Annotated in this window: 102 protein-coding genes, 3 tRNA genes, 3 rRNA genes, 1 other RNA gene and 2 pseudogenes (2 of these 111 running past the window's edge); 48 read left to right on the top strand and 63 right to left on the bottom strand. The window is 71.5% G+C overall.

Annotated features, from left to right (window positions below; translation table 11 throughout):
• The 6 genes from OG505_RS28615 to OG505_RS28590 all read right to left on the bottom strand — a co-directional run.
• On the bottom strand, positions 1-1,061 hold the 5' portion of the coding sequence (locus OG505_RS28615; RefSeq protein ID WP_405429142.1) for a MarP family serine protease. 118 nt of this gene lie to the left of the window's left edge; only the first 1,061 of its 1,179 coding nucleotides appear in the window; the start codon lies at positions 1,059-1,061; its stop codon lies beyond the left edge, outside the window.
• Positions 1,062-1,124: 63 nt separating this feature from the next.
• Positions 1,125-1,817, bottom strand: a complete 693-nt coding sequence (locus OG505_RS28610; protein ID WP_405429141.1) for an NUDIX hydrolase — start codon at positions 1,815-1,817, stop codon at positions 1,125-1,127.
• On the bottom strand, positions 1,814-2,497 hold the full coding sequence (locus OG505_RS28605) for a TlpA family protein disulfide reductase (protein WP_405429140.1): 684 nt from the start codon (positions 2,495-2,497) through the stop codon (positions 1,814-1,816). Before OG505_RS28605 ends, OG505_RS28610 begins: the two co-directional genes overlap by 4 nt.
• Positions 2,494-3,282, bottom strand: a complete 789-nt coding sequence (gene nth, locus OG505_RS28600; protein WP_405429139.1) for an endonuclease III — start codon at positions 3,280-3,282, stop codon at positions 2,494-2,496. The genes OG505_RS28605 and nth overlap by 4 nt, the downstream gene beginning before the upstream one ends.
• 41 nt (positions 3,283-3,323) lie before the next feature.
• Entirely contained in the window at positions 3,324-4,502 is a 1,179-nt protein-coding gene (locus OG505_RS28595; protein ID WP_405429138.1) for a CapA family protein, read from the bottom strand.
• A gap of 56 nt (positions 4,503-4,558) precedes the next feature.
• A complete protein-coding gene (locus OG505_RS28590) occupies positions 4,559-5,221 on the bottom strand; it encodes an adenosylcobinamide amidohydrolase (protein ID WP_405429137.1) in 663 nt (220 codons plus the stop codon).
• A 143-nt stretch (positions 5,222-5,364) separates the two neighbouring features.
• Between OG505_RS28590 and OG505_RS28585 the strand changes: the two genes are divergently transcribed.
• From OG505_RS28585 to OG505_RS28545, 9 genes are all read left to right on the top strand, one after another.
• Complete coding sequence (locus OG505_RS28585) at positions 5,365-6,042, top strand: Crp/Fnr family transcriptional regulator (protein WP_007466162.1); 678 nt, start codon at positions 5,365-5,367, stop codon at positions 6,040-6,042.
• 109 nt (positions 6,043-6,151) lie between these two features.
• Positions 6,152-6,895: a metallophosphoesterase family protein gene (locus OG505_RS28580; RefSeq protein WP_405429136.1), complete on the top strand. Its 744-nt coding sequence runs from the start codon at positions 6,152-6,154 to the stop codon at positions 6,893-6,895.
• Positions 6,896-7,250: 355 nt separating this feature from the next.
• On the top strand, positions 7,251-7,886 hold the full coding sequence (locus tag OG505_RS28575) for a TetR/AcrR family transcriptional regulator (RefSeq protein WP_405429135.1): 636 nt from the start codon (positions 7,251-7,253) through the stop codon (positions 7,884-7,886).
• A 37-nt stretch (positions 7,887-7,923) separates the two neighbouring features.
• Positions 7,924-8,721 carry a TIGR03084 family metal-binding protein gene (locus tag OG505_RS28570; RefSeq protein WP_405429134.1) on the top strand — a complete coding sequence of 266 codons (798 nt, stop codon included), beginning with the start codon at positions 7,924-7,926 and terminating at the stop codon, positions 8,719-8,721.
• Between the two features lie 56 nt (positions 8,722-8,777).
• Entirely contained in the window at positions 8,778-10,394 is a 1,617-nt protein-coding gene (locus tag OG505_RS28565; protein ID WP_405434773.1) for an acyclic terpene utilization AtuA family protein, read from the top strand.
• Positions 10,391-11,587 (top strand): acyl-CoA dehydrogenase family protein, encoded by a 1,197-nt coding sequence (locus OG505_RS28560; protein WP_405429133.1) that lies wholly within the window; start codon positions 10,391-10,393, stop codon positions 11,585-11,587. The genes OG505_RS28565 and OG505_RS28560 overlap by 4 nt, the downstream gene beginning before the upstream one ends.
• Positions 11,584-13,185 (top strand): acyl-CoA carboxylase subunit beta, encoded by a 1,602-nt coding sequence (locus OG505_RS28555; RefSeq protein WP_405429132.1) that lies wholly within the window; start codon positions 11,584-11,586, stop codon positions 13,183-13,185. The genes OG505_RS28560 and OG505_RS28555 overlap by 4 nt, the downstream gene beginning before the upstream one ends.
• Positions 13,186-13,253: 68 nt before the next feature.
• Complete coding sequence (locus tag OG505_RS28550) at positions 13,254-15,299, top strand: biotin carboxylase N-terminal domain-containing protein (protein WP_405429131.1); 2,046 nt, start codon at positions 13,254-13,256, stop codon at positions 15,297-15,299.
• Positions 15,296-16,459 carry an acyl-CoA dehydrogenase family protein gene (locus OG505_RS28545; RefSeq protein ID WP_405429130.1) on the top strand — a complete coding sequence of 388 codons (1,164 nt, stop codon included), beginning with the start codon at positions 15,296-15,298 and terminating at the stop codon, positions 16,457-16,459. Before OG505_RS28550 ends, OG505_RS28545 begins: the two co-directional genes overlap by 4 nt.
• Before the next feature lie 2 nt (positions 16,460-16,461).
• On the opposite strand, the gene OG505_RS28540 is transcribed toward OG505_RS28545, so the two are convergent.
• Positions 16,462-17,616 (bottom strand): hypothetical protein, encoded by a 1,155-nt coding sequence (locus tag OG505_RS28540; RefSeq protein ID WP_405429129.1) that lies wholly within the window; start codon positions 17,614-17,616, stop codon positions 16,462-16,464.
• On the bottom strand, positions 17,613-18,554 hold the full coding sequence (locus OG505_RS28535; RefSeq protein WP_405429128.1) for a transporter substrate-binding domain-containing protein: 942 nt from the start codon (positions 18,552-18,554) through the stop codon (positions 17,613-17,615). Before OG505_RS28535 ends, OG505_RS28540 begins: the two co-directional genes overlap by 4 nt.
• 169 nt (positions 18,555-18,723) lie before the next feature.
• Between OG505_RS28535 and OG505_RS28530 the strand changes: the two genes are divergently transcribed.
• Positions 18,724-19,065 carry a hypothetical protein gene (locus tag OG505_RS28530; RefSeq protein ID WP_354856530.1) on the top strand — a complete coding sequence of 114 codons (342 nt, stop codon included), beginning with the start codon at positions 18,724-18,726 and terminating at the stop codon, positions 19,063-19,065.
• Here the strand turns inward: OG505_RS28530 and OG505_RS28525 are convergent.
• From OG505_RS28525 to OG505_RS28495, 7 genes and pseudogenes are all read right to left on the bottom strand, one after another.
• On the bottom strand, positions 19,052-20,596 hold the full coding sequence (locus OG505_RS28525) for a protein kinase domain-containing protein (RefSeq protein WP_405429127.1): 1,545 nt from the start codon (positions 20,594-20,596) through the stop codon (positions 19,052-19,054). The genes OG505_RS28530 and OG505_RS28525 overlap by 14 nt on opposite strands.
• A 156-nt stretch (positions 20,597-20,752) precedes the next feature.
• Positions 20,753-21,202: pseudogene (locus OG505_RS28520) on the bottom strand (hypothetical protein); the annotation flags it as partial.
• Between the two features lie 222 nt (positions 21,203-21,424).
• Positions 21,425-25,027 carry an adenylate/guanylate cyclase domain-containing protein gene (locus tag OG505_RS28515; protein WP_405429126.1) on the bottom strand — a complete coding sequence of 1,201 codons (3,603 nt, stop codon included), beginning with the start codon at positions 25,025-25,027 and terminating at the stop codon, positions 21,425-21,427.
• Entirely contained in the window at positions 25,024-25,854 is an 831-nt protein-coding gene (locus OG505_RS28510; RefSeq protein WP_405429125.1) for an MBL fold metallo-hydrolase, read from the bottom strand. Before OG505_RS28510 ends, OG505_RS28515 begins: the two co-directional genes overlap by 4 nt.
• 124 nt (positions 25,855-25,978) lie before the next feature.
• Positions 25,979-26,440, bottom strand: a complete 462-nt coding sequence (locus OG505_RS28505) for a RidA family protein (protein WP_007466196.1) — start codon at positions 26,438-26,440, stop codon at positions 25,979-25,981.
• A gap of 55 nt (positions 26,441-26,495) precedes the next feature.
• Positions 26,496-26,651: a DUF4177 domain-containing protein gene (locus OG505_RS28500; RefSeq protein ID WP_007466198.1), complete on the bottom strand. Its 156-nt coding sequence runs from the start codon at positions 26,649-26,651 to the stop codon at positions 26,496-26,498.
• Between the two features lie 43 nt (positions 26,652-26,694).
• Positions 26,695-27,180, bottom strand: coding sequence for a hypothetical protein (locus OG505_RS28495; RefSeq protein WP_405429124.1), 486 nt, complete (start codon positions 27,178-27,180; stop codon positions 26,695-26,697).
• A 721-nt stretch (positions 27,181-27,901) separates the two neighbouring features.
• Here OG505_RS28495 and OG505_RS28490 point away from each other — a divergent pair.
• Genes OG505_RS28490 through OG505_RS28480 form a run of 3 tightly spaced genes read left to right on the top strand, consistent with a single transcriptional unit; the run spans position 27,902 to position 30,711 of the window.
• A complete protein-coding gene (locus OG505_RS28490) occupies positions 27,902-28,501 on the top strand; it encodes a hypothetical protein (protein WP_405434771.1) in 600 nt (199 codons plus the stop codon).
• A 26-nt stretch (positions 28,502-28,527) separates the two neighbouring features.
• Positions 28,528-29,505, top strand: a complete 978-nt coding sequence (locus OG505_RS28485) for an ArsA-related P-loop ATPase (protein WP_405429123.1) — start codon at positions 28,528-28,530, stop codon at positions 29,503-29,505.
• A 54-nt stretch (positions 29,506-29,559) separates the two neighbouring features.
• Positions 29,560-30,711, top strand: coding sequence for an ArsA family ATPase (locus OG505_RS28480; RefSeq protein WP_405429122.1), 1,152 nt, complete (start codon positions 29,560-29,562; stop codon positions 30,709-30,711).
• A gap of 6 nt (positions 30,712-30,717) precedes the next feature.
• Here the strand turns inward: OG505_RS28480 and OG505_RS28475 are convergent, their stop codons facing one another.
• On the bottom strand, positions 30,718-31,038 hold the full coding sequence (locus OG505_RS28475) for a WhiB family transcriptional regulator (RefSeq protein ID WP_007466209.1): 321 nt from the start codon (positions 31,036-31,038) through the stop codon (positions 30,718-30,720).
• Positions 31,039-31,442: 404 nt separating this feature from the next.
• Here OG505_RS28475 and OG505_RS28470 point away from each other — a divergent pair, with 404 nt between their 5' ends.
• Positions 31,443-33,881 carry a penicillin-binding protein gene (locus tag OG505_RS28470; RefSeq protein ID WP_405429121.1) on the top strand — a complete coding sequence of 813 codons (2,439 nt, stop codon included), beginning with the start codon at positions 31,443-31,445 and terminating at the stop codon, positions 33,879-33,881.
• Positions 33,882-33,958: 77 nt separating this feature from the next.
• Here the strand turns inward: OG505_RS28470 and OG505_RS28465 are convergent, their stop codons facing one another.
• A complete protein-coding gene (locus tag OG505_RS28465) occupies positions 33,959-34,414 on the bottom strand; it encodes a GatB/YqeY domain-containing protein (protein WP_405429120.1) in 456 nt (151 codons plus the stop codon).
• Positions 34,415-34,439: 25 nt separating this feature from the next.
• Between OG505_RS28465 and OG505_RS28460 the strand changes: the two genes are divergently transcribed.
• Positions 34,440-35,333: a metallophosphoesterase gene (locus OG505_RS28460; RefSeq protein ID WP_405429119.1), complete on the top strand. Its 894-nt coding sequence runs from the start codon at positions 34,440-34,442 to the stop codon at positions 35,331-35,333.
• A 235-nt stretch (positions 35,334-35,568) separates the two neighbouring features.
• A tRNA-Pro gene (locus OG505_RS28455) sits at positions 35,569-35,645 on the top strand.
• Positions 35,646-35,744: 99 nt separating this feature from the next.
• On the opposite strand, the gene OG505_RS28450 is transcribed toward OG505_RS28455, so the two are convergent.
• A complete protein-coding gene (locus OG505_RS28450; RefSeq protein ID WP_405429118.1) occupies positions 35,745-36,218 on the bottom strand; it encodes a hypothetical protein in 474 nt (157 codons plus the stop codon).
• A 130-nt stretch (positions 36,219-36,348) separates the two neighbouring features.
• Here OG505_RS28450 and OG505_RS28445 point away from each other — a divergent pair, with 130 nt between their 5' ends.
• On the top strand, positions 36,349-37,632 hold the full coding sequence (locus OG505_RS28445) for an MFS transporter (RefSeq protein ID WP_405429117.1): 1,284 nt from the start codon (positions 36,349-36,351) through the stop codon (positions 37,630-37,632).
• Positions 37,633-38,040: 408 nt separating this feature from the next.
• Here OG505_RS28445 and OG505_RS28440 read toward each other — a convergent pair whose 3' ends face one another.
• The 3 genes from OG505_RS28440 to OG505_RS28430 all read right to left on the bottom strand — a co-directional run bounded on the left by OG505_RS28440 (position 38,041) and on the right by OG505_RS28430 (position 41,700).
• Positions 38,041-39,747: a bifunctional metallophosphatase/5'-nucleotidase gene (locus OG505_RS28440; protein ID WP_405429116.1), complete on the bottom strand. Its 1,707-nt coding sequence runs from the start codon at positions 39,745-39,747 to the stop codon at positions 38,041-38,043.
• Positions 39,748-40,012: 265 nt separating this feature from the next.
• The gene (locus tag OG505_RS28435) at positions 40,013-40,909 is read right to left on the bottom strand and encodes a lamin tail domain-containing protein (RefSeq protein WP_405429115.1); all 897 of its coding nucleotides are present in this window, start codon (positions 40,907-40,909) and stop codon (positions 40,013-40,015) included.
• A gap of 11 nt (positions 40,910-40,920) precedes the next feature.
• On the bottom strand, positions 40,921-41,700 hold the full coding sequence (locus OG505_RS28430; protein WP_405429114.1) for a phosphodiesterase: 780 nt from the start codon (positions 41,698-41,700) through the stop codon (positions 40,921-40,923).
• 171 nt (positions 41,701-41,871) lie between these two features.
• On the opposite strand from OG505_RS28430, the gene OG505_RS28425 reads away from it, so the two are divergent.
• The gene (locus OG505_RS28425; RefSeq protein ID WP_405429113.1) at positions 41,872-43,293 is read left to right on the top strand and encodes a diguanylate cyclase; all 1,422 of its coding nucleotides are present in this window, start codon (positions 41,872-41,874) and stop codon (positions 43,291-43,293) included.
• Between the two features lie 27 nt (positions 43,294-43,320).
• Here OG505_RS28425 and OG505_RS28420 read toward each other — a convergent pair whose 3' ends face one another.
• Positions 43,321-44,382 carry an aspartate-semialdehyde dehydrogenase gene (locus OG505_RS28420; RefSeq protein WP_405429112.1) on the bottom strand — a complete coding sequence of 354 codons (1,062 nt, stop codon included), beginning with the start codon at positions 44,380-44,382 and terminating at the stop codon, positions 43,321-43,323.
• Positions 44,383-44,387: 5 nt separating this feature from the next.
• Entirely contained in the window at positions 44,388-45,653 is a 1,266-nt protein-coding gene (locus OG505_RS28415) for an aspartate kinase (RefSeq protein WP_405429111.1), read from the bottom strand.
• 267 nt (positions 45,654-45,920) lie between these two features.
• Between OG505_RS28415 and OG505_RS28410 the strand changes: the two genes are divergently transcribed.
• A complete protein-coding gene (locus OG505_RS28410; RefSeq protein ID WP_405429110.1) occupies positions 45,921-46,712 on the top strand; it encodes a hypothetical protein in 792 nt (263 codons plus the stop codon).
• A gap of 84 nt (positions 46,713-46,796) precedes the next feature.
• Positions 46,797-47,327, top strand: coding sequence for a nitroreductase family protein (locus tag OG505_RS28405; RefSeq protein WP_405429109.1), 531 nt, complete (start codon positions 46,797-46,799; stop codon positions 47,325-47,327).
• Here OG505_RS28405 and OG505_RS28400 read toward each other — a convergent pair whose 3' ends face one another.
• On the bottom strand, positions 47,328-48,326 hold the full coding sequence (locus tag OG505_RS28400) for an ArsR family transcriptional regulator (protein WP_405429108.1): 999 nt from the start codon (positions 48,324-48,326) through the stop codon (positions 47,328-47,330).
• A 79-nt stretch (positions 48,327-48,405) separates the two neighbouring features.
• Here OG505_RS28400 and OG505_RS28395 point away from each other — a divergent pair, with 79 nt between their 5' ends.
• Positions 48,406-49,677 carry an MFS transporter gene (locus OG505_RS28395; RefSeq protein WP_405429107.1) on the top strand — a complete coding sequence of 424 codons (1,272 nt, stop codon included), beginning with the start codon at positions 48,406-48,408 and terminating at the stop codon, positions 49,675-49,677.
• A 237-nt stretch (positions 49,678-49,914) separates the two neighbouring features.
• On the top strand, positions 49,915-51,666 hold the full coding sequence (leuA, locus tag OG505_RS28390; protein WP_405429106.1) for a 2-isopropylmalate synthase: 1,752 nt from the start codon (positions 49,915-49,917) through the stop codon (positions 51,664-51,666).
• Positions 51,667-51,738: 72 nt separating this feature from the next.
• Here leuA and OG505_RS28385 read toward each other — a convergent pair whose 3' ends face one another.
• On the bottom strand, positions 51,739-53,232 hold the full coding sequence (locus OG505_RS28385) for an MFS transporter (protein WP_405429105.1): 1,494 nt from the start codon (positions 53,230-53,232) through the stop codon (positions 51,739-51,741).
• Between the two features lie 107 nt (positions 53,233-53,339).
• On the opposite strand from OG505_RS28385, the gene OG505_RS28380 reads away from it, so the two are divergent.
• Positions 53,340-53,981, top strand: a complete 642-nt coding sequence (locus tag OG505_RS28380) for an HNH endonuclease family protein (RefSeq protein ID WP_405429104.1) — start codon at positions 53,340-53,342, stop codon at positions 53,979-53,981.
• Positions 53,981-54,373, top strand: a complete 393-nt coding sequence (locus OG505_RS28375) for a hypothetical protein (protein ID WP_405429103.1) — start codon at positions 53,981-53,983, stop codon at positions 54,371-54,373. Before OG505_RS28380 ends, OG505_RS28375 begins: the two co-directional genes overlap by 1 nt.
• A gap of 99 nt (positions 54,374-54,472) precedes the next feature.
• Here the strand turns inward: OG505_RS28375 and OG505_RS28370 are convergent, their stop codons facing one another.
• From OG505_RS28370 to OG505_RS28330, 9 genes are all read right to left on the bottom strand, one after another.
• The gene (locus OG505_RS28370; RefSeq protein ID WP_405429102.1) at positions 54,473-55,573 is read right to left on the bottom strand and encodes an ABC transporter ATP-binding protein; all 1,101 of its coding nucleotides are present in this window, start codon (positions 55,571-55,573) and stop codon (positions 54,473-54,475) included.
• A complete protein-coding gene (locus OG505_RS28365) occupies positions 55,570-56,556 on the bottom strand; it encodes an ABC transporter ATP-binding protein (RefSeq protein ID WP_405429101.1) in 987 nt (328 codons plus the stop codon). The genes OG505_RS28370 and OG505_RS28365 overlap by 4 nt, the downstream gene beginning before the upstream one ends.
• A gap of 55 nt (positions 56,557-56,611) precedes the next feature.
• Positions 56,612-57,571, bottom strand: a complete 960-nt coding sequence (locus OG505_RS28360) for an ABC transporter permease (RefSeq protein WP_405434769.1) — start codon at positions 57,569-57,571, stop codon at positions 56,612-56,614.
• Between the two features lie 65 nt (positions 57,572-57,636).
• Positions 57,637-58,644 (bottom strand): ABC transporter permease, encoded by a 1,008-nt coding sequence (locus tag OG505_RS28355; protein ID WP_405429100.1) that lies wholly within the window; start codon positions 58,642-58,644, stop codon positions 57,637-57,639.
• A gap of 98 nt (positions 58,645-58,742) precedes the next feature.
• The gene (locus OG505_RS28350) at positions 58,743-60,416 is read right to left on the bottom strand and encodes an ABC transporter substrate-binding protein (RefSeq protein ID WP_405429099.1); all 1,674 of its coding nucleotides are present in this window, start codon (positions 60,414-60,416) and stop codon (positions 58,743-58,745) included.
• A 229-nt stretch (positions 60,417-60,645) separates the two neighbouring features.
• Complete coding sequence (locus OG505_RS28345; protein WP_405429098.1) at positions 60,646-61,104, bottom strand: hypothetical protein; 459 nt, start codon at positions 61,102-61,104, stop codon at positions 60,646-60,648.
• An 88-nt stretch (positions 61,105-61,192) separates the two neighbouring features.
• Positions 61,193-61,786 carry a recombination mediator RecR gene (gene recR / locus OG505_RS28340; RefSeq protein ID WP_074315222.1) on the bottom strand — a complete coding sequence of 198 codons (594 nt, stop codon included), beginning with the start codon at positions 61,784-61,786 and terminating at the stop codon, positions 61,193-61,195.
• A gap of 8 nt (positions 61,787-61,794) precedes the next feature.
• Complete coding sequence (locus OG505_RS28335; protein WP_405434766.1) at positions 61,795-62,103, bottom strand: YbaB/EbfC family nucleoid-associated protein; 309 nt, start codon at positions 62,101-62,103, stop codon at positions 61,795-61,797.
• Between the two features lie 157 nt (positions 62,104-62,260).
• Positions 62,261-62,422 carry a hypothetical protein gene (locus OG505_RS28330; RefSeq protein WP_405429097.1) on the bottom strand — a complete coding sequence of 54 codons (162 nt, stop codon included), beginning with the start codon at positions 62,420-62,422 and terminating at the stop codon, positions 62,261-62,263.
• Here OG505_RS28330 and OG505_RS28325 point away from each other — a divergent pair.
• Entirely contained in the window at positions 62,421-63,113 is a 693-nt protein-coding gene (locus tag OG505_RS28325) for a DUF998 domain-containing protein (RefSeq protein WP_405429096.1), read from the top strand. The two genes, OG505_RS28330 and OG505_RS28325, sit on opposite strands and share 2 nt — an antisense overlap.
• Before the next feature lie 16 nt (positions 63,114-63,129).
• Here OG505_RS28325 and OG505_RS28320 read toward each other — a convergent pair whose 3' ends face one another.
• Both OG505_RS28320 and ffs read right to left on the bottom strand, forming a co-directional pair.
• Positions 63,130-66,009 (bottom strand): DNA polymerase III subunit gamma and tau, encoded by a 2,880-nt coding sequence (locus OG505_RS28320; RefSeq protein ID WP_405429095.1) that lies wholly within the window; start codon positions 66,007-66,009, stop codon positions 63,130-63,132.
• A gap of 189 nt (positions 66,010-66,198) precedes the next feature.
• Positions 66,199-66,288, bottom strand: an RNA gene (ffs, locus tag OG505_RS28315) — signal recognition particle sRNA small type.
• Between the two features lie 82 nt (positions 66,289-66,370).
• On the opposite strand from ffs, the gene OG505_RS28310 reads away from it, so the two are divergent.
• Positions 66,371-66,455: transfer RNA gene (locus OG505_RS28310), tRNA-Ser, on the top strand.
• A 77-nt stretch (positions 66,456-66,532) separates the two neighbouring features.
• Positions 66,533-67,369: a class I SAM-dependent methyltransferase gene (locus tag OG505_RS28305; protein ID WP_405429094.1), complete on the top strand. Its 837-nt coding sequence runs from the start codon at positions 66,533-66,535 to the stop codon at positions 67,367-67,369.
• 54 nt (positions 67,370-67,423) lie between these two features.
• Here OG505_RS28305 and OG505_RS28300 read toward each other — a convergent pair whose 3' ends face one another.
• Positions 67,424-67,663: a flavin reductase gene (locus OG505_RS28300; protein WP_405429093.1), complete on the bottom strand. Its 240-nt coding sequence runs from the start codon at positions 67,661-67,663 to the stop codon at positions 67,424-67,426.
• A 199-nt stretch (positions 67,664-67,862) separates the two neighbouring features.
• Between OG505_RS28300 and OG505_RS28295 the strand changes: the two genes are divergently transcribed.
• The 5 genes from OG505_RS28295 to OG505_RS28275 all read left to right on the top strand — a co-directional run bounded on the left by OG505_RS28295 (position 67,863) and on the right by OG505_RS28275 (position 70,895).
• Entirely contained in the window at positions 67,863-68,630 is a 768-nt protein-coding gene (locus tag OG505_RS28295; RefSeq protein WP_405429092.1) for a Scr1 family TA system antitoxin-like transcriptional regulator, read from the top strand.
• Positions 68,621-68,812, top strand: coding sequence for a DUF397 domain-containing protein (locus OG505_RS28290; RefSeq protein WP_405429091.1), 192 nt, complete (start codon positions 68,621-68,623; stop codon positions 68,810-68,812). The genes OG505_RS28295 and OG505_RS28290 overlap by 10 nt, the downstream gene beginning before the upstream one ends.
• A gap of 94 nt (positions 68,813-68,906) precedes the next feature.
• Complete coding sequence (locus OG505_RS28285) at positions 68,907-69,647, top strand: alpha/beta hydrolase (protein WP_405429090.1); 741 nt, start codon at positions 68,907-68,909, stop codon at positions 69,645-69,647.
• 106 nt (positions 69,648-69,753) lie between these two features.
• The gene (locus tag OG505_RS28280) at positions 69,754-70,308 is read left to right on the top strand and encodes a hypothetical protein (protein ID WP_405429089.1); all 555 of its coding nucleotides are present in this window, start codon (positions 69,754-69,756) and stop codon (positions 70,306-70,308) included.
• A 92-nt stretch (positions 70,309-70,400) separates the two neighbouring features.
• Positions 70,401-70,895 carry a hypothetical protein gene (locus OG505_RS28275; protein ID WP_405434764.1) on the top strand — a complete coding sequence of 165 codons (495 nt, stop codon included), beginning with the start codon at positions 70,401-70,403 and terminating at the stop codon, positions 70,893-70,895.
• 238 nt (positions 70,896-71,133) lie between these two features.
• Here the strand turns inward: OG505_RS28275 and OG505_RS28270 are convergent.
• A tRNA-Ser gene (locus OG505_RS28270) sits at positions 71,134-71,220 on the bottom strand.
• 75 nt (positions 71,221-71,295) lie between these two features.
• On the opposite strand from OG505_RS28270, the gene deoD reads away from it, so the two are divergent.
• The gene (deoD, locus tag OG505_RS28265) at positions 71,296-72,003 is read left to right on the top strand and encodes a purine-nucleoside phosphorylase (RefSeq protein ID WP_030328147.1); all 708 of its coding nucleotides are present in this window, start codon (positions 71,296-71,298) and stop codon (positions 72,001-72,003) included.
• Between the two features lie 174 nt (positions 72,004-72,177).
• Here deoD and OG505_RS28260 read toward each other — a convergent pair whose 3' ends face one another.
• Genes OG505_RS28260 through OG505_RS28245 form a run of 4 tightly spaced genes read right to left on the bottom strand, consistent with a single transcriptional unit; the run spans position 72,178 to position 75,705 of the window.
• On the bottom strand, positions 72,178-73,392 hold the full coding sequence (locus OG505_RS28260) for an ABC transporter permease (RefSeq protein ID WP_405429088.1): 1,215 nt from the start codon (positions 73,390-73,392) through the stop codon (positions 72,178-72,180).
• The gene (locus OG505_RS28255; RefSeq protein WP_405429087.1) at positions 73,389-74,099 is read right to left on the bottom strand and encodes an ABC transporter ATP-binding protein; all 711 of its coding nucleotides are present in this window, start codon (positions 74,097-74,099) and stop codon (positions 73,389-73,391) included. The genes OG505_RS28260 and OG505_RS28255 overlap by 4 nt, the downstream gene beginning before the upstream one ends.
• On the bottom strand, positions 74,096-75,184 hold the full coding sequence (locus OG505_RS28250; protein WP_405429086.1) for a peptidoglycan-binding protein: 1,089 nt from the start codon (positions 75,182-75,184) through the stop codon (positions 74,096-74,098). Before OG505_RS28250 ends, OG505_RS28255 begins: the two co-directional genes overlap by 4 nt.
• Positions 75,181-75,705 carry a hypothetical protein gene (locus OG505_RS28245; RefSeq protein WP_405429085.1) on the bottom strand — a complete coding sequence of 175 codons (525 nt, stop codon included), beginning with the start codon at positions 75,703-75,705 and terminating at the stop codon, positions 75,181-75,183. Before OG505_RS28245 ends, OG505_RS28250 begins: the two co-directional genes overlap by 4 nt.
• 129 nt (positions 75,706-75,834) lie before the next feature.
• On the opposite strand from OG505_RS28245, the gene OG505_RS28240 reads away from it, so the two are divergent.
• Together OG505_RS28240 and OG505_RS28235 are read left to right on the top strand one after the other, a co-directional pair.
• A complete protein-coding gene (locus OG505_RS28240) occupies positions 75,835-76,491 on the top strand; it encodes a response regulator transcription factor (RefSeq protein WP_405429084.1) in 657 nt (218 codons plus the stop codon).
• Entirely contained in the window at positions 76,488-77,651 is a 1,164-nt protein-coding gene (locus tag OG505_RS28235) for a sensor histidine kinase (protein ID WP_405429083.1), read from the top strand. Before OG505_RS28240 ends, OG505_RS28235 begins: the two co-directional genes overlap by 4 nt.
• Before the next feature lie 181 nt (positions 77,652-77,832).
• On the opposite strand, the gene OG505_RS28230 is transcribed toward OG505_RS28235, so the two are convergent.
• The 4 genes from OG505_RS28230 to OG505_RS28215 form a co-directional block, all read right to left on the bottom strand.
• A complete protein-coding gene (locus tag OG505_RS28230) occupies positions 77,833-78,309 on the bottom strand; it encodes a nucleoside deaminase (RefSeq protein WP_405434762.1) in 477 nt (158 codons plus the stop codon).
• Between the two features lie 196 nt (positions 78,310-78,505).
• Entirely contained in the window at positions 78,506-79,033 is a 528-nt protein-coding gene (locus OG505_RS28225) for a tRNA adenosine deaminase-associated protein (protein WP_405429082.1), read from the bottom strand.
• A 117-nt stretch (positions 79,034-79,150) separates the two neighbouring features.
• Positions 79,151-79,318: a hypothetical protein gene (locus OG505_RS28220; protein ID WP_167626078.1), complete on the bottom strand. Its 168-nt coding sequence runs from the start codon at positions 79,316-79,318 to the stop codon at positions 79,151-79,153.
• A gap of 111 nt (positions 79,319-79,429) precedes the next feature.
• Entirely contained in the window at positions 79,430-79,819 is a 390-nt protein-coding gene (locus OG505_RS28215; protein ID WP_405429081.1) for a hypothetical protein, read from the bottom strand.
• Between the two features lie 62 nt (positions 79,820-79,881).
• Here OG505_RS28215 and OG505_RS28210 point away from each other — a divergent pair, with 62 nt between their 5' ends.
• Both OG505_RS28210 and OG505_RS28205 read left to right on the top strand, forming a co-directional pair.
• Positions 79,882-80,643, top strand: a complete 762-nt coding sequence (locus OG505_RS28210) for a M23 family metallopeptidase (RefSeq protein WP_405429080.1) — start codon at positions 79,882-79,884, stop codon at positions 80,641-80,643.
• A 29-nt stretch (positions 80,644-80,672) separates the two neighbouring features.
• Positions 80,673-81,743 carry a PHP domain-containing protein gene (locus tag OG505_RS28205; protein WP_405429079.1) on the top strand — a complete coding sequence of 357 codons (1,071 nt, stop codon included), beginning with the start codon at positions 80,673-80,675 and terminating at the stop codon, positions 81,741-81,743.
• An 18-nt stretch (positions 81,744-81,761) separates the two neighbouring features.
• Here OG505_RS28205 and OG505_RS28200 read toward each other — a convergent pair whose 3' ends face one another.
• Positions 81,762-82,742, bottom strand: coding sequence for a DMT family transporter (locus tag OG505_RS28200; RefSeq protein WP_405429078.1), 981 nt, complete (start codon positions 82,740-82,742; stop codon positions 81,762-81,764).
• 120 nt (positions 82,743-82,862) lie between these two features.
• Here OG505_RS28200 and OG505_RS28195 point away from each other — a divergent pair, with 120 nt between their 5' ends.
• On the top strand, positions 82,863-84,533 hold the full coding sequence (locus OG505_RS28195; protein WP_405429077.1) for a DUF885 domain-containing protein: 1,671 nt from the start codon (positions 82,863-82,865) through the stop codon (positions 84,531-84,533).
• A gap of 81 nt (positions 84,534-84,614) precedes the next feature.
• Here OG505_RS28195 and OG505_RS28190 read toward each other — a convergent pair whose 3' ends face one another.
• Positions 84,615-86,048 (bottom strand): DUF6114 domain-containing protein, encoded by a 1,434-nt coding sequence (locus OG505_RS28190; RefSeq protein ID WP_405429076.1) that lies wholly within the window; start codon positions 86,046-86,048, stop codon positions 84,615-84,617.
• 74 nt (positions 86,049-86,122) lie between these two features.
• Positions 86,123-86,746: a DUF6230 family protein gene (locus OG505_RS28185; protein ID WP_405429075.1), complete on the bottom strand. Its 624-nt coding sequence runs from the start codon at positions 86,744-86,746 to the stop codon at positions 86,123-86,125.
• Between the two features lie 411 nt (positions 86,747-87,157).
• Here OG505_RS28185 and OG505_RS28180 point away from each other — a divergent pair, with 411 nt between their 5' ends.
• On the top strand, positions 87,158-87,901 hold the full coding sequence (locus OG505_RS28180; RefSeq protein ID WP_405429074.1) for a class I SAM-dependent methyltransferase: 744 nt from the start codon (positions 87,158-87,160) through the stop codon (positions 87,899-87,901).
• Between the two features lie 75 nt (positions 87,902-87,976).
• On the opposite strand, the gene OG505_RS28175 is transcribed toward OG505_RS28180, so the two are convergent.
• A complete protein-coding gene (locus tag OG505_RS28175; RefSeq protein ID WP_405429073.1) occupies positions 87,977-89,020 on the bottom strand; it encodes a DUF3068 domain-containing protein in 1,044 nt (347 codons plus the stop codon).
• A gap of 152 nt (positions 89,021-89,172) precedes the next feature.
• On the opposite strand from OG505_RS28175, the gene OG505_RS28170 reads away from it, so the two are divergent.
• Complete coding sequence (locus OG505_RS28170) at positions 89,173-90,636, top strand: acyltransferase family protein (protein WP_405434760.1); 1,464 nt, start codon at positions 89,173-89,175, stop codon at positions 90,634-90,636.
• Between the two features lie 2,034 nt (positions 90,637-92,670).
• On the opposite strand, the pseudogene OG505_RS28165 reads toward OG505_RS28170, so the two are convergent.
• From OG505_RS28165 to OG505_RS28145, 5 genes and pseudogenes are all read right to left on the bottom strand, one after another.
• Positions 92,671-94,674 (bottom strand): annotated as a pseudogene (locus OG505_RS28165) (alpha-(1->3)-arabinofuranosyltransferase family protein); the annotation flags it as partial.
• A gap of 59 nt (positions 94,675-94,733) precedes the next feature.
• Positions 94,734-96,185: a glycosyltransferase family 4 protein gene (locus OG505_RS28160; protein ID WP_405429072.1), complete on the bottom strand. Its 1,452-nt coding sequence runs from the start codon at positions 96,183-96,185 to the stop codon at positions 94,734-94,736.
• Entirely contained in the window at positions 96,182-96,991 is an 810-nt protein-coding gene (locus OG505_RS28155; protein ID WP_405429071.1) for a glycosyltransferase, read from the bottom strand. The genes OG505_RS28160 and OG505_RS28155 overlap by 4 nt, the downstream gene beginning before the upstream one ends.
• Positions 96,992-97,021: 30 nt before the next feature.
• A complete protein-coding gene (locus OG505_RS28150) occupies positions 97,022-97,183 on the bottom strand; it encodes a hypothetical protein (RefSeq protein WP_234583219.1) in 162 nt (53 codons plus the stop codon).
• A complete protein-coding gene (locus OG505_RS28145; RefSeq protein ID WP_405429070.1) occupies positions 97,180-98,964 on the bottom strand; it encodes a hypothetical protein in 1,785 nt (594 codons plus the stop codon). The genes OG505_RS28150 and OG505_RS28145 overlap by 4 nt, the downstream gene beginning before the upstream one ends.
• A 170-nt stretch (positions 98,965-99,134) precedes the next feature.
• Between OG505_RS28145 and OG505_RS28140 the strand changes: the two genes are divergently transcribed.
• Positions 99,135-100,412, top strand: a complete 1,278-nt coding sequence (locus OG505_RS28140) for a polysaccharide biosynthesis protein (RefSeq protein WP_405429069.1) — start codon at positions 99,135-99,137, stop codon at positions 100,410-100,412.
• Here the strand turns inward: OG505_RS28140 and nudC are convergent.
• Entirely contained in the window at positions 100,309-101,226 is a 918-nt protein-coding gene (gene nudC, locus OG505_RS28135; RefSeq protein WP_405429068.1) for an NAD(+) diphosphatase, read from the bottom strand. The genes OG505_RS28140 and nudC overlap by 104 nt on opposite strands.
• A gap of 190 nt (positions 101,227-101,416) precedes the next feature.
• On the opposite strand from nudC, the gene OG505_RS28130 reads away from it, so the two are divergent.
• Positions 101,417-103,240: a VanW family protein gene (locus OG505_RS28130; RefSeq protein WP_405429067.1), complete on the top strand. Its 1,824-nt coding sequence runs from the start codon at positions 101,417-101,419 to the stop codon at positions 103,238-103,240.
• A gap of 84 nt (positions 103,241-103,324) precedes the next feature.
• Here the strand turns inward: OG505_RS28130 and OG505_RS28125 are convergent, their stop codons facing one another.
• The 6 genes from OG505_RS28125 to OG505_RS28100 form a co-directional block, all read right to left on the bottom strand.
• Positions 103,325-103,489, bottom strand: a complete 165-nt coding sequence (locus tag OG505_RS28125) for a hypothetical protein (RefSeq protein ID WP_405429066.1) — start codon at positions 103,487-103,489, stop codon at positions 103,325-103,327.
• Positions 103,486-103,716 carry a hypothetical protein gene (locus tag OG505_RS28120; protein ID WP_405429065.1) on the bottom strand — a complete coding sequence of 77 codons (231 nt, stop codon included), beginning with the start codon at positions 103,714-103,716 and terminating at the stop codon, positions 103,486-103,488. Before OG505_RS28120 ends, OG505_RS28125 begins: the two co-directional genes overlap by 4 nt.
• Positions 103,717-103,816: 100 nt before the next feature.
• A 5S ribosomal RNA gene (gene rrf, locus OG505_RS28115) occupies positions 103,817-103,933 on the bottom strand.
• 86 nt (positions 103,934-104,019) lie between these two features.
• Positions 104,020-107,127, bottom strand: a 23S ribosomal RNA gene (locus OG505_RS28110).
• Between the two features lie 384 nt (positions 107,128-107,511).
• A 16S ribosomal RNA gene (locus tag OG505_RS28105) occupies positions 107,512-109,026 on the bottom strand.
• Together the 16S, 23S and 5S rRNA genes form the textbook arrangement of a ribosomal RNA operon.
• A 689-nt stretch (positions 109,027-109,715) precedes the next feature.
• Complete coding sequence (locus OG505_RS28100) at positions 109,716-109,970, bottom strand: SCO4848 family membrane protein (RefSeq protein ID WP_405429064.1); 255 nt, start codon at positions 109,968-109,970, stop codon at positions 109,716-109,718.
• Positions 109,971-110,143: 173 nt separating this feature from the next.
• Between OG505_RS28100 and OG505_RS28095 the strand changes: the two genes are divergently transcribed.
• The 4 genes from OG505_RS28095 (at position 110,144) to OG505_RS28080 (ending at position 112,706) form a co-directional block, all read left to right on the top strand.
• Positions 110,144-110,608: a PRC-barrel domain-containing protein gene (locus OG505_RS28095; protein WP_405429063.1), complete on the top strand. Its 465-nt coding sequence runs from the start codon at positions 110,144-110,146 to the stop codon at positions 110,606-110,608.
• Positions 110,609-110,617: 9 nt separating this feature from the next.
• Entirely contained in the window at positions 110,618-110,794 is a 177-nt protein-coding gene (locus OG505_RS28090) for a hypothetical protein (protein WP_405429062.1), read from the top strand.
• Between the two features lie 89 nt (positions 110,795-110,883).
• A complete protein-coding gene (trpS, locus tag OG505_RS28085; protein WP_405429061.1) occupies positions 110,884-111,942 on the top strand; it encodes a tryptophan--tRNA ligase in 1,059 nt (352 codons plus the stop codon).
• A 173-nt stretch (positions 111,943-112,115) separates the two neighbouring features.
• On the top strand, positions 112,116-112,706 hold the full coding sequence (locus tag OG505_RS28080; RefSeq protein ID WP_405429060.1) for an HAD family hydrolase: 591 nt from the start codon (positions 112,116-112,118) through the stop codon (positions 112,704-112,706).
• Between the two features lie 4 nt (positions 112,707-112,710).
• Here the strand turns inward: OG505_RS28080 and OG505_RS28075 are convergent, their stop codons facing one another.
• Positions 112,711-113,682 carry an NADP-dependent oxidoreductase gene (locus tag OG505_RS28075; RefSeq protein ID WP_405429059.1) on the bottom strand — a complete coding sequence of 324 codons (972 nt, stop codon included), beginning with the start codon at positions 113,680-113,682 and terminating at the stop codon, positions 112,711-112,713.
• Between the two features lie 547 nt (positions 113,683-114,229).
• Here OG505_RS28075 and OG505_RS28070 point away from each other — a divergent pair.
• Positions 114,230-114,892, top strand: a complete 663-nt coding sequence (locus OG505_RS28070) for a hypothetical protein (protein WP_405429058.1) — start codon at positions 114,230-114,232, stop codon at positions 114,890-114,892.
• A gap of 240 nt (positions 114,893-115,132) precedes the next feature.
• Positions 115,133-115,343, top strand: the start of a protein-coding gene (locus tag OG505_RS28065) for a non-reducing end alpha-L-arabinofuranosidase family hydrolase (RefSeq protein ID WP_405429057.1). 1,232 nt of this gene lie beyond the right edge of the window; only the first 211 of its 1,443 coding nucleotides appear in the window; it begins with the start codon at positions 115,133-115,135; the stop codon falls past the right edge of the window.

Raw genomic sequence — 115,343 nt, 5'->3', positions numbered from 1 at the left:
AAGATCACGCCGAGCACCAGGCCGTTGGCGGAGAGCAGCGGCCCACCGGAGTTGCCGCTGCGCACCAGAGCACGGATGGTGTAGATCTCTCGGGTGACGTCGCCGGAGGAGTAGATGTCCGGCCCCTTGATCCGGTCGACGTCCCGAACCCGGGCCGACTGCGCGTTGTACGGGCCGTCCAGCGGGAAGCCGAGCACGATGGCGTCCGAGCCGCTGCCCGCGTTGCCGGCGGCGAACCGCAGCGACGGGCCGGGCAGCCCCGGCACGAGCAGCACCGCCAGGTCGCGGTTCGGGTCGTAGACCACCACCTGACCGTCGTACCGCTCCCCGCCCAGCTCCACCGCCACCGATCGGGTGCCGGCGACCACGTGGGCGTTGGTCATGACCCGGTCGTCGGCGTACACGAAGCCGGAGCCCTCGATGCGGCGCGAACAACTGGGCGCGGAGCCGAGCACCTTGACCACCGAACGTTGACCGTTGACCACCACCTGGGAGCCGGCCAGCGCCGGGTCGGGCGGGTCGACCTGCCGGGCCCGGGTGGGCGTGAGACCACCGAAGACGTCCGGGAAACCGTCGGTGTCGACGGTGTCCTCCAGGGCGGTGGAGAGCCGGTGCGCCTCCTCCGGCAGGACCCCGTTCACCACGCTGATCAGCGCGCTGTTGCGCACCGCGGCGGCGAGCCAGGGCACCGACGACGACCCGAGCGGCACAGCGACCAGCCAGGCCAGCAGGAGCACCGCGAACAGTGAGACGAACGCCCCGCCGATGTCGTCGATCCGCCGACCCACGTCGCTGGTGATCGTCTTGCGCAGGTGCGAGCCGAGCCAGCCGGCGAGCGCCTGCCCGATCACTGCCAACCCGAAGATCGCCACCAGTGAGATCAGCACCCGGGTGCCGGCGTCGACGAACTGCCGGGCGAACAGCGGCCCGAGTTGCAGGCCGAGCAGCAGCCCCAGAAAGAAACCGGACAGCGACGTGATGCCGATGACGAAACCCTGGCGGTATCCGCTGATCGCGAACACGAGCATGAGCAGCAGCAGAACGAGATCCACGACGGACACGGGTCCAGCGTACGGGCAGCGCGCCCACCGGATGACCACCGCTTGCGGAAGGTGACCGCGTGATCAGCGCAGGGCGGTCTCGTCGACCTCTTCGGTGCCGGCCGACGGCGCGGGAGTGGCCCCCGTGGGCGGCAGCTCGACCAGCCGGCCGGGCGACCACGGGCGGGCCCAGCCGCCCATGTCCAGCAGGGCCGCCAGCACTCCGGCGGTGAAGCCCCAGACGAGCATGCCGCGCGCCGAGAACGCCGGCCCCACCCAGCCGCTGGGGTGGCGGACCCGCAGCCGGTTCGCCGGGTCGACCAGCTCGCGGACCGGCAGTCGCGCCACGTGCGCCACCTCGGCGGGCTCGGCCGGGTGCACCGGGTGCGGGTCGTGCCACCAGGCCAACACGGGGGTGACCACGAAGTCGCTGACCGGGATCCACAACTTCGGCAGCTCGGCCAGCACGGTGACGCTGGCCGGGTCGAGGCCGACCTCCTCGTTCGCCTCGCGCAGCGCGGTGGCCCGGACGTCGGCGTCCTCCGGGTCGGCCGCCCCGCCGGGGAAGGCCGGCTGACCGGCGTGGTTGCGCAGGGTGGCGGCCCGTTGCAGGACCAGCACGTCGGGGCCGAGGCCGGGCTGCTCACCGAGGAGCACCAGCACGGCGCTCTCCCGGCCGCCCTCGGCGGGGGTGGTCAGCCGGGTGAAGTCCTCGGCGCGGGCGGTGCCCAGCCGGGTCAGCAACGGCTCGATCCAGCTCGGCGGTCGACGGGTCACGCCGACACCACCAGCCCGAGATGTTGGCGGACCAGCTTGGCGAGCTGGGCGTCGTCGAGCGCCCCACTGACGTCGATGTGTCGGACCCGACCGTCGGCGTCGACAAAGATGGTCATGGGGAAGAACATCCGCTCCAGCTCGCGTTGCAGGGCTTCGCCCTGGTCGACCAGGACCGGGAAGCGGATGCCGAAATCCTCACCGATGGACCGGGCCGCGCTGCGGGTGTCCCGGCTGTTGACCCCGAGCACCTGGAGCTGGCCGGCGGCCCGCTCGCTGAGGCGTTGGAAGGCGGGCAGCTCCTTCTGGCACGGCGGGCACCAGGAGGCCCACACGTTGATCACCGCCGGCCCGGCCACGTCCCGCAGCGCGATGGGGGCGCCGCCGGTGAAGCAGGGCAGGGTCAGCTCCGGCAACGCCTGTCCGCCGCCAGGTGCCGCGCCGGACGTGGCCGGGGTCGCGACGCCGCTGTCGGGAGCCGTGGTGCCCGAGCCGGGCGCGGCCGGGGTCGCGGCGCCGGGTGGCGTGGCCGTGGGTGCCGTGCTCAGCGCGGCGCAGTCCCGGAATGGCGACGGGCGCTCGGCGGCGGCCGGCCGGGGTGCGGGGTCGTCGGCCGGGCCGCCGGTGCAGCCGGCGACGGCCAGCAGCAGCGGCAGGACGAGCAGGGCGAGCCGCCGGTTCACGGCACCTCCGCCGCGACCGCCTGGGCGGGAACCAGCTCCGGATCGACGCCGGCGGCCACCGCCAGATCGCGCGCCCGGGGGCCCTTGAGCAGCTTGGCGGCGGCGGCCGGTTCGGTCGGGCCGGTGCCGTACGTGGGGCACAGCTTCGCGAGCGTGCACGCCCCGCAGGCGGGCTTGCGGGCGTGGCAGACCCGTCGCCCGTGGAAGATGATCCGGTGCGACAGCATGGTCCAGTCGCGCTTCGGGTAGAGCGCGCCGATCGCGTGCTCGATCTTGACCGGGTCGGTTTCGGTGGTCAGCCGCCACCGGTGCACCAGCCGCTGGAAGTGCGTGTCGACCGTGATGCCGGGGACGTCGAAGGCGTTGCCGAGAATGACGTTGGCGGTCTTGCGGCCGATCCCGGGAAGCGTCACCAGGTCGACGAGCCGGCCGGGGACCTGACCGTCGTACCGGTCGACGAGGGCCTGCCCGAGCTTGAGCAGCGAATCGGTCTTGTTGCGGTAGAAGCCGGTGGGCCGGATCAGCTCCTCCATCTCGCCCCGGTCGGCCCCGGCGTACGCGGCGGCGGTCGGATAGCGGGCGAAGAGCTTCGGGGTGACCTCGTTGACCTTCTTGTCGGTGCACTGCGCCGAGAGGATGGTGGCGACGGCCAACTCCAGAGCGTTGGAGTGATCGAGCTCACAGTGCGCGTCGGGGTGCGTCTCGGTCAGCACCCGGCCGATCTTGCGGGCACGACGTGTGCGCCCGAGGTCGGTCTCGCTGGCGCCGGGAGGGCTACTGGTCACGACGGTCAGCCTACGTCGCGCCCCGGACGTTCCTTCTCGGGTCAACCCGCCGTCGGCGCGGTGATCCTGCCCTGCCCGTCGAACCGGGCCCCGCCCTTTGGGAAGTCGGTGCGGCTCAGCTCGGTGACCAGGCCCAGGCCGCGGTCGCCCGGGTCCATCGTCGGCTTGCCGGCGGAGTTCATGTACGTCGAGGTGAACGTGCCGCCGGCCCAACTCCCGTCCGGCTTGAGCGACACCTTCAGCACACCGCCCCAGCCCAGCCGCCCGGTGTTGCTCAGCGAGTTGCCGCCACCGGCGAAGTTGCCCAGGCTGTACGCGATCAGGCGGCCCTGGTAGAACTCCATCCCCCGCAGCACGTGCGGGCCGTGCCCGACGATCAGGTCGGCCCCGGCGTCGATCATGGCGTGCGAGAACTTCACCGGATCGCCCCGGTTCTCACCCAGGAACATCTCGGTGCCCGGCTTCACCCGGGTCTTGTCCGCTCCCTCGCCGCCCATGTGCACCTGCACCACGACCAGGTCGGCCATGGTGGCCGCCTTGGCGACCACCGTCTTCGCCGTGGCGATGTCGACCAGGCTGTTGGACCAGACGTACGACGAGAAACCCACCACGGCCACCTTGACGCCCTTGACGTCGACCACCGTGATCTGGTCCGGGGCGCCGGTGTGCTCCAGGTCGTACTTCTCCAGCGCCTTCTGCGTGTTCTCGTAGCCCTTCGGCCCATAGTCGTAGCCGTGGTTGTTGGCCTGGTTGAGCACCTTGAAGCCGGCGTCGCGCAGGTGCGCGGCGTACTCCGGTGGGGCCCGGAACTGGAAGCAGCGGGTGGAGTTGGCCCCGCACTTGCCGGTGCCGGTGTCCACCGTCAGCGGCTCCTCCAGGTTGCCCATCACCAGGTCGGCCTTGAGCGCCTGCGTGACCGAGTCGAAGAAGCCCTTGCCGCCGGCGGCGGGCAGCCGGCTCGGCGCGTTGCCCATGATGATGTCGCCGGTGGCGGAGAGCGAGATAGCACCGCCCCCACCCGACGCCGACGCACCGCCGCTGGCCTTCGGGCCCGCCGTGCTCACCGGCGCTCCGGTGCCACCACCACCGGCGCCGGGCTGCCACACCGGGGCCTCCCCGCTGTCGGCACAGCCGGCGACGAGCAGGGCGGCCAGCAGCGCCGCGAGGCCGAGGGCGACGCGGCGGAACGGGCGGGGCGCGAGGGGGGCGGAAGCGTACATCGTCCGCGACCATACCGGTCCCGCAACGCGCCGACGAGGGCCGATCGGTTGGAAGTTCAGCCGGTTACCCGGTCCGACCAGGGCACGACCGGCCGGTCTGCGCCCGCGCGCACGGCGGCGTGTACGGCTCGGGCCAGCGGGGCGCCCCAGGTGGAACGCGGCCCGCCGTACGCGGCCTGGGGCCCGTCCATCGGACAGAGCACGGTGACCGAGTCGGTGGGGGTGCCCGTCCCAAGCAACCCCAACTCGACGATCGCCTGGGTCTTCGCCTCGGTGGCGGTGGCGACGGCGTTGACCAGCGCCGAGTCGGCGAGCCGGGCCGGCACGTACACCACGATGTTGACCGTGCCCACCCGCTGGGCGAGCGCGGCCGGTTCCGGCGCGGCGGCGGGCACCGGGGTGCCGAGCCCGACCGTCGCCCAGGCCCGCACCCCGGTGTCGGTCCGGGCGACCACCTCGGTCACGTCGACGCCGGTCAGCAGACCCACCCCGGGCCCGTCGAGGGCCAGGTCCGCGGCGAGCGCGGTCAGGTGGGCGGCGGGGTCGTCCCGGTCGTACGACATGGGCACGGTCGCGTTCAGCACCCAGTGCCGGACACCGATCCCACCGCCGAGCGGGCCGCTGCTGACCGCTCGCAGGGGCCCGTCGGCCCGCCAGACGAGCAGCGGAATGTGCCGCCCGTCCTCGGCGCGGCTGGTCAGAGTCGGATCGCTCAGCACGTCGGGCAGGCTACGCTCACCGTCCAAGATTCCAGGGGCGACCTCTGATTCGTGCTCACATGCGCCTAGACTTGGCGGCGCGCGAGGGGATCAGCGGACGGCGGCCCCGGCCGACGGACGGCACGCGTAACCGGAGGTGCGCGATGGATGAGGTACTGGCCCGCAGCGGGATCTTCCAGGGTGTCGACCCGGAAGCTGCCGAGGCGCTCGCCAAGGAGATGGAGACGATCGAAGTCCGCAAGGGCGAGATCGTCTTCAATGAGGGCGAGCCCGGCGACAGCCTCTACATCCTGCTGTCCGGGAAGATCAAGGTCGGCCGCCGGGCGGCGGACGGCCGGCAGAACCTGATCGCGGTGATGGGGCCGTCGGACATGGTTGGTGAGCTGTCGCTCTTCGACCCGGGTCCGCGTACGGCGACCGCCACCGCGGTGACCGACACCCGGCTGGTGCGGCTGCGCAAGCAGGCGCTGCGGCCGTGGCTCAACAACCGCCCGGAGATCGCCGAGCAGCTGCTCCGGGTGCTTGCCCGGCGGCTGCGTCGGACCAACGACTCGCTCGCCGACCTGATCTTCACGGACGTGCCGGGCCGGGTCGCGAAGAACCTGCTCCAGATGGCCGGCCGGTTCGGCACGCGCGATGGCGGCGTGCTGCGCGTGACGCACGACCTCACCCAGGAGGAGATCGCCCAGCTCGTCGGCGCTTCCCGGGAGACGGTCAACAAGGCGCTCGCCGACTTCGCCTCGCGCGGCTGGCTGCGGCTGGACGGCAAGAGCATCATCATCCTGGACCCGGAGCGCCTGGCCCGCCGCGCCCGCGTCTGAGCGGTACGTCCCGTCCCCGCCTGCCGTCACCGACGGGAGGCGGGGACGTTTTCGTCTGCCGCGCGCAGAATCGCTGGTGTGCGCACGCCAGCTCGGTGAGGGTGGGGCAATGCCGAACCGCGTCGCCGTCCTCTCCGACATCCATGGCGTACTGCCCGCGCTGGAGGCCGTCCTGGCCGAGCCGGACGTCGCCGCCGCCGACCTCATCGTGCTGACCGGTGACATCGCGTCCGGCCCGCAGCCGGTCGAGGTGCTGGACGTGCTCGCCGACCTGGGTGACCAGGTCTGCTGGGTGGGCGGCAACTGCGAACGTGAGCTGGTCGACGCACGGGCCGGCCGGCCCGCCGCTCTCGAGGTGTCCAACTGGGCGGCCGGGCAGCTCCGCGACGATCAGGTGGCCCGGCTCGCCGCGCTGCCGACGACCGTGACGTTGGAGATCGACGGCCTCGGCCCGACACTGTTCTGCCACGCGACGCCCCGCGACGACGAGGAGATGGTGCTCGTCGACTCTCGGATGGCGCGCTGGGCGGAGGTGTTCGCGGGCCTGCCCGCCGAGGTCGGGACGGTGGTCTGCGGCCACACCCACATGCCGTTCACCCGGCTGGTCGACCGGCGCCTGGTGGTCAACCCGGGCAGCATCGGCATGCCGTACGGGGGTGCGGGCGCGTGGTGGGCGCTGCTCGGTCCGGGCGTCCAGCTGCGCCGCACCGCCTTCGACGTGGACGCGGCCTGCGCCCGGGTGGCGACGGAGTCGACCTTCCCCGACGCCGCCGCCTGGGCCGATGAGTACCTGCGCTCCCAGCACAGCGACGCCGACGCCCTCGCCGTCTTCGGCCCCCGCGACGGCCGCTGACCCACACCGACCCGACGCCGCACATCCCCTCGACACCGCACGTAGCCGCGGATCCGAGCGACCCCGGACGTAGCCGCGGATCCGGGCGAATCAGCTGAGGTCGGTGGACCTCCCCCCGCTGCCTGTAGAGCTGCCCTGGATCTGGGGCAGACCAGGTGTCGCTGCCGCCCCACCCGTGGGGCAGCTCGACAGGGCTCGGGCAGGGGCAGATGGCGCATCGCCGCTGCCCCACTCATGGGGCAGCTCGACAGGGGCCGGGCAGGGCAGTCGCGGTCAGCTCGACCGGGGCACGGTCGCCGGCCAGCCATAAAAAGTCAGTCTTGACTGTTTGTTTCGGAGGCCGCAGGCTGTTGCCGTGTCCGCCGCATCCACGTCCGCCGCATCCACGTCCGCCGCCGCGACGCGTGTTCCCCAGCAGGAGCGCAGTCGCGCGACCCAGGCCCGCCTGCTGGAGGCGACCGTCGACTGCCTGATCGATCATGGCTGGTCCGGCACCACGACCACCGTCGTGGCGGCGCGGGCCGGTGTCTCGCGGGGTGCGCAGCTGCACCACTACCCGACGAAGGCCGCGCTGGTCACGGCCGCCGTCGCCCATCTGGCCGAACGCCGGGCCAACGAGCTGCGCACCGAGGCTGAGGCGTTGCCGGCCGGCCCGCAGCGGCTGGACCGGGTGATCGACCTGCTCGGGGTGGCCTTCACCGGGCCCCTCTTCGTCGCCGCGCTCGAACTGTGGGTGGCCGCCCGCACCGACCCGGAGCTCCGCGACGCCCTGGTCCCGCTGGAGGCGACGGTCGGCCGGGAGATGCACCGGCTCACCGTCGCCCTGCTCGGGGTCGACGAGCGTCGTCCCGGCGTCCGCGAAGCCGTGCAGGCCACCCTCGACCTGCTGCGCGGGCTCGGGGTGGCCAACCTGCTCAGTGACGACTCGGCCCGCCGTGCCGCCCTGCTCGTCACCTGGAAACGCCAGCTAGCCACCCTCCTCACGCCCTGACCCCGGCCACACCGGCCCAGCAACGACCGGAGGCATCATGGTCGACCTCAGTGACCTGCTCGCGGATCTGGCCGCCGAGTCCGCCGACCTGGACGCGTTGGTGGCGCCGCTGCCGGCGGCCGACTGGGCCCGCCCGACCCCGGCGGCGGGCTGGAGCATCGGGCACCAGATCGCCCACCTCGCCTGGACCGACCACGTGGCGCTGCTGGCCGCCACCGACGCCGAAGCCTTCTACGAGACGGTGACGGCCGCGCCGGACCCGAACCGGATGGTCGACGCGGGCGCCGAGGCGTTTCTCGCCCCGCCCGTCGACCTGCTCGCCCGCTGGCGGGCCGGACGGGCGGCGCTCAGCGACGCGCTCGCCGCGGTCCCGGCCAGCGAGAAGCTGCCCTGGTACGGCACCCGGATGTCGGCCGCCTCGATGGCGACCGCCCGGATCATGGAGACCTGGGCGCACGGTGCGGACGTGGCCGACGCCCTCGGTGTCGTCCGCCCCGCCACCGACCGCCTCCGGCACGTGGCGCACCTCGGTGTGCGTACTCTCGGGCACGGTTTCGCCGTCCACGGCCGACCGGCACCGGCGGCGCCGGTCCGGGTCGAGTTGACCGGACCCGGCGGGGAGACGTGGACCTGGGGCCCGGCGGACGCCGCCGACCGCCTGAGTGGCCCCCTCCTGGACTTCTGCCTGCTCGTCACCCGCCGCCGCCACCGGGCGGACCTCGCCCTGCTGGCCAGGGGTCCCGTCGCCGACGAGTGGCTCGACGTGGCGCAGGCGTTCGCCGGGCCGCCGGGCACCGGGCGCGAACCGTCCAGCCGAGGCGGAGTCCCGGCGTGATCCGCATCGGCAACGCCTCCGGCTTCTACGGTGACCGGTTCACCGCCTGGCGGGAAATGCTCGACGGCGGCGAGCTGGACGTGCTGACCGGTGACTACCTGGCCGAGCTGACCATGCTGATCCTCGGTCGGGACCGGCTGCGCGACCCCGACCTCGGCTACGCGAAGACGTTCCTGCGCCAGCTGGAGACGTGCCTGGGCACGGCCCTCGACCGGGGGGTGCGGATCGTGACCAACGCCGGCGGGCTGAATCCGGCCGGTCTGGCCGCCGCCATCGAGGCGCTCGCCGCCCGTCTGGGCCTGTCGGCCCAGGTGGGGCACGTCGAGGGCGACGCGCTCCAGCGGCCCGACGCGCTCACCGCGAACGCGTATCTGGGCGCGTTCGGGATCGCCGCCTGCCTCGACGCCGGTGCGGACGTGGTGGTCACCGGCCGAGTCACCGACGCGTCGTTGGTGGTCGGACCGGCCATCGCCCGGTACGGGTGGGGTCGCGACGACCTCGACGAGCTGGCCGGGGCGACCGTCGCCGGGCACCTCCTGGAGTGCGGCGCGCAGGTCACCGGCGGCAACTTCAGCTTCTTCACCGAACTGCCCGACGGCGGGCACCGCCCCGGCTTCCCGATCGCCGAGGTGCACTCCGACGGCTCGTCCGTGGTCACCAAGCATCCAGGCACCGGCGGCGCGGTCACCGTGGAGACCGTCACCGCCCAGCTGCTCTACGAGGTCGGCGGGCCGGCGTACCTGGGGCCGGACGTGGTCACCCGGCTGGACTCCGTGACGCTGCGTCCCGACGGGCCGGACCGGGTCCGGATCTCCGGCGTCCGGGGCACCCCGCCGCCGGCGACGCTCAAGGTGGGCGTCAACAACCTCGGCGGCTTCCGGAACTCGATGACGTTCGTCCTCTGTGGGCTGGACATCGAGGCGAAGGCGGCCCTGGTGCGGGGGCAGATCGAGGAGGTGGTGGGCACGGACGGGTTGGAGTTCACGCTGGCCCGCACCGACCACCCGGACGCCGCCGACACCGAGGTGGCCAGCGCCCTGCTGCACGTACACCTGCGCGACGGCGACCGGGCGCGCGCCGGGCGGGCCTTCTCGGCCGCCGCGGTGGAGCTGGCGCTGGCCTCCTACCCGGGCTGCACGCTGACCACCCTCCCGGGCGACGCGACACCGTACGGCGTCTTCACCGCCGACACCGTGCCGCAGGACGAGGTCGCGCACGTCGCGGTCCGGCCCGGCGGTGAGCGGGTGCCGATCGCCCCACCGGTCCGCACCGCCGCCATAGTGCAGGACGAGACCGCACCGGGCGGCGGTGCGGCGGTCGACGGCCCGACCCGGCGCGGTGTGCTCGGCGAACTGGTCGGCGCGCGCTCGGGTGACAAGGGCGGTGACGCCAACCTCGGTGTCTGGGCCCGAACCGATGCCGGGTACGCGTGGCTGCGCGCCTGGTTGACCGTCGAGCGGCTGGCCGAGCTGCTGCCGGAGACGGCGCCGCTGTCGGTGCGGCGCTACGAGCTGCCGAACCTGCGGGCTGTCAACTTCGTGATCGAGGGCCTGCTGGGGGCCGGGGTGGCCGCGTCCACCCGGTTCGACCCGCAGGCCAAGGCGCTCGGTGAGCTGCTGCGCGCCAGGATCGTCGACCTGCCCGCCGAGGTGCCGACGGGGGTGGCGCGATGAGCATCGTGGACACTCCCGAACGGCGGCAGCTGCGCGAGTTGACCCGGGCCTTCGTGACCCGGGAGGTGCTGCCGCACCTGGACGACTGGGAGCGGGCCGGCGAGGTCCCCCGTGCCCTGCACGCGACCGCTGCGAAGCTCGGCCTGCTCGGCATCGGCTTTCCCGAGTCGGTGGGCGGCAGCGGCGGTGACCTGCTCGACTCGATCATCGTGACGGAGGAGCTGATCCGCTCGGGTGGCTCGTCCGGCCTGGTCGCGGCCCTGTTCACGCACGGCATCGCGTTGCCGCACGTGGTCGCCGCGGCCGGCGCCCGCACCGGCGGGTCGCTGGGCGGCCGGCTCGGCGGCACCCGGTCGCCCGCCGACGACGGCCTCCTCGAGCGGTACGTCCGGCCCACCCTGGCCGGCACGATGATCGGCGCGTTGGCGATCACCGAGCCGGACGGCGGCTCCGACGTGGCAGGCATCCGCACGACCGCCCGCCGCGACGGCGACCACTACGTGGTGAACGGGTCGAAGACGTACATCACCAGCGGGCACCGGGCCGACTTCGTGACCACCGCGGTGTGCACAGATTTCCCCGGCAGCGGTGAACTGACCCTGCTCGTCATCGACAAGGGGTCGCCCGGGTTCACGGTGGGGCGCCGACTGGAGAAGCTGGGCTGGCACTGCTCGGACACGGCGGAGCTGTCGTTCGTCGACGTGCGGGTGCCGGTGGCCAACCGGATCGGCGCCGAGAACACCGGCTTCCTGGCGATCATGCAGCACTTCGCCGCCGAGCGACTGTCGCTGGCGACCCAGGCGTACGCGACGGCGCAGCGCTGTGTCGAGCTGGCGGTGCGCTGGTGCCGGGACCGGGAGACCTTCGGACGTCCGCTGGCCAGCCGGCAGCTGGTCCGGCACCGGCTGGCCGAGATGCACACCCGCGCCGAGGCGGCCCGGTCGTACGTGCACGAGGTGGCCGTCCGGGTGGCTGCGGGCGAGCCGGTGGTGACCGAGGTGGCGATGGCCAAGAACGTCGCGGTGGCCGCCTGCGACCAGGTCGTCGACCAGGCGCTGCAACTGCACGGTGGCTTCGGCTATCTGCGTGACGCCGAGGTGGAGCGGCACTACCGCGATGCCCGGATCCTCGGCATCGGCGGCGGCACCACCGAGATCATGAACGAGATCATCGCGAAGGGCATCGGCCTGTGACGATTCTGGACAGCGCGGTTGACCTGGCCGCACCGGGGTACGTGGCGAACCGGGCGGCGTTACTGGAACGGCTGGCCGAGCTGGACGCGGCGCTGGACCAGGCCCGGGCGGGCGGCGGCGAGAAGTACGTGTCCCGGCACCACAAGCGCGGCAAGATGCTTCCCCGGGAGCGGATCGAGCTGCTGGTGGACGCCGACAGCCCGTTTCTGGAGCTGTCGCCGGTCGCCGCGTACGGCACGGACTTCCCGGTCGGGGCCAGCGTGGTCACCGGCATCGGCGTGGTCGAGGGCGTGGAGTGCCTGATCGTCGCCAACGACCCGACGGTACGCGGCGGCGCGGTCAACCCGTGGTCGCTCGCGAAGACCCGGCGGGCCGGCGAGATCGCCCTGGCCAACCGGCTGCCGATGGTCAATTTAGTCGAGTCGGCCGGGGCGGACCTGCCCACCCAGGCGGAGATCTTCATCCCGGGTGGCCGGGTGTTCCGGGACCTGACGCGGCTCTCGGCGGCGGGCATCCCCACGGTCAGCGTGGTCTTCGGCAACGCCACGGCCGGTGGCGCGTACGTGCCGGGGATGTCCGACCACGTGATCATGATTCGGGACCGGTCGCAGGTCTACCTGGCCGGGCCGCCGCTGGTGAAGATGGCGACCGGCGAGGTCACCGACGACGAGTCGCTGGGTGGCGCGGCGATGCACGCCGGCACGTCCGGGCTCGCCGATTACCTGGCCGAGGACGAGCGCGACGGCATCCGGTTGGCCCGGCAGTGCGTCCGCCGGCTCAACTGGCGCAAGCAGGGGCCGTCGCCACGTACGGCCGTGCCGCAGCCGCCGAAGTACGACCCGGAGGAGCTGCTGGGCATCGTCAGCGCCGATCTGAAGGTGCCGTTCGACCCGCGCGAGGTGCTGGCCCGGATCCTGGACGGCAGCGATTTCGACGAGTTCAAGCCGGCGTACGGGGACGCGCTGGTCACCGGCTGGGGGGAGCTGCACGGCTACCCGGTGGGGGTGTTGGCGAACGCCCGGGGGGTGCTGTTCAGCGCGGAGGCGCAGAAGGCGGCCCAGTTCATCCAGCTCGCGAACACCTCGGACACCCCGCTGATCTTCCTGCAGAACACCACCGGCTACATGGTCGGCACCGAGTACGAGCAGCGCGGCATCATCAAGCACGGCGCGTTGATGATCAACGCGGTGTCGAACTCGACGGTGCCGCACCTGACGGTGAACCTGGGCGCCTCGTACGGGGCCGGCAACTACGGCATGTGCGGGCGGGCGTACGAGCCGAGGTTCCTGTTCACCTGGCCGAACGCGAAGTCGGCGGTGATGGGCCCGGCGCAGCTCGCCGGGGTGCTCTCCATCGTGGCCCGGCAGGCCGCCGCCGCCCGGGGCCGGGACTACGACGAGGAGTCCGACGCGGCGATGCGGATGATGGTCGAGCAGCAGATCGAGTCGCAGTCCGGCGCGCTCTTCCTCTCCGGCCGGCTCTACGACGACGGGGTGATCGACCCCCGGGACACCCGCACGGTTCTCGGGCTCTGCCTCTCGGCGATCCACAACGTACCGGTGAGGGGCGCCGACGGCTTCGGCGTCTTCCGGATGTGACCCGTGAGCGCGCGGAACGCAGCGAAGCGGAGTCCCGCAGTCGCGAACGAGAGGCAGGCTCGGCGCCAATGATTCAGAAACTCCTCGTGGCCAACCGGGGCGAGATCGCCCGCCGGGTCTTCGCCACCTGCCGCGCGATGGGCGTGCAGACCGTCGCCGTGCACTCCGACGCGGACGCCGACGCGCCGTTCGTCGCCGAGGCCGATCTGGCCGTACGCCTGCCGGGGAGTTCGCCGGCCGAGACGTACCTGCGGGTGGATCTGATCCTGGACGCGGCCCGGCGCAGCGGCGCGGACGCCGTCCACCCCGGCTACGGCTTCCTCGCCGAGAACGCCGAGTTCGCGGCGGCGGTGACCGACGCGGGGCTGACCTGGGTCGGGCCGCCGGCCAAGGTGATCGCCGCGATGGGTGACAAGCTGGCGGCGAAGGCGCTGCTCGCCGAGGCGGGCGTGCCGATGCTGCCGAGCTGGACCGACGCCGACGAGGTCACCGCCTTCCCGGTGCTGGTGAAGGCATCCGCGGGCGGCGGCGGCCGGGGCATGCGGATCGTGCGGGACGCGGACGAGCTGGCCGAGGCCGTCGCCAGCGCCAGCCGGGAGGCGGCTGCCGCGTTCGGCGACGGCACGGTCTTCATCGAGCGGTACGTCGAGCGTGGTCGGCACGTCGAGGTGCAGATCTTCGGCGACTCGCACGGCACGGTGGCCGCCCTCGGGGTGCGCGAGTGCTCGATCCAGCGCCGACACCAGAAGATCATCGAGGAGGCCCCCGGGGTGCTTCCGGGAGAGCTGCGGCCGGCGCTGCACGAGGCGGCGGTGTCCGCCGGACGTGCCGTCGACTACGTGGGCGCCGGCACTGTGGAGTTCCTGCTGGCCCCGACCGGTGAGTTCTTCTTCCTTGAGATGAACACCCGGTTGCAGGTGGAGCACCCGGTCACTGAGCTGACCGTCCCCGTCGGGCTCGACCTGGTCCGGTGGCAACTGCTGGTCGCCGAGGGCGTGCCGCTGCCGGAGCACCTGCACGAGCCGGGCGTACGCGGCTACGCGATCGAGGTGCGGTTGTGCGCCGAGGACCCGGCGCAGGGCTGGCGACCCGCGACGGGTGTGCTGCGCCGGTTCGCGGTGCCGGGGGTGGAGCGGGAGTTCGGTGGCCTCCAGCGCGCCGGCCTGCGGCTGGACTCCGGCGTCTGGACGGGCTCCGAGGTGAGCGTGCACTACGACTCCATGCTCGCCAAGCTGGTCGCCTGGGCGCCGTCCCGGGCCGAGGCGGCCCGGGCACTGGCCGGCGCGCTGACCCGGGCCGAGCTGCACGGGGTGGCCACCAACCGCGATCTGCTGGTCCGGGTGCTGCGCAGCCCGGAGTTCGCGGCCGCGGAGATCGACACCGGTTTCCTGGACCGGCACCCCGAGGTCTTCGGGCCGCTGCTGCCCGCCGATCAGCTTCCGCTGATCACCCTGGCGGCCGCACTGGCGGGTGCGGCCCAGCGTCGAGCGACCGCGCCGGTGCTGAGCGGGCTGCCCTCCGGCTGGCGCAACGTGCCCGCCGTCCCGCAGGTCAGCCGCTTCACGGGGCCGGACGGCGAGATCGAGGTCCACTACCGTCTGGACCGCACCGGCCAACTCGCCGACTGGTCCGCAGCGCCGCCCGGGGACGCAGCGGTGTTGGAGGCGACGCCGCCGACAGTAGCGCTGGTGGAGGTCACCCCGGACCGGGTGGTGCTCGACGTCGACGGGGTTCGGCGCGCGTACCGCGTACACCGGGTGAGGTCGGAGGTCTTCGTGGACGGCCCGGACGGGGCGGCGAGCCTCGTCGAGCTGCCGCGCCTCCCGCTGCCCACGGCGGCGGTGGCGGCCGGGTCGCTGCTCGCGCCGCTGCCCGGCGCGGTGACCCGGGTGCACGTCCAGGTCGGCCAGCGGGTCACGGCCGGCGATCCACTGCTCACGCTGGAAGCGATGAAGCTGGAACATCCCGTGCTGGCCCCGACCGACGGCGTGGTCACCGAACTACCGGTGCCGGCCGGCGGTCAGGTGCGCACCGGCGCCGTCCTGGCCGTCATCGACGGCTCCCCCGCAAGCGGCGACCCGGAGTCGTCGAATCCCGAGGAGGACCCCCGATGACCTTCGACCTCACCCCCGAGCAGGACCAGCTCCGCGACGCCGTGCGGGCCTTGGGCCGCCGGTACGGCCACGGCTACTTCGTCGAGAAGGCGAAGGCCGGTGAGCACACCACCGAGTTGTGGGCCGAGGCCGGACGGCTCGGCTATCTGGGGGTGAACATCCCCACCGAGTACGGCGGCGGGGGCGGCGGCATCACCGAGCTGGCCATCGTCTGCGAGGAGCTGGCGGCGGCGGGGTGCCCGCTGCTGCTGCTGGTGGTCTCCCCCGCCATCGCGGCGACCGTGCTCGCCCGGCACGGCACCGAGGAGCAGCGCAAACGGCACCTGCCCGGCCTCGCGGACGGCTCGGCGAAGATCGTCTTCGCGATCACCGAGCCGGAGGCCGGTTCCAACTTCCACCGGCTCGGCACGGTGGCCCGCCGCGACGGCGACGACTGGCTGCTCAACGGCCGCAAGTGCTACATCTCCGGGGTCGACGAGGCCGGGCACGTCCTGGTGGTGGCCCGGACCGAGGATTCCTCCACCGGCAGGTTGAAGCCGGCGCTGTTCCTGGTGCCGACCGACGCGGCCGGGCTGACCCGGTCCAAGCTGGACATGGAGATCGTCTCTCCGGAGAACCAGTTCCTGCTCTACCTCGACGACGTGCGGGTGCCCGCCGACGCGCTGGTCGGCGAATCCCTGGACGCCGGGCTGCCCGCGCTCTTCGCCGGGCTCAACCCGGAGCGGATCACGGTCGCCGCGATGGGAGCCGGCACCGGCCGGTACGCCATCGAGCGGGCCAGCGAGTACACCGCCACCCGCAAGGTGTGGGGTGGCCGGAGCATCGGCTCGCACCAGGGGGTGGCGCATCCGCTCGCCCACGCGGCGGTGCAGGTGGAGCTGGCCCGCCTGATGATCCAGAAGGCGGCCACCCGGTACGACGCAGGCCGTGACCTGGAGGCCGGGGTGGCCGGCAACATGGCCAAGTACGCGGCCGGGGAGGCCGCCGCGCTCGCCGTGGACACCGCCGTGCAGGCCCTCGGCGGGGCGGGCATGACCACCGAGTACGGGGTGGCCACCCTGCTCGGGGCGGTCCGGGCCGGGCGGATCGCCCCGGTCAGCCGCGAGATGATCCTGAACTTCGTCGCCCAGCACGTCCTCGGCCAGGACAAGTCCTACTGACCTCAGCCGGGGGTGCGGCAGGCGGCGTCGATGCGGTGCACCGGGCGGACCCGGCGGCCCATGCCCTCCAGCAGCGAATCCTCGATGTGGAAGTCGTGGACCCGCAGCCGGTGCCGGGGCAGCTCCTCCTCGCTCGGGCAGAGCACCTGCGCGCGGACGAGGCCGACCGGCACGTACCGGACTCCACCCCGTTCCTGCAGGATCACCATGCTGACGTCGTCGGTGGTCACCACGTGCCCCCGTACGTCCTCGGTCGGGCCGTTCTCGGCGCCCACAGTGGTGACGGTGAGCGGGAGCACCGGTGTGCTGATCACCGGCAGCGCGGCCCAGACCAGCATGGCCAGCACCGCCACCTCGGTCAGCGACGCCAGCGGTCGGATCACCACGCCGGGCAGCGGCCCGGCGATGAACAGCGCCAACACCGGCGGCACCACGAGAAGTGCCAGCACCAGCAGCTCACCCTGCCCGGCAGCGTCGCGCAGGGTGGGCAGCAGGAACCAGCCGTACCCGGCGAGCAGCGCGGCGATCACCAACAGACGGGGTACGACCCACTCGTGCAGCCGGTCCGGACGGAGCTGGAACGCCGCCGCGAACGCCGGCAACAGCAGCGGCAGGTAGAGCAGCGGCCAGGTGAGCAGGGCGAGCAGGAAGCTCGCCAGCACGACCCAGACCGGGGTGACGTCCGCCCAGCGGGCGAAGAGCGGGCGGCGACGGGTGCCCGGGGGCAGTCGTTCCACGCTCACGGTCAGCACCGCGCCGAGCGCGAAGACGGCGACCAGCCCGGTGGAGAGCAGCCGGGCCGCGGTGGTCAGGAAGCCCGCGAGCAGGTTGACCGGCCCGACGTTGGCGACCAGCAGCAGCGTGGTCTGTAGCTCCCCGCCCGCCTCCACGCCGAGCCGGAGCACCGAGAAGATCGCCGGTACGCCCACGACCGCCGTCCAGAACGACTGGCTGGCCCGCGCCCGCCGCTCCGCCGGGTCCCACCGCACCGGCACCTGCTCGACGGCGGCGACCGGCCCGGCGGGTTCGGCCCGCGGCACCCCGGTCGGCCACCCGCCGGCGTCCACCTCGACGTGGTCGGTCGGCACGGAGGGCCGGGGCGGCGGCACCGCGCCGCCGGCGCTCGCGTCACCGGTGGCGGTCGGCACCGTGCTCACCGCCGGGGCGCCTTGTCGTCGAAGTCGACCAACTTCGGCACTTCCAGTGGCTGCGGTTGAGTCTTCTCGACGCGCAGCCACGGGCCCAGGGTCCGGTTGTACGCCGTCAGCCACGGGCTGGCCTGCCCGTTGCGGCCCTGCTGGTAACTCTTCTGGAGGAAGAAGGCGACCAGGTCACGCAGCGCCGGATCGCCGATCGGCACGCCGATGCCCAACAGCTCGCTCGTGCCGAAGGGCAGGTCGACGATCTCGAACTCCTTGGGGTACGTGGCCAGGAAGCCCGCGAGGATCGTCTCGTCCGAGCTGACCGCGTCGTACCGGCCGGCGCGGATGCCGGTCACGCAGTCCCAGACGTCCTTCACCACCAGCGCCTTGACCTGGCGCTTCTCCAGCTCGCCCTCGGTGGTGGAGCCGCCGGTGGTGCAGACCTTGTAGGCCGGGTCGCGCAGGTCCTCGAGGGTGCGGATCTTGTCCTTCAGCCGGACCGGCACCAGCACCTCCTGGGTGGTGACGAAGTACGGCCCGGCGAAGCTGACCAGCTTCTTGCGCTCCTCGGTCATCGAGAAGCTGGACACCACCAGGTCGACGGTGCCGCCCTGCAGGTACGGGATCCGGTCCTCGGTGGCCGCCGACACGAACTCCAACTGCTGCTCGCCCTCGTAGCCGAGGGAGGCGGCGATGTACCGACCGATCTCGACATCGAAGCCGACGTGCTGGCCGTTGCGGAGTTCGCCCATCAACGGCTCGTCGGTGGCGACGCCGATGCGCAGCTTCGACTGCCCGTAGATGTGCGACTCGCGCAACTTCTCCTGCACCGATGACAGGTCCGGCTCCTTCCGGCTGTCGCAGCCGGCGGCGGCGGAGAGGGTGAGGGTCAGGGCGACCGCCAGCGTCGACGCGACCGAACGGAGCCGGGACTGGGAACTGCTTACGCTCATGGGCGACCTCGCTGACGGAACAGCCTGCGGAACACCGAGAGTAGCGAGCCGAGTCCACTGCGTGTGCACGCCGACCGGTCAGATCGGCTGGTCCGTTCGATCAACGCCGATCGGCGCGGCGGATCGCCTCTCCGGTTGACAGCAGGCCCGGCCGCGACATGCTGGAGGGGTGAATCGACTGTCCAGGATCGATGCGCGGATGGTGGCGGCGGTCGCGGCGCCGGGCGCCGTCGCGCTGCTGGCCCTGCTGGTCGTTCTGCGCCGGCAGGACCTTCTCGGTGTGGTTCTCGCACTGCTCTGCGTGCTGCTGGCCATGGTCACCGCGGTCGCCGTGTCCGCCGCCCGCCAGCGCGCCGAACCCGAGCCGGCGGACCAGCCACACGCCACCGCGCCGCCGGAGTTGATGCCGTACGGGATCGACGCGGACACGCTCGACGCCCTCGACAGCAGGGACGCGTTGCGTGCGGTGCGTGACCGGGGACGGGCGCGCGGCGGGTTCAGCGACCGGTGAGAGTGGGCGCGGTGAGCGCGTCGACGCCCCGCCCCGCCAGGCACCGGTAGACCCGGTCGACGTTGCCGTCCACCGGCGGCAACACCTCCAGGTGCCAGCCGACCGGCTCGGCGATCTTCGTGGTCAGTCGGAACGTCGTGGCGCTGCACACCTGCCGTACCGGCTCGGCGGCGATCACCTCGTCGTAGGCCGCGCCGACGAGCGGCACCGGCAGGATGCCCTCGGCGTACGTCTCCCAGGTATGCCGGCCGTCGCACGGGACCCGGGCCGCCTCGGCGCGGGCGCCGCGGATGCGCACCGGGCCGAAGCACTCCAGCTCGGGCAGGCAACGGGCACCGCTGGGCAGCGCGGTCGGCGCCCCGGCGGCGGACGCGCAGCCGGGCAGCGGCCCGGTCGCCGGTGCCGCGACCTGGGTCACCGAGGGGGACGGGTCGGGCGGCGAGCCACCGCTCGCCAGCCAGGCCCCGGTGGTGGCCGAGGCGGCGAGCGCCAGCACTCCGACGCCACCGAGGAACCAGCGCCGTCGCCACCGCCGGCCACCGGGAACGCTGGGGCGGGAGTCCTCGACCGGGGGGCGGGGCGCTGGGTGGCCGGTGCCGTACAGGCCGGACCGGCTCGGGCCGCCACTGACCAGAGAACCACCGACCGGGGCACCGCTGATCGGGGAGCCGCTGGTCGGGACGCCGCTCACCGGGGCGGACGGCGAGCCGAACGGCAGGTTGGCGAGCAGGTCGTGCAGTTCGAGGGCGGAGGGCCGCTCGGCCGGGTCGTTGGCCATGCCGAAGCGCAGCACGTCGATCAGCTCGTCCGGTACGCCGGGCAGGGCGGGCAGCGGCTGGTTGAACATCTCCAGCACGGTGACCAGGCTGGGGTTGCGCTCGGACTGCCAGCGGGGCGGCCGGCCGTGCATCACCGCGTAGAGGGTGGCGCAGAGCGCGTACACGTCGACGGCCGGCGACGGCGGGCTGTGGCTGAACATCTCCGGCGGCGCGTACGCCGGGGTGAGCACCTCCAGGGTGACCGAGGCATCACGCGCCTCGGCCAGCACGGCCAGCCCGAAGTCGGCCAGCACCGCCGAGTTGAAGTGCGAGTAGAGGATGTTCGCGGGCTTCACGTCCCGGTGCAGCACCCCGGCCCCGTGCGAGTGCGCCAACGCATCCGCGATCTTGATGCCGAGATCGCGGGCCTCCACCGGGCCGAGCGGCGAGCTGCGCATCCGCTCGGCGTACGACCCGTCACAGAGTTCCATGATCAGGTAAGGGTGCTGGTCGACGGTGACGCCCACGTCGAAGAGGTCCACCACGTGCGGGTGTGACGACATCCGCCCGGCGGCCCGCGCCTCGCGCAGGAAACGGGCCTGGTCGCGCTCGCTGTCCAGCGTGCGGTTCTCGACTTTGACGGCGACCTCTCGGCCGACCGAGATCTGGGTGGCCTGGTAGACCGTGGCATAGCCGCCTCGGGCAAAGACCCGCAAATCAGTCAGACCGGGCACGATCGGCACCGGCATTCCGCCGGTCGGGGTGTCGGTCACCGCTCGAAAATACCCAACCCCGCCGGCGGCTCAGCGCGCCGCGTCCGCCGAAGCGGCACCAGCAGCGCCGGGTGCCCCTCCGACGCCTCGCGGCGCGTCGACATCGGCCGACGTGGAGGCGGCGGGCGCAGCGGGAGCGGAGGCGGGAGACGCGGGAGCGGGAACGGAGGCGGGAGATACGGCAGCGGTGTCGGCAGCGGCCGGCGTGCCCCGGCGGGCGTCCACCCGCAATCCGATCGCCGTGGCCACCGCGCCCAACCCCTCCCAGGCGGCCACGCCGAAGAACCGGTCGGGGGCGATGTCGGCCAACACGGCGATGCTGAACACGGTGAAGGTCACCAGCCGGAAGACCGCTGTGAACCGGTAGAACGCCCGCCACTCGGTGACCGTCGCGAGCAGGTAGTAGACGCCCATGTTGAACGACGCCATCGAGGACGCCAGCAGGAACGTGCCGGTGTAATCGCCAGCACCACGAGTCGCCGGCACCTCGAACCCGAGCAGACGCAGCTGCGCCTCCGGCCAGAGCAACCCGACCGCGCCCATCACCAGCGCCAGTACGCCGAAGACCGCGATGGTCCAGCCCGCGACGGAACGCGGCAGCTTCATGATGGCCTCCCCAGGCACGGCGACGGTCGCCACTGTGGACCACCGCACGGTGGTGACACGCTAGCCCCTCACCCCGACCACCACATCCCCAGAACCGCCAAAACCACCCCACCCCACCCACCCCCCACCGCGTTGATCATGAAGTTGTTGCCACCGCTACCGGCGTGTCGGCGCAATAACTTCATGATCAACGGACGGAGGGGTGGGAAGGGGTGGGTGGGGTTAGGGGAGGGTTAGGCTGGTTTGTAGGGCTTTGGCGGCTGCTCGTTCGCTGCGTTGTTCGGTGGTGTACGCGAGGCGAACCGCCTCGTCGGCGCAGGACCGGGCCTCCGCCGAGTGGCCGCAGGCCGCCAGTGCCTCGGCGAGCACGCTCGCGGCGATCACCTGACTGCGCACGTCCTCGGCGGGCGCGGTGACCGCCCGTCGGGCCCAATCCAGCGCCTGCTCCCGCTGACCGTGCGCGAGCAGCGCCGACGCGTACCGGGCCATGGTCTGGCGGCGGGAAAAGAGCAACGAGGGCGCGTTGGCGGCGGCCGTCGCCACCGGGGCGAGCAGCCCGACCGCGGTCGCCGGGTCACCGGCGGCCAGCCGCGCGGTGGCCAGCAGCACCCGGGGCGCGACCTGCGCCGGCGCCTGCGGGTTGTGCGGTTCGACGGCCGTCAGCACCGCTCGGGCGGCCTGCTCGGCGGTCTCGTGGTCGCCCATGTCCAGCGCCACGAAGCCGCGCAGCGTGCCCGCCATTCCGGTGAGCAGCGGGTGTGAGGTCTGGTCGGCGTACACCAGGGCGTCGGTGAGCAGGTCGGCCGCGTGCTCCGGCTCGCCCAGCCCACGGGCCACGACAGCCCGGACGACCAGCGCGAACCCGCGCCCCCAGTCGTCGGAGGCGGCGGCGAACTCGCGGTACGCCCGGCGGGCCTCCCGGTCGGCCTCGGCCAGCTCGCCCAACTCGGCGGTGGCGAACGCCGCGACCGCGCGCAGCGTGCCCACCGCCCACGCCTCGCCGACCCGCTCGCCGAAGGGCAGGAAGACCTGCGCCATTCGGCACGCCTCCCGCAGCCGACCGGCGAGCAGCCGGGCGAACGCGGTGGTGCCCCGCAGCCATGCCCGCCCGTACGGGTCCTTCAGCTCGGCGAAGAGCCGGGCGGCCCGGCCGAGGACGGCATCGGTGCCGGCGAAGTCACCCCGGGTCGTGGTCACCCAGGCCAGGTTCTGCAGCGACCAGGCCTGCCCACGCCGATCCTGCGCGCCGAGGCTGACCTGGTAGGCGGCGGCCAACCGGCTGCTCGCCTGGCTGAGCCGGCCGGCCACGAAGTCGCCCATGCCGAGCCGACGCATGGCGGACGCGCGCAGCGTGGGCAGCCCGCCGGCCGTGGCCACCTGCAACGCCTCCTGCCAGGCAGCCTCCGCCCGACCCTGGTCGCCGAGGGTCTGCTGGGCCTGCCCGGCGAGCAGCAGGGCGCTGACACGGGTGGCTTCGTCCCCGGCGTTCGCGGCGATCTTCTCGGCGAAGGCGAGCGCGTCGGCGACCCGGCCGATCTGCAGCAGCGCACGGGCGTGCACCACCCGGTCGATCGCCGGGATCCCGTCGCGGGCCAGTTCGCTGGCGCGTTCGGCGTACTCGACGGCGAGCGCGGGTTCCCCGGCGGACAGCGACCGGCGGGCGGCCCGGCCGAGCGCGGCGATCCCGAGCGGGACCACGGCGCGGGCCGGCGCGTCCGGTCGCAGTTTCACCGCGTCGGCGAGCGTGGCGGCCCGCTGGACGTGCATGGCGACGAAGTCGTCGCGTGTCTCCTCGGTGAACCCGCCCGCCGCGCCGGCCGTGGCCCCGTCGACGGGCGCCGCCCAGCGGGCCAGCGCGGCGTGCCGCTCGGCCAGTTCCGCCTTGCTCACCCCGGCGTACGCGGCCTCGCGCATGAGCGGGGTGGCGAACGCGTAGCCGGCACGGGTGCGGTGCAGCATGCGGCGTTGCAGCAGCTCCTCGACGGCCCGGTCGAACTCCACGGCGACCACCGCCGAGGGCCTCCCGTCGCGGCCGGCTCGCTGCTCGCGCAGCGCCTCCAGCGCGCCGGTCGGCACGGTGTCACCGACCACCGCTGCGTCCCGCAGGACGGAACGGGCGTCCGGTGGCAGCGCGTCGATGCGGGCGGCGAGGACGGCCGCGAGGTCCCGGGAGAGCAGCCGGCTGCCCAGGGAACCGGGCACGAGGCGCCAGCCGGCCGGCGTGCTCGGGTCACGATCGCCGGACGTGGGCCGCTCCGCGGTCAGCGCGCCGCGTTCGATCAGCAGGGTGACCAGCTCCGCCAGGTAGAACGGATTGCCCTGGGCGGTGGCGAGCAGCCGGTCCGCGTCGGCCGGTGGCAACTTCCCTCCGCCGAGGTAGCTGGTGAGCAGCCGGGCGGCGTCGGCGCCCCGCAGCGGCGGCAGGGAGTGCACCTCGGCGTCCGCGACGCGGGTCAGCGCGCCAGCGGTACGGACCAGCTCGGGGCGGCCGAGCAGCAGCACGAGCACCGGACCGGTGAGTCGGGAGAGGGCCAGCCCGAGAGCGCGGATGGTCTCGGGGGTGGCGTCGTGCAGGTCGTCCACCACGATCACCAGGGGCGCCTCCGAGGCGAGCCCGCTGAGCAGGTCGGCGACGGCGTTCGGCACCGCCTCGGCATCCGCGGGCGCGGCGGTGGAGCTGCCCCACTCGCCGTTGTCGGCGCCGCCGTGCGCGGGCAGTTCGGCGTAACCGAGCAGGGCGAGCAGTTGGTCGGGGGCGATCGGGGGCGTCTCGCCGCCGGAGCGGGCGAGCCGCTGACCGAGCCGGCGCAGCCGCTCCTCCACGGCCGGCCGGGTCAGCGCGGTTGCCGCGTCACTGGGCAGACCGACCGCGGCACGGACCAGGTCGGCCAACGGCGCGAGCCGGCGCCGCTCACCGAAGGCGGCGCAGCGCACCGAGAGCACCCGGGCGCCGGTGTGCGCGGCGTACCGGCCGGCGCCCACGTCGTACCCGGCGGCGAGGCGCTCGACCTCGGCGGCGAACCGGGACTTGCCGATGCCCGCCTCGGCGGTCATCAGCAGCACCCGTGGGTCACCCTGGTCGATGACCTCGGCGAGTCGGCCGGCGACCCGGCCGATCTCGGTCTCCCGGCCCACGTAGGGCGCCTCGTCGCCGAGACCCGACCGGGTGCCCGGCGCGTCCAGCAGGCCCAGCAGCTCGTACGCCTCGACCGGCTCGCGCTTGCCCTTGAGCCGCAGCGGGCGCAGCGCCCGCCAGGAGGCGACGTGCCGGGTCGCGGCGGCGGTCCGTCCGCCGGCGTAGACCGCGCCGACCGCGGCGGCGTCGGCCAGCCGGGCGGCGGTGTTCACCGTGTCGCCGATGACCGTGTATTCGATGGCCGCCTGGATGCCGGCGATGACGTCGCCCGTGTTCAGGCCGACCCGCAGGCCGAGCGGTGCGCCGCCGCCGCGCTCGTCGTCGAGCACCCGGCGGACGGCCCGCTGCATCGACAGGGCGGCCCGGACGGCCCGTTCGGCGTCGTCCTCGTGTGCCACCGGCGCCCCGAAGACCGCCATGATCCCGTCGCCGGTCAGCTTGTCGACGTGCCCGCCGAACGTCTTCACCGCCCCCGCGAGGGAGGCGAGCACCCGGTCGGTGACGGCGCCGACCCGCTCCGGGTCGAGGTCCTCCGACCAGGAGGTGAATTCGGAGAGGTCACCGAAGAGCACGGTGACGACCCGACGCTCGGCCGCCGGCAACGTGGCGGCGGCCGGCAGCGCGGCACCGCAGTTGTGGCAGAACCGTGCGCCGGGGACAGCGACAGTTCCGCACACCGGGCAGGTCACATGTGCTCCAACCCACTGACCCCCGGCGCGGATTCCCCGGTGTCGACGCCCAGATACTCCAGCTGGGCACGGACCGACCATTCCGCCGCCCACCAGAGCGAGCGGTCCACGTCGGCGTAGACCGCCGCGACCACGTCCGCGGGTGTCCGCGCGCCGGCGGCGACCGCCGCCCGGACCTGGTCGAGCCGGGCCCGGCGGTGGGCAAGATAGAAGGTGGCGGCGGCGGCGCAGTCGGCCAGCGCCGGGCCGTGCCCGGGCAGCGCCGGAATTCCGGTGTACGCGGACAGCAGCTCCAGGCTGCTCAGGTAGTCGCCGAGGTGCCCGTCGGGGTGGGCCACCACGGTGGTGCCGCGGCCGAGGATGGTGTCACCGGTGAGCACCGCGCGTTCGTCGGCGCGCTCGACCAGGAAGCAGACCGAGTCGGCGGTGTGCCCCGGGGTGTCCAGCAGTCGGATGCCCAGGCCGAAGCCGCCCAGGTGCGCATCGGTCAGGGGCGTACCGCCGATGGTGTGCGCCGGGTCGACGGCGAGGACGTGCACCCCGCCGAGCAGTTCGCTGAGCCGGGCGGCGCCCTCGGTGTGGTCGGCATGGCCGTGGGTGATCAGGATCAGCCCGATCGGGCCGTGTGCGGCGATCGCCGCCAGGTGCCCCTCGTCGGCCGGCCCGGGGTCGACGACCACCGCCGGGTCGCCCGGTGCCGCGCGCAGCAGCCAGGTGTTGGTGCCGTCGAGGGTCATCGGGCCGGGGTTCGGTGCGCGCAGCAGTGTCACCCAGCGCGGCAGCCTGTCGGCCAGCGCCGCAGTCGCCCCCGTCACGTGCCCGCTCATGGCTGCGATCGTACGACCCTGCCCGCCACGGCCCGCGATCATGCACGTTCAGCCCCTGATTCGTCCCTGTTCAGGGCTTTCCTCCGGGCCGGCGGCGCACGATCGCGGGACGGTGGCGGTGCGGTCAGGCGACCTCGACGATCAGTTCGATCTCCACCGGGGCGTCCAGGGGCAGCTCGGCCACCCCGACGGCGCTGCGGGCGTGGCGACCGGCCTCGCCGAAGACGGTGCCGAACAGGTCGGAGGCGCCGTTGATCACGGCGGGCTGACCGATGAAGCCGGGGGCCGACGCCACGAACCCGGTCAGCTTGACCACCTTGACCACGTTCTCCAGGCCGACCAGCGAGTCGACAGCGGCCAGCGCGTTGAGCGCACACCGCTGGGCCAGGTCCTTCGCCTGCTCGGCGGAGATGCCGGCGCCAACCTTGCCGGTCGCCAGCAGCTTGCCCTCGGCGATCGGCAGCTGGCCGGAGACGTACACGTGCTGACCCGACTGCACCGCCGGCACGTAGCTGGCCACCGGCGGCACCACGTCGGGCAGTTCGAGGCCCAGCTCGGCGAGCTTCGCGTGAGGCCCGTTGCTCATCGCGTCACCCCTTGATTCGCGACTGCCGGGCTCCGCTGCGCCGCACTTTCCGCGCTCACGCCTTGGGCCGCTTCAGGTACGCCACCAGCTGGTCGGGGTTGGGGCCGGGGACCACGGCGACGAGTTCCCACCCGTCCTCACCCCAGTTGTCGAGGATCTGCTTGGTCGCGTGGACCAGCAGAGGGACCGTGGAGTATTCCCACTTCTGCATCGCTGGAGGGCTCCCTCGTGGTGCGGACTTCGTCGGGCACAGCCTACGGTCCGCTGGCCGGACGAGGCGCGGGACGCTGCTCCGGCGTGGCCGGCAGCTCTCCACAGGGGCCCTCGTGCTCGTACCCCTGGGGGCAGCGCGACCGGTCGGGCAGCAGCAGGTCGCAGAAGACCCGGTGGCGGTTGTTCTGGTCGTCGGCGTTGGACACGGTGGTCTCGCCGGCGTCCAGCTCTGGTAGGAAGCCCAGCGAGTCCGCGACTCGACCGGCCAGCACGGTCGCCGAGGCCAGGTCGGGCACCCGGATCGGCAGGTGGATGACGAACCCGGGCTCGTCGTCGTCCCGCAGCCGCTCGACAGGCCGGCTCGACATCCGGACCACTTCCGGGGGCTCCGGAACCCGACGGTACGACCGCTCGTTGATGGGCAGGCCGCCGAACGTCCCGCCGGCCACCTCGCCCACGGACCCGGGCCGGTGTTGCCGTTCGTTCGTCGGGAACTGGGTGCGAGGGATATTGTCCGCGTCGCGCATGAACTGCCTCCGGTCGTACCTCTCGGACCACGCTTCCGGCCCGGACCATTCATCCGTTCCGGCCCCCCGCACCGGGACGAAGGTAGGTCTCCGATGGCAGTCCCGCCAACAGGACGCGCACGATCAGTCACCTAGAGTCACATATGTGACAGATGTCGGGCAGGAATCCCGACTGCGAGTGATCTCACGGTCTGCACGATGCACGCCAGGGCCAACACCGCGCGATAGGGGCGACACCGAACCGACGGCTGGCCGCTACCCTTCCGGTCGGACGGTCGCACAGCGCCCGGCCGCCCGCTCGATCTCGCTCGGCGCCAGGGGTGGCGGCCGGGCGCCGCACCCCCGGGGGAACGAGATGACCCAACCGCCCAGCGGCGATCAGGCCGGCCCGCGCGCTCTTCCGTCGGCGACCCCGGATCCCGCCGGTCAGCCCGAGACGCCGGCCATCCCCGGACAGCCCGACCCGACGGCCTCCGGCCAGTCCGATCCGACGCCCTCCAACCAGCCGATCCCCGGGAAACCCGACCCGATGGGGGCATCCGAAGCGGCGACCGTCCAGGAGCGACCCGGCTCGCCGACCGTCACTCAACCCGGCCCGGCCGCCCAGCCCGCACTTCCCGCCCCGGCCGCCCCGTCCGGCTCGGCCGCCCCGCCCGGCTCGGCAGTCCCGTCCGGCTCGGCCGCCCAGCCAGGCCAGCCCGCTCTGTCCGGGCAGCCCGCTCTGCCCGCGCAGCCGGGCGTGCCGACCCAGTCCGGCCCGCCCGCTGGCCTCCCGCAGACCGATGATCCGGCTGGCACGCCGCAATCTCCGGGCGCCCCGGGTGCGATCCCGCCACCCCCGCCCGGCTACCCGCCGTACCAGGGCACCGTCGCGCCGAAGAAGAAGCGCGGCCTGCTGATCGCGGCCATCGCGCTGGTCGTGATCATGGTGCTCTGCGTGGGCGGCGGCGTCGTGGCGTTCCTGACCCTGCGCAACGCCGAATCCGGCGAGGGCGCGAAGGAGCCGGCGGTCGCCGTCGACGAGTTCCTCACCGCTGTTTACAAGGACCGGGACGCGACCAAGGCCGCCAAGCACGTCTGCGCCGCCTCCCGGGACGACAAGAAGATCGCGGCCAAGGTGGCCGAGGTGCAGAAGTACGCGTCCGAGTACCAGAACCCCCGGTTCAAGTGGACCACCCCGAAGGTCGACAACCAGACCGGCGACCGGGCCACCGTCTCCACCCGCATCACCATGACCACCGCCGACGAGAAGGTGGCCGACCAGGACCTGCGCTTCACTGTGGTGCAGAAGACGGGTTGGTGGGTCTGCGAGGTCGCCTGACCGCCGGGCCTGGATAGGCTCGACGGGTGCGTGCAGCTGAGCGGCCGTCCGACCCGGCCGGTACCGGATGGTCGGCCCGCCTCCACGTGGTGACCGGCAAGGGCGGCACCGGCAAGACCAGCGTGGCGGCGGCGCTGGCCCTGGCGCTGGCCGCCGGTGGCCGGCGCACCCTGCTGGTGGAGGTGGAGGGCCGCCAGGGCATCGCCCAGCTCTTCGGCATCGACCCACTGCCGTACGAGGAGCGGCACCTCGCCGACGCGTCGGACGGCGGTGAGGTGCGCGCGCTCGCGGTGGACGCCGAGGAGGCGTTGCTCGAGTACCTGGACATGTTCTACAAGCTGGGCGCGGCGGGCCGGGCCCTGCGCAAGCTCGGCGCCATCGACTTCGCCACGACCATCGCCCCGGGTCTGCGTGACGTGCTGCTCACCGGCAAGGTGAAGGAGGCCACCACCCGCACCTCGGGGCAGCGGCGCGCGTACGACGCGGTCGTGCTGGACGCGCCGCCCACCGGTCGGATCGGCCGCTTCCTCAACGTCACGGCGGAGACGGCGCGGCTCGCCAAGGTCGGCCCGATCAAGACCCAGAGCGAGGGAGTGTCCGCGCTGTTGCGCTCCCCGATGACCGCCGTCCACGTGGTCACGCTGCTGGAGGAGATGCCGGTGCAGGAGACGGTGGACGCCATCGCCGACCTGACCGCGCTCGGTTTCGGCATCGGGAAGGTGATCGTCAACAGCGCTCGACCTCCGCTTCCGGCCGGCCCCGCGGTCACCGCCGCGGAACTCCGGCGCGGTCTGGTCGCCGCCGGGCTGCCGGCCGATCAGGACATCGTGGCCGGGTTGCACGACGAGGCGCGAGACCAGCTCATCCGGCGCGAACTGGAGGATTCGCTCCGCGCCGACCTGGTGGAGTTGGGGCTGCCGATGATCGAGCTGCCGTTGCTGCCCGACGGGGTGGACCGGGCGGGCCTCACGGCACTGGCCCGCGCCCTCGTCAGCGCCGATTGACTCACACCTGAGCTCAGCACGGGCGCATGGACCGACGCGGCCCGATACGCTCGATTGGTGCCTTCCGAAGACGCGGCGCCGCAGCTGGACGTCGACCAGATCCTCGCCGACCCGGGCGTGCGGATCGTCGTGTGCTGCGGTGCCGGCGGGGTGGGTAAGACGACCACGGCCGCGGCGCTGGCGCTGCGGGCCGCCGAACACCATGGCCGGCGCACGGTGGTGCTCACCATCGACCCGGCCCGCCGGCTGGCCCAGTCACTGGGCCTGACCGAGCTGGACAACACGCCCCGCCAGGTCAAGGGCATCGACGTCGAGGCCAGCGGCGGTGAGCTGCACGCCATGATGCTGGACATGAAGCGCACCTTCGACGACGTGGTGCTCCAGCACACCGACCCGGCGAAGGCCGCGGAGATCTTCGCGAACCCGTTCTACCAGGCGATGAGCTCGACGTTCGCCGGCACGCAGGAATACATGGCGATGGAGAAGCTCGGCCAGCTGCACGCCCGGGGCGAGTGGGACCTGATCGTGGTGGACACTCCGCCGTCCCGCTCCGCGCTGGACTTCCTGGACGCGCCGGCCCGGCTGTCCCGCTTTCTCGACGGCCGGATGCTGCGCCTGCTGCTGGCACCGGCGCGCAGCGGCGGACGGAGCATGTTCAACCTGGTCACGGCCTCGTTCGGGATGTTCTCGAAGGTGGTGCAGAAGGTGCTCGGCGCGCAGTTGCTCACCGACCTGTCCGGCTTCGTGGCCGCGCTCGACTCGATGTTCGGGGGTTTCCGGCAGCGGGCCGAGCAGACGTACCGCATCCTGCAGGCGCGGGAGACGGCCTTCGTGCTGGTCGCGGCGCCGGAGCCGGACGCGGTCCGGGAGGCCGCCTACTTCGCGGGCCGGCTGCGGGAGGAGAAGATGCCGCTGGCCGGCCTGGTCCTCAACCGCGTGCACCAACCGGTGGTCCCAGAGCTGGACGCCGAGCAGAGTCGGGCCGCCGCGGAGCGGCTGGCCGAGCTGGGTGGGCACGAGGCCACCGCGGACGTGCTGCGGGCGCACGCCGCACTGGCCCGTCAGGCGGTACGCGAGCAGCAGGTCGCCGCGCGGTTCACCGAGGCGTTCCCGGCGGTGCCGGCGGTGTCGGTGACGGCGCAGCCCGCCGACGTGCACGACGTCGACGGGCTGCGGACGATCGGCGCGGCGATCAGCCGGTCGTGACCGGCGTCAGGTGGCCGCGCTGACGAGGATCTTGTCCTTGCCAGCCTTGTCCTTGCTGTTCTTCTTCATCGCTGCCTCGAACATCTTGCGCCAGCTCGTCACCTGGGGGTGACGACGCAGCAACGCCCGGCGTTCGCGTTCGGTCATACCGCCCCACACACCGAACTCGATCCGGTTGTCCAGCGCGTCGGCCAGGCACTCGTACCGAACTGGGCAGCTCCGGCAGATCCGCTTCGCCACGTTCTGTTCGGCGCCCTGTACGAACAACGCGTCCGGGTCCCCGTTCTGACACGCCGCCAGCGACGGCCAGTCAGTGATCATGCCCATGTGTACACGTCCCCCCTTGCAGTACCTACCGACCTCGTTGCACGGCAGCCGGCAATTTCCCCCCGGTCGTCCGGCCGCCTTCCCCAAGGCGGTGCGGACGACATGTGGCGCTGTCGCCGCCATCATCATGCTCTGTAGTCGACTGATTACGCAACGTTGTCGGCGAAATCCATCATTCCGGACACTCCCGGCTTCCCGGGCTCTCGACCGCCGGTTACCCCGCCGAGGTCGGCGAAAACGCTGCGGAGCCTCCGCCGAACGGTGGAGACTCGCGCCAGGTCACACGCAACCTCGTACGGGGGGTCATGAGTTTAGCACAACGAGGGCAGCGCACGCAGGAAATGGGGAAAGAACGCCCCAGCGCCCCTCGTTCCCTACTCGCGTACCATGCCGAGGTGACCTGGATGCGGAAACGTGACCACAATGTGCTGACCAACGCCGCATCGCTGCTCATATGTGGCCTGTTGGCTGGCGTGGTGGTCGCTGCGGCGGCCTTCCCCGCGGTGGCGATGTCCGGCTTGGCCGCCAAGGCCGGCGCAGAGACATTCGGCAACCTGCCGACAGAGCTGAGTCTGCCCCGCGCGCCACAGATCAGCTACCTGCTTGCGTCCGACGGTAAGACGCCGCTGGCGACGATGTACGACGAGAACCGCCGCGACGTGAAGCTCGCCGACATCTCGCCGTACATGGTCAAGGCCATCATCGCGGCCGAGGACCACGACTTCTACAAGCACAACGGCGTCGACCTCAACGGTGTCGCCCGCGCGTTCGTGAACAACCAGAACCAGGCCGCCGGCCGCCAGGGCGCGTCGACGCTCACCATGCAGTACGTCCGGCTGGCCATCGCCTACTCGGCCACCCACCCGGCCGACGTGGTCGCCGCGACCGAGGACACCAGCGCCCGCAAGCTCCTCGAGATGCGGCGGGCCCTCCAGGTCGAGAAGGAGTTCTCCAAAGACGACATCCTGACCCGCTACCTCAACCTCGCCTCGTTCGGCAACGGCGCGTACGGCGTGTACGCCGCCAGCCAGGTCTACTTCGGCAAGCCGCCGAGCAAGTTGAAGATCGAGGAAGCGGCGCTGCTGGCCGGCATGGTGAAGGCCCCGACGACGAACGACCCGACCACCAGGAGCGGGTACCCGCTGGCCCTGGACCGGCGTAACTACGTCATCCAGAACATGGTCGGCACCAAGGCCATCACCCAGCAGGAGGCCGACGCCGCCAAGGCGACCAAGCTGGTGGTGCAGGACAAACGCACCCCGAACGGCTGCGTCGCGACCAACGTCAACAGCTGGGGCTTCTTCTGCGACTACTTCTACCGCTGGTGGATGCAGCAGGAGACGTTCGGCTCGACCCGGTACGACCGGGAGCGCCGGCTGAAGAGCGGCGGCTACACCGTCGTGACCTCGATCGACATCCAGGCACAGAGGGGCGCGGACAAGGCGGTCCGCAAGGCCAAGAAGGAAACCAGCAAGGAAGCCGCAATGGTCGCCGTGGTAGAGCCGGGCACCGGCCGGGTGCGGGCGCTCGCGGTCAACCGGCAGTTCAAGCTGGACGATCCGAAGAACCCGAAGAACAAGATCTCCAGCGACCCGGCGAAGAGCAAGCGGGGCATCAAGGGCAACTACCCGGCGACGGTCAACCCGCTGCTCACCGGCGGCGACGGCATCGCCGGCTACCAGGCCGGCTCGACGTTCAAGATCTTCACCATCGTCGCGGCACTGGAGAAGGGCATCCCGCTCAGTTACCAGTTCAACGCGCCGCAGCAGTTCAAGTCGGAATACATCATCGACAGCAGCAGCTCGGCGGCGTGCCCCGGCACCCACTTCTACTGCCCGACCAACTCCGGCAAGAAGGCCGGCGGCGTGCAGAACATGTGGAGCGCCTTCGCCCAGTCGATCAACACCTACTTCGTGCCGCTGCAGCAGCAGGTCGGCGCGGAGAACGTGGTCGACGTCGCCAAGCGGGCCGGCATCCAGTTCCGGGCCAGCAACGACGCCAAGTTCGCCGCCACCAAGGACTCGGCCCACCAGTGGGGCGCCTTCACCCTGGGCGTCTCCTCCACCACCCCGCTGGACCTGGCCAACGCGTACGCGACGCTCGCGGCGGACGGCAAGTACTGCGAGCCGATCCCGGTGCAGGAGATCCGCGACCCCGAGGGCAACAAGCTGGACATCGCCAACCCGCGCTGCGAGAAGCGGTTCAGCACCGACGTGGCCCGCGCCGCCGTGGACGCCGCCCGCTGCCCGGTCGGCGACAACTCCAAGACCAGCAATTGCGGCGGCAGCCGTACGGCCGGCAACGTGCGAAGCGACGTCGACGCGCCGGTGGCCGGCAAGTCCGGCACCACCGACTCGGAGAAGACCGCCGCCCTGGTCGCGATGACCAAGCAGTACGCGGTGGCCGGCATCATGGCCGACCCGGACTGGCCGCAGACCAACGTCAAGATGAAGCACAAGGAGAAGGACGGCATCAACCCGCCGGTCTGGGAGACGCTGCGGGACGCCATGAAGGGCAAGCCGCGGATCAACTTCGAGCCCCCGGGCCAGAAGATCTCCGAGGGTGACCAGCGCAGCATCCCCGACGTGAAGTGCCAACCGGTGGAAACCGCGAAGTCCCGGATCAAGGGCGCGGGATTCGAGGCGATCGTCTCCGACGCGAAGGTCGCCTCGACCTGCCCGGCGGGCACGGCCGCCGGCACCAGCCCGGACGGGCGCACCATCAAGAACGGCATCGTCACCATCCAGATCAGCGCCGGTGGCGGCACTCCGCCCGGCACCAACAAGCCGGCAACGCTCGGTGGCACCCCCGGTCGACCCGGCAACGGCCGCCCGAACGGCTGAGCCGACGAGCAGGACACACGAACGGGCGGGCACCCACTGCGGGTGCCCGCCCGTTTTCGTCGATCCGGACCAGCGGGTCAGAGACCGAGCTGTCGGCGTACCTCGGCGGCCACCCGACCGCCCTCGGCCTGGCCGGCCACCGCGGACTGGGCCGCCTTCATGGCCGGGCCCATCTGGGCCTTGCCGGTGAAGCCGCCCGCGGCCAGCGCCCCCGCGACCAGCTCGGTCAGCTCGGCATCGGAGAGCTGCTTGGGCAGGTAGCGGTCCAGCACCTCACCCTCGGCGGTCTCCTTCGCGGCCTGCTCGACGCGGCCCGCGTCGGCGAAGGCGGTCGCCGCCTCCCGACGCTTCTTGGCCTCCTTGGTCAACACCGCGAGCACCTCGTCGTCGGTGAGCTCACGCTTGGCCTTGCCGGCGACCTCGGCGGTGCCGACGGCGGCCAGGGCCATCCGCAGCGTGGAGGTGGTCAGCTCGTCGCGCGCCTTGAGCGCGGAACGCATGTCGGCGGTGAGGCGGTCCTTCAGCGTGCTCATGGACGGTCAAACTACCCTGAACGCCATGCGAAAGCGCACACTATTCCGCCTTGCCGCCGGAACCGCCGCGGTCGGCGCGACCACACTCGCGTACGCGTCGCTCGTCGAGCGCAACATGTTCACCCTCCGGCGGTACGACGTGCCGATGCTGCCGGCCGACGCGGAGCCGCTGCGCGTGCTGCACCTGTCGGACCTGCACATGATGCCCGACCAGGCGCGCAAGCAGCGCTGGGTGGCGTCGCTGGCCGCCCTCGACCCGGACCTGGTCGTGGTGACCGGCGACAACATGGCCCACCCGGGGGCGGTGCCGGGCGTGCTGCGGGCGCTGCAACCGCTGCTGGACTACCCGGGCGCGTTCGTGTTCGGCTCGAACGACTACACCGGGCCGGTGCTGAAGAACCCGTTCAGCTACTTCCTGCCCGACCGGGAGTACACCGAGGGCGTCGACCTGCCCTACGAGGAGCTGCGCCAGGTGTTCACCGGTGCCGGCTGGGCGGACCTCAACAACGCCCGGACCACCCTCAAGGCCGGCGGCCGGCAGCTCGATCTGGTCGGCGTGGACGACCCCCACATCGACCGGGACGACTACCCGGCGGTGGCCGGCGAGGTCTCCTCCTCGGCTGACCTGTCCATCGCGCTGACACACTCCCCCGAGCCACGGGTGCTCGACCAGATGGCAGCCGACCGCTTCGGGCTCCTGCTGGCCGGGCACACCCACGGCGGACAGGTCTGCGTCCCGGGGTACGGGGCGCTGGTGACCAACTGCGGCCTGCCCCGCTCGATGGCACGTGGGCTGCACCGGTGGCCGGGGTCGGACTCCTGGCTGCACGTCTCCGCCGGCCTCGGCACCCACCCGACCGCACCGATCCGCTTCGCCTGCCCCCCGGAAGCGACGATCCTCACCCTGATCCCCCGCTGACCCGTCGTGCCGCGCCTCCCGGCCGCACCTCACCGCCGCCCCTCACCGCCCGCCCTGCCGTCGCCCCAAGATTCGCGCAGTATCGGGGATGTTGCTGCCTCGCCGTGCCGGGAGGCAGCAACATCGGGGAAGTTGTGCGGATCTTGGCGACTCCGGGCGCGATTCGGCCGGGTCGGGCGGCGGGGTACCGAGTTTGACCATCGGAGCGGGTGGGCTACTATTTGTCGGCACGCCTCGGGGTGTGGCGCAGCTTGGTAGCGCGCTTCGTTCGGGACGAAGAGGTCGTCGGTTCGAATCCGGCCACCCCGACCAGAGGTAAGAGGGCACATCCGATCCATGGATGTGCCCTCTGGTGTTTGCTGGCGAGGATCCCGGCCCACGGCAACAGGCGGGCCGGGACTGCCCGCGCGGTCAGTCCTGCCGTTCGGTGCGCTCGATCTCGGTGAACGCGGCAGCCAGATAGTCGTCCAACGGCACGCCCGTCACCACCAACAGGTCGGCCACGAGCAGCGGGGCGTGCCGGGCCAGGGCGGACGCGTCCGGCGGCGACTCGTCGCCCTCGGGGTCGTACACACCGAGCGCTCCGGCGAGCAGGACGAGCACCACGTGCGGATCGACATCGCGACGCCACCGCGTCGCGTTCTGCACGCAGCGTGTCAGCACCTGACGGATGTCGTCGCCGGCCAGCCCCTCCGGGTGACCCTCCTCAAGCAGGAGCCGAACCACCGTTCCGAGCACCAGACCGGACCGGTCGTCGGCCGCGAGATCGGCGACCGCCTCGTCGTACGCCTGATTGTCGCGGGCCTGGGCGGCGGCGACGGCCGCTGTGGCGGTCACCGCGATGGCGCGGGCGGTAGCGGGCAGGTGTCGCCAGGTGCCGGTCATCGGGCCAGCATCGCAGACCCGGCGGACACCGACGATCGCCGTGGGGTTGGTCACGCGGCGGCCCCGGGAACAGCGTCGCCGCTGCAAAACGGTTCGCGGGGCGTCACACCCACCGAACAGAATGCCGGTCATGTTGCGTCGCGCCCTACCCCGCCGCCCGGAAGCTCGCCGGCTCCTCGTCGGCACCCTGCTGTCGGCGATCGGGCGCGGCCTCACCCTGCCGTTCCTGTTCATCTACCTGACCGACGTGCGGGGGCTCACCGACACCCGCGCCGGTCTGGTGATCGGCTGGTACGGCGTCGTCACTCTGGCGTTGTCGCCGCTGGGCGGGACGCTGATCGACCGGTTCGGCGCGCGCCGGGTGGTGGTGCCCTGCCTCGTGATCGAGGCGATCGGCACCGGTTCGCTGGCGCTGGTCCACTCGACCGGCTCGGCCCTGCTCGTGATGACGGTGATCGCCGTCGGCAGCTCGGCGATCTGGTCCGGGCAGAACACGATCCTCGCCTCACTGACCGACGACGGTGAGCGGCAACGCGTCTTCGGGCTGAACTTCGCGCTGCTCAACCTCGGTATCGGAATCGGCGGCATGACCTCCGGCGCGATCATCGACACCGAGCGGCCGGTCACCTTCCAGGCGGTCTACCTGCTGGACGCGGTGAGCTACCTGATGCCGGCCCTGATCCTGCTGACCCTGCCCGGTGTCGGGCACCGGCTCGGCGCGGTCCGGCACGCCGATCAGCCGTCGTCGGGCGGCTACCTGACCGTGCTCCGGGACCGCCCGTTCCGCCGGCTGGTGATCTTCGGTCTGGTCCTCACCACCTGCGGGTACGCCCAGATCGAGGTTGGCTTCGCCGCGTACGCCGTGCGGGTCGCCGAGGTGAGCCCGCGGGTGGTGGCCTGGGCGCTCGCGGCGAACACCGTGACGATCGTGCTCGCCCAACTCCTGGTGATCCGTCGGATCGAGGGTCGCAGCCGCACCGTCGCGCTGGCCCTGGTCGGTGCGGTGTTCGCCACCGCCTGGTTGGTCCTCGGCGCCGCTGGTCTGGTCAGCACCGGGGGCGCTGTGCTCGCCGCGCTGTGCGTGGTGGCCTGCTCGGCGATCTTCGGTTTCGGCGAGACGATGCTGTCGCCGGTGATGCCGGCGCTCACCAACGCGCTGGCCACCGACGAGCTACGCGGACGGTACAACGCGATGAGTTCGATGATCTTCGGGGTCAGCGGGGTGATCGGCCCGGTCACCGCCGGTCCGCTCATCGGTGCCGCGGACGGCAGGGTCTGGGTGGCGACGGTGGTCGGTGGCTGCCTGGTGGCCTCAGTGGTCGCGCTCTCTCTGCGCCGGCTACTCACCCCCGCCCAGGACGGCCGGGTGACACCAACCCCCACCTCCCCCGAGCGGACCCCCGCCCCCGCCTGACCCGCACTCCGCACGGGCACGCGCACCCGCACCCGCACGGGCACCCGCCACCCGCCACCCGCGTCCCGCACCAAGATCCGCGCCCCGCACCGGGCAGCCGGCAGCCGGCAGCCGGCAGCAAGACGCGCACAACTTGGCTGATGTTGCTGTCTCCGACCCGCGGGAGCAACATCAGGGATGCTGCGCGGATCTTGCTCGCGGATCTCGCCACCGCCGCCGCAAGATCGCGCTCGATCCTGGATCGAGTGGCATCCGCGCGGCAGGAGGCCACTACTTCCATGTTCGAGCGCGATCATGCGGCCGACCCAGCCGGGCGAGCAGACGAACGGGCGGGGCAGGGCACCAGGCAGGGACGGGTCGGGCCCCGGAGCGGATGCTCCGGGGCCCGATCGTCGCGGGGTACGGCCGTCAGGCGGCGGGGACCTCGGCGGTGGTGCGGATCCGGTCGAGCGTCGGGGCGGAGACCGGCGACTTCGCGGTCAGGTACGCCACGAACGCGTCCAGGTCGATCAGACCGGTGACCAGGTTCGTCCCGCCGGTTAGGGCGCTGAAGCCGTCGCCGCCACCGGCCAGGAAGTTGTTCACCGTCACCCGGTAGGTGGCGGCGGTGTCGACGGCGGTGCCGCCGATGGTGAGGCTGCCCCGTACCACGCGGGTGCCGGCGCACGGGTCGGCGACGGTGCCGGTGGTGCCGGCCGGGTCGACCACGTAGCCGACGGTCGACGACGGGTACAGCGTCCGGCCGGTGACGAACTGCTGTTCCAGTACGCAGTAGAGCTGCGCACCGGTCAGGTCGAGCGTCACCAGGTTGTTGGCGAACGGCTGTACCGTGAACGCCTCCTCGTAGGTGACCGGGCCGGCGTTGAGGTCGGCCCGGACCCCGCCCGGGTTCATGAAGGCGGCGACCGCATTCTGCTCGTCATCGGTGGCGGCGAGCTGCGCGTCGGCGATCAGGTTGCCCAGTGGCGACTCGCCCAGGGTCGTACCAAAGAGGGTTTCCTGGGTCTTGGTGATCGCGGTGGTGGTCTCGCCGACCTGGCGGTCGGCGACCGGGCCGAGCACGGTCTTGTACCGGTCGATCAGCGCGGTCTGCTTCGGGTCCTTGGCGACGTCCCGGGTGACGACGACGTTGTTCGCGGCAGCGGAGATCACGTCACCGGACCGGCGATCGATCTTCAGGTCGATGTCGGTGACCAGGCGGCCGAACGAGCTGGCGCTGGTGACCAGCTTGCCGTTGATGTTGCAGTTGTACGCCTGGTGGGTGTGGCCGCTGACGACCACGTCGATCGACGGGTCCATCCGGTTGGCGATGTCCACGATGGGCCCGGTCAGGCCGACGCAGTCGTTGATGCCACCGGTCGCCGCCTGGGCGCCACCCTCGTGCAGCAGCACGACGATCGTCTCCACGCCCTTGCGGCGTAGCTCGCGGGCGTACCGGTTGGCGGTCTCCGCCTCGTCGGCGAAGGTGAGGCCCGCGACGCCCTGCTGGCTGACGATCTGCGGGGTGCCCTCCAGGGTCATCCCGATGAAGCCGACCTTGACGCCCTGCACCTTGTGGATGGCGTACGGCGCCATGAGCGGCTTGCCGGTGGCGGTCTTGAAGGCGTTGGCGGACAGGTACTTGAAGCCGGCGCCCCGGTACGGGGTGCCGTCGGCGCAGCCGTCCACCGGGTGGCAGCCGCCGTTCTGGATGCGCAGCAGCTCGGCGGCGCCCTCGTCGAACTCGTGGTTGCCGACGCTGGCGTAGTCCAGCCCGGCCATGCTCAGTGCCTCGATGGTCGGTTCGTCGTGGAACGCGGCGGAGAGCAGGGGGGACGCGCCGATCAGGTCACCGGCCGCGACGGTGATGGTGTTCTTCTTCTTGGCGGCGGCGCGCAGCTCGGCCAGGTGGGTCGCGAGGTATTCGACGCCTCCGGCGGTCTGCCCGGCGATGGTGCCGCTGGAGCCGCTCGGGGGTTCGAGGTTGCCGTGGAAGTCGTTGAGCGCCAGCAGGGTGACGTCGACCGGCTTCGGTCGCGCGTCGGCCTGCTCGGGGGTGGTGGCGACCGCGCCGAGCGCTGCCACCGCGAGCGCGGTCAGGCCGACAGCGGCCCGACGCATCCCGGGTATGGACATGGAACTCCTCGTGAGAATCGGCGCGTGCGGTGCCCGGCCTGTGGGTCGAGCGGCCGCTGTCGACGCCGTCGGAAGGATCGATCACGCTTGGCGGCGGTTGGATCGTCGCCCGCCCGGCAGCCTCTCATCCGGACGCTCACCCGTCGAGCCGAGCAGCACAGCAGAGCTGCGAATACACCGATTGGTCCACCATCGGTCACCGACCAGATCTCCTCCATCGACGTCCGCGGCGGACGCCGCAGGTCGACCGGCGGCGTCCGCTTGCTCAGCAGGAGGTGTAACTGCCCTTGCTGCCCCAGGAGCAGGAGTCGATCTGCTTCCCGGCCGAGTCGCGCAGGTACGCGCTGTCGCCGGTGTTGTTCCAGATGTACGCACCGGATCCCCAGTAGCGGTGGGTCGAGGTGTTCCGGCCCTTTCCAGTGTGGATGTAGACACTCGCTCCGGCGGCGAGGCGGACGTCGCCACTGAAGGTGTAGACATGGCGCGCCTTGTCCCGCAGCGTCCAGGACTTCAGGTTGATGGTGCTCGACCGCCGAGTCGTCACCGCGTCGGGCGGCCAGCCGGCGGCGACTCCGGGGCGCTGTGCCAGGTAGTCGGCGATCCGCTCGGCGGGCCAGTCGTGTGACTCGCGCAGCCCTCGGGCGATCATGCGCAGGTAGGCCGGTGCCGGTGGCCGGCACCGCACGGCCGACGCCGGCTCGGGGGCGGTGAAGGTGAGCATCGGAACGCCGGCGCGCAGCCCGGGGCAGATCAGGGTCTCGTAGCGGCCCGGGCCGAGCGTCGCCCGCCCCTCGGCGACGGCGGTGTCGACCGCCGCGCCCGTCGCCGGGACGAGGTCGGCGGTGTCGCCCGTCGGCCGGTACATCTCCTGGGCGGCGATGTCGGTGAACTGCTCGATGGTGACCAGGTAGGCCCGCGCGGCGGCCTCGCCCGGCAGCTGCGGGTCGTAGAACGCCATCCCGCCGGTCCACGCGCCGGACTCGCCGGCGAAGTAGATCCCGCCCGGCAGCCACACCGGCGCCGACCGGCTCGGTGGGCGGGGGTCGCGGCAACCCGGGTACGTCCGCCGGCCGCCGGGCGGGCAGCCGCCGACGACGTACCAGGCCAGCCGGGCGGCGTGCATGTTCGAGCCGTACGCGACGTACCAGACGGTGCCGGGCATGGGCGGTGCGATCAGAAGCCGCAGGTCTGGCCGGCCGAGTGGCTGACCTGCACGATGTGGGTCACGCAGCCGCCGGGCTCGATGCGGTGCAGCAGGAAGGCGGTCGGCTCGGCGACCCAGCCGATCACCTCGTCCGTGGCCATCGTGAGGGTGCTCTGCTTCCAGGTGCTGGGCGCCACGGTGAGCACCGTGCCCGCGTACCCCGTGGTGACCGGGCGGTGCAGGTGCCCGGCGGCGACCCGCACGACGTGCCGGTGCCGGCCGATCACCTCGGCCAGCGCGGGCCCGTCGGCGAGCCCGATGGTGTCCGCCGCCGGGATGCCGACCGCGACCGGCGGGTGGTGCAGGAAGATCGTGGCGGGCACGTCGGGCCGACCGGAGAGCACGCCGTCGAGCCAGCCGAGCTGCTCCTCGCCCAGGTTGCCGCCGCCGCTGCCGGGGGTGAGCGAGTCGAGCACGACGACCGTCGCCGCCTCGTGGTCGACGTGGTAGTAGGCGGAGAATCCGCCGCCGAGCCAGGGTGTGCCGCCGAACGCGTCGAGCAGCGACTCCCGGTCGTCGTGGTTGCCGGCGGCCAGGTACACCGGCAGCGGGAATCGGCCGATCAGGTCGCGCAGCGCGGCGTACTCGTCGGGTCGGCCGTGGTTGACCAGGTCGCCGGTGATGACCACGCAGTCGGGTCGCGGGCGTAGGGCCAGCACCCGGCCGAGCGCCCGGTGCAGCCCGGCGGCGGGCTCGGCGGCGAGCAGGCCGGTGGTCACGTGCGGATCACTGAGCTGGGCGATGAGCATGAGTGCTCGCCTCCTCGGCGACGGGAGTTCCACGCTATCGCCCGCCGCTTCTTCCCACAGGCTGCGTCCACAGCCTGTGGATAGCACATGTGTACGAAGCTCGGGCGGTCCCCGTCCGCGTGGGTACGCTTGATCGCGCAGAACCCCTCCCCTACCTGGAACGACGTGCGAGTGGATCATCAGCGAGTCATCCGTGACGTCACCGTCGGCCTGTCGATGGCGTCGACCGCGCCGGAGGCCTGTCGGCGGACGGTCGCCGCGCTGTCGCGCCACACCCCGGCCACGATCTCGGTGCTGCTCGAGGCCCACGACCGGCTGCGCTGCGTGGCGGCGACCGGCGCCTGGCAGGTCTTCGCGACCGTCCCGGCGCGCACCGGGATCGTCGGCCGGGTGCACGCCACCGACGTCGCGGCGGTGGTCCCGGACGTCACCGCCGACCCCGACTACCTTCCGGTACGCCCGGACGTGACCGCCGAGCTGTGCGTGCCGGTGCGCGACCCGGCGGGCCGGGTGATCGGCGTACTGGACCTGCAGTGGAGTGGGCCGGTCGACCTGGAGCCGTGGCAGGAGACCGCGCAGCGGCTGGCGGCCCGACTCGGCGCGCGCATCGCCGCGCTGGGCGGCCCTCCGTCAGAGAGCCGGAGCGAGAAGCTGCTCCGGCACGCCGCCGCCCTCTCCGCCGCCCCGACCGAGGAGGCCGTGATCAGCGCGGCGGCCTCGGCCGCCCGGGAGGTGTCCACCCTCCCCACCGCGGTGCTGCTGATCGGCGGCCCGGAGGGTGCCCAGCTCGGGCCGCCGCCGCTGGCCGGGTGCGAGTTGGAGACCCGCATCCGGGCGGAGTTGGCCGAGGCGGGGCCGGAAGCCCTCGGCCGGATGATCGACCGGGCGCACCGGTACGGCGCCGGCTACACGCTGGGCGAGGCGGGGCACCCGCCGACCGAGGACTACCGGCCGCTGACCCGGGCCGGGGTCCACACGCTGATCGCCGTTCCGGTGGGTCCGCCGGACGCGGGTGGGGCTCTGCTCGTCGCCGACGAACGGGCGCTGCGGCCGGACCCAACCACGGTCAGCCTGATGGAGTTGCTCGCCGGGCAGGTGTGGACCAGCCTGGACCGGCTGCGTACGCTCGTCCGGCTGCGGGAGCAGGCCAGCTCGGACCCGCTGACGGGGCTGCGGCACACCGGCCCGTTCGGGCAGCGGATCGCGGCGGCGACCCCGGGGCGTACGGCTCTGCTGGCGATCGACGTGGACGGCTTCAAGACGGTCAACGACACGTACGGCCATCAGGCCGGCGACCAGGTGCTGGTCGGCTTGGCGCGGGCGCTGGAGGGGGCGTTGCGCCACGGCGATGAGCTGTACCGGATCGGCGGCGACGAGTTCGTGGCGGTGATCGAGGTGAGCCGTCCGGAGGAGGCGGTCCGGATCGCCGAGCGGTTGACCGAGGCGGCTCGCCGGACCGGTCGCACGATCAGCGTGGGCGTCGCGCTGCCCCGCCCCGGCGAATCCCCCGACCACACCCTACGAAGAGCCGACCAGGCCCTCTACGCGGTAAAGCGCCAGGGCCGAGACGGAGTCCACCTGGCCGCGGCGTGAACCTTCCGGCCGATACGCAGCCCGGGGTCAGGCGGTGCGGAGTTCCTTGGCCAGGAGTTCGGCGATCTGGGCGGTGTTGAGGGCCGCGCCTTTGCGGAGGTTGTCGCCGGTGATGAAGAAGTCGAGGGCGCGGGGGTCGTCCAGGGCGCGGCGGATACGGCCGACCCAGCTCGGGTCGGTGCCGACCGCGTCGATCGGCATCGGGAACTCACCGGCGACGGGGTCGTCGACCAGGATCACGCCGGGGGCGTTGCGCAGCGCCTCGCGGGCGCCCTCGGCGTCGACCTCGGTGGCGAAGACCGCGTGCACGGCCACCGAGTGGCCGGTCACCACCGGCACGCGTACGCAGGTGGCGCTGACCTTGAGGTCGGGCAGGCCGAGGATCTTCCGCGACTCGTTGCGGATTTTCATCTCCTCCGACGACCAGCCGCCGTCGGCCGGCGAGCCCGCCCAGGGCACCACGTTGAGCGCCAGCGGCGCCGGGAACGGGCCGACATCGTCGCCGACCGCCTGGCGGACGTCGCCGGTACGCGAGCCGAGCGCCCGATCCCCGGCGACCTTGGTGAGCTGGTCGTGCAGGATGTCCACGCCGGCCTTACCGGCACCGGAGACCGCCTGGTAGGAGGCGAGCACGAGTTCTCGCAGGCCGTACTCGCGGTGCAGGGGCGCGATCGCGACGATCATCGCGAGGGTGGTGCAGTTGGCGTTCGCGATGATGCCCCGGGGCCGGTTGCGGACCTGCTCGGGATTGATCTCCGGAACGACCAGTGGGACGTCCCGGTCCATCCGGAAGGCGCCGGAGTTGTCCACCGCGATCGCGCCACGGGCGACGGCGATGGGCGCCCACTCGGCGGAGACCTCGTCGGGCACGTCGAACATCGCCACGTCGACCCCGTCGAACGCCTCCGGGGTCAGCGCCTGGACGACGATGTCCTCGCCCCGGCAGCGCACCCGCCTGCCGACCGAACGCTCGGAGGCGAGGAGCCGGATCTCACCCCAGACGTTGCGACGCCCGCTGAGCAGCTCACACATCACGGTGCCGACGGCACCGGTAGCTCCGACCACGGCGAGGGTGGGCAGCGCCGTCATCGGCGCTACCTACCCGTCCCGGCGTAGACCACGGCTTCGGTGTCGCCGCTCAGCTCGAACTGGTCGTGGATGGCGCGGACCGCGGCGTCGAGGTCGGTGTCCCGGCAGACGACGGAGACGCGGATCTCGGAGGTGGAGATCATCTCGATGTTGACCCCGGCGGCGCCGAGCGCGGCGAAGAAACCGGCGGCCACACCGGGGTGTGAGCGCATGCCGGCGCCGATCAGGGAGACCTTGCCGACGTGGTCGTCGTAGAGCAGGCCCTTGAACTTGACCGGCTCCTGGATCTTACTGAGGGCGGCCATCGCGGTCGGGCCGTCGGCCTTGGGCAGCGTGAACGAGATGTCGGTACGGCCGGTGCCCTCGGTGGAGACGTTCTGCACGATCATGTCGAGGTTGATCTCGGCGCCGGCGACGGTGTCGAAGATCCGCGCGGCGGCACCGGGCTCGTCGGGCACGCCGACAATCGTGATCTTGGCCTCGCTGCGGTCGTGCGCGACCCCGGTGATCAGTGCCTGCTCCACGGAAAGGTCCTCCATCGATCCGGTGACCATCGTGCCGGTGTTGGTCGAGTATGACGAACGGACGTGGATCGGCAACCCCGCCCGACGGGCGTACTCCACGCTACGAAGGTGCAGCACCTTCGCGCCGCACGCGGCCAGCTCCAACATCTCCTCGTAGGTGATGTCCTTGATGTGCCGGGCGTTGGGCACGATCCGCGGGTCGGCGGTGAAGATGCCGTCCACGTCGGTGTAGATCTCGCAGACGTCGGCGTGCAGCGCGGCGGCGAGCGCCACGGCAGTGGTGTCCGAACCGCCCCGGCCGAGCGTGGTGACGTCCTTGGTGTCCTGCGAGACGCCCTGGAAGCCGGCCACGATCACCACAGCGCCCTCGTCGAGCGCGCCCTTGAGCCGCCCCGGGGTGACGTCGATGATCCGGGCGCGGCCGTGCACCGAGGTGGTGATCACGCCGGCCTGCGAGCCGGTGAACGAGCGGGCCTCGTACCCCAGGTTGTGGATGGCCATGGCCAGCAGGGCCATGGAGATCCGCTCCCCGGCGGTGAGCAGCATGTCCAGCTCGCGGCCCGGCGGCAGCGGGCTGACCTGGTTGGCCAGGTCGAGCAGCTCGTCGGTGCTGTCACCCATCGCGGAGACCACCACCACCACGTCGTCGCCGGCCTTGCGGGCGGCGACGATGCGCTCGGCCACCCGCTTGATCCGCTCGGCGTTGGCGACGGAGGACCCGCCGTACTTCTGCACAACGAGTGCCACGACGGTGCACTCCCTCCCAGCGACCCTGAGCGTGCCGACGCCGCCGGAACCGGGGCCGGCGGCGCGTGTCAGACCCCATGAGGGTATCCGGCCGGTTACGGCGGCGGGTCGGGTGATCCCACCATCCGGCCCGCGCGGCCGTCCGGGCAACGCGGGTGGCCAGGTCCGCGAGTTCCGGCGGTACGCCGAAAGTCCGCGCCCGACACGCCGGGGCGGACGGCTGCCCGCCGCTGCCCGTGTCTGGCCCGCACCCACCAGAATGGGCCGGTGCCCGTCCTTCACCGCTCGGCCGGCCGCGTGCTCGGGCCGCTCGTGTTCGCCCTGCCGGCAGTCCTGCTCTCCTGCACCAGCGAGCGGCCTCCGCCGCCTCCGCCGCCGGCCGATCCCGGGCCGGTCGAGGTGGACGGCACCCGGGACGAGTTGGCCGCCCTGGTCGCCGCCGCACAGGATCGCCACCTGGTGGCGCGGTACGTGTTCAGCCGGACCGGCCAACCGGACCGCAGCATCGTGTTCACCAGCGCGAACGACGGCAGTTGGCGGGTCGACGTGCCGGGCGGGGCGCTGGGTGGCACCGCTGACGTCTCGCTGGCCGCCACCGGCGACGGGCTGTTCCAGTGCGCGCTGCCCTCGACCGGTCACCCGGAGCCGGCCCGCTGCGTACGCCTCGGCGAACGCGACGACGCCATCCCGCGCCGGCTGGACCCCCGCGTCCAGCATCCACTCACCGACTGGCTGGACGTGCTGACCGACCGGCGCGCGCCGCTCGCGGTGGCCGTGGCCGCCACGCCCAAGGGGCTGACCGGGACCTGCTACTCGGTCGACTCCACCTCCGCCTCGCTGAACGCGCCGTTGGACGTCGGCATCTACTGCTACGACACCGACGGCACGCCGACCGGCGTCCGAACCGAGGCCGGCACGTTGCGGTTGGCGGCCCCGCCCGGCCCGGCGCCCGCCACCGTGCAGCTCGCCGGGCCGGTGGTGGCGGACGCGGAGCCCCTCGACACCGCGGCCCCTCCGACGCCCGATCCGACATTCAGCAAGAGCGCGGGAACGCCCTGATCTTCATACCGTTACGGGTGCTTTTGCCCACATCCTGCGAGCCCACGTTGAGCGGCGAATCACCCATACAGCACGATTCTCGGCATGGCTGACCTGACCCCGCTGCTCGCCTTCCGCTGGAGCCCTCGGGCCTTCGACCCGAGCGCCACCCTGACCTCGGACGAGGCGGCCTCGCTGCTGGAGGCCGCGCGGTGGGCGCCGTCGGCGGACAACGGGCAGCCCTGGCGGTTCGCCCTCGGCCACCGGGACGACCAGAACTGGAAACGGATCCTGATCAACCTTCCCGCCGACGACCAGGGCTGGGCCCGGCACGCCGCCACTCTCGTGGTCGGCGCGCACACAGGTGGCGACGCCGAGCGGGCCGCGTACGACCTCGGTCAGGCGATGGCCCACCTGACCCTGCAGGCCACCGCGCTCGGCCTGCACGTCCGCCAGCTCGTCCGCTTCGACCGGGCCGGCCTCGCCACCGAACTCGACCTGCCCGGCGGCGTCCGACCGCTGGTGGTGGCCGCCGTCGGCCGGCTCGGAGACCCCTTCGCCCTCCCGGCCGAGCTACGCGCCCGGGAGACCGGCCTGCGGCACCGCCGGCCGGTCGCCGACCTGCTGCTCGCCTGATCACCTGGCCGGGGTAGGCACCCCGCTGGCCCGCAGCAGAACCCCCGCGGCGTCGGTGTTGCGGTAGCGGACGTGCCGACCCTGCCGAGACCGGCTGACCAGGCCGGCGGCATGCAACGCGGCCAGGTGCTGCGAGACGTTTCCGGCGGACATCCCGGTGCGGCGGGCCAGGTCGGTGGTGGTGGTAGCCGTGTCGAGCAGGTGCAGCAGCGCGGCGCGGCCGGGGCCGATCACCCGTGCCAGCGGGTCGCCGGCCGGTGGCGCGGTCGCCTCCCAGAGCGTCCCGACGGCACGAACCGGGTACGCGCCGGCCGGAAGCGAGTCCTCCAACAGGTTCCACAGCACATTCCGCTGGGTGAACACCGTCGGGTTCAGCGCCAGCCCACGACCGCGCAGGTCGAAGTCCCGCTCGAACGTGTCGTCGCTGATCACCCGGTCGCCGTGCCAGTGCAGGCTCGGGTGGAGTTGCTCAAAGAACCGGCCGGCGCCGTTCTCGGCGAGCTGGGCGGCCCGGTACGCCACGTCGGCGTCGAGCAGCACCCGCATCCGCGGCCAGTCCGGGGCGATCGCCTCGTCGTACCAGACCCGCACCGCATCGACGAGCTGCGGCAGCAGCCCGCGGGGGTCGGTGAGCAGCGCCTGCCCGAACGGATTGAGCGGCCGGCTCGGGGTGGTCGCCAGCAGATCCTGGACCACCACGCTCGGCGGCGTCGCGGCGATCTGCTCAAGCTGCTCGGCCATCTCCACGTTCGGCCGGGCCGCCGGGGTGAGGAAGTCGGGCAGCCAGCGACCCCGCCCGACCAGGTGCGTCAGCGGTCGGACCCGGGCGGCCACCTCAGGGCGGCCCAGGGTCACCCGGGCCCGGTCGATCCAGGGCAGGTGCACCGCGTAGCGGACCGGGCTGGCCAGGGCCCACATGCTCATGACCGTCTCGTTGACCGGCGACACGGCGAGCCGCACACCCGCGACGTCGGCCAGGCTGAACCGCAACTCGGACACACGCACCCCCCGGGAGCAGGATTCGGTCCAGCCTAAAAGGCTCGACCGCTGTCGTGGGAGCCCGGTTCACTTCCCAGCCATGGGAGCCAGAGACTCCATCCGCACCGCCGTGGCAAACGTCGTACCGCCGGCCGGGCTGACCCGCGCGCTGGCCGTGCAGGCCATGGTCTACGCCGTCGGCAGCGGCCTGTTCCACGCCGGCAGCGCCGTCTTCTTCACCCGGGCGCTCGGGCTCAGCGCCGCCCAGGTCGGGTTGGGCCTGTCCATCGCGGCGGGGGTGTCGCTGCTGGGCACGGTGCCGCTGGGCGGGCTCACCGACCGGTTCGGGCCGCAGCGGGTCTGGGTGGTCGGGCTGGTGCTGGACGCGGCGCTCTTCGCGTCGTACCCGTTCGTGGGCGGCTTCGCGAGCTTCCTCGCCGTGGTGGTGGCGCTGGCGGCGGTGTACGCGTCGACAGGCGTGGCCCGCCAGGTCTACTCGATCAACGCGCTCCCCCCGGCCGAACGGGTCACGGCCATGGCGTACCAGCGTTCGTCGTTGAACGTCGGGTTCGGGCTGGGCGCGGTGATCAGCGGCCTGGTGCTGGCCGTGGACACGATCGAGGCGTACCGCGCAATGGTCTGGTTCATCGCGACGGTGATCCTGGTGACGGCCCTGTTCGTACGGCGACTGCCCCGGCTGCCGCAGGTGGCCCGGCCGGTAGAGCCGATGGGTCGGCTCGCCGTGCTGCGGGACCGGCCGTTCATGGCGGTGTCCCTGCTCTCCGGGCTGCTCACCGCGCACGGGGTGCTCTACCTGACGGTCATGCCGCTCTGGATCCTCACTCACACCGACGCCCCGAAGACGGTGATCGCCGCTCTGGTGCTGCTCAACACGGTCCTGATCGTGCTGCTCCAGGTACGCGTCAGCCGGGGCGCCGACACCGCGGCGGGCGCGGCGCGGGCCTCCCGTCGTGGGGGCCTGCTGATCGCCGTGTCCTGTCTGGTCCTGCCGGTCTCCGGGGTCACCCGGGGCCCGCTCACCGTCGTGGTGCTGGTGGCCGCCGCGACGCTGCTGATCCTGGCCGAGCTGATCCAGTCGGCGGGCGCCTGGGGGCTCATCGCCACCCTCCCGCCGGATGGCCAGCGCGGCGCGTACGTGGGGGCGTTCCGGCTCGGCGAGCAGGTGCAGTACCTGATCGCCCCGGCGGGGTTGACCGCGCTCGGGGTGACCACCGGCGGCTGGGGTTGGTTACCGACGGCAGCGATCTTCGTGCTGGTCGGAGTGGCGATCGTGCCCGCGGTGACCTGGGCCGGACGGACGCCGAGGCTGGGTTCCCAGGCCCCGGAGCCGACGATGACATCGGTCCCATAGTCCGGACCGACCTTCCCACCCTCCGTTTCATCACGTAGGGTGACCTGGTCATGTGGCGGGCGTTTCTTCTCCTTAGCAGCCGCGACGAGGCCTGACCGGCCGGCACCTCGTCGCGGAGTCGCATCGCGCCGTCCAGCACATCCGAACTTCTTCTCGGCACCGCCGCGCACTGTCGCCCGGCAGCTCGCCGACACCTTCCGATCTGCTGACGCCACATGTTCCAGGGAGCACTCTGAGATGGCTCAACCTGTCACCGACGCCGAACCCGATCCGATCGCTCGGCAACGCCCGAGCCGGATGCCGTACCACCGCTACCAGCCCTACCGGGAACAGTTCCGGATCGACCTGCCGGATCGCACCTGGCCCACCCGCACCGTCGAGGCCGCCCCGCGCTGGTGCGCGGTGGATCTCCGGGACGGCAACCAGGCGCTGATCGACCCGATGTCGCCCGAGCGCAAGCGGCGGATGTTCCAGCTGCTGGTCCAGATGGGCTACAAGGAGATCGAGGTCGGCTTCCCGTCGGCCAGCCAGACCGACTTCGACTTCGTCCGGCAGCTCATCGAGCAGGACATGATCCCGGACGACGTCACCATCCAGGTGCTCACCCAGTGCCGGGAGCACCTGATCGACCGGACGTTCGAGTCGCTGCGCGGCGCCAAGCGCGCGATCGTGCACTTCTACAACTCGACCTCCACCCTCCAGCGCCGGGTGGTCTTCGGCCTGGACAAGGACGGCATCGCCGACATCGCCACCACCGGGGCGCGGCTGTGCCAGAAGTACGCCGAGATCCACACCCCGGACACGGAGATCTTCTACGAGTACTCACCGGAGTCCTACACGGGCACCGAGCTGGAGTACGCGCTCCAGGTCTGCTCCCGGGTGATCGACGTGATCGACCCGACGCCCGACCGGCCGCTGATCATCAACCTGCCGGCCACCGTCGAGATGGCCACGCCCAACGTGTACGCGGACTCGATCGAGTGGATGCACCGGCACCTGCCGCGCCGCGACAGCGTGGTGCTGAGCCTGCACCCGCACAACGACCGGGGCACCGGGGTGGCCGCCGCCGAGCTGGGCCTGCTGGCCGGCGCGGACCGCATCGAGGGCTGCCTGTTCGGCAACGGCGAGCGCACCGGCAATGTCGACCTGGTGACGCTGGGGCTCAACCTCTTCTCCCAGGGCATCGACCCGATGATCGACTTCTCGAACATCGACGAGATCCGGCGGGCCGTCGAGTACTGCAACCAGCTCCCGGTGCACGAGCGCCACCCGTACGCGGGCGACCTCGTCTACACCGCCTTCTCCGGCTCCCACCAGGACGCCATCAAGAAGGGCTTCGACGCGCTCGCCGCCGACGCGAAGGCGGCCGGCGTGCCGATGGACGAGCACACCTGGGCCGTGCCATACCTGCCGATCGACCCGAAGGACCTGGGCCGCACCTACGAGGCCGTCATCCGGGTCAACTCGCAGTCCGGCAAGGGCGGCGTCGCGTACATCATGAAGAGCGAGCACCAACTGGACCTGCCCCGCCGCCTCCAGATCGAGTTCTCCGGGGTCGTGCAGCAGGTCACCGACCACGACGGCGGCGAGGTCGACCCGCGCGCCATGTGGGAGATCTTCGCGACGCACTACCTGCTCGACCACCAGCCCGACCCGGCGATCCGGTTCGGCGGCTACACGATCGGCACCACCGACGGCAAGGTCGAGATCGAGGCACAGGTCGGCGTGGGCGGCGAGCAGCGGTCCCTCGCCGCGGTCGGCAACGGCCCGATCGACGCGTACGTCAACGCGCTCGGTTCGGTCGGGGTGGGCGTCCGGGTGCTCGACTACCACGAGCACGCGCTGTCCTCCGGTGGAGACGCGCAGGCCGCCGCCTATGTGGAGTGCGAGGTGGACGGTCGGACGGTCTGGGGTGTCGGCACCGACGCCAACATCGTCACCGCGTCGATCAAGGCGGTCACCAGCGCCGTCAACCGCGCCCGCGCCTGATCGCACCCTCCGGACCCCGAACTGTAAGGAAGGGCCCCTTATTAACGCCTGGCGTTAATAAGGGGCCCTTCCTTACTTCGGGGGTGTGGAGGCGGGCAGCGAGTGGCAGGGCTGCGACGGTGGAGCCGCGCGGGGCGGTCGGTGGACCAGGACGAGGGCCAGCACCGCGCCGGCCAGCAGCAGGCCGGCGCACCAGACCATCGCGCCCCGGAACGCGTGCGTCAGCTCGGTCTTCTGCTCGTACCCGCCGCCGGAGAGGCCGACCAGCAGCGGCAGCGCGGCCACCGCGAGCAGACCGCCGGCGCGGGACGCGGCGTTGTTGAAGCCGCTGGCCACTCCGGAGAAACGGTCCTCGACCGCCGCGAGCACCGACGCGGTCAGCGGCGCCACCACCAGGGTCAGCCCGAGGCCGAAGAGCAGCACCCCGGGCAGCACGTCGGTCCAGTACGACGCGCCGGGGCTGACGCCACGCAGCAGCAGCAGACCGGCGGCGGCGATCACCGGTCCGACGGCCAGCGGCAGCCGGGGGCCGATCCGCGCCGACAGCGCGCCCGCCCGGGCCGACCCGATGAGCAGCAGCACCGTCATCGGCAGCAGCGCGATCCCGGTGCGAAGGGCCGACCACTCGACGACGTTCTGCAGGTAGACGGCGAAGAAGAAGGTGAACCCGCCCAGCGCCGCGTAGACCACCACGGTGAAGATGTTCAGGACGGAGAAGAGCCGGCTGGTGAACAGCCCGGTGGGCAGCATCGCCGTGTCGCCGCGCCGCCGTTCCAGCAGCACGAAGGTCACCGCGGCCACCACCCCGACCAGCGCGGCGATCAGCACCGACGCCGAGGTGAAGCCCCGCGCGGGCGCGTCGATCAGGGCGTACGTGACGCCGGCGAGCGCGAACGCGCCGAGCAGCGCCCCGGCCACGTCGAACCGGCGTCGCGTCCGGCCCGGCCCCTGCGTCCGGGAGGCGTTCTCGTCCCGGCTCTCCGGCACCCAGCGGGCGGTGGCCAGCACCACCAGCACGGCGATCGGCAGGTTCAGGAAGAAGATCCACCGCCACGACAGCGCGTCGATCAGCCAGCCACCGAGGAACGGGCCCAGCGCGGTGGACACACCGGACAGCCCGGCCCAGGCGCCGATCGCCTTACCCCGGTCGTCCGGGTGGAAGCTGGCCTGGAGCACCGACAGGGAGCCGGGGGTGAGCAGCGCCCCGCCAGCGCCCTGGAGGAACCGGGCCCCGATCAGAGCGCCGGTGCCCTGGGACAGCCCGCACAGCACCGAGGCCAGAGTGAACCACACCACCCCGATCAGGAAGACCCGCCGCCGGCCGAAGCGGTCCCCGAGCGCCCCGCCGAGCAGCACGAACGCCGCCAGCATCAGCAGGTACCCGTTCACGGTCCACTGGAGATCGGCCACATTGGCCCCGAGATCCTGACCGAGTTTCGGCAGCGCGACGTTGACGACGGTGCTGTCGAGGAAGACCATGCCGGAGGCGAGCACCGCGGCGAGCAGCGTCCCCCGGCCGGCGGCGGTGCCCATCCGCAGAGCGGGCGACGGTACGGCTGTGGTCATCTCACCAATCTGCCTTGCAGGATGTGGGAGACGCCACGAAACGCCGAAACCATGCCCGGGTACTGTGCGCAATCGCCGGGAGCCCGCAAGCTGGAGAGGTGTCGTCTGTGCGTACCAGATCAGGACAGCGCGCGGCGGTGACCGCGCTCGTCGCGGCGCTGGCGCTCGGCGTAGCCGGTTGCGTCCCTCCGGACGAGGCCGATACGCCGCCACCACCGACGGACGGCGGCAACGCCGTGCAGCAGTTGGGCCAGCTGACCGTCGCCGAGGCCGGCTCGATGAAGGGCTACAGCCGGAACCGCTTCCCGCACTGGCGGAACACCGGCAAGAACTGCGACGTGCGGGACAGCATCCTGCAACGCGACGGCAAGGACGTGAAGCTGTCCGGTTGCAATGTCGTCGGCGGTCGCTGGGAGAGCGTGTACGACGGTCGCAGCGCCACCGATCCCTCCAACGTGGACATCGACCACATGGTGCCGTTGGCCAACGCGTGGCGCTCGGGCGCCGACGAGTGGGACGACGCGAAGCGCGGCGACTTCGCCAACGACACCACCCGGCCGCAGCTCCTCGCGGTTTCCGCGTCCTCCAATCGGGCAAAGGGTGACCAGGACCCGTCCCAGTGGAAACCGGCGAACCGGTCGTACTGGTGCCAGTACGCCAAAGACTGGGTGACGGTCAAGCACCACTGGCGGCTGACGGTGACCAGTGCCGAGAAGGCCGCCCTGACCGACATGCTGGAGGGTTGCTGATGAGCGAGGGAGCCGCGACAGACGGCGAGGCGAAGGGTGACACAGGCCCGGCCGCGGCGGGCATGACCGCGGATGGCAGCGCCGAAGCCCCGGCCGCCGTGCCGGGGGCCGGCATGGTCGCGGACTCCGACGGCGCCGGTGGCGCGCAGAGCCGCACGGCCGACATCATGCCCGGACCGGGCGGGGTGATGACCGACGAGGTCGGGGTGGTCACCGGCGAGCTGACCCTGCGCACCGAGTACGCCGACGGCAAGGTCACGCTGCGGGTGCAGTACAAGGACGCGGACGAGTGGTACGCGGTGACCGGCGGCTCGGTGCCGCTCGCCGACCCGGCGGGGCTGGACGCGGTGCACGCCGTGGCGGTGGCCCTGCTGCACCGCCCGGAGGGCTGACGCCACGCCCGGGCACCGTCGACCCGTGGCACCGGGGGCCGTCCTGTGACAGGACGACCCCCGGTGTCGTCACGGCGTCCGGATCAACTCACTGTGTCGTCACGGCGTCGGGATCAACTCACCCGGCGGGTCGAGCGGGCCGGTGCCCTCGGCCGGGCGGACCAGCTCCACCTCGACCTCGTGCGGCCGGATCCGGCCGGCGGCGATGTCCTCGGCGAAGTGGCAGGCCACCCGGTGGCCGCCGACCACGTCGCGCAGTTCCGGTCGATCGCTGGCGCAGCGGGTCGGCTGCGCCCACGGGCACCGGGTGTGGAACCGGCAGCCCGACGGCGGGTTGGTGGGCGAGGGCAGGTCGCCGGCGAGCAGGATGCGCTCCCGACGGTCCTCGACGACCGGGTCGGGCACCGGCACCGCGGACATCAGCGCCCGGGTGTACGGGTGCATCGGCTCGCGGTAGAGGTCGTCGCTGGACGCCTCCTCCACCAGACCACCCAGGTACATGACGCCCACCGTGTCGGCGATGTGCCGGACCACCGCCAGGTCGTGCGCGATGATCAGGTACGTCAGACCCCGCTCGTTCTGCAGATCCTCGAGCAGGTTGAGCACCTGCGCCTGGATCGACACGTCCAGTGCGGAGACCGGCTCGTCGGCGACGATCAGGTCCGGGTTGAGCACCAGGGCCCGGGCGATGCCGATCCGCTGGCGCTGGCCACCGGAGAACTCGTGCGGGTACTTGCTGAGTGCCGACGCGGGCAGGCCCACCGCCTCCAGCGTCTCGCGCAACCGCCGGTTCGTCTCGGCCTTGTCGCCGGCCAGCCCGTGCGCCTTCAGTCCCTCCACGAGCAGCGACTCCACCGACTGTCGAGGGTCGAGGCTGGAGAGCGGATCCTGGAAGATCATCTGCATGCGGCGACGGGCGTGCCGCATCGCCTCGCCCTTGAGGGCCCGGACGTCGGTGCCGTCGAAGACGATCTCGCCGTCGGTGGGCTCGACGAGCCGCAGCAGGCCACGGCCCAGCGTCGACTTGCCGCAGCCCGACTCGCCGACCAGGCCGTACGTCTCGCCCTTGCGGATGCTCAGCGACACGCCGTCGACGGCGTAGACGTAGCCGACGGTCCGGTCGAAGAGCAGACCGCTCTTGATCGGAAAGTGGACCTTGACGTCGCGCAGCTCGATCAGCGGGGTGGTCTCTTCGGTCATCGGGCCGCCACCTCCTCGGAGACGGGGTTGTTGCAGCGCAGGTCGCCGCCGGTGGCGGTGGGTTCGAGCGGCGGAGGCCCCTCCAGGCAGGCGTCCACGACGTTGTCGCAACGCGGGGCGAACGCGCACCCCTCGGTCCACGGGATGTTGTCGGAGACCGACCCGCGGATGGCGTGCAGCCGCTCACCGCGCGGTGAGTCCAGCCGCGGCACCGAGTTGAGCAACCCGTGGGTGTACGGGTGCCGGGCGTGCGCGAACAGCTCGTGCCGCCGGGCCCGCTCCACGACCTTGCCGCCGTAGAGCACGTTGACGGTGTCACAGAGCCCGGCCACCACGCCCAGGTCGTGCGTGATCATCACGAGCGCGGTGCCGGTGTCGTCGACCAACTGCTTGAGCAGGGTGAGGATCTGCGCCTGGATGGTCACGTCGAGAGCGGTGGTCGGCTCGTCGGCGATCAGCAGTCGAGGCTTGCAGGCCAGGGCGATGGCGATCAGCGCGCGCTGGCGCATTCCGCCGGAGATCTGGTGCGGGTACTCGCTGAGTCTCCGTTGCGGGTCGGGGATCCCGACGGCGTCGAGCAGGTCCCGTGCCTCCCGCAGCGCCTGCTTGCGGTCCCGGCCCTGGTGGCGTTCCAGCACCTCGGCCACCTGCAGACCGATCGGGATGACCGGGTTCAGTGACGACAGCGGGTCCTGGAAGATCATGCTGATCTCCCGGCCGCGCCGGTCCCGCATGTCGTCGGGGCGCAGCTTCAGCAGGTCGGTGCCCTCGAAGAGCACCTCGCCGCTGACCTTGTTGCCCCGCTTGGGCAGCAGGCCCATGATGGCCAGGCTGGTCACGCTCTTGCCGCAGCCGGACTCGCCGACCAGGCCGACGGTCTGCCCCGGCTCCACGGTGAAGCTGACCTTGTCGACGGCGGTGAAGGGCCGCTCGCCCCGCCGCTGGAACACGACGCTCAGGTCACGGACGTCGAGCAGGCTCATCGGGTCACTTCCTCTCGCCGGCTCACGCCGGCCGTGCTGATCGCGCGCACCGTGGTCACCGCCGGTTCTTCGGGTCGATCGCCTCGCGCATCGCCTCACCGAGCAGGGTGAAGCCGAGCGCGACCACGATGATCGCGAGCGCCGGGTAGTACGCCAACTCCGGGCGGACCTCGAAGTAGCGCTGACCGTCCACACCGAGCATCAGGCCCCACTCGGCCCGGTTGATGTCCGGGTCACCGAGGCCCAGGAAGGAGAGCGCCGCGGCGTCCAGGATGGCCACCGCGAAGGTCAGGGTGGCCTGCACGATCACCGCGGTCAGCGAGTTGGGCAGCATGTGCCGGAGCACGATGTTGCGCTCCTTGACGCCGAGCGCGCGGGCCGCGAGCACGTGGTCGCTCTCCCGCTGGGCCAGCATCGAGCCGCGCAGCAGCCGGGCGAAGATCGGCACGCTCACGATGGCCACCGCGAAGATGACCGTCCACTGGCTCGACCGGCTGGCCATCGCGACCAGGGTGATCGCGAGCAGCAGGCTCGGCAGGGCCAGCATCACGTCGGTGAGGCGCATCAGCACCACGTCGACCCAGCCGCCGAAGGCACCGGCGATCGCGCCGATCAGCACCCCGAGCGCGAGACCGATGAGGGTGGCGAGTACGCCCACGAAGAGCGTCTGCCGGGCGCCGTAGATCATGCGGGACAGGAAGTCCCGACCGAGCGGATCGGAGCCGAACGGGAACTCGCTGCTGGCCCCCGGGATGGTGTCGACGGTGAGGCCCTTGGTCAGCTCGTCGAAGCGCTGCACCGGAGAGTGCGGTGCGATCAGCGGAGCGAAGATCGCCACCAGGACGAACAGTCCCACGATGGTGGCGCCGACGATGGCCACCGGGTTGCGCCGCAGCCGGCGTACGGCGTCCCGGACGAGGCTGATCCCGCCCCGGTCGGACGCGCTCGCGCGGGCCAACTCGTCCAGCCGCGCCTTCTTGCGGTCGCCGAGCACGCCGATGCTGCGCTCGCTCATGCCGGGGCGGGGCTTGTCGTCCCCGCTGCGGGGCGTCGGCGCTCCGGCCTGGGTGATGGGGTCACTCATCGCACACGCACCCTCGGGTCGATGAAGGCGTAGGAGAGATCGACCAGCAGGTTGACCACTACGAAGACCAGCGCGGCCAGCAGGATGATCGCCTGGAGCACCGGGTAGTCCCGGCCGCCGCTGATCGAGTCGGTGATCAGCGTGCCGATACCGCCCCAGTTGTAGACCTTCTCGGTGAGCACCGCGCCGGAGAGGAGCGCGCCGGTCTGCAGACCGATGGTGGTGACCACCGGCAGCAGCGCGTTGCGCAGGATGTGCCGGCCGCGGATGGTGCGGTGCCGCAGGCCCTTCGCCTCGGCGGTGCGTACGTAGTCCTCGTTGAGGACGTCCAGCACGCTGGCCCGGGTGATGCGCACGATCACCGCCAGCGGGATGGTGGCGAGGGTGATCGCCGGCAGGATCAGGTGCCACAACGCGTCGGCGCTGGCGTCGAACTCGCGGGTGAGCAGGCCGTCGAGCACGAAGAATCCGGTGACGTTCGTGTTGTCCAGACCGGTGGTGAGCCGCCCGGACGGCGGGAACCAGTGGATGTTCTGCGTGAAGACATCCTTGAGCAGGTAGCCCAGGAAGAAGATCGGGATCGAGATGCCGAGCAGGGTGCCGGCGATGGTCAGGTTGTCCGGCCAGCGTCCCCGCCAGCGCGCCGCGAGATATCCCAGCGGAATGCCGAGACCAACGGCGATGATCATCGCGGCGAGGGCCAGCTCGATGGTGGCCGGGAAGGCCCGGCTGATGACCTCGGTGACCGGGTCGCCGGTCCGGATCGAGTTGCCGAAGTCGCCGGTGACCACCCGCTGCATGAACTTGCCGTACTGCACCAGGATCGGCTGGTCGTAGCCGAGCGCCTTGGTCAGCAGGGCGCGGCGCTCGGGCGTGGCCCGTTCGCCGAGCAGCGCCTCGACCGGGCCACCGGGCAGGTTCCGCAGCCAGATGAAGATCAGCGCCGACAGCGCTATGAGGGTCACCACCAACTGCAGCAGGCGGCGGACTATGACTCGCAACATCTCTTCACACCAGACTCTCGATGATCGCGGAATCGGCCCGGGCCGGGAGAAAGCCCCGGACCGGGCCGATTCACGCCTACGGCGTCAGCCGACGGACGTCACTTGCTGATGCTGACCGTGTTGAATCGCTCGTCGGTCAGCGGGCTGGCCGCCAGGCCCTTGACATCCTTGGTGACGACGATCGCCGGCGGCGCGTGCCAGACCGGAACGGCCGGCAGCCACTTGGCGGCGATGTCCCGGTTGACCTGCTCCCAGGCCGCCTTCTTGCCGGCCTCGTCCACGGTGCCGTCAGCCTTGGTGATGGCGTCGAACATCTCGTTCATCGACTGGTCGCCGAACTCGGCCTTGCCCCGGCCGAAGAACGTGCCGACGAAGTTGCCCGGGTCGTTGTAGTCACCGGTCCAGCCGAGGATGTGCAGGTCGTGCTTGCCGAACTGCTGCACGTCGTCCTTGAAGCCACCGTTCCACGGGCGAGGCACACCGTTGACCTTGATGCCCACGGCCTGCAGGTCGTTGGCGAGGACGGTGAAGATCTCCTGCGGGTTCGGCATGTACGGCCGGGTGACGTCCGGCGGGTAGTAGAAGTTCAGCGTCAGACCCTCGGCGCCGGCCTCCTTGAGCAGCTGCTTGGCCTTGTCCGGGTTGTACTCGTACTTCTGCACGTCCGGGGCGTAGCCGAGCACGGTGTCCGGCATGAACTCGTCGGCGACCTTGGCGCCGATCGGGCCCTTGGTCTGCACCAGCTGCTGGCGGTTGAGGGCGTAGGCGAGCGCCTGGCGCACCCGCAGGTCCTTGAGCTTCGGGTTCTTCTGGTTGATCCCCAGGTAGAGGATGTTGAACGCCGGGCGGTTGATGACCTGGAAGCCCTCAGCCTCGAGCGCCTTGCCGTCGGCCGGGGCCGGGAAGTCGATGCCCTGGACGGTGCCGGCGCGGAGCTCCTGCTTACGGGTGCTCTCGTCCTTGATGACCTTGATGATCATCTTGTCCACCTTGGCCTTCTCGCCAAAGTAGTCCGGGTTGCGGTTCAGGGTGATCTCGTTCTTGGCCTTGTCCCAGCCGCCGAAGGTGAACGGACCGGTGCCGACCGGGTGCTCGTTGGCGAACGCGCTGTACGAGAACGAGTCGCCGTTCTGCGTGACCGTGTTGGCGTCGTACTTCTTGAGCGCCTCGGGGCTCGCGATCGACAGCGAGGTCAGCGCGAAGGCACCGGGGAACGCGCCCTTGTACTTGTTCAGGGTCAGGACGGCGGTTCCGTCGTCCTTGGCCTCGCACTTGTTGTAGATCGACTCGCCGGCGCCCTCGGCCTCGTTCTTGGCGAACCCGCCGAAGGTGTCCATGTAGTAGATCATTTGGGACTGGGCGGCAGCGCCCTTCATGTTGTACCAGCGGTCGAAGTTGAAGCAGACCGCGGCGGCGTTGAACGGGGTGCCGTCGTGGAACTTCACACCCTGACGGAGCTTGAACGTCCAGACCTTGCCCTCGGGGTCGTGCTCCCAGCTCTCGGCCAGGCCGCCCTGAAGGTCGGCGGTGCCCGGCTTGTGGCTCACCAGGGTGTCGAACATCTGCCGGACCGGCCGGAACGACTCACCGTCATCGTTGAAGATCGGATCGAAGTTCTTCGGGTCACCGGCACCCGCGAAGATGAAGGTGCCGCCAGTCTTGGCCTCGCCACTGTCGCCGTCGCGCTCGCTCTTCGCGCAGCCGGCCGCGCCGACCGCCAGAGCGGCAACGGCCGCGATGGCCACGGCCGTTTTAAGCCTTCTCGCCTGCATCTCTCACCTCTGTCATGCGCATGACCACGCCGAGCTGTGGCTCGGTCCGTGTGCGGGAGGCTATGACATGTAACACCGGAAGCGGAACGGCCGTCCGGCAATCGCTACCAAGCCGACACCTTGCGCGGACGTCTGACAGTCGACGCCACGGCGAATACATAGAGCGACACATAATTCCGACGCCACGACACCAGCCGTCGACGCCGGTTGTCGACGTCCTCGGGGCGCGTCAGGAGGGCGACGGCCAGGCCACGGGCGGTGGGCAGTCGGCCAACCGCTCGACGGCCGAACCCGCCGTGGCCGCGCCCAGGTCGTGGAAGGTCACGCGGTGGCAGACAGTCACGTTGCCCGCTCCGAACAACGTGCCGACAGGGGCGGAACCGTACACGACCACCACCAGGTCGGGCGCCCGGCGAACCTCCCGAACCTCGACCCGGGCACCCTCCGCGACCGCCGCCAACCGTTCGTCGGTCGGCGCCGGGTCCCCGGCGGCGACGACCGCGGCGCCGTACGCTTGGGCGTCACGGGTCACGGCGGCTTCGGCCCCGGCCTCCTTGGCGCGGGTGTCCGCGGCCAGTCGCCGGCTCCCCGCCTCGATCGCCACGAGGACGCCCGCGATCACCAGGGCCAGCACGACCACCAGCACCGCCGGGGCCCAGGACCGTTGTTCCGGCCGCCGCGTCGCCACACGCCACCTCCCCCGGGTACGCCGGTGGGTCCGCGCTCGTCGCGCGGACCCACTCAGTTGTAGCCCACCGCCGACAATCTGTGGGGGGTCAGACGGCTCGGCGGCCCTCGAAGGCCCGGCCCAGGGTGATCTCGTCGGCGTACTCCAGGTCACCGCCGACGGGCAGCCCACTGGCCAGCCGGGTCACCGCGATCCCCATCGGCTTCACCATCAGCGCCAGATAGGTGGCGGTCGCCTCACCCTCGGTGTTGGGGTCGGTGGCCAGGATCAACTCCCGGACCGCCCCGCCGCTCAACCGGGTCATCAGCTCCCGGATGCGCAGGTTGTCCGGACCGATCCCCTCCAGCGGATTGATCGCGCCGCCGAGCACGTGGTAGCGACCGCGGAACTCACCGGTCCGCTCGATGGCCACCACGTCCTTGGGCTCCTCCACCACGCACAGCACCTCGTCGGTGCGGCGCGGATCGCGGCAGATCCGGCACTGCTCGGACTCGGCCACGTTGTAACAGGTCGTGCAGAAGCGCACCAGTTCCTTGACCTTGCGCAGCGCGCCGGCCAGCCGGTTGACGTCGGCCGGGTCGGCCGACAGGACGTGGAACGCGATCCGCTGGGCGCTCTTCGGGCCCACGCCCGGCAGTCGTCCCAGCTCGTCGATCAGATCCTGGATGGCGCCTTCGTACATCTGCCGGCTCAGAAACCGGGCAGGCCGAGGCCGCCCATGCCGCCGGCGACCGGACCCATCTTGCGCTCGGTCAACTCGCGCGCGGCCTCGGCGGCGTTGTGCACGGCCGCGATCACCAGGTCCTCCAGCGTCTCCACGTCGTCCGGGTCGACGGCCTTCGGGTCGATCTTGATGGCCTTCAGGTCACCTGAGCCGGAGACGGTCGCGGTGACCAGCCCTCCGCCGGCCGTGCCGGTCAGCTCGGCCTCGGCCAGCTCGGCCTGGGCGGCGGCGATCTGCTGCTGCATCTTCTGCGCCTGCTTCAGCATCTGCTGCATGTTCGGCTGTCCACCTGGGCGCACGGATGGCTCCTTCTCGCACTCGTCTGCTCGGCCGCCGACCAGCCTAACCGCTGGGACCGACCTCGCCCCGCCCGGTGCGTCCGCCCACGCCGGGCCGTGCCGGCTCCTCCACGGGGAGCGGGGATGACCCGGTTCACGACCGGCCGTACTGCTCGCGCACCAGCGACGCGACGACGGGCACGTGTCCGACGAGCCGCCCGGCCGAACGACCCGCGAGGTAGGGCTGGCACCACCCCGAACCGGCCATCTGCGGGTAGTGCGTCGGCACCCACCGCGCTGGTCTGCTCGACAGCATGAACCTCAACCCCACGGTCCGGGTCGGCGCACTGTGCTGGGTGATCGCCGCACCGGTCTTCCTCGTCGCCAGCCTGGTCGCCGGCCTGCGCTGGCGCGAGCCGGCCTACAGCTGGGCCAGCCACAACATCAGCGACCTCGGCAACGTCCACTGCGGCATCTGGGACACCACCCGGCCCCGGTACGTCTGCTCTCCCTGGCACCCGTTGATGAACGCCGCGATACTGGCCACCGCCGTGCTGCTCGCCGCCGGGCTCCTGCTGACCTGGCGGTCACTCGGTCGCGGCGCGGTGGTGCGCTCCGCGCAGACGCTGCTGCTGCTGGCGGCCGGCGGGTACGCCCTGGTGGGCTGCTACCCGGCGGACGTCGACGAGAACCTGCACGTCCTCGGCGCATTCCTGATCATGGGCGTGGGCAACGTCGGGCTGCTCCTCGCCGGCTTCGCGCCGCACACCACGGTGCTCGGCCGGTGGCGAGCGCTCACCCTTGCCGCCGGGTCGACCGCGCTGGCGGGGACCGTGCTGTTCTTCGCCCAGCAGGGCCTCGGGATCGGCGTGGGCGGCATGGAACGCGTAGCGGTGCTGCCCTTTCCCGTGTGGGCCTGCTGCCTGGGTGCCCTGCTCGCCGAAACCCCGCCCGGCCCCGTCACCAAGGAGGCTGCGGTGTCGGCCGAGAGCCACACCACTTCATGATCGACGGGGCAGGGCGTCAGCGGGCGTCCACCTCGTCGATCTTCTCGGCGCCGAAGGTCTCCCGGAGCAGCCGTACCGCCTGCTCCTCGCTGGACTCCCGGGCCGTCTTCTCGTCGATGACCTCGTCCAACGGTTCGTCGCCCGGGTCGAACCCCTCATAGGTCGGTACCGCCGCCGGCACCCCGCCACCCGGGCGCCTACCGCGCTGCGGGCCGTCGAAGTCCGGGTCGTAAGGCGGTTCGCCGGCCCATTCGGCGTCCGCGACGGGCCGGGTCGCCGATGCGGTACGCGCGCCGCGCCCCGCCGCCGCCGCTCGGGCGGCGGCGATGGCGCTGCTCACCGGTGCGCCACCGGCTGTCGCCGGCTGCCGGACCGCAGGCGTCGGGTTGGCCGCCCGTGCGTCCGGCTTACCGGTCACCGCGCCGGAGCCGCCGGGGCCGCCGCCGTTCGCCGCCGGGCCGGCACCGTTCGCCGCGCCGTTCGATCTGGTGTGGGCCGCGTCGGCACCGTTCACGCTTGTCGACGCGGGTGCGGAGGCAGAGTCGCGGTCGTCCACGGCGGTACCGCCCGGTCGGGCGGCCTCCGGCCAGTCGTCGTCATCCGTCACCTGGGCGGCGGGAGCACTGCCACCGGGGCGCGCAGCCTCCGGCCAGTCGTCCTCGTCGTCAGGTGTCGCAGCCGCCGGGGCGTTCGTCGAGCCCGCCGCGGCGGCTGTGTTCGTCGAGGCCGGAGACGCGTTGGGCGATGTGTTCGTGGGGGCAGGTCGGACATCCGCCGGAGCAGGCGGCGCGGCAACCGCGGTCGGCGCAGTCGGGGTCGACCTGGACGGCTGCGGGGCAGCGGTTGGCGCGGTTGAGGTCGGCGCGGTCGGCTGCGGGGCAGCGGTTGGCGCGGTTGAGGTCGGCGCGGAGGGCTGCGGGGCAGCGGTTGGCGCGGTTGAGGTCGGCGCGGTCGGCTGCGCGGCCGGGGTCGGGCGGGGCGGCGCGGCCGGCTGGGAGCGTGGCGGGCCGGACAGTGACACGCCACCCCGCTCGCCGGCCACCTCGCAGCGGATCTGCCAGCGTCCGCCCAACTCCTCGTAGAGCGCGTCGGTGAGCACCGCCGCATGATCGGCCATCATCTTGGCCAGCACGGTGGACTTCACCGTCAGCACCAGCATGTCGCCGTCGAGTTCCCGCACAACCGCGTCGCGCATGAGGGCGGCGATCCGCTTGTTGGTCCGGTTGACCTTGCCGACCACGTCGGGCCAGGCCCGGCGGACGGCTACCGCGTCCAGTGCGGCGGCCGGCGCACCGGGGCGAGGCGGCACGGGTGTCGCCGGGTCGGGCAGTACGGCCGACGGCGGCAGCACGCGACGTGGGGCCGGCGAGCCGGTGCCCGGTCCGGCGGGCGAGACGGGTGCGGCGGCCGGGTCAGCGGAGGTCGACGCGGCGACGGCCGACGCACCGGGTGAGGCCGGAATCGGTGAGTCGGCCCCCGAGGGCGCGTGCGAAGCCGGTACGCCGGGAACGCGAGCGCCCGAGCCCGCGGCACCCGAACCCACCACGCCCGAGCCAGCAGCGTCTGCGGCCCGCGCGCCCGGGGTCGGGGACGCGGTCGGGTCGACGTCCCACGGCGGTGCTGAGGTCGGGGCGTTCGCGGGTGCCGGGGTGGCGGCAGCCGGGACCGGAGGGGCGTGCTGTGGGCGTACCCCCTGCTGGGCTGCCGACGCGGAGCCGGCGGCGTCGGTGCCGCCCAGGGTGAGCCGGCGTTCCATCCGTTCGAGACGCTGGAGGAGGCCGCCGGCGGAGTCGTCCACGCCGGGCAGCAACATCCGGGCGCAGATCAGCTCCAGCAGCAGACGGGGCGCGGTGGTGCCGCGCATCTCCACCAGGCCGTCGTGCACGATGTCGGCGCAGCGGGAGAGCGTGGCCGGGCCGAGCTGGGACGCCTGGGCGGCCATCCGCTCGATCTGGTCGGCGGGGCCGTCGATGAGGCCCTTTGCGGCGGCGTCCGGCACCTGCTGGAGCACGATCAGGTCGCGCAGCCGTTCCAGCAGGTCGGAGGCGAACCGGCGCGGGTCGTGCCCGGCCTCGGCGACCCGGTCGACGGTGGCGTACGCGGCGGCGCCGTCACCGGCGGCCAGCGCGTCGCACATCTCGTCGATCAGCGCGGCGTCGGTGACCCCGAGCAGCGCGGCGGCGCGGGCGTAGCTGACGCCCTCCGGGCCGGCGCCGGCGATGAGCTGGTCGAGCACGGAGAGGCTGTCCCGCATGCTGCCGCCACCGGCGCGAACCACCAGCGGGAAGACCGCCGGCTCGACGGCGACGCCCTCGGCCTGGGTGAGTTGCTCCAGGTACGGGCGGACCACCTTCGGCGGGATCAGCCGGAACGGGTAGTGGTGGGTCCGCGACCGGATCGTGCCGAGGACCTTCTCCGGCTCGGTGGTGGCGAAGATGAACTTGACGTACTCCGGGGGCTCCTCGACGAGCTTGAGCAGGGCGTTGAAGCCCTGGGTCGAGACCATGTGCGCCTCGTCGATCACGTAGATCTTGAAGCGGCTGCTGGCGGGCGCGAAGAACGCGCGCTCGCGCAGCTCGCGGGCGTCGTCGACACCGCCGTGGCTGGCCGCGTCGATCTCGATCACGTCGATCGACCCGGTGCCGTCGATGGCCAGCGAGCGGCACGACTCACACTTGCCGCACGGCTCGGGGGTGGGGCCCTGCTCGCAGTTGAGCGAGCGGGCCATGATCCGGGCGCTGGTGGTCTTGCCGCAGCCACGGGGGCCGGAGAAGAGGTAGGCGTGGTTGAGCCGGCCGCTGCGCAGCGCCTGCGACAACGGCTCGGTGACGTGCTCCTGCCCGATGACCTCGGCGAAGGTACGTGGCCGGTACTTGCGGTAGAGCGCCAGCGTCACTCGTCCCGCCTCCTCTCGACCGAGCCATTCTGCGCCGGTCGGGCGCGGGTGACCACCCACCCCGCCGGGCAGCTTGGGTTACCCCGGGTTGCCGCGCTTGATCGACTCCATCTCGGCGACGTGGCGGTATCCACGGCCCAGAACAGCCCCACATCGGCGACCTGGAGTGGATCAAGGCCCCGGAGACAAAAAGGCCTCCCGTGCACCCGGCAGAGCTCGCTTATCCTTGCTGCCTTCCGGCCCTGGGGAGGTTCACGAGATACCGCCGCACGGGAGGTGCCGCCAACCCTACCCGACGGCCCGTCGATCTTCAGGGGGTGGTGGGGTGGCCCGACCGACGGGGGCCTGTATCCTGGCTCGCGGAGGATTCGCCTAGAGGCCTAGGGCGCACGCTTGGAAAGCGTGTTGGGTTTACACCCTCACGAGTTCGAATCTCGTATCCTCCGCTCGCCTGAGCAGCAGCAACGCCCAGCAGACCGATAACCGGTCGGCTGGGCGTTTTTGCTGTGGTGTCATCGACGCCATGGCCGAGACCGCGTGGGAGTGGGACGAGACGTTGTACGCCGGCAGCGCGCACCACTACAGCGTGGGCCGGCTGCCCTATCCGCCCGAACTCGCCGACGCCATCCGTACGGCGCTCGACCTGGACGGCACCGGCCGCCTCCTGGACGTCGGTTGTGGCCCCGGGTCGTTGACGCTGCTGCTGGCGCCGCTGTTCGAGGCGGCGGTGGGGGTCGACCCCGACCGGGGCATGCTCGCCGAGGCGCAGCGCACAGCCGCCGAGTCGCAGACCACCATCGTCGAGTGGCGGCACCTGCGCGCCGAAGCTCTGCCGGCCGACCTGGGTACGTTCCGGGTGGCCACGTTCGCCCAGTCGTTCCACTGGATGGACCGACCGTTGGTGGCCCGGCGGGTCCGCGACATGCTCACGCCCGACGGGGCCTGGGTTCACGTCAGCGCCAACACCCATCAGGGCGTGACCGGGGATGACCTGCTGTCCCGTCCCCGACCTCCCTGGCCGCAGATCGACGAGCTGGTCGCGCGCTACCTGGGGCCGGTCCGCCGGGCCGGCCAGGGAGCACTGCCCTCCGGCACCCCCGGAGGCGAGGGGGAGATCATGCTCGCGGCGGGCTTCGCGGGCCCCACCCGCATCACCGTCGAGCAGGGGATGGTCGTGGAACGCTCGGTGGACGAGATTGCCTCGGCGGTCTTCTCGCTGTCCAGTTCGGCACCGCACCTGTTCGCCGACCGGCTCGCCGCCTTCGAGGCGGACCTGCGCGAGCTGTTGACGGCGGCGGCGCGGGACGGGCGGTTCGCCGAGCGGCGCCGGGACGTAGGCGTCGCCATCTGGCGACCCTGACGAGCGGGTGACCGGCGCCCGCGCTCGTCGCCGCGAACGCCATCCCGGCCGGGCTCACCCCCGGGCGCGGGTCCAGGAAAGGAAGCGTTCGGTGAGCCGGGCCGGTTCCATGTCCCGGAGTTGTTCACCGGCCTCGGCCTGGAGCGTCGCGAGGTAGACGGTCAGCGCCAGCCGGTCGTTCCGGTACTCGCCGAGCAGCCGCAGCTTCGCCGCCGAGCAGGGCCAGGCGATGCCGCACGCCGCGCAGCGCCAGGTGGGTCGGGTCGGTAGGTGGTCCCGGTGGCGGCGGGGCATGGTCGAGCCTCCTTGGCGGTGGAAGAGGGTCGCCCCGCCCTCCCCGCCGGGGCGACCCTCTGACTGACGCCGACCGCCGGGCTCTCGCGCCTCCACCGGCCACGCCGTCTTCTGTGGACCACTCTCGGGCGCGTAATCGGACAAGTACACCCCGTAACTATATGGTTCTCAGATATTCGAGACATCCGATGGAGGAGCCATGAACGACGCGCTGCGGGTGGCGCTCAACGACACCGGGCACACCACCGAATCCCTCGCCGAGACCGTCGGCGTCGACCCGAAGACCGTGGCGCGTTGGCTGACCGAGGGCCGCATCCCGCATCCTCGGCATCGGTTCGCGGCAGCGGAAGCCCTCCACAAGGACGTGTCGGACATCTGGCCGGACACTTCAAGACGTCGTGACCCCATCTGGTTTCGTCCGTGGCAGGAGATCGAGCGCGAGGCGGTGTCGCTGCGCTGGTTCGAATCGACGGTCCTGCCGGGGCTGCTTCAGACCGAGGCGTACGCCCGCGCGGTCCTCGGCGGCGCGGGCCTGATCCCGCCGAGCGAGATCGAGCGGCACCTCAGCGTGCGGCTCAACCGGCAGGGCGTGCTGAAGCGGGACGACCCGCCCCAGTTCACGGCCGTCATCGACGAGGCGATCCTCCGCCGGCCGGTGGGCGGCCGGGCGACCATGCGCGAGCAGCTGCTGGCCGTGGTCGCCGCCTGCGCGGAGCCACACATCCGGGTGCACGTGGTGCCCAGCGCGGTCGGCGCGTACGCCGGCCTCAACGGGCCGTTCGTGATCGCGCACAGCCACGACCATCGGGTCGCCGGCTACCTCGACAACCAGCTCCAGGGACAAGTGGCTAGCGACCCGGACGACATCGCGGCCATGATGGCGGCATGGGAGAACGTGCGCGGCGAGGCGCTGTCGCACCGGCAGTCGGTCGATCTGATGACGGAAGTGGCGGAGACATGGAGCTGAACGGCGCCCGGTGGCGCAAGAGCAGCCGCAGCAGCGGCAACGGCGGCGCGTGTGTCGAGGTCGCCGACAACCTGCCCGGCGTGATTGGCGTGCGGGATTCCAAGGACCCGAGCGGCCCGGCGCTCGCCTTCGTGCCGACGGCCTGGCGTGCGTTCGTCACCCAGGTCGCCCGCCGCGACTGACGCCCACGGAGGGCTCACCGCCGCAGATCTTGGACAGTTTCCGTTCGCGCGGAACGGAAACTGTCCAAGATCTGCGGCTGTCAACGGAACGTCGATGGCGGGGCGACCCACCGAAGGGCTCGCCGGACGGGAGACGGTGATGAGGGTGGTCTTCGTGCACGGCGCCTGCGTCCGCGACGGCAAGTGGTGGTGGTCGCGGGTCGCCGCCGCGCTGCGCGCCGATGGTCTGGACAGCGTCGCGGTCCGGCTGCCGAGCTGCGGCGAGGTGGCGGGCGCCGAGCGCGACTTCGCGGCGGACGTCGCCCAGACCCGACGGGTGCTGCGCGAGGTCGGCCCGGCGGTGCTGGTGGGGCACTCCTACGGCGGGGTGGTCGCGACCGAGGCCGCCGACGCCGGCGAGGTCACTCATCTGGTGTACGTCAGCTCGTTCCTGCCGGACGTCGGGCAGGCCCTGGCTCACCTGGCCCCGGCGGAGCCGGCCCCCTACCTGGACTTCTCCCCGGACGGCACGTTCGGCGTACGACGTGAGTCGGTGCGCGAGCTGTTCCTTCAGGACTGCGACGAGCAGGCCGTCGAGGGGGCGGTTGCCCGCCTGACCCGGCAGGAGGCGTCGGTGCTCACCGCTGCGGTCGGGCACGCGGGTTGGCGTCATCTGCCGTCGACGGCTGTCGTCTGCGCCCAGGATCGCGCCACGCCGCCCACTCTGCAACGCCTCCAGGCCGCCCGCGCGACCCGGACCGTCGAGCTACCCGCCGGCCATCACCCGATGCTCTCCCATCCACACCTGCTCGCCGACACCGTGCGGGCCGTCGCGGTGCCGCCGGAACGGGTCTGAGCGCTTCGAACCGCCGGCAACACCGGTACCGTTCCAGGGACCGGCGGCACCCGGAGAACCGTCGTACACATGTTCTATCCACAGGCTGTGGACGGCGGAGGGTTCGATGGGTTACCAGCTCAGCGCGGTGGTCGCGGACGTGGACCTGCTCCGCGAGCAGACCGCCGAGCTGGATCACGCGGTCCTCGGTGAGCTGCGGCAGGATTTCGCGCTGCTGCCGATCACCCCGCAGTTGGTGGTGGAGTTGACCGGTTCGCTGCCGGATTACGCGACCGACGACCGCAGCACCGCGCACCCGTTCGAGCTGGTGCTGTCGCCGGCGCTGGCCGACCTGCTGGCCCGCTGGTCGCGGTCGGGCCCGGTGGCGTACGTGGAGGCCGAGTTCGGCGGTGGCATCGGTCACCAGTCGGCGGCGGTGTGGCTGGACGGCGCCCTGTCCTGGGGTCCGCGCTTCGACGACGTCCTCGATGCGCCGCGCGAGGAGTGGCCGATCAACGCGGCGCTGGTTCAGCTCGGCGTCGAGCGGGGCACGTGGATCGACCCGTTCGCCGAGGTGGGGTTGCACCTGGAGCGCAACACCGACGGCTGGCTGGCGCACGGGCGACGGCGACTCAGCGCCGACTACTGGGACGAGCTGGTCGAACAGTGGGAAAACCAGTAATCCGGCGACGGGCAGCAACCTGAGCGGCCCCGTCCCGTTGGGGACTGGGGGATTCCATGAAATTGCGACAATTCGTGTTTATTGCGATGCTGCTGGCTGCTGCCTCGATCGCGGGCAGCGGCACGCCGCCGCCCGACCCGATGCCGCCGAACCGGCCCGCTGGCAACGTCGAGATCATCGACCTGAACGGCCTGCGCAACGTCGAGTTCGGCGACACCGAGGCCGAGCTGACCCGCCGGGGCGTCCTGCGTACCGACCAGGACGCCTGCGGACCGGTGCTCACCGGCCACGACACGGTCAGCCCGGTCTTCATCGAGGACAGGCTGGTGCTGCTGTGGGTCGGTGATCCGATGCGCACACCGGAGGGCATCACCGCCGGCTCACCGATCGACGAGGTCTGGGCCCGCTACCCGTCCGTCACGCGACTGCCCGCTCCACAGGGGACGCACCGGCTCAACGGGCTCCTCGCCCGCAGCGGCGACCGCGCGTACCTGTTCCTGCACGACGGGCGCACGGTCCGAAAAACCATCGCCGGGTACGCCGACTGGGCCCGCCGCCTCTTCGACGAGGGCGCCGCTCCCTGCTGACCCGCCCGCGCCCGCCACGGCTGGGGGCATCGATCACGGTCGAGCGGCCATCCGCTCGTTCGGCCGGACCTGGGCCGCCGAGCTGATCGGCCGGAAGATCCGGGTCGACGCCCTGGTGCCCGGCGCGATCGAAACCCCGGGACTCGCGGGCCTCGCGCCCAGCCCCGCGGAGGCTCCTCCGACGCGAAAACGTCCGGTCGATCCTCGCGGATCGACCGGACGTTTCTGCATTTCAGAGCGGTGGCGGAGGGATTTGAACCCTCGGAGGGCGTTAACCCTCACACGCTTTCGAGGCGTGCTCCTTAGGCCGCTCGGACACGCCACCGCCGACGAGGGTACAGGACCACCGGTTCGGACGCCGAACCGGTATCGCCCGGGCCGGCCTGGCAGGATCTTTGCCATGAGTACGCACATCGGCGCGAAGCCGGGCGAGATCGCCGAGCGGGTCCTGATGCCGGGTGACCCCCTGCGGGCCAAGTGGATCGCGGAGACCTACCTCGAGGGCGCGACCTGCTACTCGACGGTTCGGGGCATGCTGGGCTTCACCGGCCGCTGGAACGGCGTCGAGGTCTCGGTCCAGGGCTCCGGCATGGGCATGCCGTCGGCCTCCATCTACGCCCACGAACTGATCAACGAGTACGGCGTCAAGACGCTGATCCGAGTCGGTTCCTGCGGCGCCCTCAGCACCGACCTGCAACTGCGCGACGTGGTCGCGGCGATCGGGTCGTCCACCGACTCGAACATGAACCGGATGCGCTTCGACGGGCTGATCGACTACGCCCCGGTGGCTGACTTCGGGCTGCTGCGTACCTCGGTCGAGGTGGCCGAGCGGCGCGGCATCAGCATGCACGTCGGACCGATCCTGGCGGCGGACGCCTTCTACACCGACCGGCCGGATCTCTACGACACGCTCGCCGATTACGGCGTGCTGGCGGTGGAGATGGAGTCGGCGGCGCTCTACACGATCGCCGCCCGCTTCAAGGCCCGCGCGCTGACCGTGCTGACCGTCAGCGACCACATCAAGACCGGCGAGAAGACCACGTCGGAGGAGCGGGAGCAGACCTTCAGCCAGATGGTCGAGATCGCGCTCGACACGATCATCGCCTGATCCGTCCCGGCGGGGCGGTGTCACTGCCGAGAGCGGTATGACTCAGAGGAATAAATATTCCTGTGAGTCATACCGCTCTTCGGCATCACGCGAGGGTCGGGCCGCCACGCCGACCCGACCGCGCGCCACACCAGTCCAAACCCCGCCACGCCAGCCCAAACCGCGCCACCGCGGTCAGGCGGCGGCCAGCGCCTCGGTCGGCGCGAGGCGGGCGGCGCGCACCGCCGGGTAGAGGCCGGCGAAGCCGCCGATGACCAGGGTCGCGGCCACCCCGCCGAGCATCGCCCACGCCGGCACCACGGTCGGCCAGCCCTGCGACAGCGCGTAGCCCGAGGTAACCAGGATGCCCAGCAGCACCCCGCCGATCCCGCCGAGCGCGGAGAGCAGCAGCGATTCGGCGAGGAACTGCGTGCGTACCTGACCGCGGGTCGCCCCGAGTGACCGGCGTAGGCCGATCTCGGCCCGTCGCTCCAGCACGGAGATCACCATGGTGTTCGCCACGCCGACGCCTCCGACCAGCAGGGCGACAGCCCCGAGGCCCAGCAGCAGCCCGGTGAACGCGGCGTCGGTCGCCTCGGCGGCGGCCAGCGCGTCGGAGGGGCGGGACACCTCCACCTCGTTTGGCGCCTCGGGGTTGGCGGTCGCGCCGAGCACCGACCGCACCGCCTCGACCTGCGACTCCTGTGCCCGGGTGTAAACGGTGGTGGGGTGCCCGTCGAACCCCAGGTAGCCGGTCGCCGCGGACCAGCCGACCAGCGCCGAGGTGTCCAGCTCCGGGGCGAGCGGTGCGGCCGCGAGCACGCCGACCACGGTGAACCACCGGCCGCCCAGCCACACCTGCACCTGCGGATCAGCCGCGGTGATGCCGAGCCGCTGCGCGGCGGTGGCGCCGAGGACGACCGCCGGATAGCGGGCGGTGGCCTCGTTCAGCCAGGTGCCGCTGGTCAGCTCGGCTCCGACGGTGCCGAGCAGGTCCAGTCGTGCCGCCCGGGTGGCGATGCCTCCGGTCTCCGCCTCCGGGATCCGGTCGGAGCGGTAGACCTTGGCGTCAGATATCTGCCCGGTGGCGGACACCTGCGTGACCGGGCCGATCCGGCCGATCATGGCGATCGACTCCTCGGGTAGCTGCGCGTCCGCGCCGAACAGGGTGTTGCCCGGCTCGACGGTGAGCAGGTTGGTGCCGAGGGCGTCGAGCGCGCGGTCCAGCTCGGCCCGGGACGACGAGGAGATGCCGACGACCGCGATCATCGCGGCGATGCCGATCGCGATGCCCAGCGCGGAGAGGAACGCCCGCAGCGGGCGGGTCCGCAGGCCGACCCCGCCCACCCGCAGGACGTCCGCCGGACCCATCCGGGCCGGGACGAGCCGCGCCGGCGTGGTCGTCGTCATCGGACGCCTCCGCCCGCCGCGAGGGCCGCCGCGAGGGCCGAATCGTGCCGTACCGCGCCGTCCCGCATCCGTACCTGCCGGGGCAGGCTCTCCGCGATCTCCCGGTCGTGCGTGATGACCACCACCGTGGTGCCGGCCCGGTGCAGCTCGTGCAGCAGGTCCAGCACCCCGGCGCCGGAGGTGGAGTCCAGGTTGCCGGTCGGCTCGTCGGCCAGCAGCACCGCCGGCTCGCCGACCACCGCCCGGGCCACCGCCACCCGCTGCCGTTCGCCGCCGGACAGCTCGTGCGGCCGGTGCCCGAGCCGGTGGCCCAGGCCGACCCGGACCAACGCGGCCTCCGCGCGCTCGCGCCGCCTCCGCAGGGGTACGCCGGCGTAGAGCAGACCGTCGGCCACGTTGTCCACGACCGGGACGCCGGGGGCCAGGTGGAACTGCTGGAACACGAAGCCGATCCGGGTGGCCCGCAGGGCCGACAGCTCGCGGTCGGTCAGCTTCGCCGCGTCGTACCCGTCCAGGAGCACGCTGCCCGACGACGGCCGGTCCAGGGTGCCGATCAGGTGCAGCATCGTCGACTTGCCCGACCCGGACGGGCCGACGATGGCCACCAGCTCGCCGTGGCCGATCCGCAACGAGACGTCGTCCAATGCCACCACACCGCCGGCGTAGCGCTTGCTGACCCGGTCGAGGACGATCACGTCACCGCTCATTTCGGCATCACCACCGTCATGCCCTCGGTGATCTGAGAGCCGCTGATCTCGACACGACCGTCGGCGAACAGCCCGGTGGTCACCGCGATGATCCGGCTGGCGTCACCGTCGACGACCTCGACGCCGTACCCGCCCTCGGCGAGCGCGAGCAGCGCCGCCACCGGGACGGTGAGCACGTCACGCCGCTCCGAGGCGGTGAACGTCACGTCGGCGCTGGCCTGGTCGAATCCGGCGAGAGCCTTCGGATCGGTGACGGCGACCGTCACCTCGATCTTCGTCTCGGCCTCGCCGGACTGTCCGTTGGCGCCGGTGGCCCCGGCCTGGATGACCGTCTCTACCGTGCTGATCGTGCCGCCGACCGACCGGCCGTCCGGCAGCTTCACCGTCACCTTCGCCTTCGGCTTGGCCAGCCGCTGGTCGTCCACGTCCAGGTCGACGGTGACCACCCGGCTGGTGCCGGTGTAGGTCAACACCGCCTGACCGGGCTGCGCGACGGCGCCGACGTCGGCCTGGTGGCTCTCCACCCGGACCTCGCCGTCGGCGTACACGACGCGCCCGGGCTCGACCCGGCCGGTCTCGGGCAGGCCGAGGTCCTCCTGCCAGTCACGGACCGCGTCGGCGGTGTCGCCGGTGTACTCGTCGTCGACCGTGAACCCGGTGTAGCCCAGCGCCTTGAGGTTCCGCTCGAACTGGGTGACGTCCGGACCCTCCACCCCGGGCCTGAGCGTCCGGTACGCGGGCAACCCGCCGTACAGGAGCACCACCTTTTCGTTGTCGACGAGGTAGAGCGCCTTGCCCCGCCGCACCGTCGACCCGGTCGCCGGCAGCCCGGTGATCGTGCCGCTGAGTCGGGTGGTGGCGGTGCGGGTCGTGCCGTACCCCAGCTCACCGTCGGCGGTCTGCGTGTCGGCGAGGGTCTGTCGGGTGATCGTGGCGGTGGCCGCCGGCGCGCTGGCCTCGGCGGCGTCCCCGGCCGAGCCGCCACCGAAGCCGATCGCGGCGACCGCGCCCACGGCGGCGACCAGCAGGACGACGCCCCCGGCGACGGCGGCACGCAGCCGGGAACGTCGGATGGTGCGGATCACCTGCCGCCTCCGAACTGCGGCGCGTACTGCCGGCACTTCTCCAACGCGGCCTTCATCGTCGGATCACCGATGTCGAACGCCTTGCCGGCCTTCCCGATCTGCATCCGGCCGTCGGCGTCCGGGTCCGGGAAGTCCGGTACGCCGTTCTCCCGCATGCACTTGGCCAGGGTGCGCATCTGCTCGGCCTGCTCCGGGTTGAGCTGCGGACCCTGCCCACCGTTGGGCAGTTTGTCGCGACACTTCTCCATGGCCGCCTGGACCTTCTGCTGGTCGACGCCCGCACCGAAGCGGAACCCCGGGCGACCGCCCGGCTCCGGGTCAGGCATGTCCACCCCGTTCTCGCGCATGCACCGGGCGAAGTCGAGCTGCCGCTCCGAGTCGCTGACCGGGGTGGCGCTCGCCGAGGCGCCGGTCTTCGCGTCGCCGGCGGTCGCGACCCCGCCACCGTCGTCGCTTCCCACGCCGCACCCGGCCAGCACCAGGGCGAGCAGGACGGGTACCACGAGCACCTGTCGTCGCATGGTGTTCACCTCCGCTGGTGTCCGGCGTGGCTCGCCGGACGTCGGACCCAGTGCACGACAGAGCGCGTATCGCGGGCGTAACCGTGCGCGGTTATGCCGCCGTTACCGCGCCCCGGGGACCATGGACACGTGAGAGTGCTGGTGGTCGAGGACGAGAGCGTGCTGGCGGACGCCATCGCCGAGTGGCTGCGTCGGGAGTCGTTCGCGGTCGACGTGGCGTACGACGGCGACGCGGCGTTGGAGCGGCTCGGTGTCAACGAGTACGCCGTCGTGGTCCTGGACCGGGACCTGCCGGTGGTGCACGGCGACGACGTGTGCCGGGCGATCGTGGATGCGGGCGGCGAGACCCGGGTGTTGATGCTGACCGCCGCGGCGGCGGTACGGGAGCGGGTGGCGGGGCTCGCGCTCGGGGCGGACGACTACCTGACGAAGCCGTTCGCCCTGGTCGAGCTGTCGGCACGGGTGCACGCGCTGACGCGCCGGGCCCGCCCGGCCGCGCCTCCGACGCTGCGCCGCGCCGGCATCCAGCTCGACCCGGCCCGTCACGAGGTACGCCGCGACGACCGGCACGTGGCCCTGTCCCGCAAGGAGTTCGCCGTACTGGTCGAGCTGCTGCGCGCCGACGGCGCGGTGGTCTCCGCCGAGGACCTGCTGGAACGTGCCTGGGACGAGCACATCGACCCGTTCACCAACGTGGTCCGGGTCACCGTGATGAAGCTGCGTCGCAAGCTCGGCGACCCACCGGTGATCGAGACGGTGACGGGATCGGGGTACCGCATCCGATGAAACGCCTCACGATCCGTGCCCGGCTCACCCTCATCTACGGCGGGCTGTTCCTGCTGGCCGGCATGGTCCTGCTCGCCGTCACGTACGTGCTGGTGGACCAGCGGATGCCGCAGCCGTTCGGGGTGAGCCTGCGCGACCTGCCGAAGGTCGGGGTGACCACTCCCAGTTCGGGTAACGGGCAGAACATCGAGATGCTGCGGACCCTGGTCGAACAGGCGCAGGACGAGGCGAAACGCAGCGCGATGGAGTCGCTGCTCACCCAGGGTGGCATCGCATTGGTCGTGGTCTCGGCGGTGGCGATCGCGTTCGGTTGGCTGCTGGCGGGTCGGGCGTTGCAGCCGCTGCACCAGGTCACCGACACCGCGCGGCGGATCGCCGGCGCGGACACCGCCGGTCGGGGCCTGCACGAGCGGATCGCGCTCGTCGGCCCCCGCGACGAGGTACGCGAACTCGCCGACACGTTCGACGAGATGCTGGAACGGTTGGACCGCTCGTTCGACGGGCAGCGCCGGTTCGTGGCGAACGCCTCGCACGAGCTGCGTACGCCGTTGGCGCTCAACCGCGCCCTGGTGGAACTGGCCATCACCCGTCCGGACGCGTCGGCCGAGACCCGCCGGCTGGGCGAGTCACTGCTGGCGGTCAACGAGCGGCATGAGCGGCTGATCGACGGCCTGCTGACCCTGGCCGACTCGGAGAACGAGCTGACCGACCGTACGCCGGTCGACCTGGCCGAGGTCTGCGCGCACGTGACCGACCAGGCTGGCAAGCAGGCGCCCGACCTGCCCGTGCACCTGTCACTCGCGCCGACCCCGGTCACCGGCGACCCGGTGCTGTTGGAACGGCTCACGTTCAACCTGGTGGAGAACGCGCTGCGGCACAACCTGGCCACCAACGGCTGGGTCGAGGTGCGCACCGGGCTCGTCGGAGGCCGGCCCACCCTCACGGTGACGAACACCGGCCCGGTGATCGCCGGCTACGACGTGGAGACCATGTTCCAGCCGTTCCGCCGGCTGTCCCGGGAGCGGGTCGCGGGCGCTCGGGGCTTCGGTCTGGGGTTGTCGATCGTCCGTGCCGTGACGCGTGCCCACGGCGGCGGCGTCGACGCGCAGCCCCGCGCAGGCGGTGGCCTGACCGTCACCGTGACCCTGCCCCCACCCTGACCCACCCGACACCCCCGCGCGCAGCCTTTGTCGACACGCAGTTGGGCGGCCGGGGGCATTGACTGCGGTGAGCCGTATGACTCAGCGGCATAAATATTCCGCTGAGTCATACGGCTCGTTGTCGCACGGTCTCTCCCGGCCGCGCGACCTCCAGCCGGCGGCCGGGAGAGGCCGTGCGACCTCAGCGGAAGAAGGCGCGCAGGACGGCGGCGGTCTCGGTCTCCAACACGCCGCCGTAGACCTCGGGGCGGTGGTTCAGCCGGCGGTCGCGCAGGACGTCCCAGAGAGAGCCGACGGCGCCGGTCTTGGGCTCCCAGGCGCCGAAGACGACGGTGGAGATCCGGGCCAGCACCAGCGCGCCCGCGCACATGGTGCACGGTTCCAGGGTGACCACCAGGGTGCAGCCGTCCAGTCGCCACCGGCCGGTGCGCTCCGCCGCACGCCGCAGGGCCAACACCTCGGCGTGGGCGGTGGGGTCGCCGGTCAACTCCCGCTCGTTGCGCCCGATCGCCAGCTCGGTGCCGTCCGGGCCGTAGAGCACCGCGCCCACCGGCACGTCGTCCACGTCGGCCGGGCCCGCGCCATCGACGTTCACGTCGGCCGGGCCTGCGTCGTCGGCCGTCGGGCCGGTGACGGCGACCTCCAGGGCCCGGCGCATCCACAGCTCGTGTCGCTGCCGCCGGCCAAGGTCGCCCGGGTCGGCCAGCTCCTCGTGCGCGCCCGGGCCGGCTCGACCCACCGCGCCGGGCGTCGGCTGCCCCGGCCGGATCGCCTCCAACAGCGGATCGGTGGCGTCGGCCGGCTCAGCGCCGCCCGCGGGAACGATCCCACCGTGTGCTGCCGGCCCGGCGGGGTCAGACCTCACGCAGCTCCTCGACCTCGTCGGCGCAGCCGAGCACCTCGCAGATCTCGGCGGTGACGTCCGCCGGCAGCATCCCCTCGGTGCCGCAGAGCGTCAGCAGCTTCTGCGCGGAGATGCCCAGGTTGGCCAGCAGGTCGGCGTCGCCCACCGGATCGGCCTCCGGATCGACGGCGGGCTGCTCGCTCTCGTCGTCGCCGCCGGCGGCCGGGCGGGGCTCGTCGTCGCCGTCGAGCCCGGTCACGGACGTCTTCAGGTCACCGACCAGCAGCTGACCCAGCCGGGACTCCTCGGCGAACGCCGAGTCCGAGCCGAACACCCGCAGATCCTCGCCCTCGTCGAGACGCAGGATCACCAGGTACGCGTCGTCGGCCTCGACGAACAGCAGCGACACGTCGGCTTCCTGGTCGACGTCGCGCAGCCGGTCGGCGACCTCATCGATGTCGGTGGCGCCCCGCAGGCTGACCTCGGCGGCGGTCCAGCCACTGTCGTCACGCACCACGGCCGCAGCGAAGTACGACACGGTTCCCCCAAAAGCCCTCGGCACAGCGCCGACTCGTCAAGGGTGCACGTTAGCCGGTCGGGTCGGCAGGCGACCGGTCAACGCCCCGAGACGCCGGCCAAACCTGACAAAGTCGGATCAGCCGGCTACCCGACGGCGGGTGGCGATGAGCTGGCGCAGACGCTCGGTGCGCTGTCGCTGCGGCCGGCTGCGCTGGCGTACCGCCCGAGCGCCCGCCAACTCGGCGAGCAACTGGAGGCGGCGGCGGTTGCGATCCGGGTCCTGCCGCGGGGTGGTCCAGGCCATAGTGCCGAGGGTGCCGAGTATCGACAGCCACGTCAAGACGGCGTTCGCTACGCAGCCAACCGGGCACGCGGCGCAGTCGTCCGCCCCCGGATCCGGCCGGTCGGAACACGCTCACCACATCGGCCAGTCACCGGTGGTCGCCCAGCGGACCGCCACCACGGCGGCAGCGATGCTCCAACCACCGGCGGTGACGATGGCCACCCCGGTGGCCACGCCGCGATCGCCGTAGCGGACCAGCACCAGAGCCGTCAGCCAGGCCAGCAGGCCGGCCACCATGGTCCACCACGCGTACCTGGCGACGTCGGTGCCCAGCAGCCCGAACAGCAGCAGCCAGGCAGCCGCCGCGCCACCGCCGGCGGCGACACCGCCGCCGGTCACCGGGTGCGGTTCGCGGTAGGTGGGTCTGGTCGGCGGCCCGGCCGGAAAGAGCCCCGACGGGGTACGCGACGCCGGGCGGGCGGGACCGGGATCCGGGACGGGGTCGGGTCGGGCGATGGTCATCGGCTGCCCTCCCCTCACGCGCGTCGCTCGTGCCCACGGTACCGGTCTGTCAGGATGACCGAATGCCCCCGCCGACGATCGGTCGCCGCGTGCGTCCGGCGTACCCGATCCTGTTGCTGCTCGCCCCGGTGCTGGTCGCCGGCTGTGCGACCACCCGGCCGGGGGTGCCGCCAGATGGCGCCGCGCCGTCGGCGTCGGCGGTCTGGGCGACCGGTGAGCAGCCGGCGGCGCCGACGGCCACGCCCACGACCCGCCCGGCCAGTCCGACGCCGTCGTCGGCCAGACCGTCGCCGACCGCACCCCGCACCGGGCTCCGGCATGTCTTTCCGGTACGCGCCGACAACGTGGATTACCACACGACGCACGGGGCGTACCCGGCGACGGACCTGTTCGCCGACTGCGGTGAGCCGTTCGTGGCGGTGACCGACGGCAAGGTCCTGGAGGTGAGTCGGGTCGACCGGTACTCCAAGAGCGGGCCGCAGGGCCCGGACAACGGCGGCCTGTCGGTGTCGCTGCTCGGCGACGACGGGGTGCGCTACTACGGCTCGCACCTGAGCGTGGTCGGCGCCGGCGTCGAGGCGGGGCTTCGGGTCCGTGCCGGGCAGCAGCTCGGCAAGGTGGGCCGCACCGGCAACGCGAACAACGTCTGTCACGTGCACTTCGGCATCTCGCCGCCGTGCACGGGCAAGGACGGGTGGTGGATCCGGCGCGGTGTGCTCTGGCCGGCGCGCTACCTGGACTCGTGGCGGCGCGGCGGCAACCGGGAGCCGGCCGCCGAGGTGACCGCGTGGCAGCGCGAACACGGCTGCCCGAAGGCTCCCTGACGCGGCTCGTACGCACTAGGTTCGGTGGGATGAGCGCCCGGGACCCCATTGCCGACCTGCGCCGGATCGCGTTCCTGTTGGAGCGTGCGAACGAGGCCACCTACCGGGTACGGGCGTTCCGGTCGGCGGCAAAGGCGCTGGCCGGCCTCCCGGCGGCCGAGATCGCCGAGCGGGCCGGCAACGGCACGCTCACCGAGTTGGCGGGCGTGGGGGACGTGACGGCCCGCTGCGTGGCGGAGTCCCTGGCCGGCGAGGAACCGGTCTATCTGCGCCGGCTGGTGGCGACCGAGGGCAGCGACCTGGATGCCGAGGCCACGGCGCTGCGCGCCGCCCTGCGCGGCGACTGCCACACCCACTCGGACTGGTCCGACGGCGGTTCCCCGATCGAGGAGATGGCACTGGCCGCGGTGGAGCTGGGCCACGAGTACCTGGTGCTGACCGACCACTCGCCCCGTCTCACGGTGGCACGAGGGCTGACCGCCGAGCGGCTGCGCCGGCAGCTCGACCACGTGGCACAGGTCAACGCGGCGCTGCCGGAGGGCTTCCGGATCCTGACGGGGATCGAGGTGGACATCCTCGCCGACGGCTCGCTCGATCAGGACGACGAGCTGCTGGCCCGGCTGGACGTGGTGGTCGGCTCGGTGCACAGCGGCCTCAAGGACGAGCGGGCGAAGATGACCCGGCGGATGCTGGCGGCGGTCGCCAACCCGCACCTGGACATTCTCGGTCACATCACCGGGCGGATGGTGTCGTCCCGGCCGGCGGGGGTGACCGGCCCGGGCGACCGGGGGCACCGGGCGCGGACCAGGAACGAGAGCGACTTCGACGCGGACGCGGTCTTCGCCGCCTGCGCGGAGCACGACACCGCCGTTGAGATCAACTCTCGGCCAGAGCGGCAGGACCCGCCGAAGCGACTGATCCGCCGGGCCCTGGAGGCGGGCTGCCGCTTCGCGATCAACACGGACGCGCACGCGCCCGGTCAGCTCGACTGGCAGCGGTTCGGCTGCGAGCGGGCGGCCCGCTGCGGCGTCCCGGCCGACCGGGTGGTCAACACCTGGTCGGCCGAGCAACTGGTGGAGTGGACACGCGACCGGGCCTGACCAGCGGCCCGGTCGGGGTCACCTGCGGGCGGGTTCGGCGGCGGGCGCGGCGGGCACGCCGACGCCGACCACCGGGCGCGGCTTGCGACGGCCGAACAGGCCCTGCGCGACCGCGACCCCCAGCAGCACGATGAGCGCGCCGACCGGCTGGTGCCAGTTGAGCCGCTCGTCGAGCACCACGGCGCCGATCAGCACCGCGAAGATCGGAATCAGGTACGTGACGGTGGAGGCGGTGCTCGCGCCGGCCACCCGGATGTTGCGCATGTTGATGACGAAGGCGAGCCCGGTGCCGAGCGCCCCGAGGGTCAGCACACTGGCCACCACCTTCGGCGACAGCTCGGTGGGCAGCGGCGGCGCACCCGCGACGAACGGGGTGACGACGGCGAGCTGGACGGCGGCGAGCAGCAACTGCGCCGTGGACAGCGACAGGCCGGAGTGCGCGCTGCCCGCGATGAACCGCTTCTGGTACGGGATGGCGACGCCGTAGCAGGCGGCCGCGCCGAAGCACATCAACTGGCCGACGAAGTGCGCCCCGCCGATGCCCTCCCAGACCCCGAGCACCACGAGCACGCCGAGGAAGCCCAGCCCGAGGCCGATCGCGCGGCGCACGGTCAACCGCTCGGTGCGGAACACCAGCACCGCGAGCGGCAGCACGATCAACGGCGTCGTCGCGTTCCAGATGCCGGCCAGCATCGACTCGACCCGCTGCTCACCGTAACCGAAGAGAGTGAACGGCACGGCCACGCCGAACGCGGCGACGACGAACAGGTGCGCCCACACCCGGGGCTCGCGCGGCAGCCGGTCGCGCAGCACCGCGAGGACGACCACCAGGGTCAGCGCGCCGGCGACGACGCGGTAGAGGGTCAGCTGGACGGGGTGCAGCTCGGCCACGCCGACCTTGATGAACAGGAAGCTGGAGCCCCAGATGGCGGCGAGGGCGAAGAAGCCCGGCAGCCAGGCACGCAACGGCGCCTTGTCAGGAGCGATGTCGGTGGTCACCCCTGACACTCTGCCGGACGGGTACGACAAAGTCCCGCGACTTTCCACCCTCTGGATCTGCTGCCTGAACACGCCAAACGTCGTCGACATCCGGGCTGGGTGGTCACGTAGTGTCGCACTGTGGGACGAATTGATGAACTCGCCAACCGCTACGTGGCCGAGTGGGCGCCGTTGAGCCCCACCGGCGCGACCTACGTCGGCATCGCCGGCCATGACGACCAGCTCGACGACCTCTCGCCCGAGGGTTACCGGGCCAAGGCCGACCTCACCCGCCGCACACTCGCCGAGCTTGAGGTGACCGAGCCGGACACCGAGGCGGAACGCACCGCCAAGGAGGCCATGCAGGAACGGCTCGGCCTCGACCTGGCCCGTTACGAGTCCGGCGAGACGACGAGCGAGATCAGCGTGATCGAGAGCGGGCTGCACGAGGTCCGCATGGTGTTCGACCTGATGCCGACCGCGACGGCCGACGACCAGGCCAACATCGCCGCCCGGCTCAACGGCCTGGCCGGCGCGCTGGAGGGTTACAAGACCACGCTGCGCGAGGCGCTCGCCGACGGGCGCGTCAGCTCGAAGGTGCAGCTCGCCGAGGTGGCCAAGCAGTGCGACACCTGGACCGACCCGACCGGGGACAACTTCTTCCACGGCCTCGTCGAACGGCTGGGCGCGGACGGCACGCTCGGCGCCCAGCTGCGCCGGGGCGCGGCGGCGGCCACCGCGGCGACCGCCGAGTTCGGCCAGTTCCTGCGTGCCGAGTTGGCCCCGCACGGGCGGGACAAGCAGGCCGCCGGCCGGGAGCGCTACGAACTCGCCTCGCAGTACTTCCTCGGCGCGAAGGTCGACCTGGACGAGACGTACGCCTGGGGCTTCGCGGAGCTGGCCCGCCTGGAGGCGGAGATGCGGGTCGTGGCCGGGCGCATCGCCGGCTCGGGCGCGACGGTCGACGAGGCCGTGGCCACGCTGGACGCCGATCCGGCGCGGACCATCCAGGGCAAGGAGGCGTTCCGCGACTGGATGCAGACGCTCGCCGACAAGGCGATCGACGAGCTGCACGGCACCCACTTCGACATCCCGGAACAGGTCCGTCGGATCGAGTGCTGCCTCGCACCCACCAGTGACGGGGCCATCTACTACACCGGCCCGAGCGAGGACTTCTCCCGGCCGGGCCGGATGTGGTGGGCGGTGCCGCAGGGCATCACCGACTTCTCCACCTGGCGGGAGGTGACGACGGTCTACCACGAGGGCGTGCCCGGTCACCACCTTCAGGTGGCGCAGACCGCCGTCCGGGCCGACCTGCTCAACCGCTGGCAGCGGCTGCTCTGCTGGGTCTCCGGGCACGGCGAGGGCTGGGCGCTCTACTCGGAACGGCTGATGGACGAGCTGGGTTACCTGGAGGATCCGGGCGACAAGCTGGGCATGCTCGACGGTCAGGCGATGCGCGCCGCCCGCGTGATCGTCGACATCGGCATGCACCTGGAGTTGGAGATCCCGAAGGACAACCCGTTCGGCTTCCACCCGGGCGAGCGGTGGACACCCGAGCTCGGCTGGGAGTTCATGCGGGCACACTGCCGGGTGCCGGACGAGAACCTGCGCTTCGAGCTGAACCGCTACCTGGGCTGGCCGGGGCAGGCGCCGTCGTACAAGGTGGGTGAGCGGATCTGGTTGCAGGCCCGCGAGGACGCCAAGGCGCGCAAGGGCGCCGACTTCGACCTGCGGGAGTTCCACCGGCAGGCGTTGGACCTCGGCGCGCTGGGCCTCGACCCGCTGCGCAAGGCGCTGGCCCGGCTCTGAGCCGGTCGACGACGACGGGTGCCGGCGGGCGACGGCCGGCACCCGTCGCGGCCGTACCCGGTCCGGTCGACCGCCCACCACTCAGGCGAGGGTGAGGGCCAGCGCTGGCCTCGCCGTCAGGGTGTTGCTGGTGACGAACGCCAGGTCGATGACCGGGTCGGTGAACGTGATCGGGATGGGCGAGGTGACCGGGAGACCGTTCGGCAGCGGCAGGTCCGGCGTCAGTGTGATCTTGATGCCGAGCAGCCGGCCGACGAACCGGGTGGCGTAGAAGGCCACGTCACCGCTCACGGTCAGCCGGTCGGTCGCGTACCGCTGGTTGCGCCCCTGTGGGCCGTCGGCGCGCAGCAGGAAGTCGTCGGTCACCGCCTCCCGCATGCTGAACTTCAGCACCTTGAGGGTGCCGTTCTCGGTCTGCAGGTCGGTGATCCCCTCGAACCGCAGACCCGTCATCCGCACCGAACTCCCGGTGAGCTTGGACGGCGTCTGCGCCACCCTGGGCAGGTTCGGGTCGGCGGCGATGCGGGGCAGTGGCTTGCCCGGCTCCACGGTGCCGGGTCTGGCCGTATCCGGCGTCGTCGCGCCCGGGCGGCCCGGTAGGCCGGGCGCGGGGCAGGCCGTGGCCCCGGGACGGGTCGCCGGTGTGGCGCTCGGCTTCGCCGAGGGCGCGGCGGTCGGGCTGGTCGTCGGCGTCGCGGCGTCGCGGCGGTGGCCGCCGGTGAGCAGGTCACCGATCCCGTCCAGGATGTCGGTGACGACGTTGCCGTCCCGGTGCGGGCTCACGCTCGGTGCCGGTGTCGCGGTCGGCGCGCTCGGAGTGGGCGATGGAGTCGCCGGCCGGGACGGGGTGGGGCAGGCGTTCGCGACGGGAAGGGTCGGGGCGGCCTGCACCGGTCGCGGCTGGGCGGCCAGGCCGGCGGTGGCGAGGCCGAGCACCACCAGGACGACACCGAAGGTACGCGGATCGACGGCACGGCCGGACGCGCCCGCGTCGGGGTCCGGGTCGACGGCCGGGCCGACGACGGCCGGGTCGACGACGGCCGGGTCGACGACGGCCGGGTCGCTGGCGGACTGTGCGGCGGCGGCCGGGCCGACGACGGCCGGGGCAGGGGTGGCGGACGCCGGTCGGGTCGGCGTCCAGGCGAAGGCGAGCGCGCTGCCGACGATGCCGAGCAGCAGGCCGACGAAGAACCCGCCCAGGTTCAGCCCGATCAGCGCGTAGACCGCGGTGACCGCCGCGACGATCGAGTAGAACAGCCGCTGCGCCGGGGTGAACCAGAGCAGCACGCCGCAGGTCACCAGGATGACCGGGATCAGCAGGGAGAGCAGCCCGGTGGCTCCGCTGTGAAAGCTCAGGCCGTTGAGGGTCATCCGGGTGGAGGCGAACATCTCCACCCCGGCCAGGATGGTGAGGAGGCCGCCCCAGAACGGCCGGCTCCGTCGCCAGCGGCGGAACCTCCGCCACGCCTGGGCCGCGCTGCTCGGCCGGAGCTGGGACGGGTTGGCGGTTGTCACGTACTCCTCCTGGCGGAGCGGGGACGGGGATGGGGCGGGCCCGCGGCGGTCGGTCACCGCGGGCCGCGCTCAGCTCAGAAGCACTCCTTGCCCTTGGCGTCGTCGCCCACGTTGACCTTGAGCCGCAGGCCGACCAGGTTGAAGGTCGCCGCGGTCGTGTACCGGGACACCTGCTTCAGGTTGGTGATGGTGACGTGGTCGGCGTTCTGGCCGAACGAACCCTTCTGCGCCGTCGGGTTCAGGTCGGTGGCATCCCGACCAATCTTGATGTTGGTGAACGTCGCGTTGCCGTCGAGCGAGTCCATCGCGATCAGCAGGTCCTCGGCGTGGGCGGGCTGCTTGCCCTCGCCGGCGTTGATGGTGAGCACCACCGGCAGGCCGGGCAGGTCGGCGCGGACGGACTGGCAGAGGTTGTAGAGGTCGGCGCTGCTGATCTCGGAGAGCGCGATCGGGTGCACCGTGCCGCTCTTGCCGTCCTTGCCCTTCTCCTTGACGATGCCGCCGTACTGCTTGAAGCCGTCGCCCTCCAGGCGGTCGGCACCGATCTTGAACGTCTGCCCGGAGACCGTGATGTCGGACGCGATCGCGCCGGTCGACATGCCGAAGAGGATGGCGCCGGCAGCCGCCGTGGCGGGCACCATCATGGCGGCGAAGCGCCGCCACCGGGTACGACCGTGATTGTCTAACCGATCCTGCACGGGTTCCTCCTCGGGTGGATGTGCGCGGCGGCCGTTCGCGGCGGCCCACGCCGGGCCCGTCATCTATTACCGGCGGGTAACGATCGAGCCTGATCGTGCACCCGTTGCGGCGCGGCTCACAACCCCCTGATTACCGGGCGGTAACACGGTGGCGACCGAGAGGCAGGGCAGTATCACGAAGTGTTTAGATCATCTCGGGCGCATAAGCGCTTATAAGGTCATCAGATGCCGCATAAGGCGTCGCCGCCATGACAGAGAGCGACCGAAGCATCGACGGATTACAATCAGGTAACGGATGTAAAGTTCGCAGGTCAGGGCGAGCCGTTCGGACCGGCGTCCCCGCCCGAACATCCGCGCGGGCGCGAAGGCAGGTCGATCCCGACGCCCCCCGGGATGCCCTAGGGTTTCGGCGTGAATCTGAACGACGTACGACGCGACTGGACCAAGCTGGGCGCCGAGGATCCGCTCTGGGCCGTGCTCGTTCAGCCCGGCAAGCGGGGCGGCCGGTGGGACGTGGACGAGTTCCTGGCCACGGGTCGCGCCGACGTCGAGGAGACGGCCACCTGGCTCGGCCAGCTCGGGCTGCCCACCCGCTGGGAACGGGTACTGGACTTCGGCTGCGGCGCCGGGCGGCTGTCGCAGGGGCTCGCCCCGCACGCCGACGAGGTCGTCGGCGTCGACATCGCGCCGTCCATGCTGGAGACCGCCCGACAACTGGACCGGAGCGCCGGGAACATCCGCTTCGTCCTCAACGACGCACCGGACCTGGGCCAGTTCCCCGACGGCCACTTCGACCTCGTCTACAGCGCCCTGGTCCTGCAACACCTGCCGCGGCCCGCCATCGACCGCTACCTCGCCGAGTTCCTGCGCGTCCTGCGACCCGGCGGAATCGCCGTCGTGGGGCTGCCCACCGAGCCAGCGCGTACGGCCAAGGCCCTCATCTGGCAGGTTGTGCCGTTTCGGCTGATCAGCTGGGCGCAGCGCCGGCTGCTCGGCTATCCGGCGCCGATGAGCATGACCGCCGTGCCGGACGCCGACATGGTGCGGCTGGTGGCCGCGCACGGTGGGCACATCGTCGGCCAGCGCCCCGACCTGCCGTACACCGAAGACTGGGTGTGCACCCGTTACGCCGTGCGACGCGACCAGCGGGCCTGAACCGCGAGGGCCGGCCGACCCGGAGGTCGGCCGGCCCTTCTCAGGTCGGCGTGCGGTGGTGCGGTGGTGTGGTTGTTACGGCTCGCTGCGCTCCACGGCGTGCCGGCCGCCGCTCGGCGCCGCGGTCTCCTCGACCGGCTCCGAGGACGCCTGCGACGGCAGGTCGGTCGTCGGTCGGTCGTCGGCGGCCACCGGCGACGCGTCGGACCTGCGGCGAGTAGCGCGAATGATGATGAACAGACCGAGCAGGACCAGGGCGAGGCCGAGGAGTCCGAGGACGATCGGCACCACAGTGGTCAGCAGGTTGATCTGGTCACGCGCGTCCTTGGCAGCCTTGGCCTGCTGCTTCTGGGTGTCCTCGGTGAAGGCGAGGGTCGCGTCGATCATCTTGACCTTGTCCACGCCGGCCGGGTCACGCAGGGTCTGCGCCTGCTTCTCCTGGCCCTTGACAATGACGCCACTCTCCGGCTCCACCCACAGGGTGCGGGTGTTGGTGTAGAAGAGACCGGCGCTCACCGTGGGCTCGGTCGAGCCGACGAGCCGGCCCGGAACATCGATCTGCTTGATCTGGATCGGCTCGACCGTCATCTCGAACTTGTAGACGGTCAGGCCCTGCAACTTCTCGGTGCTCACGTACTTGGCGGGGTACGCCTTGCGCGCGGTGTTGTCGAAGTACTGGTAGGTCTTCTTCTCGGTGCCGAACGGGAAGGTGTAGGTCAGCCCCTCGTGCTTGAAGGGCGCGCCGTTGATGTCCTCGGCGCAGCAGGCCACCGCCTCGGCGGTCCGCCGGTCGATGGCGACCCGGTCCGTGTTGACCGTGATCTCGGCCTTGCTGGCGTCGTCGATCACCCGGACGCCGACGTTGAAGACCGCGCGGTCTTCGTTGCCGGCCCCGACATCGCCCCGCACCGCACGGTGGGCTGTGAGGTTGACCCCGCTGCGCTCCGACAGGGTGGGGAAGTCGAAGACGGTCGCGTTCTCGGCCTTCGACACCGTCACCGAACTCTGATCAAGGGGCACCTTGACGAGAGCGGGCGCGACGGTCAACGGCGTCGCCACCGCCCCGGCGATCAGGAACGCGCCCGCCGCCACCAAGATGGCACCCGACGTAGGTCGCATGTAACTCCTCCCCTTGTAAAGACTCGACTGGCGGCTGACAGTACATGACGGGACCGATTTCGGATATGGTCCGACGCGGCCTTCGGAAGACGTACCGACTCCGGTGGCACGTGGCCGTCCGGCCACCCCGCCGAATGGGATGTTGAGGAACTGTGAGCCGACCCGTCAGACCCGGCGCGAGCAACGGACAGGTGGGCGAGTCCGCGTCCAATACCGTCCGTTCGGATGGTTGGTTGCCGGCATTGGAAGGACTCCGCGCGGTAGCGGTGCTGTGCGTCGTCATCCACCACGTCTCTTTTCTCAGCGGGTTGACCCACTCGTTCGCCCGGCTCGGAGGTGTGCTGGCCAGACTGGATGTCGGGGTGGCGATCTTCTTCGCGCTGTCCGGCTTCCTCCTCTACCGGCCATTCGCGCACGCCGCCATTCATGGGCAGTCGCACCCGCCAGTTCGGCGATACCTCTGGCATCGCGCGTTGCGCATTTTGCCCGGCTACTGGGCAATGGCGGTTGTCGCACTGCTGTGGCTCAACATCGATTACCTCAAGTCGGTCTGGGACTGGGCAATCCCCCTCCTGCTGGCACAGATTTATCAGCCATTGCGGCTGCCGGTCGGCATGGAACAGACCTGGAGCCTGGCTACGGAGGCGACTTTCTACCTGGCGCTGCCGGTGATAGCGGTGCTCGGTCGCCGAATGGGCGGTCGAACCCCGCTTCAACGAGCCCGCCGCCAACTGGCACTCGGCGTCGTACTCGTCCTCGCCGGCCTCACCTGGAATGCGTACGCGCACGGCCCCGACTCGCCACTGCCGGGGCTCGCGGTGCTCTGGCTACCCGCCTTCCTCGACTGGTTCGGCGTCGGCATCATGCTGGCCGTGCTCGCCTCCTGGCCCCCGAGCACGACCTCGTCGGTGCTCCTCACCGGACTGACCGGGGGCGGGCCCGGGCGAGGCGACGAGGACCTGTGGTCCGCCACGCCTCGTGGGTTGCGCGTCTTCACGTTCGCCCCGGGCACGTCGTGGCTCATCGCCGGCGTGCTGCTGTGGATCGCCAGTACGCCGATCGCCGGCCCACGCGGGGTCGAGCCCAGCACGCCGATCGAGTCGATCATCGAGCACCTGGTGTTCCTGCTCGTCGCCTTTTGCCTGATCGCCCCCCTCGTCGGCCCGGGTTCGGGCGGGGTGCCGCGGGCGTTCCTCGACCAGCCGGTGATCAGGTTCCTCGGTCGGATCTCCTACGGCATCTTCCTCTGGCACCTCCTCGCCCTCGAGGTCTGCTTCCGCCTGCTCGGGTTCACCCGGATGCACAGCTCGTTCTGGGTGCTCCTCGGGCTCACCCTGACCCTCACCATCCCCGCCGCGGCGGCCACCTACTACCTCATCGAGCGGCCGACGCAGCGACTGCGCAGATTCCTTGCGCGGCGGCGCAACCGACGCCGGCCCGGGACCATTGCGGCCGACACCCTGCTCCAGACGCCGGTGCCGGCGTTGCAGGCGGCGGGCCCAGCCGAGCGTCCGGCCCTCCCGGCGCGACTCGTAGCGTCCGCGGACCCGACGGAAGCGCAGCACCAGGGCGGCGATCGCGACGAGGAGCAGGCCGGTCGGAACCGTGACCAGTAGGTCGGCCAACCGCTCCGACCCGATCCGGGGCAGCCACCACCGTTCGGTCCCGTACGCCACCAGACCCACCGCTGCCGGCACCCAGATCCAGCCGGGGCTGGGCATCCGGCGTCGGTGCAGCACCACGACCACGGCCGCGCAGCCGAACCCGACCAGGCCCCCCAGCAGCGCCGGCACCCCCAGTGCCAGCACCGGCGCGGTCGGCATCGTCGCCGGGACGATCGGGTACGACGGTCGGTGGCGACGCGCGGGGAGCAGGGCTGCGACGACCAACAGCAGCAGCAGTCCCGCGCCGACGCGCAGGACGAGGGCGTACTGCTCCCCGGGTGTGAAGTTCAGCTCCACGCGGCCGGCCGCCCCGGCCGGCACGAACCACGCCTGCTTCCACCCGTCCAGCCGGGTCGGTACGAGCCGGACACCGTCGAGGGTCGCCCGCCAGCCCGGGTTGGCATTCTCCGGTACGACCAGGTAACTGCCGCCGCCCGCCCCGACCTCCACCGACCGGCGCTGGTCGTTCCAAGCGAGCACGGTCAGGGCCCGGCGGGGCGGCTCGGCGGCGGCGGGGCGCTGCGGCGGTTCACCGGTCAGGATCACGCTGTCGACGACGAACCGGTCCAGCGGGGCGGAGACCTCGTTCGGGCCGGCGCGCAGCCCGACGCGGTCCTCGTCCGCCCTCGCCGTGGTCTTCGCCCCGGGCTTCGGGGCGGGGGCGCAGGCGCGGTAGCGCAGCGGTCGCAGATCCCGCAGATCCCGCAACGTGCCCGTGGCCGTCGTCGGCACCGTCGCGCCGTTGATCACGATCGTCGGTCCCGCACCGCAGGGCAACGTCACCGTCTGGGAGAGGTCACGCGGCTGGTTGGCCTCGGGCCCGCCCTCCACGTCCACCCCGCTGAGGCCGACGGGCAGCGGCTGCGGCTCGAACAGCGCCGTCGACCGGCTGACCCGCGGCACCGTCGAGGTCACGGCCACGACGAGGCTGCGGGTCCGCAGGGCGGGGAAGCGGGCGACGCCGTCCAGGTCGACCGTCACCTCCCGGATGCCGTTGTCGCCGGTGATCCGGACCGTTCTGGGTGGCGCCGCGACGAGGCTCGGCGCGAACCGCAGCCGCACCCAGCTCACGTTCCGCGCCTTGGCCCAGCGCAGCCGCACCGTGGGCTGCGGGTCGGCCGGGTCCGCCCACCAGGCCGTGCCGTCGTTGCCGTCCGACAGCGCCCTCGACGAGGCGACCGGGTCGGCGAACCACGAACTCGACGTGCTGAACGTTTCGCCGCCCACCGCCTCGTCGTACACGGCGAGTGCGGTGGCGGGCGTGGCGCGGGCCAGGCCGGTGAGGCGGGGGGCGGAGGCGGCCGGCAGGTCGAAGCGGCGGGGCGCCAGTCCGGTCTCCTCGCCCTGACGGATCAGGTCGGGAGCGCACAGGTAGTGGTCGTCGACGACGACGCAGGCCGGCCGGTCCACGGCCTTGCGGGCGAGGGCGACGATCTCCGGGGTTGCGGTGGCGTCGGGCAGCGCCGGCAGCCGCAGGTACCGCTGGGGACTCACCCCGGGCACGCGCAGCTCCCGGATGCCCGCGCGGCGTCCCGCAACGTCGAAACCCGCGACGCCGTCGATGGTCACCCGAACCCAGGTGGTACGCCCCGACGGCAGCGCCAACCGCAGCGGCGTCCGCCCGGCGTCGACCACCGAGTGCACGTACGTCCCGCCCGCGGTGCTGACCTCGACAGTGGTGACCGGGGCGCCCACGACCTCGTCGTCGACCACCTGCACCTCCACCGACCCGGCTTGGATCTTCTCGGCGAAGCGGACCTCCACCCACTGGCCCACGGGTTTGCGCGCGCCGTCGGAGAGCCAGAAGGTGCCGCTGTCGCCGTCCACGGCCGCGAACGGCGTGGCGGAGGGGTCGCGCAGCCCGGCCGGGCCGGTGATGTCCGCCGCGCTGGTGGACGCCCGGACGTCGGCGATCCCGGCGTAGCCCGACGAGGTGACCGCCGACCGCCATGCCGGGTCGAGGATGTCGTGGGCCGTACGGGTCGAATCCGGTCGCTCCTCGGCGGTCAACGTCCGCGAGGTGTTGCCCCGGACCAGCCCGAAGTCGACCTCCCGGTTGCGCAGGCTGTCGGCCAGGACAGTGCCTCCGGCCTCGGCCTCCGGTGCGTCCCCGTCGAGGATCACCGGCCGGTCGCCGAGCACACCGGCGTCGCTGAGGTCCAGCAGCGTCTCCGGTGCGCCGACCAGGTTGAGCGGCTGCGCCGCGTCGGCCAGCGTGGCCTTGGGGGTCGGCCGGTCCACCTGGTAGATCTCCACCGCCCGGTACGGCTCGTGCAGCCCGTAGTCCCACGCCCCACCGAGGTCCGGCCGCACGCCGCTGCTCGGGCCGAACGCGGCGACCCGGAACAGTCCGGGGGCGCTGTCCAGCGTCCGGTGTACGAGGACCGGCCAGGCGAAGCCTCCGACCGGCTGGCGAAGGTCGTTGCGGACGAGCAGGTACCGCACACCGAGCCGACCGAGCACGTCCGCCAACCCGGGGGCGGCGGTACCGGCGGCGAGCCGCTCGTCGATCGCGGAGAGCAGACGGGCGTTGCCCGCCGATCCGGCCGGCACCAGTGACCGCACCGCCCACGGCGAGTCCAGCAGGGGCTGGACCGGCTCGTCCAGTGAGCGCCCCCAGTCGTACTCGGCGAAGTTGCTGCCGGGCACGAGCAACGTCGTGCCGGGCCCGGCGTGCCGGTCGAGCCAGCCGGTCGCCTGCCGCCAGTGCTCGGGCAGCCCCCAGAAACCGCCGCCGGCCGGGAGCCCCGCGCTTCCCGCGCCGCTGGTGACCGCGAGGAGCGCGACGGCGGTGACGCCCAGCGCCACCCGCCGGGGCGCCATGTTGGTGGGTCGCGTGAACCGGCGGATGACCGCGATCCGGCCGACGGTGTCCAGCATGTGCGCGGTGGCCAGGGCCAGCGGCAGGCGGAGCACGACGTCGAACTTGTGCAGGTTGCGCAGCGCGGCGAGCGGGCCGTCGAGGGCCTCTCGGACCGTCGCGGCGAAGGCCGCGCCGCCGTCCGACAGGTTTCCGGCGGTCAGCGTCAACAGCCCGACCAGTGCGCCGACGAGCAGGAACCGCCGCTCCGGCAGGTCCCGACGGGCCAGTCCGGCCAACCCGACGCAGGCGATCAGGCCGGTGAGCACGACCATCCAGGACGTCGTGACCAGCGCCCACCCGGAGCGCCACCAGGGCACGCCGTCGACGGCCAGGTAACCCACCCAGTGGGTCGCGCCGCGTACGGCCGAGGGGAGCGACGTCACGCTCGTCGTGACCGCCGCGCTCTCGGTGTACGGCAGGAACGGGAACCCGTAGCGCTGCAGGAGCAGCAACGGCACCAGCCACCAGAAGGTGGCCGCCACCATCGCCACGGACCACGCGGCCAGCAGGCGGATCCGTCGCCAGCCGGGCGCACGCGTCACCACGAAGAGGAACGCCGGCAGCACGGCGCACGCGGCGGCCGCCCCGTTCGCCCCGCCCATGCAGGCCACGGCCAGCCCGCTGAGCGCCGCCGCCCGCCGCAGCGAGCCACCCGCCGCCCCCTTGACCAGCGGCAGCAGCACCCATGGCGCGACGCAGTACGGCAGCAGCTCCAGCGAGACCGTGCCGACCAGGGACAGCGCGCGGGGCGAGAGCGCGAACACCGCGCCGGCCACCAGGCGTGACGCCGGGCCACCCAGGTCCAGGGCACGCGCCAGGCGCACCACACCGGTGAGCGCCACGCAGAGCAGGGTGGCCATCCAGAGCCGCTGGACGAGCCAGGCCGGCAGGCCCACCGCCTCGCCGAGGAGGAAGAACGGCCCCATCGGGAAGAAGTAGCCCACTGCCTGGTTCTGGAGCGTGCCGAACTGCCAGTCCGCCGTCCAGAGGTGCGCCGCCCGGGCGAGGAAGCCGTCCGGGTCCAGGGCCATGTCCAGCTTCGTGTCCGGCACGATGAGCCCGGGCTCCTGGGTGACGCACAGACCGATCAGCGCGAGGCAGACCAGCAGCTCACGCAGGCGCCACACCGCCAGGGACACCGTCGCGGACGGTATACCGGCGGTGCGGCGAGCGGTCGACCAGGCGGTCAGCACTGCCGTACCGGAACTCCGGTGAGCAGTTCGTCACCGCTGGCGTCCCGCTCGCTGATGTGCTCGGGCGCGACGCCCGCCTCGACGAGCACCTGCCGGACCGCCGCCGGAGCGGCGGCCGGCACCAGGATCCACAGGCCGTGCTCGTCGGTCGCCACGTGTCGGGTGTACGGAAGGAGGGGGGACACCCGGGCCAGGAGGCTCTCCGGCTGGTCCGTCCGGACCGACAGGGACGCGTTGCGCGCCGCCCACGGCACCCGGCGCGGCGCGAGCAGGTCGCCGAGGACCGCGCGGACCCGCCGCCCGGTGTCCGCCCAGCGGAACGCCCCGCTCCACTGTCGACACTCGGCGGCCATCCGCTCGGCCTCGCCCGGCGCCGCGAGGGAGTCCAACGCCCGGTCGAGGCCGACGGCGAGGCTGCCCGCCGGGTCGTCGCCCTCACCGACCAGCCATCCGGTCCGGCCCGGCCGTACGGCGTCGCGCAGCCCGTCGACGTCGAAGGCGACGGTGGGCAGCCCGGCGGCGGCGGCCTCCACGACCACCAGACCCCAGCCCTCGCCCCACGAGGCCGAGACGTGCAACCACGCGCTGGCCAGCAGCGCGTCCCGCTCGGTGGAGGGCAGGTGACCGTGCACCGTGACGACGTCGCTGAGCCCACGCTCGACGACCTGCCGACGGACCGTCGCCACGTCCGGCCCGCCACCGACGACGTCCAGGCGCAGGTCGGGCCGCTGCACCCGGAGCTGGTCGACGGCGTCGAGCACCAGATCCACCCGCTTGTGCCGGGTCACCCGACCGACGCAGACGACCCGGGGTCGCGCGTCGCGAACGCCACTGCCGACGACCGGCGGTGTCGCCGCGTCCGCACCGTTGGGTACGACCACCACCGGGCCGGCCCAGCGGAGCCGGTCCCGTACGGCCAGGGCCGTCGACGGTGAGACGGCGAGCGTCACCCCCCGGCGGTAGACCCGTCGGGCGACCGGCCCCTCCAACCACGCCCCGAAGCGACCGACGAGCGGGCCGAAGTAGAGCCGGAACTGGCGGTCGTGCACGTGGTGGATCACGCAGACGACCGGTACGTCCGCCGGCAGGACCGCCGGGCTGAAGAACGGTATGCCGTTCTGGCAGTCCACGACGGCGTCGAACTGACGGCGGCGTCGCGCGAGCCAGCCCAGCACCCGGGGGTAGATGCTCCACCGCCCACCGACCCGGACGATCCGGATGCCGTCGCGGGTCTCGTCACCGGGCTGGCCGTCCGGACGCGCGGTGACGAAGGTGACCTCCGCGCCGGCGGTCACCAGGTCGCGGGCGACCTGCCAGGCGTAGACCTCGGCGCCACCGGCGTCCGGATGCCACGGGTCCTTCCAGTTGAGCACCGCGATCCGTCGACCCGCGACCACCGCGTCGGTGGTGGGAGCCGCAGCCGCCGGAGAGTGTCCGACACTCACGGCCGCAATCCAACGGTGGCAGCGCCCCCGGTCACGTCCGTGCCGACCGGCAGGGCGACGACCGGCAGCGGCATCGCGGGTGCGACCTCCACCCGGCGCAGCCGCCAACTGATCTTCGCGACGTCCACGAAGCTCTGCCAGCCGTGGCGGGCCGGGGAGAAGCGCGAGCCGGGCACGTCCACCCAGTTGACGGGGATCTCCACCAACCGGGCGCCCGTCCGTTCGGCACGGCCCAGCACCTCCACGTCGAACGCGAAGCCGCCGCACCGAAGGGGTGCGAACGACCGCCGCGCGACGTCGTTGCGGAAGAACTTGAACCCGCACTGCGTCTCGCCCACGCCGCGCACCACCTGCCGCACGGCACCACGGAACGCCACCGCGCCCCAGCGCCGGAGCAGGCTGTGCCGCTCCTGCACCACCGACTCGGGGTGCGCCCGCGAACCGACCACCGCGTCGGCACCCTCGACCAGGAGGCTGAGCACCTGACCGAGGGTGTCCGGCGCGGTGGCCAGGTCCGCGTCACAGAAGCCGACGTAGCGCGCGTCGCTCGCCAGCACACCGGTGCGTACCGCGAAGCCCTTGCCCGGTTCCGCGCACCAGAGCAGCCGGACGGGGACCGGGCCGGACGGGGCGCCCGTCACCACCTCGGCGGTTCCGTCGGTGCTGGCGTTGTCGACCACGGTGACCCGGCAGGGCACACCGAGGTCGGCCAGCGCCGCCCGGAGCAGGATCAGGGTGTCGGGCAGCCGCAGTGCCTCGTTGTACGCGGGCACCACGACGTCGAGTACGACCGCATCTGACGACACGTCAGGAGGAAGGACCTCCATGAAAGGCCGTCAGCGCTCGCCGTACACGATGATGGGCTGCTCGACGTTCGCCGGCTTGGTGTTGGTGTTGGCAATGGTGGACGTCCCGATGGAGACGGCCGCAATGCCCAGCACGGCACCCACCGCCGCGGCGACGACCGCGATCAGGAGGGGATTGAAGGTTGCCTTCATTGACGGTCCCTTCGACAAAAGTGACCGCACAGTAACATGCGTCGTCGTCGTGCGGCGGCGTGCGAAAGGGTGATCAACAGGGTGGCCCCGAGTACCGAATACCCCAGTGCCGGACCAACACCGACACTCCCCGTCGAGTCGGAAGAACCGACACCAGGTAGGCGAAGCAGGATCAGCGTCCCGTCCCGTCGGACCACCTCGGCACCGGCGAAGCGCCCCTCGACCTCGGCCGCGCCGGGCTGATCGGTCTGGATGAGCACGTACCGCACGCCGAGCCGACGCAGGCCCGGGGCCGGATCACCGGGCACCGCCAGCGCCTGCGCCACCCGGTCGGCGTCCCGGCTCTCCCCACGGATCCGGTCGCGGCCGACCAGCACGTCCTGGTCCCCGATCACCGGTCGGCGGAACGCCCGCGCCGCCGGGTCGAGCACCGGGACGTTGCCCGCCCACGGGTAGGCGCGGAACGACGCCCACGGCAGTGAGACCAGGCTGCCGCCGGCCGGATCCCGGTTCACCACCTCGCGGACGGCCGACCACTCGGCGGGGTACCGGACCGTGTCGAGCTGGCCGCCCAGCCCCCAGGCCAGGCCGGGCAGCAACAGCACCGGAGCGATCATCACCAGCGGGGCCAGCGGCCGGGCACCAACCGCCACGAGCGACTCCACCAGCATGCCGAGGCCGACCGCCTGCACCAGCGCCAGCGGGGCGAGCAGTCGGGCGCCGTCCCGGACGGCGCCGGCCAGCGGAACGTGCTCGACCAGCGCGACCATCCACTGTGCGCCCACCGGCCAGGCCGGCACCACGGCGATCACGGTGCCCAGGACGGCGCCGACGAGCAGACCCCACCACGCGGCCGACGGCCACCGGCGACGGGCCAGCGCGTACCCCCAGACCGCGGCCGCGGCCAGCACCAGCGCGACCAGGGCGACCGGCCACCGGTCCCTCCCGACCGCGACGGCATGGCGGCTCCAGACCCCACCGAGGGTGGCGACGCTGCCGAACACACCGAGTGGTGTGTCCGCGCGGACGGCGAAAGCGTCGACGCCCCGCTCGTCGAGATCGACGACACCGCCCCGGTTCGTCAACGCCACCAGCCACGGCGCGGTGAGGCCGGCGAGCGTCGCCGCCCCCGCGACCAACGCCCGCCACCGCCGCGCCAGGGCCAACGCCGGGGCGCAGGAGACCACCGCCGCCAGCACCAACGCCGGGCCGCCCAGCACCACCGCCAGACCACCCGCGACGGACCAGCGCCGACCCGGGCCGATGCCGCCACCCGGCGGCCGCAGCACCCCGAGCACCCAGGCGTACGCCCACGGCAGGGCCGCGTACCCGGCGATCACCGCCCACTGACCGAGATGCAGCCGCCCGTACACCCAGGGATTCCAGACGTACGCGAGCCCGGCCGCGACCCGCGCCACCGGATGGCTGACGGGCGCCAGCCGGGCCGCGCCCACCGCGGCCAGGGCCAGGCAACCGGCCAGCAGCGCCTTCTCCGCCACGTCGGCGGGCAGCAGCTGGGCCAGACCGACCGCGAGCAGTTCGCTGGGCACCGCCCGGGGCAACTCCGTGCCGCTGCCCCAGACCATCGCGCCGAACGGCGGGTCCGGCACGAACACCAGGTCGTACCGCAGGACGTAACCCCGGCCCAGCACGGGCGCGAGGATCGCGAGGACCACCCCGACGCCGAGCGCCACCTCCGGCCACCAACGACGGAGCACGACCGCGGCCCGCGGCAGCGCCGGACGGAACTTCGGTGATCCTCGGCGCACACGGACCCCCACAGACCTGGACGGGAAGCGGACCCGACGTCGCTCCCGGGGCTCCGGACAGCACTCTAGGCACAGGCAGGCGCGGGCGGTAGCTTGCCTCACGACGTCGACGAGCGACTCCGTGACGACGACGCGAAGCTCGGGGCGCGCACCGGTCCCCGGCGGAACCGACATGAGGCGCGATGACAGAGACGACGGCCGGCCCCGGCGCGGGCCGCCTTTCAGCGGCGGGCGCGGCGGTGGCCGGTGCCGCGATGGTGACGAACGGGCTGGCCTACCTGCTCCCGATGCTCGGTGCTCGGCACCTGGCGGCCGAGGGCCTGAGCGTCCTGGCCACGGTCGCGGCCCTCGTCGCGATCGCCGGCGTCGCGGGCGTCGGCCTGCAGATGGCGGTCGCGGTGCACCGGGCCCGGCATCCCGGCGCACCGACCAACCGGGTCACCCTCGTCACCACCGCCGTCTCCGCGGGCGCCGTCGTCGTGGCCGCGCCGCTGATGATGACCGCCCTGCGGCTGTCGCTGACGGTCGTGGCGCTGGTCGCCGGCACCACCGTCGCGGTCGTCCTGGCCGCCCGGTGGCTCGGCGAGTTGCAGGGGGAGCAGCGCTTCCTCCGCCTCGCGTGGGCGATGGGCGTGGTCGCCGCCGGGCGGTACGGCGGCATGATCGTCGCGCTGGTCCTCGGCGCCGATGTCGTCGACACCCTGGTGGCCGGCATGGTGACGGCATACCTCGTGCTGCCCGCGCTGGTCTGGATCGCCCGACCGGCCCGCCGCGCCACCCCGGACGGGGCCGCCACCGGTGCCGCCCTACGGATCCGGCAGGTGACCAGCGCCGGCACGGCCGCGCTGGCGATGCTCGCCGTGTCGTACGCGGACCTGATCTTCGCCCGCCAGCTGCTGTCACCGGCCGACTCCGGCGCGTACGCCGTCGGCACGGTGCTCACCAAGGGCGCTCTCTGGGCGCCGCAGGTGATCGTGGTGCTCGCCCTTCCCCGCCTGGCCGTCGGGGACAACCGGGTCCGCACCGCCGTGCTCGCGATCGTCGCGGCCTGCGGCGCCGTGCTCGTCGCCGCCTCGGCCCTGGCCGGGGGCCTCGCGTTCCGGCTGGTGGGCGGCGAGAACTACGCCTCCCTGGGCGAGTACGCCCCGTTCTTCGCCGCCACCGGGGCGCTCTACGCGCTGGTCTTCGCGGTCGTCAACGCGAAGATCGCGGCGGGTGCGCGGTGGCCGTCCGCGCCACTGTGGGTCGCGGCGGTCGTCCTGGCCGTCCTGACCATGGCCGTCGCGCCACGGACGTTCCAGGGGATCATGTGGTGCGCTCTCGGGACCGCCGCGGCGACCGCGCTGGTGATGATCCTCAGCCTGCCGTCAGCCACCGGCCCAGCAGGTGGTGATCGATCGAGTCCACCCGACCGAGCCGACGACCTGCCGCGATCCGCTCCCGCAGCTCCGCCCGCGTGAACCAGCGCGCCTCCAGCAACTCCACGCCGTCCACGCGTACCTCGTCGGACGTCGCGGTGGCCCGGAAGCCCACCATCAGCCCGGCGGGGAACGGCCACGCCTGCGACCCCTGGTAGGTCACGTCCGTGACGGTGATCCCAGCCTCCTCGGCCATCTCCCGGCGGACCGCGTCCTCCAGGCTCTCGCCGACCTCGACGAAGCCCGCCAGCGTCGAGTAGGAGCCCTGAGCGGCGCCCGCGTGCCGGGCCAGCAGGCAGCGCTCCGGCGAGCCGGGCGCCTCGACCAGCACGATGATCGCCGGTTCGATCCGGGGGAACAGCAGCCGACCACACTCCGCGCCGGAACAGGTCCGCACATGCCCGCCACCGCCGGCGACGGCCGCCGCGCCGCAGGTGCCGCAGTACCGCTGCTGCCGGTGCCAGTGCAGCAACCCCCGGGCGTACGCCTGGACCGCCGCGCCGGCCGGGTCGAGCCGCCCGACCAGGGCCCGTACGTCGACCGCCCGCGTCGCGCCCGCCATCTCGACGGCGGCGGGCTCGCTGAGCCCGGAGAGGTCCACGGCGAACACCGCGATGTCCTTGTCGAGCCCCAGAAAGACGGTCTCGGCGGCGGCCGACCGGACGAGCGACGCGCGCTCGGCCGTCAACCGGACCGGCCCGACCCCGTCGACCAGGCAGCGGTCCCGCCACAGCGGCAGCACCACAGTCGTCCGGTCGATCAGCATCGCGTCCAGTCGAGCCGCGTCGGTCCGCAGCGCGCCCGCCCGGTCCAGCCAACCGCCGCCGTACGCCAACACCCGCTCCGCAGCGTCCACCCCGCCACCGTGCCACGGCGACGACCCGACGTCGGCACCGACCCCGGCTCGCTCCGGCCCACGCGACACGCCGAACGACACGCGGTGACGACGCAGAGCGGGCGCAGCCGACGCGGACGGCCGAGCATTGGTTACCGTGGTGTCCTCCGGGAGGGGGGACCTCCCGTGGCACCTGGCGATCGAGGTTGCAGTGACGCTGTACGGCGACAAACGTCCACCCGACGACGACCGACCCACCGTGCTGGTCACCGCGGTCACCTGGCCGGACGACGGGCCGGAGGCGGTCACGCCGCCCGCGGCCACCGGCGAGCCGGACAACGGTGGACGCCGTCCGCGCCGGATGCGGATGCTGCTCGCGGCCGGCGTCACCGGCGGTGTCCTCGCCGCCGTGGCGGGCGCCGGCGCCTGGGCGTACGCCGGGGACGTGCCCCGGGGCACCAGCGTGCTCGGCGCCGAGTTGGGCGGCCGCAGCCGCAGCGCCGCCGACCGGGAGTTGCGGGCTGAGCTGGACCGGCGGGCGGCGGCCCTCGCCGCGCCACTGCGGGTCACGGTCGGAGAGCACACCGCCGAGATCAACCCGGCCGATGTGGGGCTGGGCGTCGACGTGGCCGCCAGCGTGGCCGCAGCGGCCGAGGCTGACGCGCACCCGGTCAGTCGGCTGGTCGGCTCGCGAACCGTCGACCCGGTGGTCACCATCGACACCGACCGGCTGGACGCGGCCCTGCGCAAGGTGCTCGGCGACCAGGTCCGCCCGATGACGATGCCGGCCATCACCTACCAGGGCACCACCCCGAAGGTCGTACGCCCCAGGCCGGGCCTGGCGTTCGACCCGCAGCGCTCCGCCGACGCCGTCCGCACCGGGTGGCTGGCCGGCACCCCGGTCACCGTGCCGCTCGTGGAGAGTCAGCCGGCGACCACCGCCGAGGAGCTGGACCGGCTGGTCGCCGAGCTGGCCAGGCCGGCGGTCGCCGCGCCGGTCACCCTGCGCACCGACAAGGGCTCTGTGCGGGTGCCACCGGCGGCCATCGCGAAGAGCCTCCGGTTCACCGCCGACAAGGCCGGCAAGCTCACTCCGGCGGTCGACGTCAAGCGGCTGCGCGCCGCCCTCGGCGACGACCTGCTCGCGATCGAGGTGCCGCCGAAGGACGCGTCGATGACCATTTCTGGCGGCCGGCCCACGGTCACCGACGGTCGCGCCGGCCAGCAGCTCGACACCGCGGCCCTGGGTCGTGACCTGTTGGCCGTGCTGCCGAAGTCGGACGGACGCGAGGTGACCGGCGAGCTGAAGGCGACACCGCCGGAGCTGACCGCGGAGAAGCTGGCCGGTCTGGGCATCAAGGAGCGGGTGTCCACCTTCACCACGCGGTTCACCGGTGGCATGGCGTCGTCGCGCAGCCAGAACATCGCCACCATCGCCAAGGAGGTGGACGGCACGGTCGTGCTGCCGGGCAAGACGTTCTCCCTGAACGGGCACACCGGCGAACGCGGCTACGCGCAGGGCTACCGGGACGCGCCGGTCATCCTGGACGGCAAGCTGGTGCCGGGCGTCGGCGGCGGCACCTCGCAGTTCACCACCACCCTGTTCAACGCCACCTACTACGCGGGCCTGGAGGACGTCGAGCACAAGCCGCACTCGTACTGGTTCGACAGGTACCCGGCCGTCATCGAGTCGACCATCTTCTGGCCCAACCTGGACTTCAAGTTCCGCAACAACACCGAGTACGGCCTGCTCATCGACACCTCGTACACGTCGAGTTCGGTGACCGTCTCAATCTGGAGCACGAAGATCTACGACAGCGTCAAGACCGAGTACGGGCCTCGGCGCAACATCACCACGCCGAAGGTCATCCACCTGGAACCCGGCCCGTCGTGCATTCCGAGCAACGGCATCAACGGTTTCGCCCAGGACGCCTTCCGGGTCATCAAGAAGGGCGGCGTGGTCGTCAAGCGGGAGAAGTTCACCTGGCGCTACGACGCGGAGCCCCGCTACGTCTGCGGCCCCAAGCCCTCCTGAGCCTCCACGGCCCTCCTGAGCCTCCACGGCCGTCCTGAGCCTCCACGGCCGTCCTGAGCCTCCACGGCCGTCCTCACGCCGTGGTCAGAATGTGGCGATCGGGTTGACCGGGCTGCCGGACGTGCCGGCGAAGCGGACCGGCGCGACGGCGAGCTGGAAGTCCCACTGGCTCAGCTCGGCGGCGGTCGACGTGCACGCCTCCAGGTCGCAGTTGTCGAGCAGCCACAGACCCATCGCGACGAGGGTCACGCGGTCTGCTCCTTAGCATCGGCTGACGGCAGCGGAACCATTCGCTCTTCCTGTACTCGGATCTCGGCCCGGTACCGGGTCGCGGCCGGGTGCCACATCTCCTCGAAGGGCCCCATGACCTCCCCACCGACACCGCGGCGACGGCCACGGACGCCCAGCCACGCCAGCGCACCCAGCACCGCGGCCACGCAGCAGGCGAACACTAGGAGGATCAGGATGTCATCCACAGGGCCGAGCCTAGGTCAGGCACCGGTCGCCGGCAGCGGGTGCCAGGCCGGGAAACGCAGAAAAGGCCACCCCGTTGGGGGTGGCCTTTTCTGGAAGATTGTCCGGCGGTGTCCTACTCTCCCACACCCTCGCGAGTGCAGTACCATCGGCGCTGGAGGGCTTAGCTTCCGGGTTCGGAATGTAACCGGGCGTTTCCCCTCCGCCATGACCGCCGTAACTCTATGAACATATCAAACAACCCCGGCACACACGTCACGGGTGTTCGCTTGTTCAGAGTTGCACAGTGGACGCGTAGCAGCTTAGTAGTCAAGTCCTCGGCCTATTAGTACCGGTCAACTGAACCCGTTACCGGGCTTACATTTCCGGCCTATCAACCCAGTCGTCTAGCTGGGGGCCTTACCCCACAAAGTGGGTGGGATACCTCATCTTGAAGCAGGCTTCCCGCTTAGATGCTTTCAGCGGTTATCCCTTCCGAACGTAGCTAACCAGCCGTGCCCCTGGCGGGACAACTGGCACACCAGAGGTTCGTCCGTCCCGGTCCTCTCGTACTAGGGACAGCCCTTCTCAAGTATCCTACGCGCACGGCGGATAGGGACCGAACTGTCTCACGACGTTCTAAACCCAGCTCGCGTACCGCTTTAATGGGCGAACAGCCCAACCCTTGGGACCTGCTACAGCCCCAGGATGCGACGAGCCGACATCGAGGTGCCAAACCATCCCGTCGATATGGACTCTTGGGGAAGATCAGCCTGTTATCCCCGGGGTACCTTTTATCCGTTGAGCGACACCGCTTCCACTCGCAAGTGCCGGATCACTAGTCCCGACTTTCGTCCCTGCTCGACCTGTCAGTCTCACAGTCAAGCTCCCTTGTGTACTTGCACTCAACACCTGATTGCCAACCAGGCTGAGGGAACCTTTGGGCGCCTCCGTTACCCTTTAGGAGGCAACCGCCCCAGTTAAACTACCCACCAGACACTGTCCCTGAACCGGATAACGGTCCGAAGTTAGATACCCAAATCAACCAGAGTGGTATTTCAAGATTGCCTCCACCCATACTGGCGTATGGACTTCACCGGCTCCCACCTATCCTACACAAGCTAATTCGAGTACCAATGTCAAGCTATAGTAAAGGTCCCGGGGTCTTTCCGTCCTGCCGCGCGTAACGAGCATCTTTACTCGTACTGCAATTTCGCCGGGCCTGTGGTTGAGACAGTGGGGAAGTCGTTACGCCATTCGTGCAGGTCGGAACTTACCCGACAAGGAATTTCGCTACCTTAGGATGGTTATAGTTACCACCGCCGTTTACTGGCGCTTAAGTTCTCCGCTTCGCCCCGAAGAGCTAACAGGTCCCCTTAACGTTCCAGCACCGGGCAGGCGTCAGTCCATATACATCGAATTACTTCTTCGCATGGACCTGTGTTTTTAGTAAACAGTCGCTTCCCCCTGCTCTCTGCGGCCATACAACGCTCCACCCGCGCGGGGCTTCACGTCTCCGGCCCCCCTTCTCCCTAAGTTACGGGGGCAATTTGCCGAGTTCCTTAACCACAGTTCGCCCGATCGCCTCGGTATTCTCTACCTGACCACCTGTGTCGGTTTGGGGTACGGGCCGCTAAGAACTCGCTAGAGGCTTTTCTCGGCAGCATAGGATCACTGACTTCACCTGAATCGGCTCGGCATCACGTCTCAGCCTCAATGTGTCGCGGATTTGCCTACGACACGGCCTACACGCTTACCCCGGCACAACCACCGGCCGGGCTCAGCTACCTTCCTGCGTCACCCCATCGCTTGACTACTACCCATCAGGTTCCCACGCTCCCCACCATCCGTCCGAAGACATCAGGCAGTTCGGGTGGTTAGCACAACGAGGTTCATCAGGGACGCTCTTTCGCGGGTACGGGAATATCAACCCGTTGTCCATCGACTACGCCTCTCGGCCTCGCCTTAGGTCCCGACTCACCCAGGGCGGATTAGCCTGGCCCTGGAACCCTTGGTCATCCGGCGGAAGGGTTTCTCACCCTTCTTTCGCTACTCATGCCTGCATTCTCACTCGTGCCGCGTCCACAACTGGGTCACCCCGCTGCTTCACTCGCGGCACGACGCTCCCCTACCCATCCACACACCTGCACGCACCATCAAGGGCACGCGAGGTTAAAATGTGAATGCCACAGCTTCGGCGGTGTGCTTGAGCCCCGCTACATTGTCGGCGCGGAACCACTTGACCAGTGAGCTATTACGCACTCTTTAAAGGGTGGCTGCTTCTAAGCCAACCTCCTGGTTGTCTATGCGACCCCACATCCTTTTCCACTTAGCACACGCTTAGGGGCCTTAGCTGGTGATCTGGGCTGTTTCCCTCTCGACTACGAAGCTTATCCCCCGCAGTCTCACTGCCGCGCTCTCACTTACCGGCATTCGGAGTTTGGCTGATTTCGGTAAGCTTGTGGGCCCCCTAGACCATCCAGTGCTCTACCTCCGGCAAGAAACACGCGACGCTGCACCTAAATGCATTTCGGGGAGAACCAGCTATCACGGAGTTTGATTGGCCTTTCACCCCTAACCACAGGTCATCCCCCAACTTTTCAACGTTGGTGGGTTCGGCCCTCCACGCGGTCTTACCCGCGCTTCAGCCTGCCCATGGCTAGATCACTCCGCTTCGGGTCTAGGACACGCGACTGAATCGCCCTATTCAGACTCGCTTTCGCTACGGCTCCCCCACACGGGTTAACCTCGCCACATGCCACTAACTCGCAGGCTCATTCTTCAAAAGGCACGCCGTCACCCCGCAAGGCTCCGACGGATTGTAGGCGAACGGTTTCAGGTACTATTTCACTCCCCTCCCGGGGTACTTTTCACCATTCCCTCACGGTACTCGTCCGCTATCGGTCACCAGGAAGTATTTAGGCTTACCAGGTGGTCCTGGCAGATTCACGGCAGATTTCAGGGGTCCGCCGCTACTCGGGAACACCCACAGAAGGTCAGCAACTTTCACCTACCGGACTCTCACCGTCTACGGTCAGCCATTCCAGACTGTTCGACTAGCCACTGACTTTGTAACTCCTCGAACAAGTGTCAGCTTGTTCAGCAGGGTCCCACAACCCCGACCACGCAACCCCTGACAGGTATCACACGCAACCGGTTTAGCCTCAATCCGCTTTCGCTCGCCACTACTCACGGAATCACTATTTGTTTTCTCTTCCTACGGGTACTGAGATGTTTCACTTCCCCGCGTTCCCTCCACACACCCTATGTGTTCAGGTGTGGGTGACACCACATGACTGGTGCCAGGTTTCCCCATTCGGACACCCTGGGATCACAGCTTGGTTGACAGCTCCCCCAGGCCTATCGCGGCCTCCCACGTCCTTCATCGGCTCCTGGTGCCAAGGCATTCACCGTTCGCCCTTGACAACTTGACCACAAAGATGCTCGCGTCCACTGTGCAATTCTCAACAAACGACCAACCCACAACCCCAACGCCCCACACCAAACCCAGACCCGTGGTCCAGCGGTATGTGAGGCCAGGCCATGCCTGGCAGACTCCCAGCCCCCACAAGGGAGGCTGGCCAAGTCTCTGAAACAACAACCACTCGGGTTGTTCCTTCAGGACCCAACAGGGTGCTCACATTCTTCCTCAGCCGCACCAGGGACTTCGTTCCCACCACCACGAGGGCAGCTGTACTAGAAGGAACCCGGCCGTTGCCGAGGGAAAACTTGCCAGTGTCTCCGCCATTCGAGCACCCCACCACCACATTCGGGCAGCGCGGGCTCCTTACCGACTTTCGTCGGAAGGTGCTCCTTAGAAAGGAGGTGATCCAGCCGCACCTTCCGGTACGGCTACCTTGTTACGACTTCGTCCCAATCGCCAGCCCCACCTTCGACGGCTCCCTCCACAAGGGTTGGGCCACCGGCTTCGGGTGTTGCCGACTTTCGTGACGTGACGGGCGGTGTGTACAAGGCCCGGGAACGTATTCACCGCAGCGTTGCTGATCTGCGATTACTAGCGACTCCGACTTCACGGGGTCGAGTTGCAGACCCCGATCCGAACTGAGACCGGCTTTTTGGGATTCGCTCCACCTCACGGTATCGCAGCCCATTGTACCGGCCATTGTAGCATGCGTGAAGCCCTGGACATAAGGGGCATGATGACTTGACGTCATCCCCACCTTCCTCCGAGTTGACCCCGGCAGTCTTCGATGAGTCCCCGCCATAACGCGCTGGCAACATCGAACGAGGGTTGCGCTCGTTGCGGGACTTAACCCAACATCTCACGACACGAGCTGACGACAGCCATGCACCACCTGTGACCGCCCCCGAAGGACCCCCCATCTCTGGAGGTTTTGCGGCCATGTCAAACCCAGGTAAGGTTCTTCGCGTTGCATCGAATTAATCCGCATGCTCCGCCGCTTGTGCGGGCCCCCGTCAATTCCTTTGAGTTTTAGCCTTGCGGCCGTACTCCCCAGGCGGGGCGCTTAATGCGTTAGCTGCGGCACAGGGAACCGGAGAGGCCCCCCACACCTAGCGCCCAACGTTTACAGCGTGGACTACCAGGGTATCTAATCCTGTTCGCTCCCCACGCTTTCGCTCCTCAGCGTCAGTTTCGGCCCAGAGACCCGCCTTCGCCACCGGTGTTCCTCCTGATATCTGCGCATTTCACCGCTACACCAGGAATTCCAGTCTCCCCTACCGAACTCTAGCCTGCCCGTATCGACCGCAGGCTTGGGGTTGAGCCCCAAGTTTTCACGGTCGACGCGACAAGCCGCCTACGAGCTCTTTACGCCCAATAAATCCGGACAACGCTCGCGCCCTACGTCTTACCGCGGCTGCTGGCACGTAGTTGGCCGGCGCTTCTTCTGCAGGTACCGTCACTCTCGCTTCGTCCCTGCTGAAAGAGGTTTACAACCCGAAGGCCGTCATCCCTCACGCGGCGTCGCTGCATCAGGCTTCCGCCCATTGTGCAATATTCCCCACTGCTGCCTCCCGTAGGAGTCTGGGCCGTGTCTCAGTCCCAGTGTGGCCGGTCGCCCTCTCAGGCCGGCTACCCGTCGTCGCCTTGGTAGGCCATCACCCCACCAACAAGCTGATAGGCCGCGAGCCCATCCCAAGCCGAAAAACTTTCCACCCCCAGCCATGCGGCCGGAAGTAATATTCGGTATTAGCCCCGGTTTCCCGGGGTTATCCCAAAGCTTGGGGCAGGTTGCTCACGTGTTACTCACCCGTTCGCCGCTCGAGTACCCCGAAGGGCCTTTCCGCTCGACTTGCATGTGTTAAGCACGCCGCCAGCGTTCGTCCTGAGCCAGGATCAAACTCTCCAACAAAAAATGAGTTGAACAGCTATCCCGACAACAAACAAATGTTGCCAAAGGAATCCCAACCAGCCAAACCCGAAGGCCCGACCAGTCCGGGGTATAAATCATAATTGGCACTGGCTTTACAAGCACCCTGTTGAGTTCTCAAAGAACAACCACACACCGACCAGAGACCCAACCAGTGGGCCACCATCCCGGGGCTTTTCGTTCCGCGCCCCCGGCGCTCTCGCGCCGGGCACTTTTACTACGTTACCTCACCGTCTTCGCCGTGTCAAACCGTGTGTCCCGGTCTGTCGTGCTTCATACGGGTTGGTCCCGGCGCACTCACGCAGCAGCGAACCGCTGCGTCAGGTCGTCGGATTTGGCAGGCCGGCCGCTGCGGTCTCCCGCAATCTCGCCCGGTGCCCTGCCGGTCGTGAACCTTACCCGGTCGGTTCCGCTGCACCAAATCCGCCTCGCGGCTGATCCGGTGAGCCCCGCCCGAACCGTGTCCGCAGCGGCGAACCCCTGCCTGACCCGGCTGCCTGCCCGATCCGGTGCTCCAGGTTTTTAGCCCTGTTTGCCCCGTTCCGCGCTGGCAGAGAGAAAGTTACGCGTCCGTGGGTTTGATCGTCAAATCGGCGGGTAGCGTCCCGCGTCACACTGATCCCCGCCGGCTCGGATCAACCACCCGGCGCCTCGCCGAGCAGCGGCGGAGGTCAGGACGCCCGGCGTCGGCGGGCGGCGAACCAGGCACGGATACCGAGCACACCGACGGTGGTCCCGATGGCCAGGGACGCGCCGATCAACAGAGCGTGCACCCACAGGAAGCTGGTGGCGGCGCCGTCGGCCACCGTGCCGGAGGCCCAGGATCGCGGGTCCTGCCAGATGGCGACGGCGAACCTCGGCCAGATCACCCAGGTCCAGATCCCGACCCCGACCAGGAAGAGAGCCCACCCTCGCGACAGCACCATGGCAGCCGAGTATGCCAGCGCAGCCGATCCGCGAGCTGGCCGAGGACGCGACGGGCGCGACACCCGGACCGCACCGCCGACCGGGGGTTGGCACTCCAGGCGATCCGTTTCCGGCAACGCCGGGGTGGGCACTGCGAAGCAGGACAGCGAAGGACCGTCCCCCGGAGGTGCCCGTGCGACCCTCGATCTTCAATCCCTGGGCCTGGCGTGATCCCTCCGCCCTGGCCGGCGGATACACGCAGACCACCCCCTCGGCCGCTGGTCCGGGCGGCCCGAACGGCGCGCACGAGGGCCCGGACGCCCCCGGCCCCGGCACTCCCGTGGACCTGGTCGGCTATCACGTGCAGGCGAGCGACGGGCGCATCGGCACCATCGACGAGGCGAGCGACGACGCGGACGCCGGATACCTGGTGGTGGACACCGGCCCGTGGATCCTCGGCCAGAAGGTGCTGCTGCCGGCCGGCACGGTGGAACGGGTCGACCACCTGGACCGTGTCGTACACGTCGACCGGACCCGGCAGGAGATCAAGGACGCGCCGCCGTACGACCCGGAGTCGACCAACCCGGAGTACCGGGACCGCGTCGGCCGGTACTACACGGACCGTCACCTGCCACCCCGGGAGCGGCACCCCGGGTAATGTGAGGCCGTGGTCCGGACGGGCAGTTGCGTGTCGGAGGCGGTCGATGTGGTCGACGGCCTGCCGCGCGGTGTCGTGCCCACGGTCCCGACCAGCTCCGGCGACGGCCGTGAGCACTTCCTGGACGTACTCCGTGCCGGTGGTCTGCGGTACCGCGCCGGCGCGCGATGGCGGACGGCTCGCTGAGCCCTGTTTCCGCTGACCGAGGGGCCTTTCCGCCCCGCTCGGCGCGCGCCCACCCGTGATCCACTCACCCGCACGAGAGGCACCTCGCCATGTCCATCGCACGCATGCTCACCGGCGACCGGCCCACCGGCCGCCTGCACCTTGGCCACTACGTCGGCAGCATCGCCAACCGGGTGCGGCTGCACCAGCGCTACGAGAGCTTCTTCATCATCGCTGACCTGCACATGCTGACCACCCGCAACCGCCGGGAGGACATCGACCAGGTCTCCGGCAACGCCCGCGAGATGGTGACCGACATCCTCGCCGCCGGCGTCGACCCGGCGCGGGCCACGTTCTACCTCCAGTCGGCCATTCCGGAGGTCGGCGACCTCAACACCCTCTTGCAGAACCTGGTGACCGTGCCGCGGCTGGAACGGGTGCCCTCGTTGAAGGACATGGCCCGCGACGCGGGCAAGGAGGAGATGCCGTACGGGCTGCTCGGTTATCCGGTGCTCCAGGCCGCGGACATCCTGTGCGTGAAGGGGGAGGTGGTGCCGGTCGGCCGGGACAACGCCGCGCACGTCGAGGTGACCCGGGAGATCGCCCGCCGCTTCAACCACCTGTACGGGCCGGTGTTCCCGGTGCCCGAGCTGATCCCGGCGGACACGCCCAGCCTGGTGGGCACCGACGGCACGGCCAAGATGAGCAAGAGTCGGGGCAACACGATCGCTCTGTCCGACGACGCGGCCACGGTGCGCCGCAAGGTGCGCGGGATGTACACCGACCCGAACCGGGTGCGGGCCGACGTGCCGGGGACGGTGGAGGGCAACCCGGTCTTCGCGTACCACGAGGTGTTCAACCCGGACCGTGCCGAGGTGGCCGACCTGGCCGACCGTTACCGGGCCGGGCAGGTGGGTGACGTGGAGGTCAAGGAGCGGCTGGTCGTCGCGCTGGAGACGTTCCTGGCGCCGATCCGGGAGCGCCGGGCCGCGATCGAGGCCGACCGGGGGCTTGTCGACCGGCTGATCGTCGAGGGCACCGAGCGGACCCGGCAGGAGGTACGCCAGACCCTGACGGAGGTACGCCGGGCGATGGGGCTGACCGGGGCGTACCAGCAGATGCGACGGCGGGCCGAGCGGACCCGACGCCGGACGGACGCCCCGGCCTGACGCGGCGCTCGGGTCTCCTCGTTGCGACGGGGAGACCCGACGTCGAGGAGGCCATCCGGCTGGCCCGGAGCCTGCGCCGGCTGGTCGACACCGAGCCGGAGCGAGCGCACCTGCTGCGTCGGGCTGGCATCCGTCCGCGCGGACTGAACGGGTTCCCGCTGTACCCTTCCCCGATGACTCTGCCTCTGCCGCCCGGTGAGTTCGCCGCGTACCTGTTCGACTGCGACGGCACGATCGTCGACTCGATGCCGCTGCACTACGTGGCGTGGCAGCGGGCGCTCGACGAGTGGGGCTGCGAGTTCCCGGAGGACCTCTTCTACGCCTGGGGTGGCCGGCCGACCGCCGACATCATCGTCGCGCTGAACGAGCGGCACGGTCTGGCGATGCCGGTGGCGACCGTGGTCGAGAACCGCGAGCGCATCTACCAGGAGTTGCTGCCGCAGGTCGCCGCCGTGCCCGAGGTGGTGGCGCACATCCACGACGCGCACCGTCGGGTGCCGTTCGCCGTCGTCTCCGGCAGCACCCGCGCCACGGTCACCGCCTCCCTCGACGCGCTCGGTCTGCTGGACCGCTTCGACGTGCTGGTGTGCGCCGAGGACTACACGCGGGCCAAGCCCGACCCGGAGGCGTTCCTGCTCGCGGCACGGCAACTCGGCGTACCCCCGGGCTCCTGCCTGGTCTTCGAGGACACCGACCTGGGCATCCAGGCCGCGACGGCGGCCGGCATGGCTTCGGTACGCGTGCCGCAACAGCGCGTCGGCTGACGCCTCAGGCGATCGTCAGCAGCAGCTTGCCCAGGTAGGAGGTCTCCACCCGCTTGTGCGCCTCCCGCACCTTGCCCAGCGGGAACGTCTCGGCGACGTGCACCACGAACGGCCCGGCCTCGATGAGGTCGTTGAGGCGCTGCAACTGTCCGCGGTTGGCCACACCGTCGTACGCCCGGACCGACACACCGGACCGTTCGCGCGGCTCCGGCCGCACCCCGTGGGCGTACGCGACGACCCCGCCGTCGGACAGCGTCTCGGTGAGCTGGTCCAGCGTCTTCCCGCCGGCCATCGCCAGGATGCCGTCCACTCCTTGCGGAGCCGCGTCCCGGATCGTCGCGAGCACCTCGGCGGGGTCGGCGTGGCCGTCGAGTGACACGTCGGCGCCGAGGCGGGTCACTAGCGCGACCCCGTCGCTGCCGGAGGCCACCGCGATCACCTTGAGGCCCTGTCGCTTCGCCAACTGCACGGCCAGGTGGCCCTGCCCACCGCTCGCACCGAAGATCAACAACCAGGCGCCCGCCGGCAGGCTGAGGGTGTCCAGCCCGGCCAGCGCGGTCAGCGCGTCGGTGGGCATCGCACCGGCGTGCTCGGCCGGCACACCGTCGGGCAGCTTCGCGGCGTACTCGGCCTTGACGGCCGCGTACTCGGCGTAGAAGCCGCCCTTCGGTCGGGTGGTGGCGTAGGCGTAGACCAGGTCACCCACCGCGAGATCGGTCACCTGGCTGCCGGCTGCGATGACGCTTCCGGCGCCGTCCGAGCCGGGCACGATCGGAAACTCGGTGCCCTCGGGCACCAGCATGCCCTGCCGCTCGTACACGTCCCACACGCCCACGCCGGCGCTGAGGACCTTGATCAGCACCTCGTCGGCGGCGGCCTCGGGCACCGGAAGTTTCCGCAGGGTGATCACCTCCGGCCCGCCGAACTCGTCCAGCGCCGCAGCCTGCATCCGCTCTGGCACGTCCACGTCAACCATGTGGGCTTCCTCTCCGGGCCGGCGTCACCGTCGCAGCATGCCGGCTCGGTGGCGGGCCCGGCCCGGTGCCGGGTGCCGTTCACCCACAAGGGCGACCGGCCGCGGTCGGTGTGCCCACGAGGGTGTAACCCTGACCGGGATCGTGGTCTTGCTCTGACGCGCGGCCTGCCCCCGTCGGATGAACCGACCCTCGCCCGCGAGCGGCTCTTCCGCCAGGCCGACCGGCCGCGCCGGTTGCGGCTCGTCGACTGCACGCCGACCAGCACCGGTGTCCGTGTCCTCATGCTGGAATACGAATTGGAGTGATCGGCCGGGGCAAATGTTGGCCATCAATTGATGAATGGCTATGTTATCGATAACATGGCGATCGTTGCGGGAGCCTCGCCGCTCGCGCGGACCCTCGGGCAGGGTCCGCACAATCCACGTTCCCGGCCGCGTCGTCCAGGCGACCACGGCCCACGCGCACGGGCATCGCGCATTCGCCGTCCCGCATCCGGTCGTCAGGCGCCAGGACCCCGTCCGGGCATCTCCGTGGTGGCCGTTCAGCGTGAACATCGCCGGCGGCACCCGTTACGACACCAACGTCGAGCAGGACCTGGTTGACGGCTTCGACCGGGTGCGCAACACCTTCGCCGCGCGGGGCGTACCGGTGATCGTCGGCGAGTGGGGTTTGCTCAGCTACGACTACACCCGACCCGGCATCATCGAGCGCGGTGAGCTGCTGAAGTTCTTCGAGGCCGTCGGCTACCAGGCCCGGATCAGGAAGTTCACCACCATGCTCTGGGACGCCGGGTCGTTCCTGAACCGCAACACCCTGCAGTGGCGGGACCCGGGCCTGCTGGCACTGATGAAGACGAGCGTGACCACCCGGTCGGCCACGGCCTCCTCGGACCCGCCGACCCAGGCCGCCGCCACCGGGACGACCGCCTCCTTCACCATCCCCACCCAGTTCCGGGGTGACCAGCTCGCCACGATGGAGGCCAGGTACGCCGACGGCTCTGCCGCCGGGCCGGCGAACTGGACCACCTACAAGGAGTTCTGGAGCAACTTCCAGCCCGACTACGCGGCGAACACGATCCTGTTGAAGCCCGAGTTCTTCGCCGAGGTCAACGACGGACCGGTCACTCTCACCTTCCATTTCTGGAGCGGAACGCAGATCACCTATCGGCTGACCAAGTCCGGTGGCACCGTCACCGGCGCCGTTGGCTGACGCCGCCTCGGTCGCCGTTCGCACGACGTCCGGCGTCGGCACGGCCGTCCCGGTGCAGCGCGCGCCGGGACGGCCATGTCAGCCTGCTCGGAGGGCTCGCGATGACGGCCAGACGCCTCCAAGGCATCGAGGTTGATGGTTTGGGAGCGCTCCCGTAACATACGCGACGCGGCTGTTAACGCTCACCTAACAATGATTCCCACGAATGTGGAGGCCGCCATCCCGTCAGGAGGGTGCTTGATGACCATATTTAGACCGACCAATGTCGGCCTCGTCTCGGCAGGTGTCGCGTTGCTGGCGTCGGCCACGGTCGCCGTGGCGTTGCCGGCCGGCGCCGCCGCAGCGGGCTGCTCGGTGAACTATGCCGTGTCGTCGCAGTGGCAGGGCGGGTTCGGCGCCAACGTGACGATCACGAACCTCGGTGATCCGTTGAGCAGTTGGACGTTGACGT

Origin of the sequence: Micromonospora sp. NBC_00617 (genome assembly GCF_045161355.1) — a bacterium.
In the GTDB taxonomy this organism is placed as follows: Bacteria; Actinomycetota; Actinomycetes; order Mycobacteriales; family Micromonosporaceae; genus Micromonospora.
This window is presented reverse-complemented; position numbering and strand designations above follow the sequence as displayed.

Excerpts from the sequence above, each read along its gene's own strand:
- OG505_RS28325 (WP_405429096.1), top strand. The coding sequence starts at position 62,421 with ATGAACCTCAACCCCACGGTCCGGGTCGGCGCACTGTGCTGGGTGATC.
- OG505_RS28535 (WP_405429128.1), bottom strand. The coding sequence starts at position 18,554 with ATGAGCGTAAGCAGTTCCCAGTCCCGGCTCCGTTCGGTCGCGTCGACG.
- OG505_RS28430 (WP_405429114.1), bottom strand. The coding sequence starts at position 41,700 with ATGCTCATCGCCCAGCTCAGTGATCCGCACGTGACCACCGGCCTGCTC.
- OG505_RS28570 (WP_405429134.1), top strand. The coding sequence starts at position 7,924 with ATGGTCGACCTCAGTGACCTGCTCGCGGATCTGGCCGCCGAGTCCGCC.
- OG505_RS28580 (WP_405429136.1), top strand. The coding sequence starts at position 6,152 with ATGCCGAACCGCGTCGCCGTCCTCTCCGACATCCATGGCGTACTGCCC.
- OG505_RS28545 (WP_405429130.1), top strand. The coding sequence starts at position 15,296 with ATGACCTTCGACCTCACCCCCGAGCAGGACCAGCTCCGCGACGCCGTG.
- OG505_RS28375 (WP_405429103.1), top strand. The coding sequence starts at position 53,981 with ATGAGCGAGGGAGCCGCGACAGACGGCGAGGCGAAGGGTGACACAGGC.
- leuA (WP_405429106.1), top strand. The coding sequence starts at position 49,915 with ATGGCTCAACCTGTCACCGACGCCGAACCCGATCCGATCGCTCGGCAA.
- OG505_RS28560 (WP_405429133.1), top strand. The coding sequence starts at position 10,391 with ATGAGCATCGTGGACACTCCCGAACGGCGGCAGCTGCGCGAGTTGACC.
- OG505_RS28075 (WP_405429059.1), bottom strand. The coding sequence starts at position 113,682 with ATGGTTGACGTGGACGTGCCAGAGCGGATGCAGGCTGCGGCGCTGGAC.
- OG505_RS28245 (WP_405429085.1), bottom strand. The coding sequence starts at position 75,705 with ATGCGACGACAGGTGCTCGTGGTACCCGTCCTGCTCGCCCTGGTGCTG.
- OG505_RS28255 (WP_405429087.1), bottom strand. The coding sequence starts at position 74,099 with ATGAGCGGTGACGTGATCGTCCTCGACCGGGTCAGCAAGCGCTACGCC.
- OG505_RS28080 (WP_405429060.1), top strand. The coding sequence starts at position 112,116 with ATGACTCTGCCTCTGCCGCCCGGTGAGTTCGCCGCGTACCTGTTCGAC.
- OG505_RS28440 (WP_405429116.1), bottom strand. The coding sequence starts at position 39,747 with ATGTCCATACCCGGGATGCGTCGGGCCGCTGTCGGCCTGACCGCGCTC.
- OG505_RS28360 (WP_405434769.1), bottom strand. The coding sequence starts at position 57,571 with ATGAGCGAGCGCAGCATCGGCGTGCTCGGCGACCGCAAGAAGGCGCGG.
- OG505_RS28395 (WP_405429107.1), top strand. The coding sequence starts at position 48,406 with ATGGGAGCCAGAGACTCCATCCGCACCGCCGTGGCAAACGTCGTACCG.
- trpS (WP_405429061.1), top strand. The coding sequence starts at position 110,884 with ATGTCCATCGCACGCATGCTCACCGGCGACCGGCCCACCGGCCGCCTG.
- OG505_RS28235 (WP_405429083.1), top strand. The coding sequence starts at position 76,488 with ATGAAACGCCTCACGATCCGTGCCCGGCTCACCCTCATCTACGGCGGG.
- OG505_RS28385 (WP_405429105.1), bottom strand. The coding sequence starts at position 53,232 with ATGACCACAGCCGTACCGTCGCCCGCTCTGCGGATGGGCACCGCCGCC.
- OG505_RS28355 (WP_405429100.1), bottom strand. The coding sequence starts at position 58,644 with ATGTTGCGAGTCATAGTCCGCCGCCTGCTGCAGTTGGTGGTGACCCTC.
- OG505_RS28465 (WP_405429120.1), bottom strand. The coding sequence starts at position 34,414 with ATGAGCACGCTGAAGGACCGCCTCACCGCCGACATGCGTTCCGCGCTC.
- OG505_RS28305 (WP_405429094.1), top strand. The coding sequence starts at position 66,533 with ATGGCCGAGACCGCGTGGGAGTGGGACGAGACGTTGTACGCCGGCAGC.
- OG505_RS28330 (WP_405429097.1), bottom strand. The coding sequence starts at position 62,422 with ATGCTGTCGAGCAGACCAGCGCGGTGGGTGCCGACGCACTACCCGCAG.
- OG505_RS28450 (WP_405429118.1), bottom strand. The coding sequence starts at position 36,218 with ATGACCGGCACCTGGCGACACCTGCCCGCTACCGCCCGCGCCATCGCG.
- OG505_RS28460 (WP_405429119.1), top strand. The coding sequence starts at position 34,440 with ATGCGAAAGCGCACACTATTCCGCCTTGCCGCCGGAACCGCCGCGGTC.
- OG505_RS28445 (WP_405429117.1), top strand. The coding sequence starts at position 36,349 with ATGTTGCGTCGCGCCCTACCCCGCCGCCCGGAAGCTCGCCGGCTCCTC.
- OG505_RS28205 (WP_405429079.1), top strand. The coding sequence starts at position 80,673 with ATGAGCGCCCGGGACCCCATTGCCGACCTGCGCCGGATCGCGTTCCTG.
- OG505_RS28435 (WP_405429115.1), bottom strand. The coding sequence starts at position 40,909 with ATGCCCGGCACCGTCTGGTACGTCGCGTACGGCTCGAACATGCACGCC.
- recR (WP_074315222.1), bottom strand. The coding sequence starts at position 61,786 with ATGTACGAAGGCGCCATCCAGGATCTGATCGACGAGCTGGGACGACTG.
- OG505_RS28335 (WP_405434766.1), bottom strand. The coding sequence starts at position 62,103 with ATGCAGCAGATGCTGAAGCAGGCGCAGAAGATGCAGCAGCAGATCGCC.
- OG505_RS28150 (WP_234583219.1), bottom strand. The coding sequence starts at position 97,183 with ATGAAGGCAACCTTCAATCCCCTCCTGATCGCGGTCGTCGCCGCGGCG.
- OG505_RS28565 (WP_405434773.1), top strand. The coding sequence starts at position 8,778 with ATGCTCGACGGCGGCGAGCTGGACGTGCTGACCGGTGACTACCTGGCC.
- OG505_RS28475 (WP_007466209.1), bottom strand. The coding sequence starts at position 31,038 with ATGGGCATGATCACTGACTGGCCGTCGCTGGCGGCGTGTCAGAACGGG.
- deoD (WP_030328147.1), top strand. The coding sequence starts at position 71,296 with ATGAGTACGCACATCGGCGCGAAGCCGGGCGAGATCGCCGAGCGGGTC.
- OG505_RS28210 (WP_405429080.1), top strand. The coding sequence starts at position 79,882 with ATGCCCCCGCCGACGATCGGTCGCCGCGTGCGTCCGGCGTACCCGATC.
- OG505_RS28175 (WP_405429073.1), bottom strand. The coding sequence starts at position 89,020 with ATGCGACCTACGTCGGGTGCCATCTTGGTGGCGGCGGGCGCGTTCCTG.
- OG505_RS28215 (WP_405429081.1), bottom strand. The coding sequence starts at position 79,819 with ATGACCATCGCCCGACCCGACCCCGTCCCGGATCCCGGTCCCGCCCGC.
- OG505_RS28420 (WP_405429112.1), bottom strand. The coding sequence starts at position 44,382 with ATGACGGCGCTGCCCACCCTCGCCGTGGTCGGAGCTACCGGTGCCGTC.
- OG505_RS28405 (WP_405429109.1), top strand. The coding sequence starts at position 46,797 with ATGGCTGACCTGACCCCGCTGCTCGCCTTCCGCTGGAGCCCTCGGGCC.
- OG505_RS28230 (WP_405434762.1), bottom strand. The coding sequence starts at position 78,309 with ATGCGCCGGGCCCTGGAGGTCGCCGTCACCGGCCCGACGGCCGACGAC.
- OG505_RS28595 (WP_405429138.1), bottom strand. The coding sequence starts at position 4,502 with ATGTACGCTTCCGCCCCCCTCGCGCCCCGCCCGTTCCGCCGCGTCGCC.
- OG505_RS28505 (WP_007466196.1), bottom strand. The coding sequence starts at position 26,440 with ATGAGCAACGGGCCTCACGCGAAGCTCGCCGAGCTGGGCCTCGAACTG.
- OG505_RS28500 (WP_007466198.1), bottom strand. The coding sequence starts at position 26,651 with ATGCAGAAGTGGGAATACTCCACGGTCCCTCTGCTGGTCCACGCGACC.
- OG505_RS28285 (WP_405429090.1), top strand. The coding sequence starts at position 68,907 with ATGGCGGGGCGACCCACCGAAGGGCTCGCCGGACGGGAGACGGTGATG.
- OG505_RS28365 (WP_405429101.1), bottom strand. The coding sequence starts at position 56,556 with ATGAGCCTGCTCGACGTCCGTGACCTGAGCGTCGTGTTCCAGCGGCGG.
- OG505_RS28220 (WP_167626078.1), bottom strand. The coding sequence starts at position 79,318 with ATGGCCTGGACCACCCCGCGGCAGGACCCGGATCGCAACCGCCGCCGC.
- OG505_RS28140 (WP_405429069.1), top strand. The coding sequence starts at position 99,135 with ATGACAGAGACGACGGCCGGCCCCGGCGCGGGCCGCCTTTCAGCGGCG.
- OG505_RS28370 (WP_405429102.1), bottom strand. The coding sequence starts at position 55,573 with ATGACCGAAGAGACCACCCCGCTGATCGAGCTGCGCGACGTCAAGGTC.
- OG505_RS28470 (WP_405429121.1), top strand. The coding sequence starts at position 31,443 with ATGCGGAAACGTGACCACAATGTGCTGACCAACGCCGCATCGCTGCTC.
- OG505_RS28100 (WP_405429064.1), bottom strand. The coding sequence starts at position 109,970 with ATGGTGCTGTCGCGAGGGTGGGCTCTCTTCCTGGTCGGGGTCGGGATC.
- OG505_RS28550 (WP_405429131.1), top strand. The coding sequence starts at position 13,254 with ATGATTCAGAAACTCCTCGTGGCCAACCGGGGCGAGATCGCCCGCCGG.
- OG505_RS28350 (WP_405429099.1), bottom strand. The coding sequence starts at position 60,416 with ATGCAGGCGAGAAGGCTTAAAACGGCCGTGGCCATCGCGGCCGTTGCC.
- OG505_RS28295 (WP_405429092.1), top strand. The coding sequence starts at position 67,863 with ATGAACGACGCGCTGCGGGTGGCGCTCAACGACACCGGGCACACCACC.
- OG505_RS28260 (WP_405429088.1), bottom strand. The coding sequence starts at position 73,392 with ATGACGACGACCACGCCGGCGCGGCTCGTCCCGGCCCGGATGGGTCCG.
- OG505_RS28280 (WP_405429089.1), top strand. The coding sequence starts at position 69,754 with ATGGGTTACCAGCTCAGCGCGGTGGTCGCGGACGTGGACCTGCTCCGC.
- OG505_RS28290 (WP_405429091.1), top strand. The coding sequence starts at position 68,621 with ATGGAGCTGAACGGCGCCCGGTGGCGCAAGAGCAGCCGCAGCAGCGGC.
- OG505_RS28300 (WP_405429093.1), bottom strand. The coding sequence starts at position 67,663 with ATGCCCCGCCGCCACCGGGACCACCTACCGACCCGACCCACCTGGCGC.
- OG505_RS28495 (WP_405429124.1), bottom strand. The coding sequence starts at position 27,180 with ATGCGCGACGCGGACAATATCCCTCGCACCCAGTTCCCGACGAACGAA.
- OG505_RS28510 (WP_405429125.1), bottom strand. The coding sequence starts at position 25,854 with ATGAGCGGGCACGTGACGGGGGCGACTGCGGCGCTGGCCGACAGGCTG.
- OG505_RS28585 (WP_007466162.1), top strand. The coding sequence starts at position 5,365 with ATGGATGAGGTACTGGCCCGCAGCGGGATCTTCCAGGGTGTCGACCCG.